117 protein-coding genes, 2 tRNA genes and 2 pseudogenes (1 of these 121 cut by a window edge) are annotated in these 108,758 nt (G+C 62.5%); 68 read left to right on the top strand and 53 right to left on the bottom strand.

Annotated elements, in window-relative coordinates; all coding sequences use genetic code 11:
• Positions 1–84 precede the first annotated feature (84 nt).
• From SAZ10_RS08240 to SAZ10_RS08230, 3 genes are all read left to right on the top strand, one after another.
• Complete coding sequence (locus SAZ10_RS08240) at positions 85–633, top strand: cytochrome b (protein WP_318608722.1); 549 nt, start codon at positions 85–87, stop codon at positions 631–633.
• A gap of 188 nt (positions 634–821) precedes the next feature.
• Positions 822–2,450: an MFS transporter gene (locus SAZ10_RS08235; RefSeq protein ID WP_412535180.1), complete on the top strand. Its 1,629-nt coding sequence runs from the start codon at positions 822–824 to the stop codon at positions 2,448–2,450.
• A gap of 114 nt (positions 2,451–2,564) precedes the next feature.
• Complete coding sequence (locus tag SAZ10_RS08230) at positions 2,565–3,002, top strand: hypothetical protein (protein ID WP_318608721.1); 438 nt, start codon at positions 2,565–2,567, stop codon at positions 3,000–3,002.
• A 270-nt stretch (positions 3,003–3,272) separates the two neighbouring features.
• Here SAZ10_RS08230 and SAZ10_RS08225 read toward each other — a convergent pair whose 3' ends face one another.
• Positions 3,273–3,566, bottom strand: coding sequence for a DUF982 domain-containing protein (locus SAZ10_RS08225; protein WP_318608720.1), 294 nt, complete (start codon positions 3,564–3,566; stop codon positions 3,273–3,275).
• 179 nt (positions 3,567–3,745) lie between these two features.
• Here SAZ10_RS08225 and ispG point away from each other — a divergent pair, with 179 nt between their 5' ends.
• The 5 genes from ispG (at position 3,746) to SAZ10_RS08200 (ending at position 8,121) form a co-directional block, all read left to right on the top strand.
• Positions 3,746–4,999: a flavodoxin-dependent (E)-4-hydroxy-3-methylbut-2-enyl-diphosphate synthase gene (gene ispG, locus SAZ10_RS08220; RefSeq protein WP_318608719.1), complete on the top strand. Its 1,254-nt coding sequence runs from the start codon at positions 3,746–3,748 to the stop codon at positions 4,997–4,999.
• A gap of 3 nt (positions 5,000–5,002) precedes the next feature.
• Positions 5,003–5,857, top strand: coding sequence for a lytic transglycosylase domain-containing protein (locus SAZ10_RS08215; protein WP_318608718.1), 855 nt, complete (start codon positions 5,003–5,005; stop codon positions 5,855–5,857).
• Between the two features lie 75 nt (positions 5,858–5,932).
• Positions 5,933–6,376, top strand: coding sequence for a GNAT family N-acetyltransferase (locus tag SAZ10_RS08210; protein ID WP_318608717.1), 444 nt, complete (start codon positions 5,933–5,935; stop codon positions 6,374–6,376).
• Positions 6,376–7,563, top strand: coding sequence for a VWA domain-containing protein (locus tag SAZ10_RS08205; protein WP_318608716.1), 1,188 nt, complete (start codon positions 6,376–6,378; stop codon positions 7,561–7,563). Before SAZ10_RS08210 ends, SAZ10_RS08205 begins: the two co-directional genes overlap by 1 nt.
• A 345-nt stretch (positions 7,564–7,908) precedes the next feature.
• Positions 7,909–8,121: a hypothetical protein gene (locus tag SAZ10_RS08200; RefSeq protein WP_318608715.1), complete on the top strand. Its 213-nt coding sequence runs from the start codon at positions 7,909–7,911 to the stop codon at positions 8,119–8,121.
• A 50-nt stretch (positions 8,122–8,171) separates the two neighbouring features.
• On the opposite strand, the gene SAZ10_RS08195 is transcribed toward SAZ10_RS08200, so the two are convergent.
• From SAZ10_RS08195 to modA, 4 genes are all read right to left on the bottom strand, one after another.
• Positions 8,172–8,516, bottom strand: coding sequence for a winged helix-turn-helix domain-containing protein (locus SAZ10_RS08195; RefSeq protein ID WP_318609118.1), 345 nt, complete (start codon positions 8,514–8,516; stop codon positions 8,172–8,174).
• Positions 8,517–8,700: 184 nt separating this feature from the next.
• On the bottom strand, positions 8,701–9,831 hold the full coding sequence (gene modC, locus SAZ10_RS08190) for a molybdenum ABC transporter ATP-binding protein (RefSeq protein WP_318608714.1): 1,131 nt from the start codon (positions 9,829–9,831) through the stop codon (positions 8,701–8,703).
• 75 nt (positions 9,832–9,906) lie between these two features.
• Positions 9,907–10,608 carry a molybdate ABC transporter permease subunit gene (modB, locus tag SAZ10_RS08185; RefSeq protein WP_318609117.1) on the bottom strand — a complete coding sequence of 234 codons (702 nt, stop codon included), beginning with the start codon at positions 10,606–10,608 and terminating at the stop codon, positions 9,907–9,909.
• A 16-nt stretch (positions 10,609–10,624) separates the two neighbouring features.
• Entirely contained in the window at positions 10,625–11,428 is an 804-nt protein-coding gene (gene modA / locus SAZ10_RS08180; protein ID WP_318608713.1) for a molybdate ABC transporter substrate-binding protein, read from the bottom strand.
• A 541-nt stretch (positions 11,429–11,969) separates the two neighbouring features.
• On the opposite strand from modA, the gene SAZ10_RS08175 reads away from it, so the two are divergent.
• The 6 genes from SAZ10_RS08175 to SAZ10_RS08150 all read left to right on the top strand — a co-directional run bounded on the left by SAZ10_RS08175 (position 11,970) and on the right by SAZ10_RS08150 (position 17,592).
• Positions 11,970–12,710: a FadR/GntR family transcriptional regulator gene (locus SAZ10_RS08175; protein WP_318608712.1), complete on the top strand. Its 741-nt coding sequence runs from the start codon at positions 11,970–11,972 to the stop codon at positions 12,708–12,710.
• Positions 12,711–12,736: 26 nt separating this feature from the next.
• Positions 12,737–13,939 (top strand): mandelate racemase/muconate lactonizing enzyme family protein, encoded by a 1,203-nt coding sequence (locus SAZ10_RS08170; protein ID WP_318608711.1) that lies wholly within the window; start codon positions 12,737–12,739, stop codon positions 13,937–13,939.
• Between the two features lie 24 nt (positions 13,940–13,963).
• On the top strand, positions 13,964–14,947 hold the full coding sequence (locus SAZ10_RS08165) for a sugar ABC transporter substrate-binding protein (RefSeq protein WP_412535179.1): 984 nt from the start codon (positions 13,964–13,966) through the stop codon (positions 14,945–14,947).
• A gap of 175 nt (positions 14,948–15,122) precedes the next feature.
• On the top strand, positions 15,123–16,103 hold the full coding sequence (locus tag SAZ10_RS08160; RefSeq protein ID WP_318609115.1) for an ABC transporter permease: 981 nt from the start codon (positions 15,123–15,125) through the stop codon (positions 16,101–16,103).
• Between the two features lie 2 nt (positions 16,104–16,105).
• Entirely contained in the window at positions 16,106–16,837 is a 732-nt protein-coding gene (locus tag SAZ10_RS08155) for an ATP-binding cassette domain-containing protein (protein ID WP_318608710.1), read from the top strand.
• Complete coding sequence (locus SAZ10_RS08150) at positions 16,837–17,592, top strand: SDR family oxidoreductase (protein WP_318608709.1); 756 nt, start codon at positions 16,837–16,839, stop codon at positions 17,590–17,592. Before SAZ10_RS08155 ends, SAZ10_RS08150 begins: the two co-directional genes overlap by 1 nt.
• 59 nt (positions 17,593–17,651) lie before the next feature.
• Here the strand turns inward: SAZ10_RS08150 and SAZ10_RS08145 are convergent, their stop codons facing one another.
• The 3 genes from SAZ10_RS08145 to SAZ10_RS08135 all read right to left on the bottom strand — a co-directional run bounded on the left by SAZ10_RS08145 (position 17,652) and on the right by SAZ10_RS08135 (position 19,232).
• Positions 17,652–17,912, bottom strand: a complete 261-nt coding sequence (locus SAZ10_RS08145; protein ID WP_318608708.1) for a DUF2312 domain-containing protein — start codon at positions 17,910–17,912, stop codon at positions 17,652–17,654.
• Positions 17,913–18,120: 208 nt separating this feature from the next.
• Positions 18,121–18,423: a DUF1244 domain-containing protein gene (locus tag SAZ10_RS08140; RefSeq protein WP_318608707.1), complete on the bottom strand. Its 303-nt coding sequence runs from the start codon at positions 18,421–18,423 to the stop codon at positions 18,121–18,123.
• Positions 18,424–18,434: 11 nt separating this feature from the next.
• The gene (locus SAZ10_RS08135; RefSeq protein ID WP_318608706.1) at positions 18,435–19,232 is read right to left on the bottom strand and encodes an N-formylglutamate amidohydrolase; all 798 of its coding nucleotides are present in this window, start codon (positions 19,230–19,232) and stop codon (positions 18,435–18,437) included.
• Positions 19,233–19,469: 237 nt separating this feature from the next.
• Here SAZ10_RS08135 and SAZ10_RS08130 point away from each other — a divergent pair, with 237 nt between their 5' ends.
• The gene (locus tag SAZ10_RS08130; RefSeq protein WP_318608705.1) at positions 19,470–19,958 is read left to right on the top strand and encodes a DUF1036 domain-containing protein; all 489 of its coding nucleotides are present in this window, start codon (positions 19,470–19,472) and stop codon (positions 19,956–19,958) included.
• Positions 19,955–21,391, top strand: coding sequence for a pyruvate kinase (gene pyk, locus SAZ10_RS08125; protein ID WP_318608704.1), 1,437 nt, complete (start codon positions 19,955–19,957; stop codon positions 21,389–21,391). Before SAZ10_RS08130 ends, pyk begins: the two co-directional genes overlap by 4 nt.
• Positions 21,392–21,802: 411 nt before the next feature.
• Here pyk and SAZ10_RS08120 read toward each other — a convergent pair whose 3' ends face one another.
• Positions 21,803–22,234 carry a YciI family protein gene (locus SAZ10_RS08120; protein ID WP_318608703.1) on the bottom strand — a complete coding sequence of 144 codons (432 nt, stop codon included), beginning with the start codon at positions 22,232–22,234 and terminating at the stop codon, positions 21,803–21,805.
• Between the two features lie 264 nt (positions 22,235–22,498).
• Complete coding sequence (locus tag SAZ10_RS08115) at positions 22,499–23,479, bottom strand: NAD(P)H-quinone oxidoreductase (protein WP_412535191.1); 981 nt, start codon at positions 23,477–23,479, stop codon at positions 22,499–22,501.
• Positions 23,480–23,596: 117 nt separating this feature from the next.
• Between SAZ10_RS08115 and SAZ10_RS08110 the strand changes: the two genes are divergently transcribed.
• The 3 genes from SAZ10_RS08110 (at position 23,597) to SAZ10_RS08100 (ending at position 25,739) form a co-directional block, all read left to right on the top strand.
• Positions 23,597–23,791 carry a DUF1192 domain-containing protein gene (locus tag SAZ10_RS08110; protein ID WP_318608701.1) on the top strand — a complete coding sequence of 65 codons (195 nt, stop codon included), beginning with the start codon at positions 23,597–23,599 and terminating at the stop codon, positions 23,789–23,791.
• Between the two features lie 95 nt (positions 23,792–23,886).
• Positions 23,887–25,128 (top strand): MFS transporter, encoded by a 1,242-nt coding sequence (locus SAZ10_RS08105; RefSeq protein WP_318608700.1) that lies wholly within the window; start codon positions 23,887–23,889, stop codon positions 25,126–25,128.
• 347 nt (positions 25,129–25,475) lie between these two features.
• Entirely contained in the window at positions 25,476–25,739 is a 264-nt protein-coding gene (locus tag SAZ10_RS08100) for a metalloregulator ArsR/SmtB family transcription factor (RefSeq protein ID WP_318608699.1), read from the top strand.
• A gap of 145 nt (positions 25,740–25,884) precedes the next feature.
• On the opposite strand, the gene SAZ10_RS08095 is transcribed toward SAZ10_RS08100, so the two are convergent.
• A complete protein-coding gene (locus SAZ10_RS08095) occupies positions 25,885–26,064 on the bottom strand; it encodes a YdcH family protein (protein WP_318608698.1) in 180 nt (59 codons plus the stop codon).
• A 237-nt stretch (positions 26,065–26,301) separates the two neighbouring features.
• Here SAZ10_RS08095 and SAZ10_RS08090 point away from each other — a divergent pair, with 237 nt between their 5' ends.
• The 3 genes from SAZ10_RS08090 (at position 26,302) to SAZ10_RS08080 (ending at position 28,169) form a co-directional block, all read left to right on the top strand.
• Positions 26,302–26,505, top strand: a complete 204-nt coding sequence (locus SAZ10_RS08090; protein WP_318608697.1) for a YdcH family protein — start codon at positions 26,302–26,304, stop codon at positions 26,503–26,505.
• 114 nt (positions 26,506–26,619) lie between these two features.
• Complete coding sequence (gene purE, locus SAZ10_RS08085; RefSeq protein ID WP_318609114.1) at positions 26,620–27,084, top strand: 5-(carboxyamino)imidazole ribonucleotide mutase; 465 nt, start codon at positions 26,620–26,622, stop codon at positions 27,082–27,084.
• On the top strand, positions 27,081–28,169 hold the full coding sequence (locus tag SAZ10_RS08080; protein ID WP_318608696.1) for a 5-(carboxyamino)imidazole ribonucleotide synthase: 1,089 nt from the start codon (positions 27,081–27,083) through the stop codon (positions 28,167–28,169). The genes purE and SAZ10_RS08080 overlap by 4 nt, the downstream gene beginning before the upstream one ends.
• 6 nt (positions 28,170–28,175) lie before the next feature.
• Here SAZ10_RS08080 and SAZ10_RS08075 read toward each other — a convergent pair whose 3' ends face one another.
• Positions 28,176–28,583, bottom strand: coding sequence for a lysozyme inhibitor LprI family protein (locus tag SAZ10_RS08075; RefSeq protein WP_318608695.1), 408 nt, complete (start codon positions 28,581–28,583; stop codon positions 28,176–28,178).
• 161 nt (positions 28,584–28,744) lie between these two features.
• Here SAZ10_RS08075 and ykgO point away from each other — a divergent pair, with 161 nt between their 5' ends.
• Positions 28,745–28,870: a type B 50S ribosomal protein L36 gene (ykgO, locus tag SAZ10_RS08070; protein WP_188824503.1), complete on the top strand. Its 126-nt coding sequence runs from the start codon at positions 28,745–28,747 to the stop codon at positions 28,868–28,870.
• Between the two features lie 80 nt (positions 28,871–28,950).
• Positions 28,951–29,544, top strand: coding sequence for a hypothetical protein (locus SAZ10_RS08065; RefSeq protein ID WP_318608694.1), 594 nt, complete (start codon positions 28,951–28,953; stop codon positions 29,542–29,544).
• An 89-nt stretch (positions 29,545–29,633) separates the two neighbouring features.
• Here SAZ10_RS08065 and SAZ10_RS08060 read toward each other — a convergent pair whose 3' ends face one another.
• The gene (locus SAZ10_RS08060; RefSeq protein ID WP_318608693.1) at positions 29,634–29,837 is read right to left on the bottom strand and encodes a DUF2905 domain-containing protein; all 204 of its coding nucleotides are present in this window, start codon (positions 29,835–29,837) and stop codon (positions 29,634–29,636) included.
• 70 nt (positions 29,838–29,907) lie between these two features.
• A complete protein-coding gene (locus tag SAZ10_RS08055) occupies positions 29,908–30,207 on the bottom strand; it encodes a hypothetical protein (protein WP_318608692.1) in 300 nt (99 codons plus the stop codon).
• A 201-nt stretch (positions 30,208–30,408) separates the two neighbouring features.
• On the opposite strand from SAZ10_RS08055, the gene SAZ10_RS08050 reads away from it, so the two are divergent.
• Together SAZ10_RS08050 and SAZ10_RS08045 are read left to right on the top strand one after the other, a co-directional pair.
• Entirely contained in the window at positions 30,409–31,881 is a 1,473-nt protein-coding gene (locus SAZ10_RS08050; RefSeq protein WP_318608691.1) for a xylulokinase, read from the top strand.
• A gap of 638 nt (positions 31,882–32,519) precedes the next feature.
• Positions 32,520–33,293, top strand: coding sequence for a DUF1828 domain-containing protein (locus SAZ10_RS08045; RefSeq protein WP_318608690.1), 774 nt, complete (start codon positions 32,520–32,522; stop codon positions 33,291–33,293).
• A gap of 168 nt (positions 33,294–33,461) precedes the next feature.
• On the opposite strand, the pseudogene SAZ10_RS08040 reads toward SAZ10_RS08045, so the two are convergent.
• Positions 33,462–34,441: pseudogene (locus tag SAZ10_RS08040) on the bottom strand (IS1595 family transposase).
• 165 nt (positions 34,442–34,606) lie between these two features.
• Here SAZ10_RS08040 and SAZ10_RS08035 point away from each other — a divergent pair.
• The 3 genes from SAZ10_RS08035 (at position 34,607) to SAZ10_RS08025 (ending at position 38,378) form a co-directional block, all read left to right on the top strand.
• The gene (locus tag SAZ10_RS08035) at positions 34,607–35,557 is read left to right on the top strand and encodes a substrate-binding domain-containing protein (protein WP_318608689.1); all 951 of its coding nucleotides are present in this window, start codon (positions 34,607–34,609) and stop codon (positions 35,555–35,557) included.
• 325 nt (positions 35,558–35,882) lie between these two features.
• The gene (locus SAZ10_RS08030; RefSeq protein ID WP_318608688.1) at positions 35,883–37,382 is read left to right on the top strand and encodes a sugar ABC transporter ATP-binding protein; all 1,500 of its coding nucleotides are present in this window, start codon (positions 35,883–35,885) and stop codon (positions 37,380–37,382) included.
• 33 nt (positions 37,383–37,415) lie between these two features.
• Positions 37,416–38,378, top strand: coding sequence for an ABC transporter permease (locus SAZ10_RS08025; RefSeq protein ID WP_318608687.1), 963 nt, complete (start codon positions 37,416–37,418; stop codon positions 38,376–38,378).
• Between the two features lie 6 nt (positions 38,379–38,384).
• Here the strand turns inward: SAZ10_RS08025 and SAZ10_RS08020 are convergent, their stop codons facing one another.
• The 5 genes from SAZ10_RS08020 to SAZ10_RS08000 are packed head-to-tail and all read right to left on the bottom strand — an operon-like array spanning position 38,385 to position 42,964.
• Positions 38,385–39,362, bottom strand: a complete 978-nt coding sequence (locus SAZ10_RS08020; protein ID WP_318608686.1) for a branched-chain amino acid ABC transporter permease — start codon at positions 39,360–39,362, stop codon at positions 38,385–38,387.
• Between the two features lies 1 nt (position 39,363).
• A complete protein-coding gene (locus SAZ10_RS08015; RefSeq protein ID WP_318608685.1) occupies positions 39,364–40,251 on the bottom strand; it encodes a branched-chain amino acid ABC transporter permease in 888 nt (295 codons plus the stop codon).
• A 7-nt stretch (positions 40,252–40,258) separates the two neighbouring features.
• Positions 40,259–40,966: an ABC transporter ATP-binding protein gene (locus SAZ10_RS08010; RefSeq protein WP_318608684.1), complete on the bottom strand. Its 708-nt coding sequence runs from the start codon at positions 40,964–40,966 to the stop codon at positions 40,259–40,261.
• Positions 40,959–41,732 carry an ABC transporter ATP-binding protein gene (locus tag SAZ10_RS08005; protein ID WP_318609113.1) on the bottom strand — a complete coding sequence of 258 codons (774 nt, stop codon included), beginning with the start codon at positions 41,730–41,732 and terminating at the stop codon, positions 40,959–40,961. The genes SAZ10_RS08010 and SAZ10_RS08005 overlap by 8 nt, the downstream gene beginning before the upstream one ends.
• 23 nt (positions 41,733–41,755) lie before the next feature.
• Positions 41,756–42,964, bottom strand: coding sequence for an ABC transporter substrate-binding protein (locus SAZ10_RS08000; protein ID WP_318608683.1), 1,209 nt, complete (start codon positions 42,962–42,964; stop codon positions 41,756–41,758).
• A 283-nt stretch (positions 42,965–43,247) separates the two neighbouring features.
• On the opposite strand from SAZ10_RS08000, the gene SAZ10_RS07995 reads away from it, so the two are divergent.
• On the top strand, positions 43,248–43,928 hold the full coding sequence (locus SAZ10_RS07995) for a DNA alkylation repair protein (protein ID WP_318608682.1): 681 nt from the start codon (positions 43,248–43,250) through the stop codon (positions 43,926–43,928).
• Here the strand turns inward: SAZ10_RS07995 and SAZ10_RS07990 are convergent.
• The 4 genes from SAZ10_RS07990 to SAZ10_RS07975 are packed head-to-tail and all read right to left on the bottom strand — an operon-like array spanning position 43,885 to position 47,129.
• On the bottom strand, positions 43,885–45,216 hold the full coding sequence (locus SAZ10_RS07990; protein ID WP_318608681.1) for a flavin monoamine oxidase family protein: 1,332 nt from the start codon (positions 45,214–45,216) through the stop codon (positions 43,885–43,887). The genes SAZ10_RS07995 and SAZ10_RS07990 overlap by 44 nt on opposite strands.
• Positions 45,217–45,233: 17 nt before the next feature.
• The gene (locus SAZ10_RS07985; protein WP_318608680.1) at positions 45,234–45,533 is read right to left on the bottom strand and encodes a GNAT family N-acetyltransferase; all 300 of its coding nucleotides are present in this window, start codon (positions 45,531–45,533) and stop codon (positions 45,234–45,236) included.
• 25 nt (positions 45,534–45,558) lie between these two features.
• Positions 45,559–46,185 (bottom strand): alpha/beta hydrolase, encoded by a 627-nt coding sequence (locus tag SAZ10_RS07980; protein WP_318608679.1) that lies wholly within the window; start codon positions 46,183–46,185, stop codon positions 45,559–45,561.
• Positions 46,186–46,196: 11 nt separating this feature from the next.
• A complete protein-coding gene (locus SAZ10_RS07975; protein WP_318608678.1) occupies positions 46,197–47,129 on the bottom strand; it encodes a VOC family protein in 933 nt (310 codons plus the stop codon).
• Positions 47,130–47,402: 273 nt separating this feature from the next.
• On the opposite strand from SAZ10_RS07975, the gene SAZ10_RS07970 reads away from it, so the two are divergent.
• On the top strand, positions 47,403–48,938 hold the full coding sequence (locus SAZ10_RS07970; RefSeq protein WP_318608677.1) for an alkaline phosphatase family protein: 1,536 nt from the start codon (positions 47,403–47,405) through the stop codon (positions 48,936–48,938).
• A 104-nt stretch (positions 48,939–49,042) separates the two neighbouring features.
• Here the strand turns inward: SAZ10_RS07970 and SAZ10_RS07965 are convergent, their stop codons facing one another.
• Entirely contained in the window at positions 49,043–49,534 is a 492-nt protein-coding gene (locus SAZ10_RS07965) for a PRC-barrel domain-containing protein (protein ID WP_318608676.1), read from the bottom strand.
• Positions 49,535–49,809: 275 nt separating this feature from the next.
• Here SAZ10_RS07965 and SAZ10_RS07960 point away from each other — a divergent pair, with 275 nt between their 5' ends.
• Positions 49,810–50,703, top strand: coding sequence for a diacylglycerol kinase family lipid kinase (locus tag SAZ10_RS07960; protein ID WP_318608675.1), 894 nt, complete (start codon positions 49,810–49,812; stop codon positions 50,701–50,703).
• Between the two features lie 24 nt (positions 50,704–50,727).
• On the opposite strand, the gene SAZ10_RS07955 is transcribed toward SAZ10_RS07960, so the two are convergent.
• From SAZ10_RS07955 to SAZ10_RS07945, 3 genes are all read right to left on the bottom strand, one after another.
• Entirely contained in the window at positions 50,728–50,922 is a 195-nt protein-coding gene (locus tag SAZ10_RS07955) for a hypothetical protein (protein ID WP_318608674.1), read from the bottom strand.
• Between the two features lie 110 nt (positions 50,923–51,032).
• Entirely contained in the window at positions 51,033–51,473 is a 441-nt protein-coding gene (locus tag SAZ10_RS07950; protein ID WP_318608673.1) for a hypothetical protein, read from the bottom strand.
• Between the two features lie 148 nt (positions 51,474–51,621).
• Positions 51,622–51,936, bottom strand: a complete 315-nt coding sequence (locus SAZ10_RS07945; RefSeq protein ID WP_318608672.1) for a hypothetical protein — start codon at positions 51,934–51,936, stop codon at positions 51,622–51,624.
• 183 nt (positions 51,937–52,119) lie between these two features.
• Between SAZ10_RS07945 and SAZ10_RS07940 the strand changes: the two genes are divergently transcribed.
• Positions 52,120–53,253 (top strand): AI-2E family transporter, encoded by a 1,134-nt coding sequence (locus tag SAZ10_RS07940; RefSeq protein WP_318608671.1) that lies wholly within the window; start codon positions 52,120–52,122, stop codon positions 53,251–53,253.
• A gap of 135 nt (positions 53,254–53,388) precedes the next feature.
• The gene (locus SAZ10_RS07935; protein ID WP_318608670.1) at positions 53,389–53,760 is read left to right on the top strand and encodes a response regulator; all 372 of its coding nucleotides are present in this window, start codon (positions 53,389–53,391) and stop codon (positions 53,758–53,760) included.
• Positions 53,761–53,839: 79 nt separating this feature from the next.
• Here SAZ10_RS07935 and SAZ10_RS07930 read toward each other — a convergent pair whose 3' ends face one another.
• Together SAZ10_RS07930 and SAZ10_RS33575 are read right to left on the bottom strand one after the other, a co-directional pair.
• Entirely contained in the window at positions 53,840–54,382 is a 543-nt protein-coding gene (locus tag SAZ10_RS07930) for a sigma-70 family RNA polymerase sigma factor (RefSeq protein WP_318608669.1), read from the bottom strand.
• Positions 54,382–54,687, bottom strand: a complete 306-nt coding sequence (locus SAZ10_RS33575) for a NepR family anti-sigma factor (RefSeq protein WP_412535178.1) — start codon at positions 54,685–54,687, stop codon at positions 54,382–54,384. Before SAZ10_RS33575 ends, SAZ10_RS07930 begins: the two co-directional genes overlap by 1 nt.
• A 162-nt stretch (positions 54,688–54,849) precedes the next feature.
• On the opposite strand from SAZ10_RS33575, the gene SAZ10_RS07920 reads away from it, so the two are divergent.
• The 8 genes from SAZ10_RS07920 (at position 54,850) to leuC (ending at position 62,263) form a co-directional block, all read left to right on the top strand.
• Complete coding sequence (locus SAZ10_RS07920) at positions 54,850–55,644, top strand: response regulator (RefSeq protein ID WP_318608668.1); 795 nt, start codon at positions 54,850–54,852, stop codon at positions 55,642–55,644.
• 113 nt (positions 55,645–55,757) lie between these two features.
• Positions 55,758–55,925, top strand: coding sequence for a DUF1328 domain-containing protein (locus tag SAZ10_RS07915; RefSeq protein ID WP_318608667.1), 168 nt, complete (start codon positions 55,758–55,760; stop codon positions 55,923–55,925).
• 231 nt (positions 55,926–56,156) lie between these two features.
• Positions 56,157–57,134, top strand: coding sequence for a sensor histidine kinase (locus SAZ10_RS07910; RefSeq protein WP_318608666.1), 978 nt, complete (start codon positions 56,157–56,159; stop codon positions 57,132–57,134).
• Positions 57,135–57,319: 185 nt separating this feature from the next.
• A complete protein-coding gene (locus tag SAZ10_RS07905; protein WP_318608665.1) occupies positions 57,320–58,117 on the top strand; it encodes a transporter substrate-binding domain-containing protein in 798 nt (265 codons plus the stop codon).
• A gap of 104 nt (positions 58,118–58,221) precedes the next feature.
• Positions 58,222–58,971 (top strand): amino acid ABC transporter permease, encoded by a 750-nt coding sequence (locus tag SAZ10_RS07900; protein ID WP_412535190.1) that lies wholly within the window; start codon positions 58,222–58,224, stop codon positions 58,969–58,971.
• Between the two features lie 170 nt (positions 58,972–59,141).
• Positions 59,142–59,795, top strand: coding sequence for a class I SAM-dependent methyltransferase (locus tag SAZ10_RS07895; RefSeq protein WP_318608663.1), 654 nt, complete (start codon positions 59,142–59,144; stop codon positions 59,793–59,795).
• Positions 59,796–59,961: 166 nt separating this feature from the next.
• Entirely contained in the window at positions 59,962–60,489 is a 528-nt protein-coding gene (locus tag SAZ10_RS07890) for an MgtC/SapB family protein (protein WP_318608662.1), read from the top strand.
• Between the two features lie 364 nt (positions 60,490–60,853).
• On the top strand, positions 60,854–62,263 hold the full coding sequence (gene leuC / locus SAZ10_RS07885; protein WP_318608661.1) for a 3-isopropylmalate dehydratase large subunit: 1,410 nt from the start codon (positions 60,854–60,856) through the stop codon (positions 62,261–62,263).
• Between the two features lie 107 nt (positions 62,264–62,370).
• Here the strand turns inward: leuC and SAZ10_RS07880 are convergent, their stop codons facing one another.
• Complete coding sequence (locus SAZ10_RS07880) at positions 62,371–63,480, bottom strand: branched-chain amino acid ABC transporter substrate-binding protein (RefSeq protein WP_318608660.1); 1,110 nt, start codon at positions 63,478–63,480, stop codon at positions 62,371–62,373.
• Between the two features lie 193 nt (positions 63,481–63,673).
• Between SAZ10_RS07880 and SAZ10_RS07875 the strand changes: the two genes are divergently transcribed.
• On the top strand, positions 63,674–64,912 hold the full coding sequence (locus tag SAZ10_RS07875; RefSeq protein ID WP_318608659.1) for a GGDEF domain-containing protein: 1,239 nt from the start codon (positions 63,674–63,676) through the stop codon (positions 64,910–64,912).
• Positions 64,913–65,122: 210 nt separating this feature from the next.
• Here the strand turns inward: SAZ10_RS07875 and SAZ10_RS07870 are convergent, their stop codons facing one another.
• Positions 65,123–65,428: a hypothetical protein gene (locus SAZ10_RS07870; RefSeq protein WP_318608658.1), complete on the bottom strand. Its 306-nt coding sequence runs from the start codon at positions 65,426–65,428 to the stop codon at positions 65,123–65,125.
• A gap of 117 nt (positions 65,429–65,545) precedes the next feature.
• Between SAZ10_RS07870 and SAZ10_RS07865 the strand changes: the two genes are divergently transcribed.
• Positions 65,546–66,736, top strand: coding sequence for a GGDEF domain-containing protein (locus SAZ10_RS07865; RefSeq protein ID WP_318608657.1), 1,191 nt, complete (start codon positions 65,546–65,548; stop codon positions 66,734–66,736).
• A gap of 56 nt (positions 66,737–66,792) precedes the next feature.
• Here the strand turns inward: SAZ10_RS07865 and SAZ10_RS07860 are convergent, their stop codons facing one another.
• Entirely contained in the window at positions 66,793–67,179 is a 387-nt protein-coding gene (locus SAZ10_RS07860; protein ID WP_412535177.1) for a hypothetical protein, read from the bottom strand.
• 226 nt (positions 67,180–67,405) lie between these two features.
• Here SAZ10_RS07860 and SAZ10_RS07855 point away from each other — a divergent pair, with 226 nt between their 5' ends.
• From SAZ10_RS07855 to SAZ10_RS07830, 6 genes are all read left to right on the top strand, one after another.
• On the top strand, positions 67,406–67,765 hold the full coding sequence (locus SAZ10_RS07855; protein WP_412535189.1) for a hypothetical protein: 360 nt from the start codon (positions 67,406–67,408) through the stop codon (positions 67,763–67,765).
• A gap of 181 nt (positions 67,766–67,946) precedes the next feature.
• Entirely contained in the window at positions 67,947–68,363 is a 417-nt protein-coding gene (sdhC, locus tag SAZ10_RS07850) for a succinate dehydrogenase, cytochrome b556 subunit (RefSeq protein ID WP_318608655.1), read from the top strand.
• Position 68,364: 1 nt separating this feature from the next.
• The gene (sdhD, locus tag SAZ10_RS07845) at positions 68,365–68,748 is read left to right on the top strand and encodes a succinate dehydrogenase, hydrophobic membrane anchor protein (RefSeq protein WP_318608654.1); all 384 of its coding nucleotides are present in this window, start codon (positions 68,365–68,367) and stop codon (positions 68,746–68,748) included.
• A gap of 2 nt (positions 68,749–68,750) precedes the next feature.
• The gene (gene sdhA / locus SAZ10_RS07840; protein ID WP_318608653.1) at positions 68,751–70,583 is read left to right on the top strand and encodes a succinate dehydrogenase flavoprotein subunit; all 1,833 of its coding nucleotides are present in this window, start codon (positions 68,751–68,753) and stop codon (positions 70,581–70,583) included.
• Positions 70,584–70,590: 7 nt separating this feature from the next.
• On the top strand, positions 70,591–71,535 hold the full coding sequence (locus SAZ10_RS07835) for a glycosyltransferase family 25 protein (RefSeq protein ID WP_318608652.1): 945 nt from the start codon (positions 70,591–70,593) through the stop codon (positions 71,533–71,535).
• A gap of 7 nt (positions 71,536–71,542) precedes the next feature.
• Positions 71,543–72,322 carry a succinate dehydrogenase iron-sulfur subunit gene (locus SAZ10_RS07830; RefSeq protein ID WP_318608651.1) on the top strand — a complete coding sequence of 260 codons (780 nt, stop codon included), beginning with the start codon at positions 71,543–71,545 and terminating at the stop codon, positions 72,320–72,322.
• Between the two features lie 105 nt (positions 72,323–72,427).
• On the opposite strand, the gene SAZ10_RS07825 is transcribed toward SAZ10_RS07830, so the two are convergent.
• The 6 genes from SAZ10_RS07825 to rsfS form a co-directional block, all read right to left on the bottom strand.
• Positions 72,428–72,961: an RNA pyrophosphohydrolase gene (locus tag SAZ10_RS07825; protein WP_318608650.1), complete on the bottom strand. Its 534-nt coding sequence runs from the start codon at positions 72,959–72,961 to the stop codon at positions 72,428–72,430.
• Between the two features lie 2 nt (positions 72,962–72,963).
• The gene (locus SAZ10_RS07820; protein ID WP_318608649.1) at positions 72,964–74,160 is read right to left on the bottom strand and encodes a divergent polysaccharide deacetylase family protein; all 1,197 of its coding nucleotides are present in this window, start codon (positions 74,158–74,160) and stop codon (positions 72,964–72,966) included.
• Between the two features lie 130 nt (positions 74,161–74,290).
• The gene (locus tag SAZ10_RS07815; RefSeq protein WP_318608648.1) at positions 74,291–75,619 is read right to left on the bottom strand and encodes a S41 family peptidase; all 1,329 of its coding nucleotides are present in this window, start codon (positions 75,617–75,619) and stop codon (positions 74,291–74,293) included.
• On the bottom strand, positions 75,609–76,943 hold the full coding sequence (locus SAZ10_RS07810) for a murein hydrolase activator EnvC (RefSeq protein WP_318608647.1): 1,335 nt from the start codon (positions 76,941–76,943) through the stop codon (positions 75,609–75,611). The genes SAZ10_RS07815 and SAZ10_RS07810 overlap by 11 nt, the downstream gene beginning before the upstream one ends.
• A 293-nt stretch (positions 76,944–77,236) precedes the next feature.
• A complete protein-coding gene (gene rlmH / locus SAZ10_RS07805) occupies positions 77,237–77,719 on the bottom strand; it encodes a 23S rRNA (pseudouridine(1915)-N(3))-methyltransferase RlmH (RefSeq protein ID WP_318608646.1) in 483 nt (160 codons plus the stop codon).
• A gap of 31 nt (positions 77,720–77,750) precedes the next feature.
• On the bottom strand, positions 77,751–78,128 hold the full coding sequence (rsfS, locus tag SAZ10_RS07800; RefSeq protein ID WP_318608645.1) for a ribosome silencing factor: 378 nt from the start codon (positions 78,126–78,128) through the stop codon (positions 77,751–77,753).
• Positions 78,129–78,351: 223 nt separating this feature from the next.
• Here rsfS and SAZ10_RS07795 point away from each other — a divergent pair, with 223 nt between their 5' ends.
• The gene (locus tag SAZ10_RS07795) at positions 78,352–79,161 is read left to right on the top strand and encodes a mechanosensitive ion channel family protein (protein ID WP_318608644.1); all 810 of its coding nucleotides are present in this window, start codon (positions 78,352–78,354) and stop codon (positions 79,159–79,161) included.
• A gap of 30 nt (positions 79,162–79,191) precedes the next feature.
• On the opposite strand, the gene SAZ10_RS07790 is transcribed toward SAZ10_RS07795, so the two are convergent.
• The 10 genes from SAZ10_RS07790 to SAZ10_RS07745 form a co-directional block, all read right to left on the bottom strand.
• Positions 79,192–80,457: an MFS transporter gene (locus SAZ10_RS07790; RefSeq protein ID WP_318608643.1), complete on the bottom strand. Its 1,266-nt coding sequence runs from the start codon at positions 80,455–80,457 to the stop codon at positions 79,192–79,194.
• Positions 80,458–80,618: 161 nt separating this feature from the next.
• The gene (locus SAZ10_RS07785) at positions 80,619–81,209 is read right to left on the bottom strand and encodes a nicotinate-nucleotide adenylyltransferase (RefSeq protein WP_318609110.1); all 591 of its coding nucleotides are present in this window, start codon (positions 81,207–81,209) and stop codon (positions 80,619–80,621) included.
• Positions 81,210–81,512: 303 nt separating this feature from the next.
• Positions 81,513–82,799, bottom strand: coding sequence for a glutamate-5-semialdehyde dehydrogenase (locus SAZ10_RS07780; protein WP_318608642.1), 1,287 nt, complete (start codon positions 82,797–82,799; stop codon positions 81,513–81,515).
• Positions 82,800–82,802: 3 nt separating this feature from the next.
• Positions 82,803–83,957: a glutamate 5-kinase gene (gene proB / locus SAZ10_RS07775; RefSeq protein WP_318608641.1), complete on the bottom strand. Its 1,155-nt coding sequence runs from the start codon at positions 83,955–83,957 to the stop codon at positions 82,803–82,805.
• A gap of 223 nt (positions 83,958–84,180) precedes the next feature.
• Entirely contained in the window at positions 84,181–85,203 is a 1,023-nt protein-coding gene (obgE, locus tag SAZ10_RS07770; protein ID WP_318608640.1) for a GTPase ObgE, read from the bottom strand.
• Positions 85,204–85,354: 151 nt separating this feature from the next.
• A complete protein-coding gene (locus SAZ10_RS07765; RefSeq protein WP_318608639.1) occupies positions 85,355–85,942 on the bottom strand; it encodes a GNAT family N-acetyltransferase in 588 nt (195 codons plus the stop codon).
• A gap of 108 nt (positions 85,943–86,050) precedes the next feature.
• Complete coding sequence (locus SAZ10_RS07760; RefSeq protein ID WP_318608638.1) at positions 86,051–86,596, bottom strand: GNAT family N-acetyltransferase; 546 nt, start codon at positions 86,594–86,596, stop codon at positions 86,051–86,053.
• A gap of 121 nt (positions 86,597–86,717) precedes the next feature.
• Positions 86,718–86,987 (bottom strand): 50S ribosomal protein L27, encoded by a 270-nt coding sequence (rpmA, locus tag SAZ10_RS07755; RefSeq protein WP_318608637.1) that lies wholly within the window; start codon positions 86,985–86,987, stop codon positions 86,718–86,720.
• Positions 86,988–87,013: 26 nt separating this feature from the next.
• Positions 87,014–87,691, bottom strand: a complete 678-nt coding sequence (gene rplU / locus SAZ10_RS07750; RefSeq protein ID WP_318608636.1) for a 50S ribosomal protein L21 — start codon at positions 87,689–87,691, stop codon at positions 87,014–87,016.
• A gap of 262 nt (positions 87,692–87,953) precedes the next feature.
• Positions 87,954–88,847: a prohibitin family protein gene (locus tag SAZ10_RS07745; RefSeq protein ID WP_318608635.1), complete on the bottom strand. Its 894-nt coding sequence runs from the start codon at positions 88,845–88,847 to the stop codon at positions 87,954–87,956.
• A 441-nt stretch (positions 88,848–89,288) separates the two neighbouring features.
• On the opposite strand from SAZ10_RS07745, the gene SAZ10_RS07740 reads away from it, so the two are divergent.
• From SAZ10_RS07740 to SAZ10_RS07725, 4 genes are all read left to right on the top strand, one after another.
• Positions 89,289–89,543 carry a DUF982 domain-containing protein gene (locus SAZ10_RS07740; protein ID WP_318608634.1) on the top strand — a complete coding sequence of 85 codons (255 nt, stop codon included), beginning with the start codon at positions 89,289–89,291 and terminating at the stop codon, positions 89,541–89,543.
• 189 nt (positions 89,544–89,732) lie between these two features.
• Positions 89,733–89,822: transfer RNA gene (locus tag SAZ10_RS07735), tRNA-Ser, on the top strand.
• A gap of 186 nt (positions 89,823–90,008) precedes the next feature.
• Positions 90,009–91,145 (top strand): hypothetical protein, encoded by a 1,137-nt coding sequence (locus SAZ10_RS07730; RefSeq protein WP_318608633.1) that lies wholly within the window; start codon positions 90,009–90,011, stop codon positions 91,143–91,145.
• 63 nt (positions 91,146–91,208) lie between these two features.
• A complete protein-coding gene (locus SAZ10_RS07725) occupies positions 91,209–91,697 on the top strand; it encodes a GNAT family N-acetyltransferase (protein ID WP_318608632.1) in 489 nt (162 codons plus the stop codon).
• Here the strand turns inward: SAZ10_RS07725 and SAZ10_RS07720 are convergent.
• On the bottom strand, positions 91,674–92,219 hold the full coding sequence (locus SAZ10_RS07720) for an ATP-binding protein (protein ID WP_318608631.1): 546 nt from the start codon (positions 92,217–92,219) through the stop codon (positions 91,674–91,676). The genes SAZ10_RS07725 and SAZ10_RS07720 overlap by 24 nt on opposite strands.
• A complete protein-coding gene (locus SAZ10_RS33570; RefSeq protein ID WP_412535188.1) occupies positions 92,180–92,581 on the bottom strand; it encodes an ASCH domain-containing protein in 402 nt (133 codons plus the stop codon). The genes SAZ10_RS07720 and SAZ10_RS33570 overlap by 40 nt, the downstream gene beginning before the upstream one ends.
• Positions 92,582–92,737: 156 nt before the next feature.
• On the opposite strand from SAZ10_RS33570, the pseudogene SAZ10_RS07715 reads away from it, so the two are divergent.
• The 3 genes and pseudogenes from SAZ10_RS07715 (at position 92,738) to SAZ10_RS07705 (ending at position 96,300) form a co-directional block, all read left to right on the top strand.
• A pseudogene (locus SAZ10_RS07715) lies at positions 92,738–93,728 on the top strand (site-specific integrase).
• A 955-nt stretch (positions 93,729–94,683) separates the two neighbouring features.
• Complete coding sequence (locus SAZ10_RS07710; RefSeq protein WP_318608630.1) at positions 94,684–95,709, top strand: hypothetical protein; 1,026 nt, start codon at positions 94,684–94,686, stop codon at positions 95,707–95,709.
• Between the two features lie 147 nt (positions 95,710–95,856).
• On the top strand, positions 95,857–96,300 hold the full coding sequence (locus SAZ10_RS07705) for a hypothetical protein (protein ID WP_318608629.1): 444 nt from the start codon (positions 95,857–95,859) through the stop codon (positions 96,298–96,300).
• A gap of 95 nt (positions 96,301–96,395) precedes the next feature.
• Here SAZ10_RS07705 and SAZ10_RS07700 read toward each other — a convergent pair whose 3' ends face one another.
• Positions 96,396–96,974 (bottom strand): recombinase family protein, encoded by a 579-nt coding sequence (locus SAZ10_RS07700; protein WP_318608628.1) that lies wholly within the window; start codon positions 96,972–96,974, stop codon positions 96,396–96,398.
• Between the two features lie 324 nt (positions 96,975–97,298).
• Between SAZ10_RS07700 and SAZ10_RS07695 the strand changes: the two genes are divergently transcribed.
• The 5 genes from SAZ10_RS07695 to SAZ10_RS07675 all read left to right on the top strand — a co-directional run bounded on the left by SAZ10_RS07695 (position 97,299) and on the right by SAZ10_RS07675 (position 101,093).
• Positions 97,299–97,811, top strand: coding sequence for a hypothetical protein (locus SAZ10_RS07695; protein ID WP_318608627.1), 513 nt, complete (start codon positions 97,299–97,301; stop codon positions 97,809–97,811).
• A 224-nt stretch (positions 97,812–98,035) separates the two neighbouring features.
• Positions 98,036–98,983 carry a DUF4357 domain-containing protein gene (locus tag SAZ10_RS07690; RefSeq protein WP_318608626.1) on the top strand — a complete coding sequence of 316 codons (948 nt, stop codon included), beginning with the start codon at positions 98,036–98,038 and terminating at the stop codon, positions 98,981–98,983.
• Positions 98,984–99,074: 91 nt separating this feature from the next.
• Positions 99,075–99,164 (top strand) — tRNA-Ser (locus SAZ10_RS07685).
• A 489-nt stretch (positions 99,165–99,653) separates the two neighbouring features.
• Entirely contained in the window at positions 99,654–100,388 is a 735-nt protein-coding gene (locus tag SAZ10_RS07680; protein ID WP_318608625.1) for a glycosyltransferase family 4 protein, read from the top strand.
• Positions 100,389–100,454: 66 nt separating this feature from the next.
• The gene (locus tag SAZ10_RS07675; RefSeq protein ID WP_318608624.1) at positions 100,455–101,093 is read left to right on the top strand and encodes a 2OG-Fe(II) oxygenase; all 639 of its coding nucleotides are present in this window, start codon (positions 100,455–100,457) and stop codon (positions 101,091–101,093) included.
• Between the two features lie 276 nt (positions 101,094–101,369).
• Here SAZ10_RS07675 and SAZ10_RS07670 read toward each other — a convergent pair whose 3' ends face one another.
• On the bottom strand, positions 101,370–101,846 hold the full coding sequence (locus SAZ10_RS07670) for a MarR family winged helix-turn-helix transcriptional regulator (RefSeq protein WP_318608623.1): 477 nt from the start codon (positions 101,844–101,846) through the stop codon (positions 101,370–101,372).
• Positions 101,847–102,001: 155 nt separating this feature from the next.
• Between SAZ10_RS07670 and SAZ10_RS07665 the strand changes: the two genes are divergently transcribed.
• The 5 genes in view from SAZ10_RS07665 to SAZ10_RS07645 are tightly spaced (at most 34 nt apart) and all read left to right on the top strand, a layout consistent with a single transcriptional unit that may run on beyond the window.
• Positions 102,002–104,074 carry a hydantoinase/oxoprolinase family protein gene (locus SAZ10_RS07665; RefSeq protein WP_318608622.1) on the top strand — a complete coding sequence of 691 codons (2,073 nt, stop codon included), beginning with the start codon at positions 102,002–102,004 and terminating at the stop codon, positions 104,072–104,074.
• Between the two features lie 10 nt (positions 104,075–104,084).
• Positions 104,085–105,842: a hydantoinase B/oxoprolinase family protein gene (locus SAZ10_RS07660; protein ID WP_318608621.1), complete on the top strand. Its 1,758-nt coding sequence runs from the start codon at positions 104,085–104,087 to the stop codon at positions 105,840–105,842.
• Between the two features lie 34 nt (positions 105,843–105,876).
• Positions 105,877–106,983, top strand: a complete 1,107-nt coding sequence (locus SAZ10_RS07655) for a sugar ABC transporter substrate-binding protein (protein ID WP_318608620.1) — start codon at positions 105,877–105,879, stop codon at positions 106,981–106,983.
• Positions 106,980–108,533: a sugar ABC transporter ATP-binding protein gene (locus SAZ10_RS07650; RefSeq protein ID WP_318608619.1), complete on the top strand. Its 1,554-nt coding sequence runs from the start codon at positions 106,980–106,982 to the stop codon at positions 108,531–108,533. Before SAZ10_RS07655 ends, SAZ10_RS07650 begins: the two co-directional genes overlap by 4 nt.
• An 8-nt stretch (positions 108,534–108,541) precedes the next feature.
• Positions 108,542–108,758, top strand: partial view of an ABC transporter permease gene (locus SAZ10_RS07645; RefSeq protein ID WP_318608618.1) — the beginning only. Its footprint extends 740 nt past the window's final position; the window shows 217 of its 957 coding nt (coding positions 1–217); it begins with the start codon at positions 108,542–108,544; its stop codon lies beyond the right edge, outside the window.

Below are 108,758 nucleotides of genomic sequence, written 5' to 3'. Positions count from 1 at the left end.
CAGCCGCCGGTCTTGAAAGGAACGGCAAGTCCGCGGGACGGAAATCTGTTCTCTGGAACCTGAACAAGCTCGGGAGACTCTCAAATGCCGATTGCGGGAAAGACGGGCTACTCGCCGACACAGATCCTGCTGCACTGGGTCATCGCAGCCCTGGTCCTGTTTCAACTGGTGTTCGGGGACAGCATCGGCCACGTCCTGCGGGCCGCGAAGAGGGGGCGTGCCGTCTCCGCCGCCGATGTGACGCTTGGCACGCTGCATTACTGGGTGGGCCTTGTCATACTGGCGCTCGTTGCCGTGCGTATTGCCGTCCGTTTCTCGTCCGGCGCGCCGGCGCCGGTGGCGACCAACGGACCAGCCTGGCTGGCAGAGGCCGCGCGTTTTTCCCACGGCCTGTTCTATGTGCTGCTGGTCGCCACGCCGATCCTCGGGCTCCTCGGCTATTATTTCGGCGACCCGTTCGGCGACATTCATTCGCTGGCCAAGCCGGTGTTCATCATCCTGATCAGCGTTCACGCCGCAGCGGCCCTTTTCCACCAATTCTGGCTGAGAGACGGGACGCTCGCCCGCATGATTCTGCCGGCACGAAGACGCGCGGAGGCGACCAGAGAGTTTGCCCGAGAACCCGGCCGGTGACGATCAAGCGTCGCAGCTCGGGCTCCAGCGAGTCGGTCTTCGCTGCCCAACAGCACCTTCGCTTGCGGAATTGACCCTTGGATCAGTCGCGACTTCGTTTGGTCCAGCACAATTTGTGAACGCAAAAGGTTCCTCCTCCATTTTCCTGGCGTTACAACTTCGGCAAGACAACAGCCGAGGAGGATTCGGTGGACGAGCAGGCGTCGGCGCTCGCGCCCATGCGCCATCCCGTATTCAAGGTCGTGTGGTTCGCGAGCCTCGCTTCGAACCTCGGCAGCCTGATCCAGTCCGTCGGCGCCGCCTGGCTGATGACCTCGATCACGGGCTCCGCCGATATGGTGGCGCTGGTCCAGGCCTCGACCTCCCTGCCCGTCATGCTGCTGTCGCTCGCCGCAGGCGCGATCGCCGATAATTTTGAGCGCCGCCGCGTCATGCTTGCGGCGCAAGTGTTCATGCTCGCCGTTTCCGTTGCCCTTGCAATCTCGGCCTATGCCGGCCTGATCACGCCCTGGCTTCTGCTCGGCTTCACGTTCCTCATCGGTTGCGGCACGGCGCTGAACAATCCTTCCTGGCAAGCCTCGGTCGGCGATATGGTGCCGCGCTCGGTTTTGCCTGCCGCCGTGGCGCTGAACAGCGTCAATTTCAACCTGACGCGCAGCGTCGGGCCAGCGATTGGGGGCATCATTGTGGCCGTGGCCGGAGCTGCCGCAGCCTTTGCCGTCAATGCGGTGAGCTACATCCCGCTTTTCCTGGCGCTGCGCGCCTGGACGCCGCCGGCGCAGCAGAGCACGCTGCCGCCGGAACGGCTGGGCGCGGCGATGACGGCGGGCCTGCGCTATATCGCGATGTCGCCGCACATAGAAAAGGTGCTGCTGCGCGGTTTCATCTTCGGCTTCACGGCCATTATCGTGCTCGCGCTCCTGCCGCTCGCTGCGCGTGACCTTCCGGGCGGCGGCCCGCTGCTCTACGGCCTGATGCTGGGCTGCTACGGCATCGGTGCGATCGGCGGCGCCTTCATCGGCGGCCGGGCACGCTCGACATTGTCCAATGAAACAGTTGCGCGCGCTGCCTTTGTCGGCTTCGCGGGCTGTGCCACGATTATTGCGCTCGCTCCGAATGCGTGGGTCACCGGAGTTGGGGCGATGATCGGCGGCGCCTGCTGGGTGCTCGCTCTTGCAATGTTCAACGTCACCGTACAGCTTTCGACCCCGCGCTGGGTGCTCGGCCGGGCGCTGGCGCTCTACCAGACCGCCACCTTCGGCGGCATGGCGCTGGGCAGCTGGATCTGGGGCTTGGTCGCGGATCGATATGACGTGGCAACCGCACTGCTCGCGGCCGCCATATTGATGATCGGCGGAGCGCTGGTCGGGCTGAAGTTGCCGCTGCCTGCCAAGCTGCCGGACAATCTCGACCCGCTGAACCGCTTCAAGACGCCCACCATCGCGCTCGACCTGCGCGGCCGCAGCGGCCCGGTCGCAGTGCTCATCGAATACACGATTCGCGAAGAGGACACGCAGGCCTTTCTGAAGGCGATGAGCGAGCGGCGTCGTATCAGGCGCCGCGACGGCGCGCAGCAATGGGAACTGCTGCGCGATACCGAGAAGCCGACGCAGTGGGTGGAATCGTATCACGTGCCGACCTGGGACGATTACATCCGCCACAACCAGCGGCGCACGCAGGCCGATGCCGGCGTCACCGACCGAATCAACGCGCTGCACAGCGGCGACGAGCCGCCCAAGGTGCACCGCATGGTCGTGCGCCCGACCGACTGGAAAGAGCCCGGCCTGCAGACGAAGGCGCCGGTGGATTTGGGGTGAGGACCGCCGATCGGCTCCGCCGGTCCAGCTAAAGCCGGGAGATCCGACAATCTTTACATGGTCAAACGCGGCCCTACCTGACTCCCGGGTCATGCCCGTTCCCGGGGAGCCTCCATGCCAGCTACGCCGGAAGCACAGAAGCGCACCCGCGCCTTTGCGCGCGTCATCGGTCCCTGGCTCGTCATCGTCCCCGGCATCATCGTGCTGCGCGCGCCCGACATGGGCGCTTTGGCGGCCGGCTTCTTCGAGAACCCGGCGCTGGTGTGGTTCGGTGGCGCCCTTCTGCTGTTCGGCGGATTGCTGATCATTGCGTTCCACCAACACTGGTCGAGCGCTGCGGCTGTCATCATATCGCTGTTCGGCTGGGTATTGGCGCTGCGTGGGCTGATCCTGCTTGCTGTCCCGCAGATTTACCAGCGCGCCACAGCCGCCTCCACGGGCGCAACATCTCTCATCCGGCCCGGCTTTGCCGTCCTCGTCCTGATCGGCCTCTACCTTACTTACGCCGGCTGGGTCGCGAAGTCCGTCGGTGCGGACGAACATGAGCCTTAACTATATTAACTATCTCTAATGTTTTTGATTGAAGCAGAAGGGAATGCGGCTATGTTCGAGCTGTGCCGGCTGCTTGGGAAATTATCCCCTCCTAACACAGCGGTTTCTCGACCCGTCGTCGGGGGCCCAATCTGACGACGGGTCGGATGCCTAGTCCGGTCGTGACGTCTTCAACACCAGATTCGTTGCATCGAGCCGTGCGCGCTTTGCTGAGACATTGCCCGCGATGGAAGCTTGTTTCCGACGCTTTTCCGATGGTGGGGCAAGAAATCAGGCCCCGAACCATTCCTCGGCTGCCTTGTGCGCGGTCGCGGCAAGTGCCTCGGGGGCGAGCACGTCGTGGACGCGCGCGAAGCTCTCGAAGGCGGCGCGCACCCTCCTGGCATCGCCGGCTTCGGCAAGCGCGGCGCGGCAGGCCTCCAGCGCTTCGTCATGAGAAGAATCTCGTCCGCTCTGCGGCCATTCCGTGAGCACCTGGAAGGCATCCGTTACGCCGCGCACCTCGCGGGGGAAGCCAAGCCCCACAAAAATCGAGACAGGTTGGTCGAAAAGCCTGCTTTTCACGTAGAACCTCCAGGGATGGGCGGATGGGAAGCTCGGACGACGAGCATCTACTAACGCGCAAACTGCCATCCGGTTGCGTCGTCGGTTGAATGATGAACGAGCTTGTGTCACCCCGGCCATTGACATCTCCTCGCCTCTCCGCCACCTCAATGCCGGATTTCCCCGGCAAGAGGCCCAGCATGGCCGGATACTTCGCATCTCCCTTTCCGCGACGTGAATCGGTCGCGGTCGATGTCGGCGGTGTCGTCGTCGGCGGCACGGCGCCGATCGTCGTCCAATCGATGACCAATACCGACACGGCCGATGTGGACGCGACCGTCGCGCAGGTGGCGGCGCTGCATCGTGCCGGCTCTGAGTTGGTGCGAATCACGGTCGACCGGGACGAGAGCGCCGCGGCCGTGCCGAAGATCAAGGAGCGGCTCGACCGGCTCGGCATCAACGTGCCGCTGATCGGCGATTTCCATTACATCGGACACAAGCTGCTGGCCGATCATCCGGCCTGTGCGGAGGCGCTCGCCAAATATCGCATCAACCCCGGCAATGTCGGCTTCAGGGAAAAGAAGGACAGGCAGTTCGCCGCAATCGTCGAGACGGCCATCCGCTACGGAAAGCCGGTCCGCATCGGCGTCAACTGGGGCTCGCTCGACCAGGAATTGCTGACGCGGCTGATGGACGAGAACCAGAACAAGGGCTCGCCGCTGACGGCGGTCGACGTGACCCGCGAGGCGATCATCCAGTCGGCCCTCATATCGGCCGAGCTCGCCGAGGAGATCGGCCTGGGCCGCGACAAGATCATCCTGTCGGCCAAGGTCAGCCAGGTGCAGGACCTCGTCGCCGTCTATGCCGAACTGGCGAAGCGCTCGAACCATGCGCTCCATCTCGGCCTGACCGAAGCCGGAATGGGCACCAAGGGCATCGTCGCCTCGTCTGCCGCGATGGGCATCCTGCTCCAGCAGGGCATCGGCGACACCATCCGCATCTCGCTGACGCCCGAGCCCGGCGGCGACCGCACCCGTGAGGTGCAGGTCGCCCAGGAGCTGCTGCAGACGATGGGCTTCCGGCAGTTCGTCCCGATCGTCGCAGCCTGCCCGGGCTGCGGCCGCACCACTTCCACCGTTTTCCAGGAGCTTGCCGAGACCATCCAGGCCGACATTCGCAAGAACATGCCTGTCTGGCGCGAGCAATATCCAGGCGTCGAGGCGCTCAAGGTTGCGGTGATGGGCTGCATCGTGAACGGGCCGGGCGAATCGAAGCACGCCGATATCGGCATCTCGCTGCCGGGCACCGGCGAGACGCCGGCTGCGCCCGTCTTCATCGACGGCAGCAAGGCTGTCACCTTGCGCGGCCCGGCGATTGCCGAAGAATTCCAGAAGCTGGTGGCCGACTATATCAAGGAGCGGTTCGGAGGGGCGGGCAGGGCCGCCGCGGAATAGCCAATGCGCGGCATTCCCGCTGCCGCGCTCGCACTCCTTTGCGTCAGCTTGTTTGCCGGATCGGCACTTGCCGATCCGCCCGGCAAAAGCCTGCCCGTCACCATAGGCCGCATCTGCTCGCTCATCGAAGCGAATGCCGCGCGCGAGAGGCTGCCGCCGGATTTCTTCGCCCGGCTGATCTGGAAGGAGAGCCGCTTCGATCCCAACGCGGTGAGCCCTGCCGGCGCAGAAGGCATCGCTCAGTTCATGCCGGGTACGGCAGCTTTTCGAGGGCTCGCCAATTCCTTCGACATCGAGCAGGCCATCCCTGCCTCGGCCCGTTACCTCGCCGAATTGAAAACGAGCTACGGCAATCTCGGCCTCGCGGCCGCGGCCTACAATGCCGGCGAGAACCGCGTATCGCGCTGGCTTTCTTCCGGAGGATTCCTCCCGATCGAGACCGAAAACTACGTCCTGGACGTGATGGGCGAACCGGTGGACAATTTTGCGGATGCTTCTCATGCGGGAACCATCCAGCCGCTCGATCCGAAAACCAGTTTCTTCGATGCATGCCGCCGGCTGCCAAGGCTCGAACCCACGACCATCGCCATGGCGACCATCAATGTGAAGCCATGGGGCATCCAGGTGGCCGGCAATTTCCGACGCAGCGCGGCGGTGCGGCAGTGGCAAAGGATCCAGGCGAGCTATGGCAAGCTCTTCGGCGAGTACGAGGCCGTGGTGAGCCGGGTCCGAACGCCCCTTGGCCGTGCCGGGATCTACGCCGTCAGGGTCGGCGTCGACGATCGCGCCAATGCCAATACCATCTGCCAGAAGCTGCATAGTGCTGGCGGCGCCTGCGTCGTGGTCAGGAACAGGTGAGGCGCTGGCTCAAACCCGCCCGCCGCTGTGTCGCTAAGCTGCTTACCAAACGCATCTGATTAATGGAGATAAAGCATGGGCTTGACCATACGCCCGCTGGAACAGTCCGATCATGCCGACTGGCGGCGGCTGTGGACGGCCTATCTCGAATTCTACAAGACGAAGGTCGCGGAGGAGGTTTATGCTTCCACCTGGAAGCGGCTCTTCGCGCAAGCCGAGTTCGAGCCGAAGGGATTCATCGCAGTCCTTGACGGCAAAGCCGTCGGGCTCACTCACTATCTCTACCATCGCTCCTGCTGGTCGCTGGTCAACAACTGCTACCTGCAGGATCTGTTTGCCGATCCGGACGCGCGCGGCAAAGGCGTCGGGCGCGCGCTGATCAAGGCCGTGCAAGAAGCGGCGGGTAAACTGGGCATCACCAATGTCTACTGGATGACCCACGAGACCAACGCCACCGCCCGCAAGCTCTATGATAGCGTGGCAAGACGGACGGGTTTCATCGAGTATGATCTGCTTTGATGTTCATTCCCTTCTTCCTCGAGCTGAAAGCCGCGCGTGTCCCGGTCACGCTGCGCGAATATCTGACGCTGCTCCAAGGGATGGAGGCGGGTCTCGTCACCTATGATGTCGAGGGCTTCTATTATCTGGCGCGCTCCGCGCTGGTGAAGGACGAACGGCACATCGATCGCTTCGACCAGGTTTTCGGCCACGTCTTCAAAGGCGTCGAGGCGCTGTCGGGCGAAGCGTCCGATATCGCCAACCTGCCTGAGGACTGGCTGCGCCGGCTCGCCGAGAAGCATCTGAGCGAGGAGGAGAAGAAGCTCATCGAGGCGCTCGGCGGCTTCGAAAAACTCATGGAGACGCTGAAGAAGCGGCTCGAAGAGCAGAAGGGCCGGCACCAGGGCGGCTCGAAATGGATCGGCACGGCAGGTACATCGCCCTTCGGGGCCTACGGCTACAATCCCGAAGGCGTGCGAATCGGCCAGCACGAGGGCCGCAACCGCCGCGCCGTGAAGGTTTGGGACAAGCGCGAGTTCAGGAATTTCGACGACACCGTCGAGCTCGGCACGCGCAACATCAAGGTGGCGCTGAAGCGGCTGCGCCGCTGGGTGCGCGAGGGCGTCGAGGAGGAGCTGGACCTGCCCGGCACGATCCATGCCACCGCCGAGCACGGCTATCTGGACGTCCAGACGCGGCCGGAGCGGCGCAACGCGGTCAAGCTGCTGATGTTCTTCGATGTCGGCGGCTCGATGGACGACCATATCGGCGTCGTCGAGGAGTTGTTCTCTGCCGCCCGCACCGAGTTCCGACAGCTCGAATATTTTTACTTCCACAATTGCCTTTACGAGACGGTATGGAAGGACAACCGCCGTCGCCAGTCGGAACGGATCGCGACCTTCGACCTCGTCCATAAGTATGGCCACGACTACAAGGTGATCTTCGTCGGCGATGCATCGATGAGCCCATACGAGATCGTGCAGTCCGGCGGCTCGGTCGAGCACTGGAACGCTGAGCCGGGGCTGGTCTGGCTGAGGCGGGTGCTAACTCAATGGCCGAACGCGGTATGGGTCAACCCGGTCGCGCAGCGCGAGTGGGGCTATACGCAATCGATCGCCACCATCCGCCAGATCTTCGGCGATCGCATGTATCCGCTGACGCTTGCGGGATTGGGGCAAGCCACCAGGGAGCTCTCGCGAAGGCACTAGATGTTTGTTTTTGCAGGATGATCTTATCCGAAAACTCTGCAACTTTTCGGGGATCATGCTCTAGGGCGGGCAGATGTCGTGCCGAGGATCGCGTGCCTATTCGGTCAGTATTACTGACCAAAATGAGTGCGTACTGGCCAAAATAGGTAAACTGTCCCTAAACGTTTGTGAGAAAAAGCAAGCATTCCCGGCACTTACTTGTCACAATCGGCAAATGGGCAAATGATTCCGTAGTTCGTGTTGCCGAGCGGAAACAAAACTGTCGCCTCATTGTCACCTGATGGCCATCTGGCCGCCATGCTTTGCAGGTAGCATCGTCTCTGTTCTCGACACGGAGGCGAAACAATGACGAAGCAGCATGAACCGACGCTCGACGAACTGCTCAGCGAACCGATCATACTGACGGTCATGGCGCGTGACGGTGTGCGCAGCGCAGATATCCGGCGCCTGCTTCAAGAAGTTCGCAACCGTGAGGAACACGCGCCTGGCGCGTTTCCGAACAATCCGGGACGATGGCATTTCCTGGCAATGGAGAGCGCTGGTCCGCCGCCGGCTTGAGGGCTGGAGCGCCTCGCACGCTCATGTAATCTTCCCGAAAGCCCTGCCGTTCAGCTGGCGTCGATTTCGGACTGCAGCGCCTTGATGTGCGGCTCGGCAACGGTGGCAGCGGCACGCTCGATTGCGCGGAAGCGGCTGACGATGGCGAGGCCGACCGGCGTGAGTTGTGCGCCGCCGCCCTTCCTGCCGCCCGTCTGGGCGGCGACCACCGGTTTGCCGAAGATGCGGTTCATTTCCTCGACCAGGTCCCAGGCGCGCTTATAGGACATGTCCATACGCCGCGCCGCCGCCGAAATCGAACCGAAGGCGGCGATCTGCTCGAGCAGCTCGATCTTGCCGGGGCCGATGCGGCCTTCCGGGTCGAGATTGATCCTGAGACTGAGCGACGGTACGATGACTTCCTCCCCTGGAGCGGCGTGCGTTCCAATTGAATCGCCACGCCGCTCTTTTTCTCCTTTTATGCATTGGATCTATCCGAAAACCGCTTCGCGATTTTCGCTGACGCGGTCCTTCGGTTCGGTCCCATGCTCTAATCGGCCCCGAGCTTATCAGAGTCGCTCATTGTCATAGGATACAGATTCACGCATCGATCCTGATCGAGCGCGTGGTGCTCGCCCGGTCGAAGCTGAGGGTCTTGACCACGGCAAAGACCTGCTGGCCGAGTTTCAGCCCGAGCGTATGGGTGGATTGCCTCGTCAGGCGAGCGAGCACGGGCACGCCGTTGCAGTCGATTGTCACGTCGACCAGCGGCCCGGCGCCCGAAGTCAGGCTGGAGATGCGTCCGGCGAGCACGTTGAGCGCACTCAGCCCATGCGGCTTGGCGGTCGCGACCATCACATCGCGGGCACGGATGCGCAGTCTCACCCGCGCGCCGGGCGGGGCGTCGATCTTCGGCACTCGGATCTCGCCGGCGGCCGAGACGAGGACGGTCATGCCGAATTTATCGTCATGCCGGTCGAGGGCCATGTCGAGCAGGGCGCCGCCCTCGCCGATCTCCTCGTCCGGGAGAAGGTCGAGCCGCTGCAGGACCTCGGCTGCAGGGCCGGAAGCCGCGATCTTTCCTGCCGAAAGCAGCACCACGTCGGTGGCGAGTTGCGCGACCTCGGCGACCGAGTGGCTGACATAGACGATCGGTACCTTGGTCTCATCGCGGAGCCGCTCGATATAGGGCAGGATCTCGGCCTTGCGCGGCTCGTCGAGAGAGGCGAGCGGCTCGTCCATCAGGATCAGCCGCGGGCTTGCGATCAGTGCCCGGCCGATCGCCACGCGCTGCTTCTCGCCGCCCGAGAGCCCTTCCGGCCTGCGCTCCAGCAGGCCGCCGATGCCGAGCAGGTCGATCACGGTCTTCTCCTCGACATAACGCTCGGATCTCGGCGCAAAGAAGCGGCCATAGGCGAGGTTCTGCCGCACGGTCATATGCGGAAAGAGCCGCGCGTCCTGGAAGACATAGCCGATACGGCGCCGATGCTTGGGCACGAACTTGCCGCGTGAGGTGTCGACGAGCGTGCGGCCATCGACGATGATGCGGCCCTCTTCAGGGCGTATCAATCCGGCGATGATGTTGACGAGCGAGGTCTTGCCCGAGCCCGAGGGTCCGAACAGTGCGGTGAGGTGTCCGCTGCTCTCGAAGGCCGTGTCGAGCCTGAAGCCGCCGAGTCGGTGACGAATATCGACGGCTAGAGCAGGATGAATTGAAGCAGAGTCATTCATCCTGCTCCAGCTCCTTGTTTTTGCAGCATGATCTTGCCCGAAAAGTCTGCAACTTTTCGGGATCATGCTCTAGCGTCATTCGACATGCACCTGGCGTCCGAGCCGCCGCGCCAACGCCTCGGAGGCGACGAGCGCCACCATCGAGACGGCGACAGAGATCAAGGTCAGCCTCAGCGCCCCGGCGTCGCCGCCCGGTACCTGGGTGAAGGTGTAGATCAGGGACGGCAGCGTCTGCGTCTCGCCGGGAATATTGGAGACAAAGGTGATGGTGGCGCCGAACTCGCCCATCGCCTTGGCGAATGACAGAATCATGCCGGCGATCACGCCCGGCAGCGCGAGCGGCAAGGTGATGGTGGCGAACACCCAGAGCCGGTTGGCGCCGAGGGTCGCCGCCGCTGCCTCAAGCTTGCTGTCGACCGCCTCGATCGACAGCCTGATGGCACGCACCATCAGCGGAAAGCCCATCACGCCGCAGGCAAGTGCGGCGCCGGTCCAGCGGAATGAGAAGACGATCCCGAAATTGTCGGCGAGGAAAGCACCGATCGGCCCGCGTCGCCCGAAGCTGAGGAGCAACAAATAACCGGTGACGACCGGCGGCAGGACCAGCGGCAGGTGGACGATGCCGTTGAGGATGGATTTACCCCAGAACCGACCACGGGCCAGCAGCAGCGCTATGAGGATGCCCGCCGGCAGGCTGCCTGCCATGGCCCATGTGGCGACCTTGATGGAGAGCCGGACCGCATTCCATTCGTCGGGAGTGAGGCCCAGCCAGTCCATCAATCAGCAAGCATCCTCAGTTCGAAGGCGGCGCGATGAAGGTGAAGCCCTGTGCCTCGAAGAGGCCCTTCGCCTTGGCCGACTGGACATATCTGAGGAAATCGGCCGCGTCAGGGTTCTTCGAATCCGCCGTCAGGGCGATGGGATAGACGATCGCCGGGTGCGTGTCTTCCGGAAAAGTGCCGATCACCTTGACGCCCGGCTCGGCAACCGCATCTGTCGCATAGACGATGCCCAGCGCAGCCTCGCCGGTCGCGACCAGCTTCAATGCCGCGCGCACATTCTCGGCCTGCGCCACCTTGCCTTCGACGGAGGGCCAGACGCTGAGCTTCTCAAGCGCCGCCTTGCCGTATTTGCCAGCAGGCACAGCCTTGACGTCGGCCATGGCAAGCTTGCCGTTGCCGACCAGTCCGGCGAGATCGAAATTCGGAGCGATGTTTGCCTCAGCCGTCGCATCCTTGGGCGCGATGAGAACGATCCGGTTGCCGAGCAGCCGCAGCTCGGTGTCCTTCTTCGTCAGCTGCTTGTCGGAGAGATATTTCATCCAGTCGAGATCGGCCGAGACGAAGATGTCGGCGGGCGCGCCTTGCTCGATCTGCTTGGCGAGGGCGGAGCTCGCCGCGTAGGAGATAGCGGCTTCCTTGCCGGTGTCGGCCTTCCAGGCGGCGTTGACGTTGTCGAGCGCGTCTTTCAGGCTCGCCGCGGCAAAGACCGTGACCTTCTCCTGCGCCTCGGCGCTCGGCATCGTGAATGCCATGAGGGCCGCAAGGCCGGCCATAGCCGCGGCAAGCCTCGCCGCAAATCCTCTCCGTGTCAGCATGATGAAACTCCGGTATGAAAAGCTGCGATCCGAGCCTCGTGCGGCCGGCAGCATGCCCAATACGCTGGACCGATATATTCAGTCAAACATAACAATGGCGTCACTTGCAAGATGGAAGAAGACGGCGCGCTTTACCGGTGCGAGCTGAGTTTCGCGCAACGAAGTTTGTCGCCTTGTGCATCAGAATATAACGAAACCTCATCAATGACCGTTGACGCTGCCCCTCATCGCCCTCCTGAGCTTGTCGACAGACGGCACTTCTTCCGTTTCCTCGACAAGCTCGGAACGGGGAGAAGGACGCTGGCCGATTTGATGGCGCTTCTTCTGCAACGCTGATGATTGGCGAAATCAAAGCGGCAGTCCTGCCTCTCCCCGTTTGCGGGGAGAGGATGCCGGCAGGCAGGTGAGGGGCGGCGCCAACGGTCCAAGTTTCAAAAGGTGACCGATTCCGGCGAAAAAAATCCAAGGCGCATTCGGTGCCATTGACAATAGGTCGACCCAATGCTTTTTGCTCAGAAAGGAAAACCTATCTGACAGGTCAATGGCGAACCCATCCCATCTCCGACCACTGGAGTCCGCCGAAGAAGAGCAGGCGCAGAGCAGCCTCGTCTCCAGGGTCATCCACGGCATACGCACCTTGATCCGATCGGAAGGGTTGCGGATTGGAGATCCGCTGCCCAGCGAATCCGCTATCGGCGAGCAGCTTGGGGTGTCGCGAGCCGTGGTGAGGGAAGCTTATCGATCGATGGCGGCGCTGAAGCTGATCGATGTCGGCAATGGCAGGCGGGCACGTGTTTCGGCCGTCGACCATGAAGTGCTCGCGCTCGTCATCGATCACGGCGTGCAGACTGCGCAGGTCTCGATCCAGCAGATATTGGACGTGCGCCGCACGATCGAGATGCGCACAGTCGGGCTGGCAGCTCTCAGGCGCAGCGAAAAGGAAGCGCGCGAGATCGCGGCGCTCGCAGCCGCCATGCGCGCCGATTTCCTGGAGGCCGATAAGGTCATGGAGCACGACATAGCCTTCCACGAGGCAATCGCGCGGGCCTCCCGCAACCCGATGTTCGCCCTGATGGTCGGATCCTTCCATGTCATGACGCGGCAGACCTGGAAGATCGGCTGGGCGGCGCGGGAGACCGACGGGCAGCGCTACGAAAGCATCACCTGCCACGAGGCCATTGCCGCCGCGATCGAAGGAGGCGACCGCGCCGAGGCCGAGATACAAATGGCGGCGCATTTCGACAACACCGTCAAAGTGCTGCTCGCCGGCGGCATCAACTGATCAATCCTCTCTCCCGGGACCCGCAAGTGAAGATCACCAAACTCGAAACGATCCGGATCGACGAGCACGCCAATCTATGCTGGGTGCGCCTCCACACGGATGCCGGCCTGATCGGCCTCGGAGAGACCTTCTATGGCGCGAAAGCAGTCGAAGCCTACCTGCACGAAACCGCGGCCCCGCTGCTCGTCGGCCAGGATGCCTTGGCTATCGACAAAATCTCGAAGAGCCTCACAGGATATCTGGGGTTCGCCTCGACCGGCGTCGAAATGCGGGGCAATTCGGCGGTGGATATCGCGCTATGGGACCTTTTCGGCAAGCTGACGGGCCAGCCGATCGCGCAGTTGCTCGGCGGTTTCACCCGCGATGCGATCCGCACCTACAACACCTGCGCCGGCACCGCCTACATGCAGGAGGGCGGGCAGGCCGTTGCCAATTACGGCCTCGAACAGGGACGCGGCCAGTATGCCGATCTCGACGCCTTCCTGAACCGCGCGGACGAGCTTGCCGAGGAGCTCCTCGACGAAGGCATTACGGCGATGAAGATCTGGCCGTTCGACGTCGCCGCGGAGAAGTCGGTGGGCAACTACATCGGCACTGGCGATCTCAAGGCCGCGCTCTTGCCTTTCGAGAAGATCCGCAAACGGGTGGGCGACAGGATGGATATCATGGTCGAGTTCCACTCGATGTGGCAGCTCCTGCCGGCCATGCAGATCGCGCGTGCGCTCGCGCCTTTCGCTACGTTCTGGCACGAGGACCCCATCAAGATGGATTCGCTTGCCGATCTCAAGCGTTACAGCGAGGCTTCCATGGCGCCGGTATGCGCGTCGGAAACGCTTGCAACACGCTGGCGCTTCCGCGACCTCCTCGAGACCGGCGCGGCCGGCGTCGTCATGCTCGACCTGTCGTGGTGCGGCGGCATCTCGGAGGGCAAGAAGATCGCTACGATGGCCGAAGCCTGGCATTTGCCCGTCGCCCCGCACGACTGCACTGGACCGGTCGTTCTCGCCGCGTCGACCCATTTGTCGCTGAACGCTCCGAACGCGCTGATCCAGGAGAGCGTCCGCGCCTTCTATCGCACCTGGTACCGCGACCTGGTCACCGCGGTTCCCGAAGTGACCGGAGGCATGATCACCGTGCCGCCCGGTCCCGGGCTCGGCCTCGAGCTCAGCCCCGATCTCGACCAGCGGTTCACGGTCACGCGCCGCGTGTCGGACGCTGCAAGCATCTGAAGCAATCCAACTGGGAGGAGTACCATGAAACGATTGACTGCCATCCTTTTGCTAGGCACTGCGCTCGCCGCGGGCAGCTCTGCCGCCAGCGCGCAGCAACAACCCCTGAACATCGTCTTCACGCACCATTCTTCCGCCTCCAACCCGTTCTGGCAGGCGGTCAAGAAAGGGTTCGATGATGCCTGCGCAAAGATCCAGGCAAACTGCCAGATGATCTTCACGCAGACGGAAGGCTCGATCGAACAGCAGTCGGCGAACATGCAGGCGGCATTGTCGAGCAAGCCGGACGCGCTGATCACCTCAATCGTCGACAATAACGCCTTCGACTCGATCATCGCCGACGCCCGTGCTCAAGGTGTCATCGTCATCGCGGCCAACGTCGACGACACCGAAGGCGCGGCAGGCAATGCCCGTCAGGCCTTCATTGGACAGGGCTTCATCCCCGCCGGCTATGCGCTTGGCAAGAAGATGTCGGAGTTCTTCCCGAAGGAAGGCAAGATCAAGGCGCTGATCGGCGTCTCCGCGCCCGGCCAGAACTGGTCCGAGCAGCGCGCGGCCGGGGTCAAGAAGTTCCTGGAGGAATTCAAGGCGGCCAATCCCAGCCGAGAGGTGGTGATCGAGCGGCTCGACACCGGCACGGATGGGGCGGTTGTTGCCGATCGCGTCGGCGCGTACCTGTCGGCAAACCCCGACACCACGGTCTATTTCGATACGGGGCTGTGGCACGCCTATGTCGCGCAGGCGCTGGTCGACCGCGGCGTACCGCCCGGCAAGGTGCTCATGGGCGGCTTCGACATCGTCGCCGAGGTTCTGCAGCAGATGGAGGCCGGCTACATCCAGGTGCAGGTCGACCAGCAGCCCTACATGCAGGGCTTCATGCCTGTGATGCAAGCCTATCTCGCCAAGAACTTCGGACTGGCGCCGGCCGACATCGACACCGGCAAGGGTATCATCGTGAAGGAAGACGTGCCGAAGCTGATGGAACTGGCCAAACAGGGCGTCCGCTAAACATTGCGTCTAGAGCAGGATGAATTGAACTCATTCATCCGGCTCTAGCTCTTTCCTTGCAGCATGATCCTGTCCGAAAACTCTGCAAGTTTCGGGATTATGTTCTGAGGGCCGCGGCGCGAGGTTCGCTGCGGCCCGGCACCCATGGCCGGAGCTTTCGATGAAGCGTTTTTCGATAAAGCGTTTGATGAAAATCTACCTGGAGAAGCCGGAACTCGCGGCAGTCGTGTTCCTGGTTCTCCTGCTCGTCGTCTTCCAGATCCGGTCGAACGGCGTCTTTCTGGGCGCGCAGAACCTGCGCGGCATGCTCGGCCTTCTGCCGGAGATGGGGCTGGTGGCGATCGGCGTGACGCTCTTGATGATCTGCGGCGAGTTCGACCTCTCCGTGGGCTCGGTGTTCGCGCTGACGCCGATGACGATGGCGGTGTTGCTGGCGGCAGGAGTGTCCTTTGCTCCGGCCTTTGCGGCGGGCCTCGCCGTGGCGGCGCTGATCGGCTTCATCAACGGCCTGGTCACGATCCGCTTCGCGATACCGAGCTTCATCACCACGCTCGGCATGCTGTTCGTCGCCCGCTCGGCGACTGTGGTGATCTCCGGCGGCTTTCCTCCGCTCATCCCGGCCAACGCGCTGCCGAAATGGCTCTTCACCATTTATGTCGGGCCTGGCGAACTGTTCCGCATGTCGTTCTTCTGGTTTCTTGCCGTTGCCATCCTCGTGTCGGTGCTTCTGTCCCGCACCAATTTCGGCAACTGGGTGCGGGCGACCGGCGGTTTCCTTCCGGCGGCACAGTCGATGGGCATCCCGACGGCGCGCGTGAAGATCGCCTGCTTCATGATCTGTTCGCTGCTTGCCGGCTTTGCCGGGACCATTCAGGTCATGCGGCTCGGGGCGCCGTTGCCCTCGATCGGCGAGGGGCTCGAACTGCAGGCCGTGGCGGCCGCGGTGATCGGTGGGGCGTCGCTTGCGGGCGGCATCGGCACGATTGCCGGCGGCATCGTGGGTGCGGCCCTGATCCGCGTGATCGACAACGGGCTCGTTCTCTCACAGGTCGATGCCAACTGGTTCAAGATGGCGATCGGGCTGCTGACGATCTTCGCGGTGGTGGTGAATGCGTGGCTGCGCAAACGCGCCCGCGCGATCAAGCTGGAGACCTGACCATGACCGCGCCGATCATCGAGATCAGAAACCTGCAGAAATGGTACTCGGGCGTTCACGCGCTGAAGAGTGTTTCGCTGGACATCTATCCGAACGAGGCGCTTGGCCTCGTCGGCGACAACGGCGCCGGCAAATCGACGCTGATCAACATACTTTCCGGCACCCAGAAGCCGGACGGCGGCGAGATCAGGCTCGAAGGGCAGGCCGTGCATTTCGCCGGCCCACGCCAGGCAATGGATCGAGGCATAGAGACGATCTACCAGTACAATTCCATGGTCCCCACCATGTCGATCGCCCGCAACGTCTTCATCGGGCGCGAGCCGGTGAAGGCCTCGCTGTTCGGCATAGGCATTCTCGACCAGAAGCGCATGCGCCAGGACAGCATCAAGGCGATCGCCGATGTCGATCTGCATCTGCGTTCGCCAGATGCCTTGGTCGGCGAGCTTTCCGGCGGCCAGAGGCAAGGTGTGGCGATCGCGCGTGCGATGCACTTCAAGTCGAAAGTGATGATTCTCGACGAGCCGACGAACCACCTTTCGGTGAAGGAGACCAACAAGGTCATCGGCTTCGTGCGCGGCCTCAAGGCGCAAGGCGTCACCGGAATATTCATCTCGCACAACATGCATCATGTCTTCCAGTGCTGCGACCGCATCGTTGCGATGGCGCGCGGCGAGATCGTCTTCGACAAGCCAACCAAGGACACTTCGATCGACGAAGTGCACGGCTATCTCTGATGTCCGAGTTTTCGGGAAAGACCGTCCTCATCACCGGCGCGCTGGGCACGCTCGGCACCGCGCAGACCGAGGCGTTCGGAAGGGCGGGTGCACGCTTGGTGCTGCTCGACCGCCCGGGCGACCAGCGCGGCCTGGGCCGGGCTTCAGAAGTCGGGAAGCGGCTTGGGATCGAGGCTCGCTACGTCGGCCAGGATCTCAGCGATCTCAAGGCAAGCGAGGCTGCAGTTCGCTCGCTCGCCGACGAGGCCGGCGGTATCGACGTGCTGGTTTCCAACGCGGCGCTGATCATCAACAAGCCGTTCGAGGAATTCTCGATCGACGAATATGAGGAGCAGCTGCGCGTCAACGCCGCCGCGACTTTCGCGCTGGTCCGTGCGGTCGCGCCCGGAATGAAAGCCAAGCGCGAAGGCCGGATCATCAATTTCTGCTCGGTCACGCTCAACGGCCGCTGGGAGGGATACGTCCCCTATGTGGCGAGCAAGGGCGCCATGCTCGGCCTCACCAAGTCGCTCGCCCGCGAGCTCGGCCCCTTCAATATCCGCGTCAATGCGGTCTCGCCGGGCGCCGTGGTCTCGGAGGCGGAAAACCGTGTCTTCGCCGACCGACTGCAGCAGTACAATGACTGGATTCTCGAAAACCAGTGCCTCAAGCAGCGCATCCAACCCGAGGACGTCGCCGAACTCGTGCTGTTCCTCGCCTCGGACAGATCGCGCATGATCACCGGCCAGAACTACGCGGTCGACGGTGGCTGGTAAGGGACAGCCGGGGAGCCGGATCGGTTATCCCGCCGAGATGGTTCCACCTCCCCTGCGGCTTACTCCATGCCCAGCGCTGCCTTGTAGAGATCGAGAATCGCTTCCGCTTCCTGCCGCTCGGCCTGATCCTGCTTGCGCAGGCGGATGATCGTGCGCACCGCTTTCGTATCGAAGCCGGTGCCCTTCGCTTCGGCGTAGACGTCCTTGATATCGTCGGCGATTGTCTTCTTTTCCTCCTCGAGGCGCTCGATGCGCTCGATGAAGGCGCGAAGCTGGCCGGCCGCAACGGTCTGGCTGGTTTCGCTGATTTCGTCGGCCATACCTTAACTCCCCAAAGCTCTGCCGCGACTCGGGCGGCTGTCGTGCGGCGGGTTCGATGCCCGAACCGGGCGGAGGGGTCAAGGGGGAAGGCAGTAGGGCAATAGGGAGGCGGCGCTAGGGACCCGCTCGATCTTCTGGCAGCAGCCCGTGAGAAGCGGCCACGTTTTTTGTTCCCCTATTGCCCTACTGCCTTATTGCCCTACTGCCCTAATCCGGCCGCTTCTTCTCGAACTCCGCCTTCTTCGCGTCCGAAGCCTCGATCTGGTACTTCGCCTGCCACTCGGCATAAGGCATGCCGTAAATGATCTCGCGGGATTCGTCTTTGCCGAGATCGACGCCGGCGGCGTTGGCCGCGTCGCGATACCAGTTCGACAGGCAGTTGCGGCAGAAGCCGGCGAGATTCATGAGGTCGATGTTCTGCACGTCCGTGCGCTTGCGCAGGTGCTCGACGAGCGTCCGGAAGGCTTGAGCCTCGAAATCGCGCCGTTGCTCTTTGGTCAGGTTGCGCATGGCATCCTCCATCACATCGGCCCTGTACGCGAGCCGTATCGCTTCACCTTGTGAATATCGGGGCGCCGGTTGATTGCGTCAATGATCGGCGCGAGGCGGTCGGCCCAGGCGCCCGCGCCGGCTTCGTCGGCGATCAGGTCCTGCCGTATCTCGATCAGCGCATGCGCAAAGCCGTTGACGATCGCGTGGCGATACATCGTGTCGCCGCGCAACGCGCCGTCATAGGGCTCATTGTCGCCGACGGTCAGGGTGGCATCCATCCTCAACATGTCGATCAGCTGGTGCGGAGCGCGGTCGTCCAGATCCCAGAGCACACCGACATGCCATGGCCGCACGTGGCCCTGCATCACCGGCGTGAAGGAGTGGACCGAGAAGATCAAAGGCGCGTGCCCGGAAGCCAACGCAACGGAAGCGATCATCGCCGCGACGGCGTCGTGGTAGGGTCGATAGAAACGTTCTATCCGTCGTTCCCGCTCCTCGACCGCGAGTGGGTAGTTTCCCGCCACGACAGTGCCATCATAGAGCTGACGGATCAGCGTCGGATCGTCCTCGCCGCGATTGGGATCAATCAGGAGCCGCGAGAAATTGGCCATGACCGCAGGCGCGCCGGTCAAGGCGGCGAGCCGGCGCGTCACGTTCTCGACACCGATGTCATAGGCGATGTGGCGTTCAAATTCCTCGGAGGGGAGGCCGAGATCGCCATACTCCTCCGGCAGCTCGCGCTTGGCGTGGTCGGCAACCAGCACGAGCCCTCGGTCGCGGGCGCCGTCGACGATCTCGAATGGTGGAAAGACGGCCGTTCGGGTCATGCGGGATAGATTCGCGGGGCTGATACGATTCAGGTCTCGTCATTCCACGAACGCACCGGTGGCGCAATGCCGCGCTTTGGCCAATCTTTTGGCGGATGCGCGTGAGAAGAGCAGATCGATGCGCCGTGTTCCTCTAAATCGATTGGGGCCAGTCGCGGGTGCGCGTTGACATGCGTTCGGACTTTTCCGAAAAGGGTGCTTCGACCGATGCTGATTTCACGTTCCAAGTGCATGAGGATGGACCTCGCCGGACGGCGCGCTTCACGCCGTTTCGCGGCGGCGCTTATGCTCATGCTCGCTGCACCCTTGCTTTCCGCCGTTTCCGCAAGTCCTGCCCATGCCGATTTCCGCGTATGCAATGCGACACAGACCTTGGTCGGCGTGGCGATCGGCTATCGCGCCAAGACAGGCTGGGTGACCGAGGGCTGGTGGCACATCGACGGCTCGACCTGCAAGACGCTGATCGAGGGACCGCTGTCATCACGCTATTACTATCTTTATGCAGAAGACGCCGAGCGGGGCGGGCGCTGGGATGGTCCGATCAACATGTGCGTGGCGGAAAAAGAGTTCAAGATTGCCGGCGTCAATGACTGCTTCGCGCGCGGCTTCCAGAAAGCCGGTTTCCAGGAATACGACACGGGTGAACAGGCGAGCTGGATGGTCCAACTGACCGACGAACCCGCGACAGACGGCTCGGCAGCCGTCACAGGCACAGGTACGCAATGAGACGCAGCCGCAAGGTCAAGATCCTCGCCACACTCGGACCGGCCTCATCCGACAAGGCAACGATAAGGAAGCTGTTCCAGGCCGGCGCCGACGTCTTCCGCATCAATATGAGCCATACCGACCATCCCTCGATGGAGGCGCTGGTCGGCCGCATTCGGGAGGTCGAGGAAGAGCTCGGGCGGCCGATTGGCATCCTCGCCGATCTGCAAGGGCCGAAGCTGCGTGTCGGCAAGTTCGCGGAAGGCGCTGTGCCTCTTCAGCTCGGCCAGGTATTCACGCTCGACGACGATCCCGCTCCCGGCGACTCGACGCGCGTTCACCTGCCTCATCCGGAGATCCTCGCTTCGGTCGAAGCCGGCGACCGGCTCCTGATCGACGACGGCAAGCTGCAGCTCAAGGCGGTCTCCAGCGATGGCAAGGCGATCACCTGCAAGGTCGTTGCCGGCAACAAAATTTCCGACAAGAAGGGCGTCAGCCTGCCGGACACCGAGCTGCCGGTCGGCGCTCTCACCGAAAAGGACCGCAAGGATCTCGATGCGGTGCTCGCCGCGGGTGTCGACTGGGTGGCGCTCTCCTTCATCCAGCGGCCGGAAGATCTTGCCGAAGCGCGGAAGGTAGCGCGGGGCCGGGCACTGATCCTTTCCAAGATCGAGAAGCCGCAGGCCGTCGCCCGCCTTGCCGAAATCATCGAGCTGTCGGACGCGCTGATGGTGGCGCGCGGGGACCTCGGCGTCGAGATGCCGCTCGAGGCCGTGCCCGGGATTCAGAAGCAGATCACCCGTGCAGCGCGGCGCGCCGGCAAGCCCGTCGTCGTGGCCACGCAGATGCTGGAATCGATGATCTCCGCACCGGTTCCGACCCGCGCAGAGGTTTCGGACGTGGCGACCGCGGTGTTCGAAGGCGCCGACGCCATCATGCTGTCGGCCGAGTCGGCCGCCGGGCAATATCCCGTCGAGGCAGTCGCCACGATGAACCGGATTGCCGAGCGGATCGAACGCGATCCGACCTATGCCGGCATCATCAACGCGCAGCGCTCGGAGCCTGAAGCGACCGGCGCCGACGCGATCTCGCTGGCGGCCCGTGAAATCGCCGAGACGCTGAAGCTGTCGGCCATCGTCACCTATACTGCCTCGGGCACCACCGGACTGCGCGCCGCGCGCGAGCGTCCGCAGGTTCCCATTGTCGCTCTCTCACCGATCGTCGCGACCGCACGCCGCCTGTCGCTGCTCTGGGGGACGCACTGCGTGGTTACCCCGGACGCGACTGACCTCGACGACATGGTCGATCGCGCCTGCCGCATCGCCTTTCAGGAAGGTTTCGCCAAACCAGGTGACCGCGTCATCATCACGGCCGGCGTGCCGCTGCGAACACCCGGCTCGACCAACATGCTGCGCATCGCCTATGTCGGCCTGGAGGGCGGCGGTAATAGCTGAGTTGGTGGCGCCGTGGTCGATTTGGACTGAAACGGACGCGGGCGCGCTATAGCGACAACACGCCGTTTCATCCCCATCCTGTGAGATGGGGAGAGGGCGGGATCAGCATGGCGGTTGAGACCGCCGATGGTAGCTTTAAAACCGTCGGCGCTGCCCCTCATCGCCCTGCCGGGCACTTCTCCCCGTAAACGGGGAGAAGGACGCCGGCCGTTTTTGAAGGCGCTTCCTCTCTGCAACGCTGGCGATTGGCGAAATCAAAGCGGCAGTTCTGCCTCTCCCCGTTTACGGGGAGAGGATGGCGGCAGCCAGGTGAGGGGCAGCGCCAACGGTCAATCTTGAGGCCGTTGGCAATTGCCTCACTGGTGCAAAATGGGCCTTCGCGATGAAGGGCGCATTAAGCGAATTACAGCGCTAACCCTTCCGCAGCTTCTCCGTCTCGGCTATGAGCCGCTCTTCCTGCTCGCGCAGCTCCGGCGTGAAGGCTTCGCCGAAATCCTCAGCCTCGAAGATCTGGCGGATCTCGATCTCGGATTCGCTCTCCATCGGGTTCGGGCAGCGCTTCACCCATTCGATCGCCTCGTCGAGCGAGCGTACCTGCCAGATCCAGAACCCGGCGATCAGCTCCTTGGTTTCGGCGAATGGCCCGTCGATCACCGTGCGCTTCGCGCCGGTGAAGCGCACCCGTGCGCCCTTCGAGCTGGGGTGCAAGCCGTCGCCGGCGAGCATGATGCCGGCCTTGACGAGCTCCTCATTGTACTTGCCCATCGCGGTGAGCAGCTCCGTGCTCGGCATCTTCCCGGCCTCGCTTTCCTTCGTGGCCTTCACGATCACCATGAAACGCATATCGATTTTCTCCGTTCGGTTTCCTTCATGAGCCGGGCACTCCGGGCTTTCTGATCCCGAGGTGATCCCTCGCTCTACCCACACGTCGGGCGACGGTCACGGGATTCGACAGCTGGGTACAGATTTTTTTCGTCAGGGCCTGAGGTTCAGATGAAGCGAGTAGCGAATAGGGAATAGCGAATGGTTCCCTACAATCAGCGGGTTGCCGAACTGTTCAGTATTCGTGCATTCGCTATTCGCTACTCCCTATTCGCTACTCGCTCCTTACGCCACATCCAGCACGATCTTGCCGATGTGCTCGCCTTCTTCCATGCGCTCATGCGCGCGCCATGCTTCGGTAAGCGGAAAGATCATGTCCATGACCGGCTGAATGCGTCGAGCGGCGAGCAGCGGCCACACTTGGGCTTCGAGGGCGGCGGCGATGCCGGCTTTGAACTCGACCGTGCGGGGCCTCAGCGTGGAACCGGTATGGACGAGGCGCTTCACCATCAGCTTGGAGAAGTCGGCGCTGCCGACCGCGCCGCGCTGGACGGCGATCTGGACGATGCGGCCTTCAACCGCGGCCGCCTCGTAGTTCCTGCTGACATAGTCACCGCCCACCATGTCGAGGATGACGTCGGCACCGCGGCCGCCCGTCGCCTCTTTCGTGGCCGCGACAAAGTCCTCTTCCCTGTAGTTGACCGCGCGAGCGGCGCCGAGCTTCAGACAGGCCTGGCATTTCTCAGGCGAGCCGGCGGTGGTCACCACTTGGGCGCCGAGGGCGGAGGCGAGCTGGATTGCGGTCGTGCCGATGCCGGAGGACCCACCATGCACGAGCAGCGTCTCGCCTTTCTTCAACGCGCCTCGTTCGAACACGTTGTGCCAGACGGTAAAGAACGTCTCGGGCAGGGCGGCCGCCTCGCTGAAGGTGAAGCCGGCCGGGACGGGCAGCGCGTTGGTTTCGTGCACGCGAACATACTCTGCATAACCGCCGCCGGGGGTGAGCGCGCAAACCGCGTCGCCGAGACGCCAGCGCCTGGCTCCTTCGCCGATCGCGGCAATTTCGCCGGCCACTTCCAGGCCGGGCAGGTCCGACGCTCCGGGTGGCGGCGGGTAGGCGCCCTTGCGCTGCTGTACGTCAGGCCGGTTGACGCCGGCAGCACGCACCCTGATCAGAATCTCACCCTCGCGCAATATCGGCAGGTCACGCTTCTCGGGCTTCAGCACCCGCGGCCCGCCCGGCTCGGAGATTGCGATCGCCGTCATCTTGAACGGCAGCTTTCCGGAATTCGCCATGTTTGCCTCTCCTTCGACCCGCCGCATTTGCACCACCCGCCCTCCTATGTATTCTGTCATGGAGTGACCATGCAAACGGAGGAGTCTATGGCGATCTTCGACGACGAGCCCGTCAAGCGTGTTAGGGTCCATGTGATTGGCGAGGATCTGTCGCGACTGTCGGCAGGCGAACTCACGGAGCGCATCGGGCAGCTCCAGGCCGAGATCGCCCGGCTCGAAGCCGAGCTTTCCGCGAAGGGCTCGACCAAAGCGGCCGCCGAGGCGCTTTTCAAGCGCAGTTAGTCGCACGCCGGCACATGCTCGCCGCCGAATCGCCCGATTAATCCTGTCTTGAACGGCATCCGATTCGCTCTCCACGAACCTGCCGCGGGTAAAGCATGCTTGCAGCCTATCGCCCGATATTTTCCCTTCTTCGGGGTACCGCCTTCCTGCTCGCCGCGTCCGGCCTGCATGGGCTGCTCCTGCCATTGAGGGGGCAGGCCGAAGGCTTTTCGACGACCTCGCTCGGCCTCCTCGGAACGGCCTGGGCAGGAGGGTTCGTGGCAGGCTGCTTCTTCGCGCCGCGGCTGGTGCGCAACGTTGGCCACGTCCGTGCCTTCGGGGCCTTTGCCGCGTCCGGCGCCATTATCGCGCTGCTCACCGGGCTCATCATCAACGAATATGTCTGGATCGCCTTGCGCGCCTTCACCGGCTTCAGCATGGCGGGCTGCTTCATGGTGATCGAGAGCTGGCTCAATGAGAAGGCCACCAACAAGAACCGCGGCACCGTGTTCGGCCTCTACATGATGGTCACCTACGCCTCGATCATGGCGGGCCAGATGATTGTCGCGGCCGGCGACGTCACGCAGGCGTCGCTGTTCATGGTCGCCGGCATATTCTTCTGCTGCTCGCTGATCCCGACGGCCGTCTCCTCGCAGGCGACGCCGAGGCCGCTGGAGAACGTCTCGCTCGACCTCAAAAGCCTCTATGCGAATTCCCCGGTCTCCTTCGTCGGCTGCTTTCTGATCGGGATCGCGAACGGCGCCTGGGGGACGTTGGGAGCGGTCTATGGCGCGCGCATCGGCATCTCGACTGTCGAGATCGCGCTGATGATGAGCATCGTCGTCGTCTCGGGCGCGGTCATGCAGCTGCCGGCCGGCCGCGTCTCCGACCTGACCGACCGGCGCTATGTGCTGTCGGCCGCGGCTGTCGGCGCTTCCGTGTTCGCCCTGCTCGTCTTCCTGGTGCAGCCGCGTTCAGGCCCGCTCGTCATCGTCATGACAGGGGGCTACGGCGCGCTTGCCTACACGCTCTATTCGATTGCCGTTGCCCATGCCAACGACCATGCGAGGCAGGAGGAGTTCGTGAAGGTCTCTGGCGGACTTCTGCTGCTCTACGGGTTCGGCACGATGGTCGGTCCCGTTCTCGGCGCGCTGCTGATGGGAGAGTTGCGGCCCGAAAGCCTGTTCCTGGCGACGGCGCTCGCGCATCTTTCCCTGGCCGCCTATACGCTGCTGCGCATCAATCGCCGGGCGCCGGTGCCGCAAGCGGCGAAGGATGCGTTCAAGACATTGCCGTCCGATCGGGTGATCACGCCCGAAGCCGCCCGGCTCGACCCGCGCACAGGGCCGACGGATTAGTCCGCGGTCGGACTCGCCTACTGGAGTACCTCTCATCCGTCTCGGCGCTTCGCGCCGATCCACCCACAGGGGGCGAAGGGGGAGCCTGGTATTCAGCTCGCCGCAAGTCTCAAAACCTTGGAGATTGGCAGCGACGCATCTGCAGCGCTTCCCCTTCTCCCCTTGTGGGAGAAGGTGGCTCGGCGCTTTAGCGCCGAGACGGATGAGGGGTACTCCAGTAGGCGAGCCGGATCGCGGACTAGAGGGCAGGGGTGAAGGCGGAGAGGGCTCCAGCCAAACAAAGGTCGCTCACTTCGTCCACGCAACAAAGAGTTGAGATTCCGGAAGTATTGCCGCAAAGATAGCGCATGATCTCCTCGGACGCATTCCTGGCGATCGCCGATCCTCACCGGCGCTATCTTCTGGAAGAACTTCGGCGCGGCCCGAAGACGGTCAATGAGCTCGCTTCCGGCCTGCCCGTGTCGAGGCCCGCGGTATCGCAGCATCTCAAGGTGCTGCTCGACGCCGGCCTGGTCAGCGCCCGTTCGGAAGGGACGAGACGCATCTATGCCGTTAGCGCCTCCGGCTTCATGAAGCTCAACATCTGGCTTGATCAGTTCTGGGAGGTCTGAGCCACCAGGCCTCTCATCCGCGGCTGTTCGGCGTCGCCGCTGCAATTTTCGAAAGGCCTAATATTCTTTTGGAAGCATCACCACCCCCTGGCCCGGCGACACGACGTGCCGCCGGTGGATCGGTATTTGCGGGTCTTGGTCGGATCTAGTGTTTCGTCTGATCGATCCTCAGTTTTTCGATTTCGTCCTTGATTGCCAGCTTGCGCCGCTTCAGCTCGAGGATCTCGAGGTCATCGACCGAGGGATGAAGCATGGCTTCGCTGATCTCTCGCTCAATATCCCCGTGTCTGCGCTTCAGCTCCTCAAGGTGGGATTCAAGAGACATTATTGACTCTCCCTTTCACGGTTTTCCTCGTTGCACCAACCACGGTTTTCCACCGCATACGACGCACCGTGACGGTACGATGACAGTTTGCCACCTTATTGGCCGGAAGTCGAATGCCGGGTAGTAGCATTTCCCGTGATCGCGAAATGTGCTATGGCGGCACGCCGGTAGCGATCTGCCTCCGGACCCGCCCCTTATGGCGCCTGGAGGTGCCTGGAGATTCTTCAGACGGAAGACATGTCGGAACAGGAACAGGCCGAGATTCGCCTTGAGTTTGCGCGCCTAAAGCAGGAGCATATGGATCTCGACGCCGCGATCAACGCCATGATCGCCACGGGCTGCGACGCGCTGCAGATCCAGCGGATGAAGAAGAAGAAGCTCGCCATGAAGGATCGGCTGAAGGCGCTCGAGGACAAGCTTATCCCCGACATCATCGCCTGAGGCCAGCGTGCCGATTCGGGCGTCCTTGCGGCTTCATCCGAATTCCGCTAAGCGCCGCTTTTCCGAACGCAGGGTGAGTTCGTGACGGAAGAGCGCGCCGATATCGCCATCATCATGGGCAGCCAGTCCGACTGGGCGACCATGCGGCATGCCGCGGAAACGCTGGAAGCGCTTGGCCTGCGATATGAAAGCCGCATCATCTCGGCCCATCGGACACCGGACCGGCTCTACCAGTTCGCCAAAGGCGCGCGCGACGCAGGATTCAAAGTCATCATCGCCGGGGCAGGGGGGGCCGCACATCTGCCGGGCATGACGGCCGCGCTGACGCCGCTGCCGGTGTTCGGCGTCCCGGTGGAATCGAAGGCGTTGTCCGGCCAGGACTCACTGCTCTCCATCGTGCAGATGCCGGCCGGCATTCCTGTCGGCACGCTCGCGATCGGCAAGTCCGGCGCCATCAATGCGGCGCTGCTTGCCGCGGCGGTGCTTGCGCTTTCCGATGCCGACCTAGCCGGACGGCTCGATGACTGGCGTGCCAGGCAGACCGGAGCGGTGGCCGAGACTCCGTCGGACGGCGAATGACCGACAAGAAGAAGCCCATCCCGGCCGGCGAGACGATCGGCATCATCGGCGGCGGGCAGCTCGGCCGCATGCTGGCCATGGCGGCGGCACGGCTCGGTTACCGCACGATCGTCCTCGAGCCTGAGCCCGACTGCCCGGCTGCGCAGGTCGCAAACCGCCAGATCATTGCGGCCTATGACGAGCCTGCTGCGCTCGACGAGCTTGCGGGAAGCACGGCGGCCATCACATATGAATTCGAGAACGTGCCCGTCAAAGCCGCAGCCGAGCTGACGCAGACAGTCCCGGTCTATCCGCCGCCGCGTGCGCTGGAGGTCTCGCAGGACCGGCTCGTCGAAAAGTCTTTCCTCAACAAAGCTGGAATATCCACAGCCTCCTACTTTCCTGTGGATGGCGACGCGGAGCTCGCCGCTGCGCTTTCGGCTTTCGGCGGGAGCGGCGTCCTGAAGACGCGGCGGCTCGGTTATGACGGCAAGGGCCAGCGCGTATTCCGCAACGCCAGCGCGAGCGATGTAGCGGGGGTGCACGCGCAAATGGGCGGTGTGCCGCTCATCCTCGAATCGCTCGTGCCGTTCGTGCGTGAGATCTCAGTGATCGGCGTTCGCGGACAGGACGGCAGGCTCGCCGCCTACGACCCGGCAGAGAACGTTCACCACGGCGGCATTCTGCGCAGTTCGACCGTGCCGGCCGCCATTTCGCCGGAAACCGCGTCGAAGGCGCGTGAAACGGCATTCGCGATCATGGAGGCGCTCGACTATGTCGGCGTGATCGGCGTGGAGCTCTTCGTGCTCGAGGATGGCTCGCTGGTCGCCAACGAGATCGCGCCGCGCGTCCACAATTCGGGCCATTGGACTGAAGCCGCTTCAAGCATCTCGCAGTTCGAGCAGCACATCCGCGCCGTTGCCGGCCTGCCGCTCGGCGACACGACGCGGCATTCAGACTGCATTATGGAGAACCTGATCGGCGACGAAGCCTCGCGCGCCCCTGAACTGCTCGCCGAACCGGACATCGTGCTGCACCTCTACGGCAAGGCGCACGTACGGCCCGGGAGGAAGATGGGGCATTTCACGCGGCTGAAGCAGCCTTGACGGGGCCTACTCGGTCGCGGGCACCGGGCAGAGCGTGTCCCCCTCGTCGCATTTGAGGTAGACCTTCAGCTCCTCCGTGCGCGTCTTGGTCAATCCCGTCCGGCAGATCAGAACAAGCATCGGATGGATGCTGCCCTGGATCGAGTTGCCCGACTGGAAGTCGCATTCGGCGTCGCGAAAGGCGATCCAGGCCTTTTGTGATGAGGTCAGCCGCGTCTTGCCCTCAGGATCCTGCGACAGCCGTTTGACGATCGTCCTGTAGACGTCGTTGAGCGCCTTGTCCGCCGCCTTGAAGTCCTGGTCCCCGCAGATGTTGAGATCGCTTTGCGTGGACTGGTCGTTGCAGTCTGCGGCAATAGCTGAGGACATGCCCGAAAACAGGGACAGGCACACGACGGAAGCCATCAATCGCATCGATTTCTCCGAATCTCGAATAGCGGAGTCCGATTGATATCCGACATGGCGCGGTTGACATAATCCCGTTTCATCGTCTATGAGCCACGCCGGTTTGGGCGCGCTCTTGGGCGCGCCTTTCATATTCGGCCCGGCTGGGGCCAACCCGACGGGCAAGAACAATGAAGATCAAGAATTCGCTCAAGGCTCTCAAAGGCCGCCACCGCGACAACCGCATGGTTCGCCGCAAGGGCCGTATCTACATCATCAACAAGACGGCTCCGCGTTACAAGGCTCGTCAGGGCTGAGACGCGCTGCGTCTACCCGGACGCGGCCATCACGCGAAATTCAGTTTGACGATCGCGTCTGCGCGACTAGCTATTCGCAGATGCGTAGCTTTGTGGCGATTCCGCTCCTGATTCTGCTGGCCGGGCTGACCCAGCCAGCCTTCGCGGGCGAGCAAACCGAGCCTGCGCAGAAAGCGGCACCGTCCGACAGCAAGCAAGCCCGCATCGATAATCTGTTCACCAAGCTCAAGCGCGAGCGCAACGAGAAGGCGGCCGAGCGGATTGCAGGGCAGATTTGGGAGCAATGGTCTCAGTCCGGCAGCGCTTCGATCGATCTCATCATGCAGTGGGCGCAGAAGGCGACGGAAGAGAAGAAATACGACGTAGCGCTCGATTTCCTTGACCAGGTGACGACGCTCGACCCGGGATATGCCGAAGGCTGGAACCGCCGGGCGACCGTACATTTCCTGATGTCGAACTATGCGAAGTCGATGTCCGACATCGACCATACGCTGGCCCTTGAGCCGCGGCATTTCGGCGCTCTGTCCGGCATGGCGCAAATCCTGAAAAATACAGGCCGCAAGGAAGCCGCTCTGCGGGTCTACCAGCGCGTCCTCGAAATCTATCCGATGATGCGCAACGTGCAGAACGAGGTCGCCACGATCTCGGAGGAGCTTGCCGGCGAAGCCATCTGAAGCTCGTTCGGCAGATCCTTCACGGTCGCGACCAGACTTGTGCTTGCCCTGCTTGCGGCCAGCCAATGCGGCGAACGGCTTCCTCGCTTTCATTTGCCGCTGAATAGCCAGAGAAGAAGGCTCAGCACCACGCTGACGATGATCGACGTCGCGAGCGGAAAGTAGAAGGTGAAGCCCGGCCGGTCGACCACGATGTCGCCCGGCAGGCGGCCGAGGCCCAGCCGCTGGATGAACGGCCACAGCACACCCACCACGACAAGCACGACGCCGATTATGATCAGGAACCGTTGCATGGCTCCATGGGCCTATTCGGTAACGAAGATGGGAGGCGCTGGACTTGAGGCAAGGGCAGTTGCAATTGGATCAGATGCCTGATCCGTCCAGTTGCTCCGCGTCGTCGCCTTCCCAGGGGCTCGGCCTGCCGGCCGCATTGGCCCTCGGAAGCGGCATCCAGCATTTCAGCTCGGGTTCGGCATATTCGATGATCTGTCCCGGATGGGATTCGGCGGCGCGCCAGCCTTCCATGCCGAACTGGTCGTGCCTCGCCCAATAGGCGACATCGACTTCCGCCGGCCCCTGTTCGGACGGCCGGACGGTCACCAGAATCCTGCTGCCGTCCCTCGGGGCACTGGCCATGTTGCGCCACTCTTGAGGCTCGTCCATCGCATCTCTCCTGCAGCCATCCGCTGATGGCAATACCATGCCCGGCCTGACGATGAAGTCCAGAGGGCCGATGGCACCTTCGGGCAAGCTCGATGAAACTGCCGGCGACGGGCATTGTCGTCGGCTCGCGATGCGTCGATAAGTGTCTCAAGGGCTGGAAGGCTCTTGCGGTTTTTCTGGAGGGATGGGGTTCGCGGCTCGATGGCAGAGGACACAATCATCGGCATCGATGTCGGCACGACGACCGTCAAGGCGTTGCTCGCCACGACCGACGGCAGACAGCTCGACCGTTTCTCGGGCAGCTACCCGACCGCGCGGGCAGGCAATGGCGTCGTCGAGCAGGATCCCGAAGCCTGGCTCTACCGTGTGCTCGGCGCGCTTGCCTATTTCGAGCGGAATTTCGACTTGGGCGGGCTGAAAGGCATCGGCATCTGCTCGCAGGTGAACACTCATGTTTTCGTCGACGGCAGCGGTCGCGCGCTCGCACCGGCGATCGTCTGGCAGGACGGTCGCTGCGCCTCTGTCGCGGCGGAACTCGATGCGCAAGTCGACAACGCCAGGCGAATCGAATGGTGGGGCGCTCCGCTGCCGATCGATGCCAGCCACGGACTTAGTCGCATGGCCTGGATGCGCCGCCATCATCCCGACCTCTGGGAGATGACGCGATGGGTCATGGCGCCGAAGGATTACTGCATCCTGCGCCTGACGGGCGAAGCAGTGGCCGACCCGATCGCGTCGGTCGGGCTTGTCGGCCATGAACTCGGCTATCTCAGCCCGCTGCTCGATCTGGTGCCGGGCGCTGCATCCCGTCTGGCGCCTCTGCATGGGTTCACGCATGTTGCGGGCGGGATCGTCGGCGGCCTGCCTTGCGCGGGAACGCCGGTGATGGTCGGCGCCATGGACGCCTGGGGCGGCATGTTCGGTGTCGGCGTGCATCGGCCGGACGCTGCCATGTATCTCAGCGGAACGAGCGAGATCATGGGCATTGTCTCGCCGAGCCGCGTTCCGACTCCCGGGGTGATCGCTTTTCCGACCTATGACGGCATCACCTTGCATGCTGCACCGACGCAGTCCGGCGGTGCCTCGATTGCCTGGCTGGGCGGTCTTTTCGGCAAGAACCCGGAGGAACTGTCCGCGCTCGCGGCGACACTTGAACCGAACGAGCGCGTGCCCCTCTTCCTGCCGCATCTGCAGGGCGAGCGGGCGCCGATCTGGGATGCGCATGCCCGCGGCCTCTTCGTCGGCCTCGATGCCGGGATGGGACCTGCCCATGTCGCGCGTGCCGTGATGGAAGGTGTCGGCTATTCCGCACGCTGGCTTCTGGAAAGCCTGGAACGGTCGGCCGATTGCCGGGTCGAGCCGATCCATTGCGGGGGCGGTGGCTTCCAGTCGGAGGTCTGGAACCAGATCCGCGCCGACATACTCGGCCGCACGCTCCGCCGTGTGGCGACCAGCGACGTCGCCGCACTCGGCGCTGCCGCAATCGCGGCGGTCGGCAGCGGCGTCTTTCCGACGCTCGGCGAGGCAATCGCCACCATCATCGATTTCGACCGGGAATATCATCCCAATCCGAATAGCGCAGCGCGGCATGAGTTTGGCTTCGACCTCTACAAGGAGACTTACGAGGCGACGAGGGAACTCAGCCGAAAGCTTGTCGAGTTCCATGGGGGGTGAGTCTGAAGCCCGGAAAGTTTACTTTTCAACACTTGGCACATCCTCAAGGGAATTCGCCCTCTGCCAAAAAGGTAAACTTTCCTAATTATATGCTTGACAAGTAGAGCTGATTCCCTAGCAATTTTCGGGCTATGGGGGATCGCCATGAATCTGAGGGGGATCATCGCGGCGGAAAAGACTTCCGTCGAGACGGGAGGGGATTGGAAGCGCGGTGAGATACCGCGCCCCAAATGGCCGTCACGTCGCGCCAAGGCCAAGGCGTACAAGTACGGGCCGCTTTACCAGTGGCGAATCATTTCGTTTCAAGCGGACGGCCACGACTGTCGCGTTAGGCTACTATTCAATGAAGCGAAGCGCATATTTCGCGCCACCCTTGGCGTCACCAAGGGTGGAGAGACAATCGTGCTCTGTGAGTACGAATATCACGCGAGCGAGCCGGGCTGGCATTGCCACGCCCATTGCGGGGACTTGGCCAATCTTAACCCTGCGTTCAACAGATTCGGCACCGTTCGCATACCGAAGGCGTCGTCACACCATCGTAGAACCGAATTCAGGCACCTAAAGCAGCCCCTTTCTGCCCAGACTGCCTTTAATTGCGCAATATCGATCTTCAATATCGATAAGGCCGAGGGGATGGTATGAAGACCGATCTCTGCCAAGCGTTTTGCAATGACATCACCGTAACGGAGGTGCCGGCCGGCCTCGCCGTTTCGACGGCGTTTAGGCGCGATGATGGCGACCGAGTGTCGTTTTATGTGATCAAGATTGAGGACGGTACTTTCAGGCTTGAGGATGACGGCGCTACCATCCAACAGCTGGAGGCGGCCGGCGTCGATTTCGAGACGGATACTCGGCGTCGCGGGCTAGAGAGCCTGCTATCCTCAATTGAGGCTCATTTCGATCAAAGCGATGGTACGATCAAAACGGTCTCGTTTCCTGAGACGGAGCTTCCGTCGAGGGCGCTAGAGTTCGTCGGTGTGATGATTCGCATGAATGATTTTCTCTTGCTCACACAAGAGAAGATCGCCTCCACCTTTAAGGAAGACGCGGCAGAGAGAATAAGGTCGGCAGTCGGTGATCGCGCCAGGATAAGGGAGAATGAACCCGTTAGCTCGCGTCTATCTGAGGTGACGCCTGATATGGTGCTGGAGGCTAGCGACCGCCCACCGGTCGCAATATTTTTCGGGAATAGTCCGGCCCGCGTGAACGATGCGATCTTCCTTCATTTTGCAGCGCTGCATGAGGTGAAGCAGGATTTGTCGGTGGTCGCTCTTCTTGAAGACGATCACGCGGTTTCGAATGATCTCCGCCGTAGGGCAAGCAACCGCCTAGCGACCGTGCCTGTGTTCAGAGACGACGAAGATGCAGCAATATCGCGTATAGCCCGCGAAGCCCTCGGCAAGGTGGCATGACAATGAAGTCAGACGAAAAGCGATTCAACGATACTCTCAAGCGGATGCTTGGGACGCCGCCGCAACCGCACGACACGCGTAAAGCCGGAAAAAGTCGGGCCGTAAAGAAGCAGCCGACTAAGGCTTCTTCGGGCGCTTCCTCGAGCGATCCGGCGCCGCGCCTTCTGCTTAGGCGTTATTGGCTTCACCAATCCGCCGATAGGTGAGGCGCTTGCCTTCGATCATGGCAAGCAACGGGTCGTCGCGCTCGCGGTCGGCGATCTGGGGAGCCCTGCGGCGGTTGTAGCGGAAGTCGAACTCTGCAAGGTAGCGATGCAGGTACGCTTCGCCGCAATGCTGATAGGCGCGGATCATGCCGCGCTTGAATACGGAGACCACCCCTTCAGTCGTGTTGGAGTGGACAACCACATCGCCCTCGCGGCGGGCATACTCGCCAACGGCGTGATTGGTAGTCTTGTGTGTGGCGTACTCTTCACCAGTGTGGGTGTAGAGGCGCGACGAGACAAGTCGGTATAGAGCGTCGAGCGTTGGGCACGAGCACATCGCGCAAGGTTGAAGTAGTGGCATCATTCAGATGAAACATGCGGGCCTTGCCACTGCCCGACAAAGCCGACCACGATACGCTTCTGTGCGCCACCACCCTTGCCCTTATTGATGTAGGGGGCGGCTCTTGCGCTGCGGCGACGGCTGACGCGCGGCGTCTCGTGCTTGCCAATGTAGGTTTCGTCGGCTTCGACGGTCTTTTCTTCGCCGCCAACCGGGCCGGATGACTTCACGTCTTCGGCCATGGCTTCGCGAATGCGATGCGCCATGAACCATGCAGTCTTGTAGGTCACGCCAAGCATGCGGTGCAGCTGGTGCGCGCTTATGCCCTTCTTTGACGACGCCATGAGAAATGTCGCCAGAAGCCATTGGTTGAGCGGGATTTTGGAGCGTTCGAACACGGTCCCAACCGTCACTGTGAACTGTTCGCGGCATTCCATGCAATTGTACAGCCCGGGACGATGCGCCTTCCCATGCATCTGAGTGATGCGCTCAGGGTTGATGTTGCCGCAATGCGGGCAGATCGGACCGTTCGGCCAGCGCTGAGCCTCAAGGTGTTTGCGGGCTTCGTCGGCGTTTTGGAAAATCGAGCTGTCGAGGCGCATTACGATAACTCCTTGTGTCTGTTATCGCTTTTTGCGTGCTTTGTCAAGTATATATAAGTAAGCTTCCCCAACGCCGAGCCCGGCATTTCCGCGCCGCTCGACAGGATCACTGCGAAATGGATATGTGTGCCGCTTTCGTACCGCTGTATTCAGGGGAGGAGTAGCATGAACGGATTGGGGAAGGTGCTTTCGACGATACGGCCGCTGCTTGCCGGCGCGGTGCTTGTCGCTGGCTGGGCGGGCGCGGCTGCGGCCGAGAAGATCGCAGTGATTACGCCCTATCTCGCGCAGCCCGGCACGCAGTTCTACGTCGAAGGCTTCAAGGAAGCGGCCAAGAAGAATCCGGGTTGGGAAGTCAACGTCATCGACACATCCGGCGACGTTGCCGCCGTCGTGAGCCGCATCGAGGATGCGGTCAACCAGAAGGTCGATGCCATCGTCATCAGCGTCGATCCCGCGCAGGTCAGCGCCGGGCTTCAAACGGCCAAGGACGCGGGAATTCCGGTGTTCGGCATGGATGCCGGCGCCGACCCGCTGCTCGTCACCAACGTCACCAGCAACGGCTATGCCATGGCGGCCGAGACCAGCGTCTATGTCGCCAACCGCATCGGCGGCGCCGGCGATGTCGTGATGTTCGTGTTCGACGCATTCCCGCCGGTACAGGTACGCGGCGTGATCGCGGACGCCGTCTTCAAGAACTTTCCCGACATCAAGGTGATCGACCGGGTGACGCCCGACGTCCAGGACGGCGGCATTGCCGATTCGCGTGCCAAGATGGAGGCGATCCTGGCGGCGCATCCCGAGAAGGGCAGCATCAAGGCGGTATGGGCGGCCTGGGATCAGCCGGCACTCGGCGCTTTGCAGGCGATCGAGGCGGCCGGGCGCACCGATGAGGGCATCGTCATCGTCGGCATCGACGCCAACCCGCAGGCGCGCGAGGCGATCGCCGCCGGCGGCAATTTCGAGGCATCCGTCGCCCAGGATTTCGTCGGCATCGGCACCGCCACCGCCGAAGCGGTAGCGCGCACGCTCAAGGGCGAAAAGACAAAGCAGAACGTCATTTACGTGCCGACCAAGCTCGTCACATCAGCCAATGTCGGCGAGCTCGGCAAGTAGACGGCGGCGCGGAATCGCCCCCTCCACCACGCTTCGCGTGGTACCCGTCACTCGTGTAGGGGCAGCGTATTTGAGGTCGACTCCCACTCCGGTTCGCTTCGCGAACCACCTCTCCCCCGGTCGACGAGGGAGAGGAAGCGCCGGCCGCGATGCCGGGCTCCCTTCCTCTCCCCTTTTGAGGGGGAGAGGTGCCGAGCGAAGCGAGGCGGAGCGGGGGTCCGCGCCGCCATATGCGATTGCCCTGCGTTTACATTGGAGGAGGACCGCTGAAGGCGGTGGACGGGCCTGCACAAGCGCCAAGCGCGAAAAATTGCTGTAGGCGCGCATGCCGCTGTTTTCCGTCACAAATGTCTCGAAGGCCTATTCCGGCGTGCCGGCGCTGATCGATGCTTCGCTCGAGCTCGAGGCCGGCGAGGTGCATGCGTTGATGGGCGAGAACGGCGCCGGCAAATCGACGCTGATCAAGATCCTTGCGGGGGTGGTCGAGCCCGACAGCTGCGCCGTTACGCTCGACCGCAGGCGGGTGCGGCTGGACAGCCCCCAGAACGCTTTCGAGCATGGGCTGCGCTTCATCCACCAGGAGCTCAACGTCGTGCCGCAGCTCTCTGTGGCCGAAAACATGTTTCTCGGCCAGCGCTATCCCACAAGATTCGGCGCCTTTGTCGACTGGAAGGCGATCAACGCGCAGGCGACAGCGGCGCTCGAGCGGCTGCGGATTTCGGGCATCAAGCCCGGACGCAAGATGGCGCGGCTCTCGACCGGCGACCAGATGCTTGTGAGGATCGCAGGCACGTTGGTCGCCGACCCGTCCCGTCCCGCTTCGATCTTCGTGATGGACGAACCCACCGCCGCGCTGAGCAGCGAGGAGTCGGAGAGGCTGTTTGCCGTGATCGGCGAGCTCAGGGCCGCCGGCTGTGCCGTCCTCTATGTGTCGCACCGCATGGACGAGGTGATGCGCATCAGCGACCGCGTCACCATCATGCGCGACGGCCGCACGGTGAAAACCATGGCGATCGCCGCGACGGACAGACGAGAGATCATCCAGCTGATGACCGGCCGCGACGTGGGGGAAGCTTTTCCACCGCGGCGGGGTCCGATCGAAGATTCCGTTGCGCTCGACGTGCGCTCGCTTGCAAGCGAGCATGTCTCGGGAATCTCCTTCTCGCTGCGCAAGGGCGAGATCCTCGGCGTGGCCGGCCTCGCCAATGCCGGCCAGAGCGAGCTCATGCGTGCCATCATCGGCGCCGACGCGCAGCGCTCGCACCATGTCGCGCTGGACGGCTCGTTGCTCCCGGGGCTCAGCCCCGGAGCCGCCTGGCGCCGGGGTTTCGCCTATGTGCCACGCGAGCGCCGAAAAGAGGGACTGGTGCTGTCACGCAGCGTCACCGATAACGTCACGCTGCCGCATCTCGCCGAAACCAGCCTGCTCTCGGTCTTTCTCGACCGTCGACGTGAACGCGCCGTCGCAGGTGATCTCGGCAGGCAGGTTCGGCTCAAGGCGGCCCGTCTGTCGCAGCTCTGCCGCCATCTCAGCGGCGGCAACCAGCAGAAGGTGGTCTTTGCGCGCGCGATGGCAGGCAGGCCCGCAATCCTGCTGCTCGACGAGCCGACCCGCGGCGTCGACGTCGGTGCTAGGTTCGACATCTACACGCTGATGCGCGAGCTCAGCGAAGCCGGCACCTCGATCCTGATGTCGTCGTCGGACCTGCCCGAGCTGCTCGGCCTTTGCGACCGGATACTGATCATGCGCGACGGCCGCCAGCTGACAATCGAGCCGGCGGCAGGGCTCAGCCAGGCCGAGCTGCTGCATCTTTTCCACGATTAGGCCAATGCGGGCGGACGAATGCGAGGCAAGGACTTGACGAGGACACTCAGGCGCTACGGCACCCTGATCGGCTTCCTGGCGGTTGTGCTGTTCTTCTGGGCGAGCATCCCGGACACCTTCATGACAGCGCGCAACTGGCTCAACATCTCGCAGCAGATGAGCATGCTTGCGGTGGTCGCCTTCACCATGACAATCGTCATGACCATGGGGGATTTCGACCTGAGCGTCGGTTCGATGGCGAGCCTTGCCGGCATCGTCGCGGCTATCCTCTTCAGCCAGGGCTATTCCGTCACGGCCGGGCTCGCGGCAGCCCTCGCCATCGGGATCGCCGGCGGGCTGCTCAACGGATTCCTGGTCAGCATCGTCGGGATTCTCCCGTTCGTGGCCACGCTCGGCACGCTCACCATATTCAGCGGCTTCGCCTTCCTCGTCAGCGGCGGCAGGACGATCTTCGGCCGCGACATCCCGCCGTCATTCAGCGGTTTCGCAAGGGGCGGGATCGACCTCAACCTTTTCGGCGAGCTGCCTGTGATGCTGCCCTACATGACAATTGCCGCTCTGGTTGTGTTTCTGGCGGTCTGGCTGCTGCTCGAGCAGACCGCCTTCGGCCGCCGCCTCTATGCGATCGGCGGCAACAGGGAGGCTGCGCGCCTGGCCGGCGTGCCGGTCAGGTCGCTGAGGCTCACCGCCTTTGCGCTGACGGGGTTTGGTGCCGCGATCGGCGGCCTGATGTATGCCAGCCGCGTCGCCTCGGCTAATCCGACGCAAGGCAGCGGTCTCATGCTAAACGCCATTGCGGCTGTCTTCCTCGGCATGACCATGAGCGAGGAGGGCGAGCCGCGCGTTCACGCTACGCTGGTAGGAGTACTGATCCTCGGGGTGCTCGACAACGGGCTGACCCAGCTCGCAGTCGACAGCTATGTTCGCGAAATCCTGGTCGGCTCGATCATCGTCGCTGCGGTCGCGTTCTCGAGTTTCGGCCGGGGCAATGGGTAGCCATCTTCAGTCCTCGCTGCGCGCGCCGCGGCGATCGAGCCATGCCTGGATCTCGCCGACGATGCCGCGTCTGAAGAGCAGGACGCATGCCATGAAGATGAGGCCGGTGGCGATGGTGACCGGGAAGCCGGACGTCGCCAGCGAATTCTCGAGCGCCACGACGAGTGCCGCTCCCGCGACCGGACCTATCATCGTGCCGATGCCCCCGAGCAGGGTCATCAGGATGACCTCGCCGGACATCTGCCAGTCGACGTCGGTCAGCGTGGCGAACTGGAAGACGATCGCCTTCACCGCGCCGGCCAGCCCGGAAAGCGCGGCTGACATGACGAAAGCGGCGAGCTTGTATCTGGCGACCGAATAGCCCAGCGAGATGGCGCGGTTCTCGTTCTCGCGGATGGACCTGAGGATCATGCCGAAAGGCGAGTTGACGATCCGCCAGATGGCAAAAAGCCCGGCCAGGAATACGACCAGGACGAAGTAATAGATGGTGAGCGGCTGGTTCAGGTCGAACAGTCCGAACAGCTGTCCACGCGGCACGCCCTGTATACCATCTTCCCCTCCGGTGAACGGAGCCTGCAGGCAGAAGAAGTAGAACAGCTGCGCCAGCGCGAGCGTGATCATCGCGAAATAGATGCCGCGCCGCCGAATGGCAAAGAAGCCCATAACCAGGCCCATAGCGGCGGCACCAGCGACGCCGAGCAGGATGGCGGCCTCCGGCGGCCAGCCCCAGACCTTGGCCGCATGCGCCGTGAAGTAGGCGGCTCCGCCAAACATTGCGGCGTGGCCGAAAGAGAGCAATCCGGCATATCCCAAAAGCAAATTGAACGCGCAGGCAAACAGCGCGAAGCACAGCATCTTCATCAGGAAGATCGGGTAGACAAAGGCCGGAGCGACGAGCAGCGCTGCGATGGCGAGCGCAAGCAGCAGCCACTGCAGCCTGGTACCCTGGCCGACCCATGCCTGAGACACCGCCTGGTCCGCCATGTCAGGCGTCCTTCCCGAAGAGGCCGGCGGGCCTGACCAGCAGAACCAGCGCCATGATGACGAAAATCACGATGCTGGAAGCCTCGGGATAGAAGACTTTTGTCAGTCCCTCGACGAGACCGAGAACATAGCCCGTGACGATCGCACCGAGGACGGAACCCATGCCGCCGACCACCACGACGGCGAACACCACGATGATCAGGTTCGATCCCATCAGCGGGCTCACCTGGTAGACCGGCGCCGCCATGATGCCGGCAAGAGCCGCCAGCGCGGCGCCGGCCCCGTAGGTCAGGGTCAGCAGCAGCGGCACGTTCACGCCGAAGGCCTGGACGAGGCTCGGGTTCTCCGTCGCAGCCCTCAAATAGGCGCCGAGCCTCGTCTTCTCGATCGCAAACCAGGTGCCGAGGCAGACGACCAGTGAAGCGAGCACTATCCAGCCCCGATAGACCGGCAGGAACATGAAGCCGAGATTGGTGCCGCCGGCCAGCAGAGGCGGCGGCGCGTAGGGCTGTCCGGAGACGCCAAAGAAATAGCGGAACACGCCTTCGAGAACGAGGGCGAGGCCGAAGGTGAAGAGCAGGCCATAGAGCGGGTCGACCTTGTAGAGCCGCGACAACGCCAGGCGCTCGATGATGGCACTGAAAAGCCCGACAGCCAGCGGCGCTATGATGAGGGCCGGCCAGTAGCCGATGCCGCCCCAGGTGAGCAGCAGATAGCCGATGAAGGCGCCGAGCATATATTGGGCGCCATGGGCGAAATTGATGATGCGGAGCAGGCCGAAGATGATCGCAAGACCCAGGCTGAGCATTGCGTAGAATGAGCCGTTGATCAGCCCGACCAGCAATTGGCCGAGCAATGCCTGGACGGGAATCCCGAAAATCATCGTCATCGGGCGCTTACACTCCCAGCACCTCGTGTAGCAGGTCCATGCGGGCTTCCAGCTCGCCGACCGGAAAGCCGGAAGTCACGCGGCCATGCTCCATCAGGTAGAATCGATCGGCAACACGCCTGGCGAAGCGGAAATTCTGCTCGACCAGCAGCACCGTGATGCCGCGCGCTTTGAGCATCTGCAGCACCTCGCCGATCCGGCTGACGATGACTGGCGCCAGTCCTTCGGTCGGCTCATCGAGCAGCAGCAGCTTGACGCCGGTTCTCAGCATACGTGCGATCGCCAGCATCTGCTGTTCGCCGCCCGAAAGCTTGGTCCCCTGGCTCTTGCGCCGTTCCTTCAGGTTGGGGAAGAGCTCGAATATCTCCTCGACCGGCATGCCACCCGGTGCCACGACCGGCGGCAGCAGCAGGTTCTCGTCGACGGTCAGAGCCGAGAAGATGCCGCGCTCTTCCGGCACGAAGCCGATGCCGCAACGGGCGACGCGGTGCAGGGAGAGGCGAATCAGGTCGCGCTCGTCGAACATGATCGTGCCGGTGCGTTTTCGGACGAGCCCCAGGATGGCCCGCAATGTCGTGGTTTTGCCCACGCCGTTGCGGCCGAGCAAGGTGACTGTCTCGCCGCGAAAGACGTCGAGGTCGACACCGTGCAGAGCGTGGCCCTCGCCGTACCACGCGTTGAGGCCCCGCACCGAAAGCAGTGGAGCCTCAGCCATCCTCGGTTCCCATATAGGCGATTTTGACGCGGTCGTCGGAACTGACTGTCCGGTAGTCGCCGGCCGCCAATATCTGGCCACGCTGCATCACCGTCACCCAATCGCACAGATCGGCCACGACCGAGAGATTGTGCTCCACCATCAGAACGGCTCGCTCCTTCGAGACGGAGCGGATCAGGTCAGAAATCCTGGCGACATCTTCGTTGCCCATGCCCGCCATGGGCTCGTCGAGCAGCAGCACCTTGGGGTCGAGCGCGAGCGTTGTCGCGATCTCGAGCACGCGCTTGCGTCCATAAGACAGGTCGCCCGCCAGCCGATGGCGCAGCCTGGCAAGCCCGACGGCATCGAGCAGCTCTTCCGCCCGGGGATTGAGGCGGTCCAGCGCCGCAATGGGGCGCCAGAACTGGAAGCCGAGGCCCGCCTGCCGCTGCAGCGCGACGCGCAGATTGTCGCGCACGGTGAGGTGGGGGAAAACGGCAGAAATCTGGAACGAGCGCGCCAGACCCAGGCGCGCGACCCTGGCGGGCGAGGCGTAGGTGATGTCCTCGCCGAGCAGCGTGATCGTGCCGCTGCTCGGCTGCATGAACTTTGTCAGCAGGTTGAACACCGTGGTCTTGCCGGCGCCGTTCGGACCGATCAGGGCATGGATCTTGCCATGATGCACGTCGAGATCGACGTTCTTCACGGCAACGAAGCCGGCGAAATCACGCCTCAACCCGCGGGCAGACAGCACGGCTCCCCGCTGCGGCGCCCCGCCGCCTGTCAATTCCGGAGCGGGCGCCGTGTCGGTCACTTGCTGACGAGCGGACAACCGCTCTCTTCGGCTTTCATGAATGCCTCATCGCCGGGGATCGTGGCGAGGTAGGTATAGTAGTCCCAGTCTTTCTTGCTCTCTTCGGGCTTCTTCACCTGGTAGAGATACATGTCGTGGACCATTCTTCCGTTGGGCAGCACCTTGCCGTTTGCCGTGAACACGTCGTTGACCGGCATCTCATGAAGTTCTTTGGCCACGGCCTCGGTTTCGTCGGTCTTGGCTTTGTCGACGGCCTTGAGGTATTGCAGCACCGCCGAGTAGGTGCCGGCCTGGATCATGTTCGGCATCCTGCCGGTGCGCTTGAAGAAACGGTCAGCAAATTCGCGGCTCTTGTCGTCGCGGTCCCAGTAATAGCCTTCGGTCAACACGACGCCTTGTGCGGCCTGCAGCCCCAGCCCATGCACTTCCGCCAGTGTGAACAGCAGAGCCGCCAGCCGCTGCCCACCGGCGACGATGCCGAATTCCGCCGCCTGCTTGATGGAGTTCGTCGTGTCGAGCCCGGCATTTGCCAGCCCGACGATCTTGGCTCCCGATGACTGGGCCTGCAGCAGGAATGACGAGTAGTCCGTAGCGCCCAGCGGGTAGCGCACAGAGCCGAGCACCTTGCCGTTATGGCTCTTGATGAATTGCGTGGTCTGCTCCTCCAGGGAATAGCCGAAGGCGTAGTCCACGGTAATGAAGAACCAGGTGTCGCCGCCTTGCTTCACCAGTTCGCCACCAGTGCCGACCGCTTGCGAATGCGTGTCATAGGCCCAATGGAATCCATAGGGCGAGCATTGCTTGCCGGTGAGATCGGTCGTTGCCGCACCGGTGACGATGTCGATCTTCTTCTTCTCCTTCGAGAGGCCCTGCACGGCGAGCGCGACCGATGAGGTCGTCAGCTCCATGATGGCGTCGACCTGCTCGGTGTCGTACCACTGCCGGGCGATGTTGGACGCGATGTCTGGCTTGTTCTGATGATCCGCGCTGACCACCTCGATGGGTGCGCCCTGCACGGAACCGCCGAAATCCTCGACGGCCATTTTTGCCGCCTCTACCGACCATTTGCCGCCGAAGTCGGCATAGACGCCGGACTGGTCGTTGAGGATGCCGATCTTGACCTTCCCATCGGATATCTGAGCGGCCGTCGCCGGCACGGCGGTTGCGGCCAGAAGCGCTGCAGCAGCGAAGAGCAGTACTCTCACGGATCATTTCCTCCCTTTTTGTGGCCCGGCCAGAGATGGCAGGCCTCAGGGACGCTCAACACGCTCCGGTTGATCTTGGTTCCCGGAGACGCTGGCGTGCTGCTGACCGTAATGACTAGTAACATTTGAGCCGGGGAGCAGAGAACGCGCTTTTCGTCTAAGATCGAACGCAAACACTGCATTTCGATCACCTTCCGGTGAGCGCGGCGGGTGCCGGCAAATGCGAGAACTGCGGCTCAGGAATGCCGCGCGGGGAGGGATCGTCTTGAAGGAGGAAGGGATCATGTCGACCAGCACCACACTTGGCGAAGTCATGCGTGAGCTTGCCGCACTGGAGGACCCGAAGACGCGCGAGGCGAACGAGCAGCGTGGTGACGATCACGGTGTGAATCTCACCCAGCTGCGCGCCCTCGCCAAGCGGTTCAAGGCGCAGCATGACCTTGCAATCGAGCTCTGGGCAACAGGCGACACCGCTGCGCGCCTTCTCACGACTCTGCTGTGCAGGCCCAAGGCATTCTCCGTTGCCGAGCTCAACGGGATGATCCGTGACATCCGGTCTCCCAAGCTGCTCGACTGGTTTATCGTCAACGTGGTGAAGCCCGGCCGTCACGCCGAGGAACTCCGATTGAGCTGGAAGGATGGCGACGACCTCATCGGCCGCGCTGGCTGGAGCCTGACGACCGAACGGGTCGTCAAGAAGGCCGACGGGCTCGATCTCGGCGCACTGCTCGATCAGATCGAGAGGGAGATGAAGCAGGCGCCGGACCACAAGCAGTGGGCAATGAATCACTGCCTGGCCGAGATCGGCATCCATCATCCGGAATTTCGCAAGCGGGCGATCGGGATCGGCGAGCGGCTCGCCGTCCTCATCGACTATCCGGCGTCGCCCGGCTGCACCCCGCCCTACGCGCCGATCTGGATCAGCGAGATGGTTCGCCGACGTGAGGAGGCGCAGGTCTTATAAGGCTTGTGCGGTCCTGCTCAGCCAGAGCATGCAAAGCTCGCTCAGCCGCGATCTTGCCGGCCACGATCGCGCCTTCGACATAGCCCGGGAAGGATGGCGACAGCTCGGACGAGGCGAACTGGACCCTGTCGTCACCTTCGAGGAGCACCGCCTCTGCATTGCGCGCGTCCATCTCCATGATGAGGTCGCTGTAGCCGCCGCCGCTCCATCGGTCGTCGACCCAGTCGCGCAGGGTGAACGCGAGGAATTCTTCCGCTTCGGGGCCGAGCGCGGTGACGAGCCGTCTCGCCAGCTCCGCGCGGATGCCGGCTTCGCCGAGCCTGCGCCATTCGACCGCCAGCGGGCCGCCGATGTAGACGACCAGCGTCGGGTGGTCCGCGTCGCGACTGTTGTCGTGGGCAAAGAGGCCGTGAATGTCGCGCCAGGCGACCATCCCGTTCAAACCCTTGTCGCGCCAGAACGCACGGGCGTAGCGGAACTGGCCCTTCATCACCGTGCCGCTCTTCCAGGCATTGAGCGCCCGCGACAAGGGTTCCGGGAGGGCCGGCCTGTAGGCGATTCGCGATGCCGTCACCGGCGGCACCGCGACGATGACCTGGTCTGCCTCGAACAGCCTCGACGAGGTATGGACCTTGATCTTTCCGCTGCTGCGCTCGATCCTCGCGACCGCAGTGTTCAACATCAGGCGATCGCCGAGCTCAGCCGCCAGATCGTCGGCCAGCGAATGCATCGTCTCGGCCGGAAAATACTGAAGTTCCCAGACCGTATTGGTGATGCGGCGATCATTGTCGATCAGATACCATAGCGGGATCTCACCGATCGGCCGGCACCAGAGGCCTTCGATCATCGAGTTAAAGGCAGCTTTCGCCGCGAGCGGATCGCCCTGGCGCTCTAGCCACGCACCGACGGTCAGTCCCTTGATCGAGGGGTCGTCCGGATCGATGGCGTTCATGCGCTCGCGGATCGCCGTCGAGCCCGCGAAAATCCGTTCGCCCTCGGCTGCGCTCACGGGAGGCTGCGCCGTGAACGCGCCGTCGAGCGGCGTCTCGGCGAAGGTCTTGCCGTGACGGCGCGCAAGCGCCGTCACCTCCGTCATGTCGTCGCAGAAGAACTGACCTCCGCTGTCGAAGCGCTCGCCAAGGGCGTTGCGGAGCGACTCGACCCGTCCGCCAACGCGATCGCGAGCCTCCAGAACAACCACGTCAATGCTCCTGGAGGCGAGCTCGGTCGCAGCGGAAAGCCCCGCGAAGCCCGCCCCGACGACGATGACCTGATGACTGCTGCTCAAAAGCCCGCCAGGGTCTTTCATCTCGACAGAACGTCAGCCCACTCGGGATGGCGGCGGAATTGCGCATTGGCAAATGGGCAGAGCGGAATGATCTTCTTGCCCGCAGCCCGGGCATCCTCGACGGCTCGCGTGACGAGCCGCAGGCCAACGCCCTGGCCCCTAAAGGCGTCAGGCACTTCCGTATGGTCGATGATGATCATGCGTTCGCCGACCTTGCTGAAGGTCATCTCGGCGAGCGCGCCTTCTGGTGAACGATAGAGGTAGCGGCCCTTGGAGCCGCTATCCTCCAATTCGATCTTCGGCTCTGCCTCGCTCATTCGCTCTTCTCCTTGTTTTTCGTAATCATGCGCCCGTCCTTGCGGCATAAGCCGAAAAGAACCGCTTCGCCGCCTCAATTTCATTGGGACGGATTTCATGCCCGCCCTCATGCCACTCAACAGTGACATCGGCAGCAGCCGCGCGCAAATAGGCTTCCAGCCGCGAAGTGAGGTTCGGCGGGCAGATCGGATCGTGGCGCCCGGCCGTGATCAGAACGCGCTTGCCGGCCAGATCGCCGTCGATCTCGGGCTGGAACGGGATCAGCGGATGCATCAGCACCGCCGCGTCGAACAGCTCCGGTTCGGCGAAGACGACAGATGCAAGGATATTCGCCCCGTTCGAATAGCCGAGGCCGATCACGGCGGAGGGCTTCGTCACGTTCCGATGGGCGCGTATGAACGCCGCCATCTTCTTTGTGCGCAGCGCAAGGTCGTCCATGTCATAGACGCCCTCGCCTGTGCGCCGGAAAAAGCGCGCGGCGCCGAACTCCGAGACATCGCCGCGCGGCGAGACGATTGCCGCGGAAGGCAGCAGCTCGCGACCGAGCGAGACAAGCTGCCGCTCGTCACCGCCCGTGCCGTGAAAAAGGAAGAAGAGTGGGCTGCCCGGCGAACCGGGCAGCGCTGCATGGATGTAGCTATCTATGGACATGCTGTTTCTCCTCAGCCCTCGATCGGCTGCAGGTGCTTCTCGAGATAAGACCTGAGATGGGCGTGCTGCTTCGGCAGCTTCAGCGCTTCGCCGAGATGCGCCGTGTCCTCGTCTCGGTCGAAACCGGGCTCGTTGGTGGCTACCTCGAACAAGACCCCACCGGGCGTGCGGAAATAGATTGCCCAGAAGTAATCGCGATCGATGACCGGCGTCACCTGATAACCGGTGTCGACCAGCGCTTTGCGCACCTCGAGCTGCTTCGCACGGTTTTCCACGGCAAAGGCGATGTGATGCACGGAGCCCGCGCCGAGATCGGCATAGTTTGCGCCGGGAAGCGTCTCGATGTCGATCACGCCGGCGCCGTTGCCGTTTGCGATGGCGAGCCGCCTGATATTGCCGGAACTATCGACAGGTTCGTAACCCATGAATTTCAGAAGCTCCTCGGTCGCGCCGCCGTCCTTCAGCCTCAGCGAGGCAGAATGGAAGCCGCGGATTGCCTCGTCGGCCGGCACGCCGCCATGTGTCCAGGGCGCGCGTTCGTCGTCCTTGACCTCGACCAGCGCAAAGCTGTCGCCGTCCGGACCGTCGAACAGCAAGCGGTTCTCACCGAAGCTCGCATCGGCTTTAAGGCCGGTGACACCTTCCTTCATCAGGCGCTCGCGCCAATAGCGGAGCGTGCCTTCCGGTATGGAGAACACTGTCGTGCCGACCTCGCCGACGCCATGGCGGCCCCTGCCGATATTGGGAAAGGGGAAATAGGTCATAACAGAGCCCGGCGTGCCGACCTCGTCGCCATAATAAAGATGATAGACATCCGGCGCGTCGAAATTGACCGTCTTCTTCACGCGGCGCAGGCCGAGCTTATGGGTGAAGAAGTCATTGTTCTCGCGTGCATCCTTTGCCATCGAGGTCACGTGGTGCAGGCCCTTGATCTGGTCGAGCATATCGAGCTCCTTTCGGCTCTTGTTCCTGCAGCATGATATCGTCCGAAAAACCCGCAACTTTCCTGTGTGCCGAGTTTCGGGATCATGCTCTGAAGCGGCAGCGCCGCGATGCAGGGAATATGGCGGCAGTTGCCGATGGCGGGGAGATATGCTGACCGATATGGACCGTCTACTTTTAGTGAACAATCGCGCCTGGATTGTTCAATGTCTTGGCCTGCTTGCGTCGCGCAGCTGAATCGGCTCGATGTAGGCGTATTCAATCGAGGGCGGCGGATGGCCAAACGACCCAATCTCCTCTTGATCACTTGCGACCAGTGGCGCGGCGAATGTCTCTCGGCAGCCGGCCATCCGGTCGTGAAGACGCCGCATGCCGACGCGCTTGCGGCAGAAGGGGTGCTTTTCCGGCGCCACTATGCAGGAGCCGCGCCGTGTGCGCCGGCACGGGCCTGTCTCTATACCGGTCTCTACCAGATGACCAATCGCGTCTGCCGCAACGGCACGCCGCTCGATATGCGTCATGGCAACATCGCGCTTTTCGCACGCCGTCTCGGTTATGCTCCGACATTGTTCGGCTATTCCGACAGCGCGCCCGACCCGCGCCTGTTCTCGCCCAGCGATCCGGTGCTCACCACCTATGAAGGCGTTCTTGCCGGCTTCACGGCGCGGCAGCTTCTGCCAGAACACCAGAGGCCATGGCTCTCGTGGCTCGCTGCCCAGGGCGTCGACGCAAGCGCAGGGTTCCCGTGGATTCACCGGCCTGTCGGAGGGGGAGGAGGCGTCACCAATGCGCCGCCCGCTTATTCGAAGGACGAGACCCCGGCCGCCTTCATCGCGCAAGAGTTCATACGCTGGCTGAGCGAGCAGGATACAGGCTGGTTTGCGCATCTGTCCTTCCTTTCGCCACACCCGCCCTTCGTAGTGCCGGAGCCCTACAACGCCATGTACGATCCGGCCGATGGACCGCAGTTCCGACGGGCTGCGACGAGAGATGCCGAGCAGCGGATACATCCCAGCATCGGCCTCGAATTTGAAACGCAGAGGAAGGAGAACTTCGTCGTCGGCCAGGACGGCAAAGTCGCCGATTGGGACGACGCCGCATTCCGGCAGATACGTGTGCTCTATTACGGCATGATCTCGGAGGTCGACACGCAGCTTGGCCGCGTCTTTTCGAGCCTCAGGAACAGCGGCCAGTGGGACGACACGATCGTCATCCTCACTTCCGACCATGCGGAGATGATGGGAGACCATTTCATGCTCGGCAAAGGCGGTTTCTTCGATGGCAGCTACCATGTCCCCCTGATCATTCGCGATCCCGGCAGAAGAGAGATGTCGGGCCGCAAGGTGGAGGCCTTCACGGAGGCTGTCGACATCCTGCCCACCGTGCTCGATCTTTTGGGCGGCAAGATCCCGGCCCATCTCGACGGGCGATCGCTGGTGCCGTTCCTTTCCGGCGAGCACCCGACAGGCTGGCGCGATGCCGCACATTGGGAATTCGACTTCCGATCGATCACGGCAGGAATTGCAGAGCGGCACTTCGGCATATCATCGCGCCAGTGCAATCTGGCGGTAGTCCGTACCGAGCGATTCAAATATGCGCATTTCGGCGGGGGACTGCCGCCGGTGCTGTTCGACCTCGCCGACGATCCTGCAGAGACGGTGAACCTCGCCGAAGACCCGGCCTATCAGCCTGTCCGGGTCGAGATGGCCGAGCGACTGCTTGCCTGGCGCGCCGAACATCTCGACCAATCATTGGCGCTATCGGAGCTGACTGAAGGCGGGGTCGCTGGCGAATATCACGCGTTGCCGTGACGCCTCGGATTTGTCCGAAACCGCTGCGCAGTCTCGATCCGATGCTCTGAGGGCCCGCGCTGTGACCGGCGCGGGCCCTCCGGTTGCTGTGAGACGGTTCGAAGTTACTGTGCGGTCCCGGAAGGGGCAGGTGTCGTGGAACTCGGTTCGGTCGAGCCGGTGCCGATCGACCCAGTCGCCGGCGAGGCCGGCTCGTAACGCGAGCGGTCGAAATCCGGCATGCTCTGGAGCTGCTCCTTGGTCGCGTCCGTCACCAGCCAGCGGTCGCCATTGCCCTCCATCCAGGAGAGCTTGGGAAAGTCGATCGCGACGTTCTTTTCGCCGATCCCGAGAAAGCCTCCGACGCCGATGACCACCGACTTCACGGTTCCGTTCGAATCGACGACGAGGTCGTTCACGTCGCCGATCTTTTCGGCGTTGTCGCCTGTCCCATTATAGACATTCTCGCCAATATAGTTGCTCGCCAGATATCCTTCGGCCTGAACTGCTCTTGGCGGCTCGGACGCCGTCGACGGTGCCGTAGACTGCTGGGCGTAAACGGCCCCCGTCGCGACAAATGTCGCAAGCGCTGTGGTGACCAACAGATTGCGGATCATGATGCCTTCTCCTTCGAATCCTTGTTCGCAGAACTGCGTGGCGCGCCGAGTTGCACTATTAGAGGCATGGCCGGGCGCGGCCTCACGTGTTCTCAGTTCACAACGTCGCGAGCACATAGTGGTTCCTTTGTATTAGATTCCACGAATAATCGTGCGCGCAGACGTCGTCGGTTCGGAACCTTTTCGCAAACTGTCTCTTTCCTTGCGATCAGCTTGCTTCGGCCCGTTTATCCTCGCTACTCACTGTCGATTGCATTCGAGGCCAAGTTTTCCAGATGCGCTTCATTGCGGTGCTCAATAAGGACGGCGGAACGCTGCGTACGATCGATCTCGACGAATTCAGCGGGAGAATGACCGATATCCTGGGCAAGGCAGGTCATGAACTCGATATCGAGGCCGTATCGGGCGCCGATGTCGACGATGCACTTCGAAGGGCTGCCGCGAGCCAGGCCGAGGTCGTGATCGTCGGCGGCGGCGACGGCAGCGTATCGAGCGCGGCTGCTGCGTTGATGGGCAAAGGGAAGGCGCTTGCCATCCTGCCGGCGGGAACGATGAACCTGTTCGCCCGTGGATTGGGGATCCCGCTTTCGCTCGATGCTGCGATGGATGCCTTCGCCCATGGTCAGGTCAGACCCGTCGATATGGCGAGCGCCAACGGCCGGCCTTTCATCCATCAGTTCTCGATCGGCATGCATGCAGAGATGGTCGGCATGCGAGAGGGCATGGAGTTCGCTTCGCGGCTGGGGAAGATCGGGGCTTCCGTTCGGGCTGCGTTCGCCACTCTGCTCGACCCGCCATCGCTCAGTATCGCGTTGAACATCGGCGATGCCGATATGCTGACGCGGACCACTGCCATCAGCATCACCAACAACCTGTTCGGAGAAGGTCATCTGCCCTATGCAGATTGCCCTGACGGCGGCGTGCTCGGCATCTATGTTACCGTCGCCCGCGGCAAAGGGCAGCTTGTGCGCCTTTTCCTCAACATCGCGAGGGGGCGCTGGCGCGACAATCCGCATATCGAGATCCACGAGAGCGAAAGAGCCGTGCTGAAGCTCCTTTCGGGGCGAGAAAAGCGGCTTTGTGTCATCGACGGAGAGCTGCTGCCGCTCGACCGCGTGACCGCCTTTGAGATTCACAAGAAGGTCCTCAACGTGCTCGTTCCGTCCTGAGCGGAGAGCGCAATCCGAACGAGGTCAGGTGAGGAGCAGGGTGGGGGGAGGTTCGATCATCGCCGAAGTCCTGCCCTGCGGAGGCTCGATCGTCCTGCCATAGATCTCGACGAGGGCCCAGACGATGAAGGCAAGGAGCAGGCCTCCCAGCAGAATGAGGAGAACGTTGCGGCCGCGCCGACCCTGGCGCGCCTTGTCGGTCGGGATGGTTTTGGGCATTGCGGCTCCCTCCACAGGACAATGTGTGTCGAGGGGTAAATCGTGAGCCGCGGCCGTGGTTCCACTCAAAGGCCCACCTCGGTGGCCGCAATCCTGTGCTATCGGCGCAGCTACTTGCGCAGCTTGTCGAGGTCGTCGGGAGTTTTCTTCCGGTTCTCCCGGTAGATCGCATAGGCTGCGAGCGCGACCAAGGGGCCGATAATGCCGGCTTTGCTTCGCAGCAGAATCGGTAGCGCGCTGACCGCCCCAGCTCCCGCAATCGTCGCCAGATCAATACCCCGGCGACTTCGCTTTCGGCGGACCGAAATGACGATCGATTTGACCGCAAGGACGATTCCGGCCAGCACGAGAAAGGCGATGCCAAAGCCGATCGCCGCCTCGATGCCGCCGAAGCGGCGGGCAGTCGTCATGTAAAGCGCAGCGATCAGAAAGCCGAGCCCACAAAGACAAAGGACGGCAGCAAGCAGATAGGCTATCGCAGTCCACTTGGCGCGCCGCGCCATGTCCACCGCTTCGCCGGAGACGAAGGCTGCAATCAGCGAAGCCAGCATTCGGGGAACTCCAGAGCGGGATGAATTCGAGCGGAGCCATTCATCCCGCTCTAGTTTCCTTGTTCTTGCAGCATGATCCAATCCGAAAAAGTCTACAACCTTTTGCTATGCTGACCTTCGGTTCGGGATCATCTTTCGGGATTATCCTCTAGCGACGCGACATCATCGCAAACAGGAACCCGATTCCTGCGGCAATTGCCAGCGCCGTTACCGGTTTCTCGCGCACCGTATCTGCGAGCCGCCTCTCCAGGTCGCCCGCATTTGCCCTTAGCTGCTCCAAGGCCGCCTCGCCTTGCGCTCTCATCTGTTCCATACCTTCACTGGCAACACGGCGCGCAGCGCCGTAGGAATGCTGGCCCGTCTCCTGAAGCTGTCTGGCCAGTTTGGCGATATCGCTTTTCAGCTGCTCTATTTCAGCGTTGAGGTCTTCGTTCCTCTGCGAGCCGTTCTTGTCGGTGGCCATTCCGGGGCCTGCCATGCCCGGTCCTGCCATTCCCGGTCCTGCTTTTGCCATGCTGATCCTCCCTGCGTTGTGCTGACGTGAATGTTTCGAATGAGCAAACGCTGCTGGGTGCATCGTGGTTCCTCCCCGGGAACCCGTCATCGCAAGATTGCGTTTGATAAGGCAGTTCCACCGGAAATACCGATGTCGAACCGCACCGCGAAGAAGGCCCCCATTGTCCGGCCTCCGAAAAAGGCGCCGATCGTCCGGCTTCCTCCAAAATCGAACTTCGAGCTTTTCCTGGCACGCGGCTCACAAGTCGCCATGGTCTTCGTCGGCCTCATCGCCTTCGTGTTCGCGCTGGACGCTGGCGAATACATCCTTGCGCCGGTGGCGACAGGCATCGTTGTCGGCCTGATGCTCGGGCCCGTCGCATCCGAACTCGAGCGCCACGGCGTGCCCCCCAAGCTGTCGGCTTTCGCGGTGTTCGTGCTGTTCATCCTTGTCGTCGGGCTCTTTGCGCTGGTGGTCGCCACTCCCCTTTCGCTGTGGAGCGGCCGCATCCCGCAGATGTGGCAACAGCTCCAGAACCAGCTCTCACAGTTGAAGCAGCCGATCGAGGCGCTAAGCGCCGCACGCGACGAGTTGCGTAACGCCATCGGCAACAAGGGGCTTACCGTTTCGGTCGACGAAGGCCTGCCCGTGGAGAGCATGGCGACGCTGGCGCCAGCGGTGGGAGCGCAGATCCTCATTTTCTTGGCCAGCCTCTACTTTTTTGTCGCGACACGGCACGAGACGAGGGTGGCGGTCCTGAAGCTCTGCATCACGCGCCGGCTTCGCTGGCGGGTCGCGCATATTTTCCGCGACGTCGAAGCCCTGGTCTCGAGCTATCTGCTGTCGGTTACCATCATCAACGTGACAGAAGGTGTTGCCGTCGGGCTCGGCCTCCATCTGATCGGCCTTCCTTCCGCGATTCTATGGGGTGCGCTGGCGACCGTCGCCAATTTCGTGGTCTTCCTCGGGCCGCTGCTGATGACCATTGTGCTCTTTGCGGTCGGGCTCACCCAATTCGACACGCTGAGTGGCGCGCTCATACCGCCGCTCGTCTACCAGGCGATAAACCTCATCGAGTCGCAGTTCGTGACGCCATTGGTGATCGGCCGCACCATGACGCTCAACCCATTCCTGATCGTGCTGGCGCTGGTCTTCTGGCTCTGGCTGTGGGGTCCGCTTGGCGGCTTCATCGCCATTCCAGCCCTGCTCGTCTGCTATGCCGTCATACGAAACACCTTCCCGGGGACCGATTGGCCGGATTTCGTGAAACATGACCGACGCTGAGCGGGAATGAGTCTCTCTGTCGACCGGGATCCGGCGAATTCCTTGCTGCCCTGCTTTTTCCAAATGACATGCCGGGCAAATTTGGTCATCAATGATCGTCGGGAGCGCGGGGCCGTCGTGTAGGAGCGTTCAACCGTGTCGGCCGACGCACTTAGGGATCTTCGCATCCTGCTGCTCGAAGATGATTTTCTGATAGCCATGCACGTCGAATCATTGTGCCGCGACTACGGTGCAGCAGAGGTCGTCGTCAGGCACGGTCTCGATGAAGTCGATGAGAAGATGGTGGCCGATTTCGACGTCGCCATCATCGACGTCTTGCTTTCCGGCGTTTCGGCCCTGCCCCTTGCGGAACAGCTCGCGAAGTCCGGCAGGCCCTTCGTGCTGGCCTCGGCCTATGTCGAAGTCGAGGAGGTTAAGAAAGATTTCCCAGGCGTCCCGGTGATCGGAAAGCCCTTTGCGGGAGACGACCTCGTCGCGGCCGTGGCAACGGCCGCGGGTCGAACCTAGCGCGGCGGGAACGAGCGCGCGCTCTTCGCCTTGCAGCACGATCCCGAAATGTCGGTTCGGGATCGTTCCCTGATCGCAATCAGGTCGCCGAGGAGCCCATCACCTGGGCGGAGATAGCGTCCGGCCCGTATTCGGCCTCGCCGGAAATCTTCAATATCTCCTGGAGCCGTGCGCGAGCGCGGCTTACCCGGCTCTTGATCGTGCCCACCGCGCAATCGCAGATCTCGGCCGCCTCTTCGTAGGAAAAACCGGATGCGCCGATGAGGATGATCGCCTCGCGCTGATCCTCGGGGAGCTGCTGCAGCGCCTTGCGGAAATCATCCAGGTCGAGCTTGCCTTCCTGGCTCGGATGCACGGCCAGCCTCGCGGTCATGGCGCCTTCGCTGTCCTGCACCTCGCGTCCGCGTTTGCGCATCTGCGAATAGAACTCGTTGCGCAGGATGGTGAACAGCCATGCTTTGAGATTGGTGCCGGGTTGGAAGCTCGCTTGCTTGTCCCATGCCTTGACCAGCGTCTCCTGGACGAGGTCGTCGGCCCGGTCGGAGTTTTGTGCGAGCGACACCGCAAACGCTCTCAGGCTGGGAATGGCCGCGAGCAGGTCGGACTTGAATGTATCCGACATCAGCTTTCGGCCTTTGTTTCAGTCGCCTCCAGCCGACCCTCAAGCTCGGCGTGTTCCAACCGGGTCAAGAGCTCCGCAAAGCGGTCGGGCACATCAAGCGAAAGCAACTCATCGTGGTATTGCTTCAGTTTCCGGGCAATTTCCGAATTGGGGCCGAGAAGATCGGCCGATGATGTCCTCTCCCGCATCGGCCTCGTGCCCCGCGCTTCACTTTTCGTTTTTGTCATGGACCTGAATTGCCCCACCCTTTCTGCCGTCACACACCTGGCCCCCGAAGCATCAGGCGCGCAGATATCCCTCAGCAAGATGAACTCCCGCCGATTGGGCGGCTAACGCCCGCATCAGGATTAGGTTCCTTACCCCGGAACTTTTTCTCCCAGGCGGCGTTTTCGGCCGTGTTGAAGTCGCATTCTACGCGAGCTATTCCCGCGACTGCCAGGACTTAACGTCATTTGAGGGAGACGACCATGACTTTGTCCGCAAGAATTGCCCCCCACCTGCCTTTCCTCCGCCGCTTTGCCCGGGCGGCTTCAGGCTCGCAGACGAGTGGAGATGCGCTTGTCGCAGCAGTGCTCGAAGCGGTGATCGCCGACGTCGGCATTTTCCCCCAGGCCTCCAACGACCGCATCGCGCTCTACAAGCTGTTCGCCAAGCTCTTCACCTCGATTGCCGTCAGGGTGCCCCAGGAGACGCCGGCTTCTGCCTGGGAGCAGCGCGCGTCGGCCAACCTCGCTTCGTTGTCGCCGCGGCCAAGGCAAGCCTTCCTGCTCGTCGCCGTGGAAGGCTTCACCGACGAGGAGGCTGCCGAAATCCTGGATGTAACTGAAGGCGAGTTCCAGTCGTATATCAGCCAGGCAAGCGCCGAGATATCGCGCCAGGTGGCGACAGACGTTCTGATCATCGAGGATGAGCCGCTGATCGCGATGGATATCGAGCAGATGGTGGAGAGTCTCGGCCATCGGGTCGTCGGTACCGCGCGGACGCACAAGGAAGCGATGGCGCTGTTCAACAAGACACGGCCGAAAATGATCCTCGCCGATATCCAGCTCGCCGACGGAAGTTCCGGCATCGATGCCGTCAACGAGATGCTCCAATCGGCTTCCGTCCCGGTGATCTTCATAACCGCCTTTCCCGAGCGCCTGCTCACCGGCGAGCGCCCCGAACCCGCCTTCCTCGTAACAAAGCCGTTCAATCCGGAAATGGTGAAGGCATTGATCAGTCAGGCTCTGTTCTTCGACAGACAGGCGAAGGCGGCTGCCTGATGTCGCAAAGCCAAGTGACAGTAGAACCAGCTCGACGGAGCAGCGTTGAGATGAAGTGTGGAACTAAATCCCTTGACCACACGTTCGTCTCTCGAAAGCTCTAGGAGGTAGAAATGCTCTACTGGGCACTCGTTTTTCTAGTCGTCGCGATTATTGCTGGTGCACTCGGCTTCGGTGGTATCGCAGGAACTTCTGCCGGGATCGCGCAGATACTGTTTTTCATCTTTCTCGCCTTCCTGATCATTTCGCTCATTGCCGGGCTGTTCCGGCGCGCCGGATGATGCAATAGGATCAAGCAGGGGTGTTGAATTCGTCAGCTCTTGGAAACCGATCCCCTCAAGCGGTTTTCAAAGCCGCCGGTCAAAGTTCTCCGTGAATCTTTGGCCGGCGGAACTTGTTTCGAAGTTGGCCGTTCAATCCGCACTTTGTTAGTCACTTGCGGGTTTTGATTTATGAGTCCGCTGGGAGGAGGATCTGCAAAGGGCCGGCAAAAGGTCGTGGGCGTGGGCGATGTGAACAGGCTCCCGGAGGGAAACGTCGAGCTGAGCCGCAGCCTCATGCGCGCGCTCCGCCATACCGGCATTTCGCTCATTTATCAGGATCTCTCGCTGCGCGTCGTCTGGGCGCAGAACGTGCCGGCATGCTGGAGCGACCACGATCTGGCAGGGATGACCGATTTCGAGTTCCTGCCGGATGGCGAGGCGGTGCGGGTCGTCGATGCCAAGAAAGCAGTGCAGCAATCCGGCAAGCCGGAGAGCCTCGAAATCCGTGTACCTGACGGCGACGGCGTTTCCTGGTACGAGATTTCGGTCGACGCCGACAAATCGGCCGACGGCGTGGTGAACGGCGTGATCACCACCGCAATCGATGTCACCGACCGGAAGCGGCGCGAGCAGACGTTGCGCGCGCTGCTGCGCGAAGTGAGCCACCGCTCCAAGAATTTGCTGGCGATCATCCAGAGCATAGCCACCCAGACGGGCCGCTATTCGGGTACGATCGACGGATTTCTCGCCCGGTTCCGTGGCCGGCTGCAGTCGCTTGCCTCCTCACAGGACCTTGTCACGTCGTCCAACTGGCGCGGCGCCGACTTGCGCGAGCTGGTGCTCGGCCAGGTCGGGCGCTACGTGACGGATCCCGCCCGCCACCTGCACATTGAAGGCGTGAACCCTTACCTCAACCCAAATGCAGCATTGCATATCGGGCTCGCCCTGCACGAACTTGCCGTGAACTCCGTAAGTTACGGCGCATTGGCGAAGGCGAATGGCTTCGTGACCATCAACGCAGAAAGAGGCGATGCCGGTTCCTTCACCCTCGGCTGGCGAGAGGTGATCGCGCCGCATAGCGCCGCGGCGGGGGAAAGGCGGTTCGGCAGCGTGGCGCTCGAGCGGGTGGTGCCGGCCGCGCTCAACGGATCGGCAAGGCTTACGATCGGAGAGCGCGAGCTGGAATACAGCTTGAGCATTCCGGCCGGCAGTTTCGAGCTGGAATAGCGCCTGCCTTGCCCGGACCATGACGCGGATGCCGCCTGCCGATCGCCATCGGCAGTAGCCGACGAAAATCCCTTTGCTTCTTAGACTTGCCGGCTGCGCTGAAGCTTGCATGCCGTGCGCGGACAGGTAAATTCGGCCGCGACCGATGCCCGGGGGGCAACGGGCGTTCAATCAGGGAGCAAATCATGACCAAGCTGAAATTCTTGGCGGCAGCCTTGCTGACCGTCCTTCTCACGCCGTTTGCGGCCAACGCCCAGGCGCTGCCCGATCTCGGCGGAAAGAAGGTGGTCGTGGTGACCGAGAACGCCTATTTCCCGCTGCAGTTCGTCGATCCGGCGAGCGGCAAGGCCATCGGCTGGGAGTATGATGCGGTCGCAGAGCTGGCGAAGCGGCTGAATTTCAAGGTGGAATACCAGAACACCTCCTGGGATGCGATGATCCAAGCCGTTTCGGACAAGCAGTACGACATGGGCATGACCGGCATCACGATCAATGACGAGCGCAAGCAGAAAGTCGACTTCTCCGATCCCTATATGCGATCCGAGATCTTCATGCTGGTGCGCGCCGACGAGAGCCGCTTCGCGGACCCGAAGAGCTTCGCCGCCAATGACAAGCTGCTGGTCGGCGCGCAGGCCGGGACCTCGCCCTTCTATGTCGCCGTCTATAATGTGCTCGACGGAAATGAGCAGAATCCGCGCATCAAGCTCTTTGAGACCTTCGCGGCCACCGTCGCGGCGCTGCAGGCGGGCGATGTCGACCTGGTGCTCACCGACAGCGCAGCCGGCAAATCGATCACTGCCAATTCCGGCGGCAAGCTGAAGCTGATCGGCGAGCCGCTGCAGGCGGAGGATTTCGGGTTCATCTTCCCGAAGGGCTCGGACCTCGTGGCGTCAATCAACGCGGGAATCGCGGCGCTCAAGGCCGAAGGCACCTTGGACAAGATCACCCAGAAGTGGTTCGTGGACTATAAGCCCGCGAAGTGACCGCCCTCGATCAGGCCGCGGCGGAGACGGCGCATCCCCGCACCCCCGCTGGATCGAGGTCTGAGCGGCAGGATTTCCCGTACTGGCTCGTCGCCGCGGTCGCCATCGCGGCGCTCGCGGCGATAGGCATCGCCGCGAGCGATCTCTATTCGCAGATTTTCGCGACCGTCGCGGCCGGTATCGGAATGACAATCTACGTCACGATCGTCGGCTTCACGCTGGCTTCCACGCTCGGCTTGTGTCTGGCGCTGATGGCCTTGTCGGGTTCGATCTGGCTGCGCCAGTTCGCGCGGTTCTATGTCGAGATATGCCGGGGCGTGCCGTTTCTGGTGCTCCTCTTCTGGATTGCTTTTGCCGGCGTGCCGGCCTTCGTTGCGATCTGGAACAGCATGACCTCTCCGCTGCGCGAGGCCGGGCTGATCGACGAGCTTCTCGTGCGCGACGTGTCGCTGCTCTGGCGCGCCATCATTGCCATAACGATCGGCTATTCCGCCTTCATCGCGGAAGTCTTTCGGGCAGGAATCCAGTCGGTCGAGAAGGGCCAGATCGAGGCAGCCAAAGCGCTCGGATTATCGAGCTGGCAGCGCTTCCGCCTGATCGTATTCCCCCAGGCGATGCGCACCATCTTGCCACCGCTCGGCAACGACTTCGTCACCATGGTGAAGGATTCCTCCTTCGTCTCGGTGCTCGGCGTCGCCGACATAACCCAGATGGGCAAGATCTACTCCGCCGGCTCGTTCCGCTTCTTCGAGACCTACTCGATCGTGGCGTATATCTACCTGCTCCTGACGATCAGCCTTTCGCTGGCCTTGCGCGCGCTCGAAAAGCGGCTGCGCAGGCAATATGCCAACTAGACTGCGTGCGTTCAATTGAATCACCATGCCGCTCTCTTTGTTTGCGCATCGGATTCGTCCGAAAACTGCTTCGCACTTTTCGGCCGATGCATAGTGCGCCCGCGACCGCGCTGCGCGGCACGTCAAAAGGGGATTGACGCATCCCCCTTTGCGACGGCAGGTTTCCCCTGATGAGCAGCGAACAGACGAGCATCACAGAGCAGGCAGCCGCGGCGCTCGACCTTGTCTATTCGGCCAAGACGCCCGAGGAGCTTGCGGCCGGCTACGCCAAATGGGCGGCCACCTATGACGGTGAGACCGCGGCGCTCGGCTATTGTCTGCCCTTCCAGATCACCGCCTGGGTAACGCGCTATGTCCCGGCCGGCGAGGGACCGCTGCTCGACGCCGGCTGCGGCACCGGCCTTTCGGGGCCGGCTCTCAAGGCCCTGGGCTACGGCGACATCGCAGGTCTCGACCTGTCGGCGGACATGCTGGCCATCGCCGGCAGCCGCGGCGCCTATGGCGAGCTGAAGCAGGCCGAGCTCGGCAGCCAGCTGCCGTGGCCCGACGGATATTTCCGCGCCTTCTTCTCGACCGGCGTTTTCACCATTGGCCATGCACCGGCTGCAGGCCTCCATGAGCTGGCGCGTATCACGGAGAAGGGCGGCCACGCGATCTTCACCGTGCGCGATCAGGTGCTTGAAGCGGGCGGCTTCCACGCAGTCTTTGCCGAGCTGGAGAGGCGCGGCAAGTGGCGGCCGGTCGAGGAGAGCGACTGGTTCCGTGCCTATGCCGTCGCCGAGCCCGAGGCGCAGGTAAAGGCTTTCGTGTTCGAGATCATGTGATCTGTCCAACCAGTCATTCGTGCGTGGTCCCAGGGTCCCACGAATGGCCGCTACAGTGCTTCGGTTGTCGCAGGTTCTAATCGCAAGGCCGCGGGGGCACTTTTGCGGAACCTACCTAGGGACGGCGCCGACTGCTGAGCGTTTCGGGGACTGACCGAGGCGCAAGATGCAGGAGTTCATCGGCCAAATCGGCCCCAACACATGGCTGCCGTTCACGGCAATCGCGGCGCGAATGCTGCTTGCCGCGATTCTTGGTGGGATCGTCGGCTTCGAGCGTGAATGGCGCAAGCGTCCGGCGGGCTTGCGAACGCACATTCTCGTGTGCCTTGCTGCCGCAGTCATCGCCATCATCACCCTGGAGCTGGCACACAGTTCTGCCTTCGTGGCACCGCTGACGCGACTCGATCCGGTCCGCACGATCGAGGCCGTGACCTCCGGCGTCGCTTTTCTCGCGACCGGCTTCATCGTGTTCGCGCGCGGACATGTCATCGGGATCACGACCGGCGCCGGCCTTTGGCTTGCGGCGGCGGTCGGGCTCGCCTGCGGCTTCGGCTATTGGCAGATCGGCGGCCTTGCCACCTTGCTGGCAGTGACGGTGCTTTGTGTGATACGCGCGTTGGAAGTGCGGCTGGAGGACAAACAGCCGGAGCAGGGCGCCGACGCCAGGCATCAGCGGGAACATACGGAACGATAGGGTATGATGAATTCGAGCGGGGTCATTCATCCTGCTCTCGCTCTTCTCTTTGCAGCGCGATCTCATCCGAAAGCTCGGCAAGGTTTTGCTGCGCTGACCTTCGGTTCGGGATCAGGCCCTGGTACCCCTGCGATTGCCGTTGCGGCCAAAGGCTGGTATGAGCACGCGCATGGAAGAATTGTTTGGCGATCCGGCCTATAAGGGCTTCGTGCTGCAGGACCACAAGCGCCTGCCTGCGCGATTCTTCGCCCGGATTTCCGGCGCGCTGACCAGCCGACTTTCCTGATCCGCACAGCCAGAATCCCGGCCACCGCTTTGATCGGGCGGCCGTCTCCAGCAGTTTCCCATTCAACGGATCACGATCATGAGCGCAACGCGCACCCTCTACGACAAGATCTTCGACGACCATGTCGTCGACCGCCAGGACGACGGCACCTGTCTCCTCTATATCGACCGCCACCTCGTGCATGAGGTGACGAGCCCGCAAGCTTTCGAAGGCCTGCGCATGGCTGGCCGCAATGTGCGGCATCCCGAAAAAACGCTCGCCGTCGTCGACCACAATGTGCCGACTTCGCCCGACCGCGTCCTCGGCATCAAGAACGAGGAGAGCCGCATCCAGGTCGAGGCGCTGGCCAGGAACGCGGTCGATTTCGGCATCGAGTACTATTCCGAAAAAGATCGCCGGCAGGGCATCGTCCACATCATCGGCCCGGAGCAGGGCTTCACGCTGCCCGGCATGACGATCGTCTGCGGCGACAGCCATACCTCCACGCATGGCGCCTTCGGTGCCCTGGCGCATGGCATCGGCACATCCGAGGTCGAGCATGTGCTTGCTACCCAGACGCTGATCCAGAAGAAGGCGAAGAACATGCTGGTGCGCGTCGACGGCAAGCTGCCGGAAGGCGTCACCGCCAAGGACATCATCCTCGCCATCATCGGAGAGATCGGTACGGCCGGCGGCACGGGCCATGTCATCGAATATGCCGGAGAGGCGATACGCTCGCTTTCCATGGAAGGGCGCATGACCGTCTGCAACATGTCGATCGAGGGCGGCGCGCGCGCCGGCCTGATCGCGCCGGACGAGACGACCTTCGCCTATATCAAGGACCGGCCGAAGGCGCCGAAGGGCGCGGCCTGGGACATGGCGATGGAGTACTGGAAGACGCTCCGTACGGACGAGGGCGCGCATTTCGACAAGGTCGTGGTTCTCGACGCGGCGAAGCTGCCGCCGATCGTCTCCTGGGGCTCCTCGCCGGAGGATGTCGTGGCCGTGACCGGCGTCGTGCCGGACCCTGAAACGATCGAGGACGAGAACAAGCGCAATTCCAAGAAGCGCGCGCTAGAATATATGGGCCTGACACCGGGCACCAAGATCACCGATATCGCGCTCGATCGGGTCTTCATCGGTTCGTGCACCAACGGCCGTATCGAAGACCTGCGGGCCGTGGCCAAAGTGGCCGAAGGCAGGAAGGTGCATCCTCGCGTTAACGCAATGATCGTGCCCGGCTCGGGCCTCGTGAAGGCGCAGGCCGAGGCGGAAGGGCTGGACAAGATCCTCATCGCCGCCGGCTTCGACTGGCGCGAGCCCGGCTGCTCCATGTGCCTTGCGATGAACGACGATCGGCTGAAACCGCAGGAGCGTTGCGCCTCGACCTCGAACCGCAATTTCGAGGGTCGCCAGGGCTTCAAGGGCCGCACTCACCTCGTCTCGCCGGCGATGGCGGCAGCGGCGGCTATCGCCGGCCATTTCGTCGATATCCGAGACTGGCATTAGCAAATAACACCGTCCATCCGTGCGGCGGCGTGCAATCCAGCAGGATCGGTACGCCGCGCCATCCTTTGGGCGCGTGGAATTTCCGATGCGGCTTGGAGCGAGGCCTGTCAGAGCATCGGATTTTCCATTTCTGATCCGATGCGCTCACCAGGGATCAGCGCGACCTGACGGAATTGGCCGTCCGAGACGGTGTGCAATGCCGTGACGGAGGCGACGTTATCACCGTATTGGTCCCAGCTGATCGGCTCCGGATATGCAATGCCTTGCCTCTTGGCGGTCCGGAGTTCGTTCAAGATCCGGAGGCGGTCAGGTGGCGACCCGCCTGCGGTTGCGGCATCTCGAATCGCCGCGATCAGGGTCATCGCAGAATCGTAGGCATTGACCGCATAGTTGCAGACCGGACCGAAACGGCGCTCATAGCGGGCTGCGAATTCTCGAGTGCCTTGCACGCTGCCGATCTCGGGACAGGCTGAGAGAACGAGCACGCCTTCTCCTTGCTCCGCGGCCGCCCCGGTCGGTTCCAGAAAGTTGCTTATGTCCCAACAGCCGTCGCCCGTCGCGAAAAGCTGACTGAGGCCGTGCGAGCGCATCGCCCGCAGCAGAGGTGCGCCTTCGAACGTGCCGCCGTAAAACAGCGCGTCCATGTCGGCCGGCAAATGACCGACCAGATCTGCGAAGTCCTTCGCCCCTTCTTCTACCTTGTAGCGCTCCAGCACCGTTCCGCTCAGGCGTTCGAAAGCACGGACGAATTCGTCGCCCATGCTGGTCCCGTAGACGGTAGCAGTCGTCACCACCGCAGCACGGCGTTTCCCCAGTTGATGAATCATATAGCCGGCGATCGCCGCGGCCGTCGCATCGTCACTGTTGGTAAAGCGGAAAACGTTCTGCCAACCCGAATGCGTCAGCTTGGGGTTCGACACTATCGGCGCAATCAGCGGTAGCCCGGCCTCATGATAGAGCGGCGCCGCGCGCAAGGTGACGTTGCTGTTGTAATGTCCGACGACCGCCAGCACTTGGTGGTCCGCGATGAAGGAGCGAGCCGCGCGCAGCCCTTCCTCCTCATCTCCCCCATCATCGAGCGTCCAGACCTCGATCCTGCGGCCGTCGATGCCGCCGGCCTGATTCGCATCATAGACGGCCATCTCAATTGCTTGCGCCATCTCGCGGCCCAGTGCGGCAGCCATTCCGGACAGCGGTGCACCTACAGCGATCTTCATGAATTGCCTCGATGGTTATCTCCGACTGTGCTCCGGTAACGTTTGCGGCCGCGCATCGATCCCGACGCGCATCGGTGGCATTTGGCGGCAACTCGCAACGGAGCGGAAATGTGAGGCCGCCATCGACTTAACTGCTTGTTGGGGGCTGGCCGTTACTATCTGCCGTTAGGGGAAGAGCTGGCTGGGCTATCGATTGGAGAATGGGCTTTACATTGCGCTGCTGAATCCGTCGATTTCGCTTGTCCTGGCGACGGCATTTTTCGCGCTGTGGCTGTATCAACGGCGGCATAGGCATGTTGCCGTTCTTGCATTGGGCTATGCGGCGGCGGCCGGCGGTTTTCTGTTGCAGTATTTCATCCTGCCGCCGGGCTTCAATGCCACGAAAGTGGCTTCTAACGTCTTGTTCTTCACGACCACGCTGTGCATCGCGAGCGCGATAATCAGCCGCTGCGGGCGACGGGTACCGATATTGGCGTTCGGCGTGCTGACGGCCGGCGGCCTGGGCGCATTCTGCTGGTTCATGTTCGTCGACCCGGATCTCCCCTGGCGAATCTATTCGATCAATTTTGCGCTCGGAGCCATGTGCCTGGTGGCAGGCGCCGAGCTCAGGGCCATCCAGGGCAGAACCGCGATCCATCGAGTGCTGCTCGGCCTCGCCCTCGCGGCCGGCCTGAATTTCTTCGTCCGCCCTCTGCTGTGCATGTATGTCGACGGCCCTTACGAGACCTATGAAGGCTTCTACCGGTCCATCTATTGGACCACGGTGCTTTTGACCCACGCGATCCTCTCCATTGCGATCGCGCTCACGCTGATTGCCAGCATCGCGCTCGACCTGATCGCAGAGCTGCGCAGCGAATCCGAGACCGATCCGCTTTCGGGCCTGCTCAACCGGCGCGGTTTCATGGAGCGGACATCGAAGATCCTGGCGGATGTCGAACGGCGCGGCGTCCCGGTTTCACTCGTCATTTGCGACCTCGACCACTTCAAGCAGGTCAACGACGATCTGGGTCACGTTGCAGGCGACCTGGTCATTTCGGGCTTCGCCGGCTTCCTTCGTGAGGCGACCGCGGCAGAGCATGCGGCAGGCCGTATCGGCGGCGAGGAATTCGCGATCATCCTGCCCGGCGCCGATCTCACAGCCGCGCGGCTTTTCGCGGAGGGCACCAGAGCCGCTTTCGCGATGCTCGCAGTCGAGGGGTTGCCCGAGAGCCGGCGCTTCAGCGCAAGCTTCGGCGTTGCCGAACTCATCCAAGGCGAGGGCGTCGCCGAATTGCTCGCCCGGGCCGACGCTGCCCTCTATTTGGCAAAAAGGGAGGGCCGCAACTGCGTCCGCGTCGCGCGGCCGAGCTATACGCGGCCATCCGCCTTCCCTCGCGACAAAGCTGCCCGATCAACTCTTTATGGTGTCGGCGGCTTGGGAAATCCGGGTTAGGCTCGCGAGGGGAAAGCCCGCCCGCGGCTCGCCGTCTACTCGATCCAAGCTTCGGTGTGGCCGAACTGACCGTGGCCGTGGCGAAGGCATTGCCGAATTGCCCGCCCCGGCCGTGGCTGCCCTCGATGCGGCAAAGAGGGATGACCGCGACTGTGTCCGCGTCGCGCGGCCGAGCTACGCGCTGCCGCAGGCAAAGCTTCGTCAGCTTCGCTAGCGCCTGATGATCTCATGGAAGCTCTCGCGCTGGCCAGGAGTATCCTTGGCCACGACCAGCGCCAGCTCTTCCTCATCGAAGATCTTGAACCATTCGTCCCATTCGACGAGTTCGTAGCCGCCGGCATTCTGCGGTCGTTCCGGCTGGTCCTGATCCTCATAGGCCTGCTCATCGAAGACGATGCGCAGGATGGGCTGGATCCCTGATTGAGCCGAGGCGTCGACGATGGCTGGGGAGCCGGCGCGCGCGGCAGCCCAGTCGCGGATCGCTTCATGGTCGGTAAGTGTTGTGGTTTCGGCCATTTTCAATGCCCTTTCTGCCATCCAAAGAACCGCTTTTCGTCTGGCCGGTTCCGCACGGTGTTAACGGCTTTTTTCCCGTGCCGACAGTAAACCTTCGCTTGGGGAGCATGAAGCCGAATGACCGGTGCGGGGTCCATTCTCGCGATCAATCTTGTCGTGGCCGGCTTGCTGGCCGCGTCTTTTGTGATGATCGCCATTTTCGATCGCATGCGGACGGCGCCGCGCTGGCTCGCCTTCTGCTATGCGCTGGGAATGTCGTCCTACGCGGTCGAGGCGCTCGTTCCGCTTACCGTCGATTCGCGCTATATCGTCACGCTGTCCTTCGGGCTGGTTCTTGCCGCGATGGTTGCCTTCAACGTCGGCGTCGCGCGCAAATACGCCGTTTCGGCGCCGTGGTGGCTCATGGCTGCAGTCTTCCTGCTTTCTATCCTGGCAGTCTTTCTCTCGCAGGATCTGCCCCGGCATTCGTTCGAGCGCATGATGATCTATCAGGCGCCTTATTCAATCATGCAGGCGATCGCCGTCGGGCTCATCCTGTCGCCGCCGAAACGCCGCATGATCGACTGGGCGTTTACCGTGCTGCTCTGCTTGAGCTCGTTGCACTTTCTGGCCAAGCCTTTTATCGCCCACGCGCTTGGAGGCTGGGGAACCAACCCCCAAGCCTATCTGCAAACCAGCTACGCCATGATCTCGATGGGATTGGGCACGATCTTCGGGATCGGGGTGGCGCTCATGACGCTGGTCGTGCTCGTCCACGGGCTTCTGCTCGACCTTACCATGAAGTCCGAGACCGACACGCTATCCGGGCTTCTCAACCGGCGCGGCTTCGAGCAGCGCGCGGCACGCGCTCTTTCAGGCGCGGCCGGGCAGCGGATGCCGGTCTCGCTGGTCATTGCCGATCTCGACCACTTCAAGTCGATCAATGACAATTACGGTCATGCCATGGGTGACCGGGTCATCGCCGCCTTCGCCGGTTTCCTGCGCAACGTCGCCGATGATCACCATGTCGCTGGCCGCATCGGAGGGGAGGAATTCGCAATCATCCTGCCCGGCGCCAATCTGGCGGCAGCTCGGCTCTTCGCGGAAGGTGCCAGAGGTGCTTTTGCCGCGATTTCCATCGACGGCTTCCCCAAGGATCGCCGGTTCACGGCCAGCTTCGGCGTAGCCGAGCTCGCCCAGGGCGAAAACATATCCGAATTGCTGGTCCGGGCCGACGCTGCTCTTTACGCAGCGAAGGACGAGGGTCGTGACTGCGTGCGCATTGCGCGACCGAGTCGCATCCGTCCGTCGTTGCGGTCGGCCAGCTAGCGGCAGCCGTGATTATCGGGCGTCAGCCGCTCTGACCTTCGGTTCGGGACCCCAAGTCAGTTCGCACAAGGCGCCTGCGGGATTACGCCGTCGGGCAGGCCATACATATAGCTGCGGCCCTTGAATATGTAAGGCGGCCGGAAGCAGTCGCCGTACGCGTAGCCGTCGTCGGAACGATCACCGCCCTCATCGAGATAGACGACCTCCGGGTCGCTCGCGCGCTCGTATTTCGACAATTGCCGGGCAAGGTGGCCCTGGCCGACGACGATCCGCTTGTAGCCGGAGGGGCTCTGGATCACCAGATTGCCGAATGAATCGGCATAGACATGGTCGTGAAACCGGGACCAGGCGAGCACATCGGCTGCCGAAAACACCGTCATTCCTGCCGTCAGGAATGCAATCGAAATCCGCGCTATGGTCGGCAAGCGGTTCACAAGACGCATCCCGTCCTCCCCCTTCGTCGAGGCTCCAGCCTCGCAGCGAGCTACGTTAACCTTTTATTAACCTTTGTCACCGGGTCAGCCGCGCTCGCGACAGTTCGTTCGGCTGTTATGGTTAATTTCGACGAATGTCGCGGCATTGCGGCTGACCTTTCGTCACTCTGCAGTTCGGCAACTTCTCGCCGGCAGCCATTGATCTTTTGCACGCGAAGCAGCTAGCTTGCGCGGCATGCTTTCGTCGCTCGGCCGGGTAACCTCGATTACTGTGATCTCGGTCGCGCTCGCGACGGCAGCGTGCACCACCGAACCGACGCACAAGACGGCCAGCGTCGTTTCGGCTGCAACCGACGAAATGTCGACACAGCCGGCAACCGCCACATACAGCTGCGCCGACGGCGGCATGATGACGATCGAGAACCTCGGTTCTTCGGTTCGTATCCTGAGTGGCGCAGGCGAACCCATCGAGCTTCCGGCCGCACCTCCGGCGCAGAGGGCCCGCTACGGCGAGCAGCCCTATGCGCTCGTCCTGGATGGCCGCGAAGCCCTGTTCATGAAAAGCGGGGAGGAGCCGCTGGCCTGCACCCGTTAGGAGGGGCAAAACGGTTCAAACGATTGAACTTCGAGCGGGTTCTAAATTGATGCATTAAAACGATTTTTCGGCTTTGACGCAGTGCAAAAAGAGCATTAGTTAAGCGGCACTCGCGTCGCTGCCAGAACCGCGAATGGCGGTTTTGGTGGGCGGCGCCCGGAACCGCCGAACTGGGGGAGCCATGACGTCAACAGCCACCCGCGCACGGCCGCAAGAGCGCCCGCTCTCACCTCACCTGACGGTGTACAGATGGCCGGCGACGATGCTGATGTCGATCCTTCATCGCATCACCGGCGGCGCGCTCTATTTCGGCACGCTCCTCGTCGCCTGGTGGCTGATCGCAGCGGCCACCTCCCAGAGCTATTTCGATTTCGTCAACTTCATCTACGGCTCCTGGATCGGCCGGCTGGTCATGTTCGGCTATACCTGGGCCCTGCTGCACCATCTCCTCGGCGGGCTTCGTCACCTCATCTGGGACACCGGCACCGGCATGGAGAAGGAAACGTCCACCCGACTCGCCTGGGCGACGTTGATCGGGTCCGTTACGCTGACGATCCTGATATGGGTTGCCGCCTATGCTGCGCGGGGAGCGTTCTGAGATGGCCGACATGCGTACACCTCTCGCGAAGGTTCGCGGCCTCGGCTCGGCCAAGGACGGCACAGGACATTTCTGGCGCATCCGGGTGACTTCCGTCGCCCTTGTGCCGCTGACCCTCTTCTTCATCGGCTTCGTCATTTCGCTGAACGGTGCGGGCTACGCCGAGGTTCGGGCGTCGCTCTCGCAGCCGCTCGTCGCGCTCCTGCTTGCGCTGTTCATCGTGCTCAGCCTCGATCACATGCGGCTCGGGATGCAGGAGATCATCGAGGACTACATTCACGGCGAAGGCCTGAAAGTCTCGCTTCTCATGCTGAACATCTTCTTCTGCGTGATCGTCGGGGTGATCGCTGTCTTCTCCATTCTCAAACTGGCATTCGGAGGCTGAGCGTGGCAGCTTCGGCAGCAATCGGCGGCAAGGCCTACACCTATGTCGACCATCAATTCGACGTGGTGATCGTCGGCGCCGGTGGCGCCGGGCTGCGCGCCACGCTGGGCATGGCCGAGCAAGGCCTCAGAACCGCCTGCATCACCAAGGTCTTCCCGACGCGGTCGCATACGGTCGCCGCGCAGGGCGGCATTGCTGCCTCGCTCAAGAACATGGGGCCCGACAGTTGGCAGTGGCACATGTACGACACGGTCAAGGGCTCGGACTGGCTGGGCGATGTCGACGCCATGGAATATCTGGCGCGCGAGGCGCCGGCGGCGGTCTATGAGCTCGAACATTACGGCGTGCCGTTCTCGCGTACCGAGAACGGCAAGATCTACCAGCGGCCGTTCGGAGGCCACATGACCGAGTTCGGCGACGGGCCGCCCGTGCAGCGCACCTGCGCAGCCGCCGACAGGACCGGCCACGCGATATTGCACACGCTCTACGGCCAGTCGCTCAGGTACAAGGCGCAGTTCTTCGTCGAATATTTCGCGCTCGACCTGATCATGGACGAGAACGGTGCCTGCACCGGTGTCGTCGCCTGGAACCTGGACGACGGCACGATCCACCGCTTCGCCGCCAAGATCACGGTGCTTGCGACCGGCGGCTATGGCCGCACCTATTTCTCCTGCACCTCGGCGCATACCTGCACGGGCGACGGCAATGGCATGGTGGCTCGCGCGGGCCTGCCGCTGCAAGATATGGAGTTCGTGCAGTTCCACCCGACCGGGGTCTACGGCGCGGGCGTCCTCATCACCGAAGGCGCGCGCGGCGAGGGCGGCTATCTCGTGAATTCGGAGGGCGAGCGCTTCATGGAGCGCTATGCGCCCTCGGCCAAGGACCTCGCCTCGCGCGACGTGGTCTCGCGCTGCATGACGCTGGAGATTCGAGAGGGACGTGGCGTCGGCAAGAACAAGGACCACATATATCTGCACCTCGACCATCTCGATCCGGCAGTGCTGCACGAGAGGCTGCCGGGCATCACCGAAAGCGCCAAGATTTTCGCCGGCGTCGACCTGACGCGCGAGCCGATCCCGGTGCTGCCGACCGTGCACTACAACATGGGCGGCATCCCGACCAACTATCACGGCGAGGCACTGAACCCCACGCCGGACAATCCCGATGCGATCGTGCCCGGGCTGATGGCGGCGGGAGAGGCGGCCTGCGCCTCCGTGCACGGCGCCAATCGGCTCGGCTCCAACTCGCTCACCGACCTTGTCGTCTTCGGCCGTGCCGCGGCGCTCCGGGCCGGCAAGGTGATCGACCGCGCCTCGGCCGTCCCGACCCCGGACGCTGCCTATGTCGAGAAGATCATGGACCGCTTCGACCGGCTGCGCCACGCCAGCGGATCGAAGCCGACTGCGATGCTTCGCGAGGACATGCAGCGTGCCATGCAGGAAGACGCCGCCGTGTTCCGCACCCAGGAATCGCTCGAGAAAGGTCGCCGGCGGATCTCGGCGATCTGGCGCGAACTCCCCGACATCAAGGTCACCGACCGCTCGATGATCTGGAATTCCGACCTGGTCGAAACGCTGGAGCTCGAGAACCTGATGGCGAATGCGATCACCACGGTCTACTCGGCCGAGGCGCGCAAGGAGAGCCGCGGCGCGCATGCGCGGGAAGATTTCCCGAATCGCGACGACGAGAACTGGCGCAAGCACACGCTTTCCTGGGTCGATGCGAAGGGCGACGTGCGGCTCGGCTACCGGCCGGTGCATACCGAGCCCTTGCTCAAGCCGGAGGACGGCGGCATCGACCCGAAGAAGATCGCGCCGAAGGCGCGAGTGTATTGAGGCAGCGGTGAACGCGGTCGCAGGCGGGATGGCGAGCCAGGCTGCAGCGGAAAAGCGTAGCGCCGGTGACCTGACGGCGGTCGGCAGCGCTGCCCCGCTCGGCATCTTCGCCGTCAACCTCGATCGCTCGCCGGACCGCTGGGCGACGATCGATCGCTATTTCGGCAAGCTGCCCTGGCCACTCTATCGCACGCCTGCCATCGACGCGCGCCGCGATCCGGATGCGGCGCTTGCCGTGCGTGGGCAGAAGATTATCTTGCCGCCCGACGGGGTCGGCTGGAATCCCTACCGTTTTCGTATCTTTTCGCTGGTCGAGGAGGCATGCCTGGCGAGCCATCTCTCGGCCTGGCGGCAATTCCTGGCAAGCGGCCATGAGCGCGGCCTGATCCTGGAGGACGATGCCGAGCCGCAGGCCGGCTTCGAGGAGGCTGTCGGCGCGCTCCTCGGCGAGGGACCGCCGATCGATATCGTCAAGCTCGAAGGCATTCCTCGCTCCGGTGGTCGCCTCGCTATCCCGATCCGGCCGCTCGGCCGCAACAACATGCTCGTGCGCTCGCTGCGGCCCCGTTCCGGCGGTGCGGCTTACATATTGACGCGGCATGCAGCCGAGCGGCTTCTCGAGAAAATCGACAAGCTCTGCATGCCCGTGGACGACTTCCTCTGGAGCCAGGGCACGCATGGCCTCGACATCGCCCACGTCTCGCCCTGGGTCGTCATGCAGTCCGGCGCGTCGAGCACCATGGTTTCAGGCAGGGCGCCGAACCGGCACGTCAAGCGTCGCGACCCTGTCCACCTTGCTCTGCAGGTGGCGCGCAGGTCCGGCCTGCGCCTGGCGCTCTGGTGGAACGCCATGCAGGGCAGGCCATGGACGCTGCTTGCCGCGAATACGGCGCGCTGGCTGCCCGAAGGCTATCCGAAGAACGAACCGGCGGCTCCTGCCGCCAAGGATTGAGGTCCGCATGGTCGAACTCGCACTTCCCAAGAACTCCAAGATCAGACAGGGCAAGACCTGGCCGAAGCCGGAAGGTGCGACGCGGCTGCGCGAATATCGCGTCTACCGCTGGTCGCCCGACGATGGCGAGAACCCTCGCGTCGACACCTACTTCGTCGACCTCGACGATTGCGGGCCGATGGTGCTCGACGCGCTGCTGTGGATCAAGAACAAGGTCGATCCGACGCTGACGCTGCGCCGTTCCTGCCGAGAGGGCATTTGCGGCTCCTGCGCCATGAACATCGACGGCGGCAACACGCTTGCCTGCACAAAGGGCATGGACGACATCTCCGGTCCGGTGAAGGTCTATCCCTTGCCGCACATGCCCGTGGTCAAGGACCTCGTGCCCGACCTCACCAATTTCTATGCACAACATGCCTCGATCGAGCCATGGCTGAAGACGGTGTCGCCCCAGCCCGCGAAGGAATGGCTGCAGAGCCACGAAGACCGCGCCAAGCTCGACGGGCTCTACGAGTGCATCCTCTGCGCCTGCTGCTCGACCTCGTGCCCAAGCTACTGGTGGAACGGCGAGCGTTATCTCGGACCTGCCACGCTGCTGCAGGCCTATCGCTGGCTGATCGATTCACGCGACGAGGCAAAGGGCGAACGGCTCGACAATCTCGAGGATCCGTTCCGGCTTTACCGTTGCCACACCATCATGAACTGCGCGCAGACCTGCCCGAAGGGCCTCAACCCCGCCAAGGCGATCGCCGAGATCAAGAAAATGATGGTGGAGCGGCGGGTCTGAACGGGGTTGCGCAGGGGACAGTTTACTTTTTTCCGCCTGCACCAGTTTTGAAGCGCCGCGGCCCTTCTGCGGAAAAAAGTAAACTGCCCCGGCACTTCCCTTCCGCTACCCCGCAAGGTGCCGAAACGCCGCGACGACCTGCTCGTAGACCTTGCGCTTGAAGGGCACGATCAGTTCGGGCAATTCGGCCATCGGCTTCCATTCCCACTCGTCGAACTCGGCCGGATGGCCGTCGGGCGGCGGGTTGATGCGGATTTCCTGCTCGTCGCCTTCGAAGCGGAAGGCGAACCATTTCTGGGTCTGCCCGCGATATTTGCCTTTCAGCCCGATGCCGACGAGGTCGGGGGGCAGGTCGTAGTTGATCCAGCCGGGCGCCTCGGCGAGCAGCGAGATGGTCTCGATGCCGGTCTCCTCATAGAGCTCGCGGCGGGCGGCCGGCAGCGGGTCTTCGCCCTTGTCGATGCCCCCTTGCGGCATCTGCCAGAGCTGCGGCGAGCCATCATATTCGGAATTCTCCTCGGCGACCCTTCGGCCGGTCCAGACGAGCCCCTTGCGGTTCAGCACCATGATGCCGACGCAGGGCCGGTAGGGCAGGGATTGCGGGTCGACCAGGCGCTTGCCCAGCTTTTCCTTGACCATGATCATCCTCGTTCAGGATCGCTTGCGACTGCCGAGATCGGGACGATCTCGATGCCGCGCTTCTTGGCTTCGCCGACCCAGGCAGAGACCGCATCGACCGTCACTTCGAAGGCCGAGCCCGTGCCCACCGCAAAACCCTTGGCACGTGCTGTCCGCTCGAGCTGGTCGAGCTTCTTCAATATCTCGCCGCGGTCCTGCACGCCGTCAATCGTCACGTCGGAGACTGCGAAGGGAACGCCGTTCTTCAAGGCCAGGTCCGGAGCCACGCTGCGTGCCGAGGAGCCGTCGTCGAGATAGGCGAGGCCGCGCCTGCCGAGCTCGGCCATCAGCGGTCCCATGGCGGCCGGGTCTGCCGAGAAACGCGCGCCCATATAGTTCATGATCGCCGTATAGTTGGTGATGCGCGACAGCGACCAGTGCAGCTTCTCGACATTCTCGTCAGCACTTGCACCGACCGTCAGCGTGTTGCGGCCGGGGTTGACATTCGGATAGTCGAACGGTTCCAGAGGCACCTGCATGACGATCTCGTGGCCGCCGTGGCGCGCCACCTGCATCCATCGCCCGAGGCTGTTGCCCTGCGCGGCAAAGCCGAGCGTGACCTCCGCAGGCAGCTTTTCGAGCGCTTCCTGCGTACCGGTCTGCGATACGCCAAGTCCGCCGATGACGAGCGCTATACGTGCCCCGCGCGCACCGGACCACGGTCGCGCATAGACGTCGAACGGCCGCCGTCCATCCGCGGCGCGGATCGGCAGCGGACCGGTATCGGATGCCTCGATCAGCGCCTTGTCCGGCAGGTGCGCGATGCGCAGGTTCTGGCCGATCGCCGAAGGGTCGCGGATGACGACGACATTCCTCGCCTCCGCGGCCTTCGTATCGTCGGGGTTGACCCTGATGATCGATGGGCCGGCCGGGGCAGTTCGATCGCTTTCGGAATTGAGCCTGGAACCGGCTGCAGCTGTCGCCTCGCCCGCACTCGCCGGGGCAGCAGCTTCCGGAGTGGTCGTCACCACCTGGGCGGGAATTCGAAATGGCCGCTCGCGCAGCGAAATGGCCCCTGCCGCAACGATCATGCATAGCGCCGCGACCGCGGTCCCCAAGGAGCGGCGGTCGATCGCCCGAATCCATGTCGGCCGGCTCGGACGCTTCAAACCCTGTCCGAGCGGCCGCTCCAGATTGGTTGATCGCGGAAGCTGTTTCAAAGGCGAGACCCCCGATCGCAAGCCGTCCTCGGGGGCCTTGAGTCAAAACTGCCGGAGCCATTTTGACTCCGGCAGCAACTCGAGAAACTCGGCCAGCGATCCGGCCCCCATGCGCGGACCGCTGAGAGGCTTACTGGTTCAGCACCGCCTTGTCGGGATGGGGCGGGAAGGCCGGATCGGTCTTCTGGCCCCTGAGCAGCTCGTAGGCAGTGTTGAGCTGGACGTCGTCCTTCGGATCCGGCGGCACATAGGCGGCCGAGCCGGAGCCCTGCGAATTCTCGTCAACGCCCTTGATGTGGCCCTTGAGGGAGGATTCGCCGCGGGCCACGTCACGGCCCTTCAAATCCTCCGGCACCGGCTCGTCGACCTTGATGTCGGGCGTGATGCCCTTGCCCTGGATCGATTTGCCCGACGGCGTGTAGTAGAGCGCCGTCGTGAGCCTCAGCGCTCCGTTTTCGCCGAGCGGGATGATGGTCTGCACCGAGCCCTTGCCGAAGGACTGTGTGCCTACCACCGTCGCGCGCCGCTGGTCCTGCAACGCACCGGCCACGATTTCGGAAGCGCTCGCCGATCCGCCGTTGATCAGCACGATCATCGGCTTGCCGTCCGTCAGGTCGCCGGGCCGGGCATCGAAGCGCGATATGTCCTTGGGATCGCGGCCGCGGGTCGAGACGATCTCGCCGCGATCGAGGAAGGCGTCGGAGACGCTGACGGCCTGATCCAGCAGTCCGCCCGGGTTGAGACGCAGGTCAAGCACGTAGCCCTTGAGCTTGTCCTGGGGAATCTGGTTCTTGATCGTGTCGATCGCGTTCTGCAGATCGTCGAACGTCTTTTCCGTGAAGGATGTGATCTTCATGTAACCGACGTCGTTCTCGACGCGGAACTTGACGGCCTTCACCTTGATGATATCGCGCACGACCGTGATCTCGAGCGGCTTGTCGGCGCCCTGGCGCAGGATCGTCAGCTTGATCGGCGTGTCTACGGGGCCGCGCATCTTCTCGACCGCGTCGTTCAGGGTGAGGCCCTGGACGCTCTCGCCGTCGATCTCGGAGATGAAGTCGCCGGCGCGCACGCCGGCCTTGGCCGCGGGCGTATCGTCGATCGGCGTGATCACCTTGACCAGATCGTTTTCCATTGTGACCTCGATGCCGAGGCCGCCGAACTCGCCCTTGGTCTGAACCCGCATGTCCTTCGCGGCTTCAGCATTGAGGTAGGACGAATGCGGATCGAGCGAGGTGAGCATGCCGTTGATGGCATTCTCGACCAGCGACTTCTCGTCGGGCGGCGTCACATACTGATTGCGTACGCGCTCGAAGATGTCGCCGAAGATCGCGAGCTGCTTGTAGGTATCGGAGCCGGCAGCGTTGGCGGCCGAGCCCGGCACTCCGCCGTAGACCAGGCTCATCGCCGACGCGCCCATTAGCGCACCGGCAAGCAGTAGCGACAATTTACGTATCATTTCCTGTCCTTCCAGACATCCTCACCGACCACCAAGGGGCCGGGTCGACGGGTTTACCGTCCTTTCGGAACTCAATGTAGAGTTCCGGGACGGTTTTTCCATTGCCTGAAGCCGAAGCGCTCATCGCCCCTGCTTCGCCCATAACGCCGACCGGCTCGCCTGCGAGGACGGATTGGCCTGGTACGACGCTGATTCTACCCATTCCCGCCAGCACGACATGATAGCCGTCGCCAGCGTTCAGGATCAAGAGTTGACCGTAGGAGCGGAACGGTCCCGCATAGAGCACATCCCCGTCCGAAGGTGCCGTCACAATCGCGCCCGATTGTGTTGTAACCGTGTCGCCATGCATCACTCCGCCGTTACCGTCATCGTCGCCGAAATGACGCGCGACGGCGCCGGCGACCGGCAATGCAATCTGCTTCATCAGCGCTGAGAATGGCTGAGGTCCGGCGAGCCGGTTGAGCTCCGGGACGGACATGGCGGCAAGCGCCGCCTCACGCCGCTTGCGCTCCTCCTCGGCTCGTCTTGCCTTCTCCTCCGCCGAGCGCTTGTCCTCGATCTCCTTCTGGATCGACGCGATCAAATCCTTCAGGCTTCCCGCCTGTTCTGCCAGGGCTGCGGCCTTGCTCTGCTCATCGGCGAGTGCAGCCTCCTGTTTGTCCTGCAGGTCCTTCTTGCCGTCCAGCAGCAGGCTCAGCCGCTTCTTTTCCTCCGCCTGCTGCTCGACCGTCTTCGTCAACCGTCCGCGCTCGGCCTCGATCGTGGCGGCGATACGCGACAGCTCGGTAAGGTCGGCCATCAGCTTCTCCGTCTCTCCACGGATCTCCGGCACCACGGCGCCGAGCAGGATCGCGCTGCGTATCGAGGACAGCGCGTCTTCCGGCTTGACCAGCAGGGCCGGGGGCGGATTCAATCCCATGCGCTCCAACGCTCCGAGCACTTCGGCGAGCACGTCGCGCCGCGCCGAGAGCGACAGGCGGATCTCCTGCTGCCGTTCCTTGAGGTCCTCCAGCCTGCTGGTGATGCCTTCGATGTCCTCGCTGAGCTTGCGTTCGGTCTTTGCGGCCTGGATCAGGGCCGCGGTGATCGAGGCGTGATCCTTCTTGATGCCGGCGATCTCTTCCGTCAGGGCGGCTACACGCGAATCCGAAAGCGTGATCTCCTTGGAGACACGATCAAGCTCCGCCTGCTTTTCGGCCTGGCGGGCCTCGATCTCGCCGGCCTCGCCGTCGATTTCCTGGGCGCGGGCGTGTGGCACCGCTGCGACCATCATGGCCGCCAGGAGCAACGCAATCCCCAACCGGGCGTGGCTGCGATCGAACATCGGGCTAGCTTCGTTTTCCAACCGACCTTACGAAGCGGTTCGTTAACGAACTGTCAACCATACGGCCCGCCACCGTCCCAAACGCAGAGATCATCGATCAATTTGTCGAATTGGTGGAAGTGTCCGGATTCGAAGTTCGCCTGCCTCTGAGGCAGCAAGGCAATAGGGCAATAAGGCAATAGGGCAACAGGGACCGCAGGGACAGAAGGGCGCGCGAAGAAAGCTTGCGAACTGGAACCCCGAGCAGCTTCTGATGCCCTATTGCCCTATTGCCCTATTGCCCGTCACCCTTGTCAGGCCCTGTGATACGGATGCCCAGACAATATGGTGGTCGCGCGGTAGAGCTGCTCGGCGAGCATGACACGAACGAGCTGATGCGGCCAGGTGAGCTGCCCGAAGGAGAGCAGCAGCTCGGCGTCCTGCCTGAGCGAAGCATCGAGCCCGTCGGGTCCGCCGATCACAAAGGCAGCCATGCGCCTGCCGCCGTCGCGCAAGTCCCGGATCCGTGCCGCAAGATCTGCCGAGGTGATGTTCCTGCCGCGTTCGTCGAGCAGGATCAGAGCCGCTCCCTTCGCCGTCTGGGCGCGGAGCCGCGCGGCCTCGTCGCGCCGCCTCTCGTCGACCAATTGCGCCCGGCCTTCAGGAATTTCGGTGACGCCGGTGAATTCGAGCCCCATGGCCGGGCCGCTCTTTGCGAAACGGTCGAAGTAGCGGGCTGCGAGCTCATGCTCGGGGCCCGCCTTCATGCGGCCGACCGCATGCACGGCGATCAGCATCGCGACACGACCAAGCTCAGACAGGACGATCTCAGTGGATCGTCTCTTCCTCGAGATCGGGAGCCTGCCACAGCTTCTCGATGTTGTAGAACTCCCGGATCTCCGGGCGGAAGACATGGACGATCACGTCACCCGAGTCGATCAGGACCCAGTCCGCGCCCGACAGGCCTTCGACGCGCGCCTGGCCGAGGCCAGCATCCTTGATCGCCTTGATCAGGTGATCGGCGACGGCGCTGACATGGCGGTGCGAGCGGCCGGAGGCGACGACCATATAGTCGCCGAGGCTGGACTTGCCCTGAATGTCGATGGAGACGATGTTTTCGGCCTTGGAGTCTTCCAGACTGGCAAGGACTGTCTTGATGGCGCGTTCGACCTCATCGTTGCGGCTTTGCGCGGCCGGCGAAGGCATGGGATCTGCCTTCTTCCGAAGTGCTGTTCTCAGAGTCGTTCCTTTCGAACCGTGAACACCAATCGCTCGCCAATCAAGGCGATGCACCAAAAAGATAGGCAGAGTCGGATAACAGTTTCAAGACGGCCGGTAGAATTACCTCCGGTCCGACTCTATAACCGATTCGGCGGAACCGATTGCTGAACGATCGATTACCGGGGCAGATTCTACCAGGAATTGCGCCATGGAACTCGACCCCGCCAACGCTTACGCGGCAATCCAGAACGGTTTCGACCAGCTCTATGTGTTGGGAGTCTCCTATTCGCTGTCGTTCATCGGCGCGGTGGTGCTTCTCGTTGTCGGCTATATGGTGGCCGGCCTCGTCGAGCGCTCGGTAGCGGGGGGCCTGAAGCACATCCATGGCTTCGACCTGACGCTCACGCGTTTTCTGGCAGCAGTCAGCCGCTATGCGGTGCTGATTTTCGTAGGCGTCATGGTGCTCGGCCAGTTCGGTGTGCAGACAGCCTCCATAATCGCCGCCATCGGCGCCGCCGGCTTGGCCATAGGTCTCGCGCTGCAGGGAACGCTCCAGAACATAGCAGCGGGCATCATGCTTCTGGTGCTGAGACCATTTCGCATCGGAGAAGAAATCGAGGTCGGCGCCATCTCCGGCCTCGTCGAGGAAATCGGACTTTTCGCGACGCGGCTGCGGACCGCAGAAGGCGTTTTCCTGCTCGCTCCCAACTCGACGCTCTGGAACCAGCCGGTCCGCAACTACACCCGCAACGGCATGCGGCGGAATGACATTGTCGTCACCGTCGCGGACGCCGGCGTGGTCGTCGATGCCGAGAACAGGCTGCTTGCAGTCGCTGCGGCCGACGCAAGGGTGAGGAAGAAACCGGCGCCAACGGCATTCGTTTCGGAGCTCGGCGAGGGTGCCATCAAGATCACGCTGCGCTACTGGACCTCGGCCGGTGATTTCGTTTCGACCAAAGCGGAGCTGACCGAAAAGGTCGTCAGCCATTTCCGGAAGCCTGAGGGAGCTGAGCAGTAGCGTCTTGTGTTTTTAGGTTGCCGCTGCCCCTCAGCCCTCCTTCGTCGCCGGATCGACCGGAACCGGCGTCTGTGCGCTCATGGGCGTGAACGATGCCGAGGGCTCGGCGCGGCGAGCGGCGATGACGCGCCATATCACGAAAGCGGCGTAGGCCGCGGCTATAGCGGTCACCAGATACATGAATGACTGCGTGCCGTAGATGCCGGTGAGCACGGTGCCTATGCCGGGCACGACGAAGCCTGCGACCGACCAGGCGAAGATCATACTCGACGACAGCGCGACCAGTTCGTCCTTGCCGGCACGGTCGTTGGCATGGGCATTGGCTACCGAATAGATGGAATCCGACGTGCCGCCCCAGACGATGTAGATCGCGACCATCACGGCAAGCGCTACGCTGTCGGAATTGATTGCGAAGACGCCGGTGAGCATGACGACGAGGGCCGCGGCGATCAGCACGTAACGGCGGTCGGTGCGGTCAGAGACCCAGCCGAGCGGGACCTGCAGAAGCAATGTGCCGAGCGGCATCGCAAGCAGCAGCATCGCAACATCGGCCTGCGAATAACCGGTCGCAATCGCATGGATCGGCGCAAAGCCGGTGATCAGCATCGACAGGCCGCCGGCGGCAAGCATGCCGGCCAACCCGACCGGTGAGATCTGCCAGGCTGCGCGCAACGCGATCGATGCGGCCGCCGGAGCGGGGGGAGGTTTGAGCCGCGTCATGCCGACCGGCAGCATCGAGAGCGCCGTGAAGAGGATGCCGACCAAGGGCGCTTCGGCATTGCCGAGTTCGATGAAGCGCAGCAAGAGGTAACCGACGCCGAGCCCGGCCACATAGGCGACGTAAAACACGGACATGACGCGGCCGCGGATGCGATTGTCGACGGCATCGTTCAGCCAACTCTGCGCGACGATGAAGATCGCGCAGACTGCGAAGCCGTAGAGCACACGGGCGGCGATCCAGGTGGCGGGATGCACGCCGAAGCCGAGCGCCGCGTTGGAAAGCACGATCAACGCGGAGAGCACGATATAGGCGCGCGCGTGTCCGACGCGTTGCACCAGCCGCCCGGTGAGCAGGCAGCCGGCAATGCCGCCTGCGGAGAGGCCGGTCAAGATGCTGCCCGCCCAGGTCGGGGAGAAGCCCTCGGCTCCGAGACGGACTGGGATATAAGCGAACACCAGGCCATTGCCGATTGCCACCAGCGCCATCGAGATGACGATGCTGGCGACGGCAATCGCCGGAGCCGGCGTTGCCGCCGCCCTGACGTCGTCTCGCGCAATGTCGACCGCCTCAACCATTGCGGTAGAGGATGCACTCCGCCGCCCGCCGCGGTGCGGCAAAAACGACATTGGCAGGCCTGGCTTGCGCGATTGCCCCCGCTGGATCAACGGGGGCTCTTACCGCATGATCTTATCCGAAAAGTCTGCAACTTTATGCTGAGCTGGCCTTCGGTTCGGGATCATGCTCCGGCGCGCCCGTTCCTGAGCTCGGTTGAAGAAAGTGACGAACGCGGGCCGTGAATGAAGGTCCAGGCCGGAGCCCGCATGCGGGCAAGGATCGGCGCGTCGCCCTCATCGACGCGGGCGTAGTCGAAGGTCTTGGCGACCACCGAGGACAGGAAGGAAAGCGTCGAGCCCGGCCGGTCGATCACCGCGATCGGGAAGGTCAGCACGATTTCGCGCCAGTTCTGCCAGCGGTGGAACTCGCGCAGATTGTCGGCTCCCATGATCCAGACGAAGTGGACGCCCGGGTTGCGCGCCTTGACCAGCGCCAGCGTGTCAGCCGTGTAGCGGACATGATGGCTCGCCTCGAAAGCGGTGACCTCGATGCGCGGATCGCTTGCGATCGCTTCGGACAGCCTGATGCGCTCGGCAAGCGGGGCGAGCTCGTGCGAATTCTTCAGCGGGTTGCCGGGCGTGACGATCCACCAGAGCCTGTCGAGCCGCAGCCGGCGGAGCGCAATCTCGGCAACCAGTCCGTGGCCGGCATGCGGCGGGTTGAACGAGCCGCCGAACAGGCCGACCACCATGCCCTTCCCGGCATGGGGCATGCGGAGGTAGCGGGGAGGGACGTCGGAAGAGGGCACGCTCAAGCCTCGGCTTGGCAAATATTGAGAGCCGAGATGTCGCACCCCTTCGCACCCCCCTCTGTCCTGCCGGACATCTCCCCCTCAAGGGGGGAGATTGGACGACCGCTTTGATTTCGCCAACCTGCAACGTCAGCGATTGGCGAAACCCAAAATGACAGCCAATCTCCCCCCTTGAGGGGGAGATGTCCGGCAGGACAGAGGGGGGTAACGTAGGGCACCGAACCTCTGTTCAAGCTTGAATCAGAAGGCAGCTGAGCCAGCCGCTCACGGCCTCACCTGCCCCGAGCCGCGGACGCGGTATTTGAAGGAGGTGAGCTGCTCGACGCCGACCGGACCGCGCGCGTGCATCCGGCCGGTGGCGATGCCGATCTCGGCGCCCATGCCGAACTCGCCTCCGTCGGCGAACTGCGTCGAGGCGTTGTGGAGCAGGATCGCCGAGTCGATCTCGTTAAAGAAGCGCGCCACGGCGCCCGCGTCCTCGGCGATGATCGCCTCGGTGTGGTGCGAAGAGAAGGTCTCGATGTGTTCGATCGCCTCGCCGATGCCGTCGACCAGCTTCACGGAGATGATCGCGTCGAGATATTCTGTCGTCCAGTCGGCGTCGCTTGCGAGCTTGGCCACCGCGAATGCGCTGCGCACCTCCTCCGTGCCGCGGATTTCGCAGTCGGCTTTCGCCAGCGCGTCGAGGATCGGCACGAGATGCGTTCCCGCGACGGCGCGATCGACCAGCAGCGTCTCGGCCGCGCCGCAGATGCCGGTGCGCCGCATCTTGGCGTTGACGACGATCTCGACGGCCATCTCGAGCCTGGCGGATCGATCGACATAGATGTGGCAGATGCCTTCGAGATGGGCGAAGACCGGCACGCGTGCCTCTTTCTGTACTCGTTCGACGAGGCTGCGGCCGCCGCGCGGCACGATCACGTCGAGGTTGCCGTCGAGCCCCTTCAGCATCTCGCCGACCGCGGCACGGTCGGTTGTCGGCACGAGCTGGATGGCGTCGCTCGGCAGCTTCGCCGCCTTCAGGCCCTCCACCAGGCAGGCATGGATCGCGGACGAGGAATTCAGCGAGTCCGAGCCGCCGCGCAGGATCACCGGATTGCCAGCCTTGAGGCAGAGCGCGCCGGCATCGGCCGTCACGTTCGGCCGGCTCTCATAGATGACCCCGATCACGCCGAGCGGCGTGCGCACGCGCTCGATATGAAGCCCGTTCGGCCTGTCCCATTCGGCGATCACCTCGCCAATGGGGTCGGCGAGCTCGGCAATCGCGCGGACGCCATTTGCTATGTCGCGGATGCGGCCTGGGTCAAGTCTCAGCCGGTCCATGAAGGCGGGTGTCAAGCCGGCACTCTCGCCATTGCTGATATCGATGGCGTTGGCCTCGAGGATATGGGCCTCGCGGCGCTCGATCGCCGCGGCCATGGCGACCAGGGCGGCATGCTTGCGCTCGGCGTCGGCGATCGCAAGCGGCCGCGCCGCGGCGCGCGCGCGCTCGCCGATATTGGCCATCAGCGCGGCGACGTCCTCGGCGGGCGTCTTCACCTTCGTCAGCATGTCCTATCCTCCCGCACCGGCTTCCAGCTCGGCCATGACTGCGCGGCCCATGACGAGGTCGTCGCGGTGGACCATCGCCGAGCGCGCCGCATATCCAAGCACCGGTGCGATCTCGGCGCTCTTCAAGCCGGCGATCTTTACGGCATCCCCGGCGTCATAGGCAACAAGGCCACGCGCGATCTCGCGACCGTCGGGACCGACGATCGCGACCGTGTCGCCGCGCGAGAAATTACCGCTGACGCGCTTCACCCCCGCAGCGAGCAGCGACTTGCCGGAAAGCAGCGCTCCGACGGCGCCTTGGTCGACAGCAAGCCGCCCTGCCGGCTCGAGCTGCCCGGCGATCCAGCTCTTGTAACCGCGCACCGGGTTCGGACTGGGCCTGAAGAAGGTCGAGCGCTCGCCGCGATCGATCGCCGAAAGCGGATGAAGCCGGTTGCCGGCAGTGATGATCATCGCCGTGCCTGCGGCGGTCGCGATCTTGCCGGCATCGAGCTTGGTGCGCATGCCGCCGCGCGAGAGCTCCGAGGCCGCGGCCCCCGCCATCGCGTCGATCTCCGCCGTGATGCGATCGACGACAGGTATGAACCTCGCCTCGGGATCGAGCGCCGGCGGCGCCGAATAGAGCCCGTCGATGTCGGAGAGGAGCACGAGCATATCGGCGCCCATCATGGTGGCGACGCGCGCCGCCAGCCGGTCATTGTCGCCGTAGCGGATTTCCGACGTCGCGACCGTGTCGTTCTCGTTGATCACCGGCACGGCTTTCATCTTGAGCAGTGTCGAGATGGTGGCGCGGGCATTGAGGTAGCGGCGGCGCTCCTCCGTGTCGCCGAGCGTCACCAGGATCTGGCCGGACTTCAGGCCGTGCCGGCCGAGCTCCTCCGACCAGGCGCCCGCCAGCGCGATCTGCCCGACCGCGGCCGCGGCCTGGCTTTCCTCGAGCTTCAGCACACGCTTGCCGAGGCCAAGGACGGTGCGGCCGAGCGCGATCGCGCCTGAGGAAACCACCAGCACCTCGGCGCCTTCTTGCTCGAGCGCGGCAATATCCTCGACCAGCGCGGCGAGCCAGTCGCGCTTCAGCCCGGTCGCGCGGTCGACCAGCAGCGCCGAGCCGATCTTGACGACGATGCGGCGGTAGGAGCGGAGGGGGGAGGGGGTCATTGAAGGTCGCCTTCGTGGCTAATGGCGAAGGCCGGCTCTCTGTCGCGCCCCCCTCTGTCCTGCCGGACATCTCCCCCGCAAGGGGGGAGATTGGCCTTCATTTTTGACGGCGCTTGTTCTGCAACGTTTCCAATTGGCGAAACCAAAGCGGCCGGCCAATCTCCCCCCATGCGGGGGAGATGTCCGGCAGGACAGAGGGGGGCAACGTAGAGCGCCGACATAGCTAGTCTCTTGCCTTCTCCAGAACGGTTTCCTCCCTCGCCCTCTCAATCTCCGCCATCAGCGCCCTCAGCACCGCCTCGACGCCCTCGCCGGAGACGGCCGACAAGAGGAGGGGCGCGCGGCCGGCGGCTCGCTTCAGCGCTGCGGTCTTCTTCTTGCGTTGGTCCGCGTCGAGCGTATCGACCTGGCTCAACGCGACGATCTCCGCCTTTTCCTTAAGCCCGTGGCCGTAGGCGTCGAGCTCGCCGCGTATCGTCTTGTAGGCCTTTCCCGGATTCTCCTCCTGGGCGGAGACGAGGTGGAGCAGCACGCGCGTGCGCTCGACATGGCCGAGGAACCGGTCGCCGATGCCGGCGCCCTCATGGGCGCCCTCGATCAGGCCCGGGATATCGGCGATCACGAATTCCCGCCCGTCGATGCGGGCGACGCCGAGGCCCGGATGCAGCGTCGTGAAGGGATAGTCGGCGATCTTCGGCTTGGCCGCGCTGACTGCCGCGAGGAAAGTCGATTTGCCGGCATTGGGAAGCCCGACGATGCCGGAATCGGCAATGAGCTTCAGCCTCAGCCAGATCGTGAGCTCCTCGCCGGGCAGACCGGGATTGGCACGGCGCGGCGCCTGGTTCGTGGAGGTCTTGAAATGCTGGTTGCCGAAGCCGCCATTGCCGCCGGCGGCCAGCCGGAAGCGCTGGCCGACCTCAGTCAGATCGCAGATCAGCGTCTCATTGTCTTCTTCATAGACCTGCGTGCCGGCCGGCACCTTCAGCGTCACGTCCGCGCCCTTGGCGCCGGTGCGGTTGCGGCCCATGCCGTGCACGCCGGTCTTGGCCTTGAAATGCTGCTGGTAGCGATAGTCGATCAGCGTGTTGAGCCCGTCGACCGCCTCCACCCAGACATCGCCGCCACGGCCGCCGTCGCCGCCGTCGGGCCCGCCGAACTCGATGAATTTCTCGCGCCGGAACGAGACTGCGCCGGCGCCGCCGTCGCCGGAGCGGATGTAGACTTTGGCTTGATCGAGGAATTTCATTTGGCTGCTATTTCCAGCGGTTCTTGTAAGGCAGTAGGGCAATAGGGCAATAGGGCAGTAAGGCAATAGGGGGAGTGCAGCAGGGCAGTGGAGCGCAGGTAACATAGCGCAGGTAACATATCGCCCTATTGCCCTACTGCCTTATTGCCCCTCAGCTGTGCCCCCAGCTCCTCAGGCTCACCCAGGTCCTGCGGTCCAGCCGATACCGCTCGACCGGCACCTTGCCGGCGACGAGCGAGTCCATCATGCCCTGGCCTGCATACTGGAAGCCGCATTTATGGATCACCCGCCGCGAGGACGCGTTGATCACCCGGCACGAGACGTGGAGCACCTCGATCGGAGTTGCGCGGAAGGCGAGGTCGACCAGGGCATGGGCTGCCTCGGTCGCGTAGCCGTGCCGCCAATAGGGCTCGCCGATCCAGTAGCCGAGTTCCACGCCGTAGTCTCTTTCGTCGAGGCCGGCGCAGCCGATAAAGGCTCCGCTTTCAGCAATGGTGATCGCATAGTTGCAGCCTGAGCGCTGCCTGCCCTGCGTCGAGCGCACGAAGGCGCGCGCTTCCGTTTCGCCGTAGGGATACGGCATGCGCGCCAGCATCGAGGCGACGCGGTGATTGTTGGCGAGCACGGCAAGCTCGGCAATGTCGTCATCGTGCGGCGGGCGCAGCACCAGCCGCTCGGTCACGAGCACGGGGCAGTCTATCCTCAGACTGTCATCTTCACTTTCGGCTTCCTCGATCATAGGCCTGTCCTCCACATTCTCGCATCCGAAGTCTCTGAATCCCAAGACTGTCTTTGCTCACGCATCGGATTTGTCCGAAAACCGCTGCGCACTTTTCGGTCCGATGCGCTAGGCCGCTGACTGGGCCGGCATCGCCGCCGGCCTTCGCCACGCGGCGGCGGTGAGCCGCGTGGTGAGCTTGCTGACCGTCGTGCCGCGCGGGCGCGACCATGTCTCTGCGGTCCCGGTCAGCGAGAAACCCAGCTTCTCCTGGACCCGCAGCGAAGCCGGGTTGTCGACGAAGACCGCCGATGCGACGGCCTCGAGGCCATGTGTCTCGAACGCATGCGCCAGAAGCGCCGCGGCGGCCTCCGTCATGAAGCCCTTGCCGTGCCATGGCTCGGCGAGCCAGTAGCCGAACACCGGCTCGGCAGTGCCGGCTTCGATCGAGACAACGCCGATCAGGCGTTCGCGGTGGATCGTATAGACGAGATGGTCTTGCGGCTGATCCGCCAAGCTCTCGATCCACTCCTCGGCGTCTTTGCGATGATAGGGGAAAGGCACGCGCGCCAGCATGCGCGCCACGTTCCAGTTCGACAGCCAGAGGGCGATGTCTTCCGCATCGAGCGGGGCCGGCGGCCGCATTGTCAGCCGTCTCGTAACCAGAACGTGCATTGCTTTGTCCTCCAGGCAAAGAAAAAGGGGAGATGGCGACCCATCTCCCCTGATCCTTTTCCTGGCTTTGCCAGACACCGGTTCCCGAGATGGGGCGCCGGTGCTTGTGGTGCGGACCCGGCTACTCCGCTGCTTCGGCCATTGGATTGACCGACACGTAGGTGCGGCCATTGGCTTTGGTTTGAAACGCTACTGCGCCTTCGATAAGCGCAAACAGGGTATGATCCTTGCCAATGCCCACGTTCGAGCCGGGGTGCCACTTGGTGCCGCGCTGACGCACGATGATGTTGCCGGCAAGCACCTGCTCGCCGCCGAACTTCTTCACGCCGAGGCGTCGGCCATCGGAATCGCGCCCGTTGCGCGAGGAACCGCCAGCTTTCTTATGTGCCATCGGTTTTCTCCTTCTTCGCCTCTAACTTACTCTTTTTCCGCCTTGGCGGCAGCTTCCTTGTCGACCTTGGCGCGCGGCGGCTTGCCGGCGAGCAGCTCCTTGGCCTGCTCGACCCACTCGTCCCGCTCGATGCGGCCGCCGAGCTTGAGCTCGGTGTCCAGCTTGGCGGCATCCTCGGCGCTGAGCGCCGCAATCGCGGTCAGCGTGCCGTAGCCGGCGGCCTCGAGCTTCTTCTTCAGCGCCGGGCCGACGCCGCCAATCAGCGTGACGTCGTCCGCGTGGCCTTCCGAAGCGGCTGCCTTCGCCGGCTTGGCCGGCTTGGCTTCCGCCTCCGTCACCGCAGGCTTTGCTTCGGCCTTCGGTGCCGCTGCCTTCTTCGACGGCTTGGCGCCATTGGTCAGGATCTCGGCAATGCGCACCGTCGTCTCATATGGGCGGATACCCCGCGAACGCCGCGAATTCTGCCGGCGCCGCTTCTTGAAGGCGATGATCGTGCGGCCACGGCCCTGCTCGACCACCTCGGCCGTCACCAGCGCACCGGCGACCAGAGGCGCGCCGATGGTCGCGTCGGCACCCTCGCCGACGGCGAGAACCTGCGAAAACTCCACGATGTCGCCGGGGTTGCCGGCGAGCCTGTCGACCTTCAGGAGGTCGTTGGCGACGACGCGATACTGCTTGCCGCCGGTTTTGATGACTGCGAACATTATTTGCCTTTCGCTGTTCGGTCCGGCCTGATCGCGCGCCGAGGCGCCGGTCGGCCGTCTTTTTTTCAGTCTGTTGGGTTCAAAATATAGCCGGCGCGGAGAAGACTCCACGCCGGACGTGGGCGCGAAGTAGCCGAAGCGCCCTTGCAAGTCAAGGCGCGCAAGCGTCACCGAGACAATAGTATTGCGGGCCTGGGTTCACAATGCCCATGATTTTGGAGCTTTCGCGATTGCGGCGTCATCCGCCTCCTTCAGGCGCGAGTTACTGTTTCGGCCCCACTTCGAGGAAGGGAACGGTGCTGCCAGGCAGCATCGTCACGGGAAGCTTTCCGTCCCAGCGCTCCGCCCGCGTCAACTCGATGAGCAGCGGGTTGTTGGCGATCGCCCTGCCGCGCGCTTCGATCGCGGCCGCCTCGGCCTCGCCGTTCACGCGGGTCTGGTAGGCCGAAGCATCGGCTTCTGCCTTGACGCTGTCGGCGCGGCCCTGCGCCTGCGTTACCGCGATCTCCGCATTGATCTTTTCCTGCGCGAGCTGCTGCTGCCTTTTCTGGACCTCGACCTGGGCCATCATCCGGGCTTCGACCGCCGCCTCATATGCATCCGAAAAGTCGATATTCTCGATCTGCACGCTGTCGATGATGACCGGTCCATCGGCCGCCTTGCCCAGCGCAGCCGCGGCCTTCGCGTTGAAGTCGGCCCGGTTCTGGATCACCGACACCGCATCGACCTGGCCGAAGACGACCTTGATCTCCTGCGGAGCCTTTCGGGCAATGACGCGATCGGCAAGGGCCTCGACGCTGCCGTAATTGGTATAGACGTCGACCACCTCCGAGGCGGGCACATGGAAGTTCACCGTCACCCTGAGGTCGGCCGGCTGCTGGTCCTTGGAATAGGCCTGCATGACCGGCCGCTCGTCGGAGCCGCACGAGCTCGTGCAGGTCCAGTAGACGACCTGCTGGCGGAGCGAAATCTTGGCGACCGTCTGGAAGATCGGAAGCTTGAAGTGAAGGCCCGGATCCACCACGCCGGACACGGCGCCATTGGTGAGCAGCACGCCGCGCTCGCCTTCGTCTATGGTGAACCACGAGCTGAAGAATGCGATGAGCAACAACAGGACGGCGGCGACGCCGAGCCCTATTCCAGGAATCCTGGCCATTTCTGCAACCCCCTAATGCTCTGGCCGCCAATGCTGCCAGGCCACACCCCGTCATGGCGCGGACCGAACGCCGTACGGGAGAATGCCTAGCACGGAATTTCGGCTTTTGGCTTGCGGATCGTAAAGCTCGTCTTCGCTGTGGGTGCAGTTTCTTCGCCGGCCAGCGCAATCGCCTACGAGGTCGACCCCGCTCCGGTTCGCTTCGGAACCACCTCTCCCCTTTTGAGCGAAGGCGCGGCGCTGGTGACCCCCTCCCCACAAGGGGGAGGGGGTCACCAGCGCCGCGCCATATACGATGACCGTGGTTGACCTGCGGTGCAGCGAATATCGTCGCCGCACGTTAGTATCCGAAGCGCACGAATGTCGGCTTCAGATGCATCGGGAGGGAGCCCGGCTCACCTCCCGTGATACTCATCCGTGACGAATTCAGGAGGTCCGACCATGAAAGAGGGTTGGTTTTCCAGTCCCGTGCCGGTCTCGGCAGGATTTACCGGCGACATTCGCTACGTGTCGAGCGCCCGTCAGGCGATCGCGATGCTGACCGGCAACTGGCACGGACAAGGGAGCGCGAAGCATCTCGCAGCGCTGCGCGCCTGCCAGGGCGCGATACATGGACATGTCTCACCCGCGCGGGCCCGGGAAGCATTCGTGGAGGCCGCGGACGAAGCGCGGGTGCTGGCCGAGCATCGCGAATAGCCGGAGGGCGTCGATAATCGCGGCGACATCGCTGATCGCGACAAGGCTGTCTGGCCGCTGGGCGACGCACATTTGCGCCGGCCGTCTCGTCTTCCCATATTGTCTGTGCCCGGCCTTCGAAATCACCTTGCAGGCAAGGCGGCGAGCCGTTATGGAGTGCGCCGCGCCGCAACCGGGCGCTCACCTGTTGGAGAGGTGGCAGAGCGGTTGAATGCACCGCACTCGAAATGCGGCATACTCGCAAGGGTATCGGGGGTTCGAATCCCCCCCTCTCCGCCATGGGTTTCCTTGATAAATCAGTGCGATATTCGAGAAGCCCCGGATGCCTGGGTGCAGTCGTGACCCACAACTACGCGATGTGCTTTGCAATCTGCCACACTTAAGGCACTCGCCACTCGCCAGCAATCTTGCGCGTCGCGCAAAGGTTGAAATAGGGTGCCGACAACTCCTTGTATTGGTGATTCAATGAGCCTGCCGGCGCTCGGTCTTTGGTATCAAAGAAATAAGAACCATCCTGTTAAAGATAAGCGGCCGAGCCTTGAGCTCCACGTGAACCTGTGGCGGCGAATCGGTCGAGGGCGCAACGAGCGCGAAATCAATTATCTAGATGTGGGAATAAGGATTTTGGAGCCTCGCGATATCGGGGCTCTCAATTTGTATGTTCCGTTTCCAGCCGGCCAGTGTCGCTTGGAAGACCTCGGCCACCTTTTGCGAGAAAAAGAGATTGCTAGCGCCGTATTCAACGAAGTCTTAGATGTGCAATCTGCAGACGGAAGCGACGATACATTTTATCTACGGCAGAATAACGATCACGTTTTGAGTGTTCATACAATTAATGTGAGCAAAGATATAAATTGCGTGTCTAATTTTCCAGCAAGTGCGCCGGATGGCTTCGTCGTCCGACTTGATCGCGATTTCTGCTTGAGGTTCGAATCTCCGGGTGAGCATTACATCCGATTTCGTTTCATTTTAAAGAAAGAAGCAGCCCGCGTATTTAGCTCGGATGTCAGCAGTGAGGATGGATGGATACTAAGTTCCACCACAACATCAGAAATAACAGAAATACGCGTGAACGAATCTCGAAGTATTCCAGAGGTCGTTTTGGATTCAGCTAAAGCAAACGATTGGATCGTTCCGGACATAATTGCAATACATTACTTTCTGGTGCGCGACATTAGTTTTGATCTTGTTGCCTCTCATGCGAACTTCCGAAAGATAAGACGCATGGAACCGGAATGGGATGGCTATCTTGGCGCGGATTTTCCTCCAGGTTCAGCCAGAAACATGCTTATCTACCACTGGAGAAAGGCAAACGGGGGCGCTGATGTCGGGGATTTCGTCACGCTTGCAAAATTCCGACGGTCGAAAGGCAACGTGCTGCTTTATATCCTCTTGGTGGTTGCGCTCGGCGCCATTGGTAGCGGCCTTCATGCCTCTGCGGCCCGTCTGCTTAAGAGTGATGTAACACCCTCGTGGTATCTGCTTCCTTTCCAGACGCCCCGCGGCTGGGAGGTAGCTACCGCCGCGCTCTGGTTAGTCCTCCTCGCATGCGGCCTTGCAGTCGCTGCAAAAAAATGGCCTCTGCGGCGTCAGAGAGATTGACTGCCCCTACATTAAGGGCAGTTCAGGGTATATATTAATGATTCGTCGTAGTGGGGAGATCTCATGCAGTTGAATTGCGTAGATAGCGCGGAGATCGCTCGGACCCATGTCGATTCGACGGCTTTGAGCTTAATTTCCTCGTTTGCGAGATTTTATCCCGACATCGAGGATTGGTTTGCCTTAAAGGTCATTCCTGGCCTTGCCGATGGCACTCGTCGGATACTCATTGACCGGGATGTCAACTCTGTGCGCGGACTGGCGATCCTGAAGAAAGAGGCGGACGAGCGTAAGATTTGCACGCTGTGGGTTCACCCAAACCAACGGAAGCATGGTCTCGGACAACGACTTATCGATGAGTCGATCACTTGGCTAGAGTGCAAGAAACCCACACTGACGGTGCCAGAGGAGGCGATTGCCGATTTTCATGGGCTGTTGGCAAGAAATGGCTTTGAACTGCGGCAACACGCTATCGATTATTATCGTCCAGGTGTGTGCGAGTTTGTTTACAATGGCAGTTTGCCTACGCCGCTAGCGGGTCCCATGCTGCAGTAGGATTCTCTCGAGCAGGTAGTCCTCTTTCGAACTAAGGATTTCCACTGGACATCCATAATGTGCCGCCACGCGGTGCATCTGCTGACGCTCCGAGTGCTGCAACTCTTCGATCGCCGCCAAGGCCTGTGGACTGATCGGTTGCCCCCTACGCTGCAGTAGTTGCGAAGGCTCCGTCCACAGAAGCACAAATGCGCTCAGGGCGAGCCCCTCGAAAAACGATGCAGGCACTTGAAAGAGTGTATTCTCGGCGGGCACCGTCATATGCCCGTCCAGTATGGTCGTTGGTGATAGATGCATTCTCAGCAGCCCTTTTCGAAGGAGGCGCTGGTTCTCCTTGAGTTCTAGCAGAGATAGATTCTGGATTGGCCGTCCGCAGTTTCGAAGAATGGAGCTCGCTCGCAAATGCAAAAAGCCGGGATGTCGATTAACGAACCGCTCGATTGCTGTTGTTTTGCCCGTTCCTGATGCGCCGCCTACAAAAATCATGATGTGCCAATCAAAGCCTTCAGAGAATCCGCCCATCGCCAGGACTGCGGAGGCTTGAAATCGTATGTCATTTCCAGTTCGCGTCGCGATATCGGCGGAAAGACTTTCTCGATCAAGCTGAGCCGTATGGCGCTCGCATAATCTAAGCCGGCGAAGTAAGCCATATACTCGGACTCGAGGCAGCCAGTTCTGCTTCCGATGTCATCCCAAAGTGCGTCTTTTGGTCGAACAACTATCTCTGACACATGACATGTGCACATCACTTTAGAATCCGGAGCAGTGCTGTAGATCAGCGCGACTTTACCTATAGCGCTAGCTGGTGGAGGCCTACGTCGTAGCTCGTAAGACTTCTCCCCAGTTGCGATCATACGCGCCCATTTCGGTTTAATGCTAAACATGAGCAATGCGGTCCATCTCCTGCGTATCGAATTTGCCTTGTAGCCTGATCGTGGAAATCACACCACCCGAGCACAGAGACCGAAGCACCGGGATATTCCTTGGCAACCCTCCGAGGGCATCCTACGCGTGATTAACAACACGCGCTGGAGACCACGGTGGCGACGATCCGAAAGCTCAGAGGGCGCTGGCAAGCACAGGTTCGCCGGCGCGGTATGAAACCCCGATGCAAGAGCTTCGACACAAAAGGAGAAGCTGACAAGTGGGCGCGCGAACTTGAAGCGCAGGTCGACAGGTTCGGTGCAGCACCGGACACGAAGATCTTGGAGTTCACCACGCTCGGTGACCTGCTTGAGCGTTACCAGCGCGAGATTTCTCCAACCAAGCGCGGGGCAGTCCAGGAGATCCAGCGGATCGACGTGCTGCGCCGCCACGAACTTGCATATAGGACGATGATCGGGTTGAGCCAGCAGGATATCGCCTCGTTCCGGGACGAGCGGCTCCAGAGCGTAGCTTCATCTACGACAGTCCGAGAGCTTGCTATCCTCAGCCACGTCATCGAGGTCGCGATCCGTGATTGGGGTCTGCCGCTGAGCCGCAACGTCTTAAAGCTCGTGCGTCGTCCGGTGATACGAAACGAGCGCAGCCGACGACTAACTGGCGACGAGGAGCAGCGCCTGCTGGATGGCTGTGACGGTGGCAAGACACCGTGTCTCAAAACCCTACTCATCATCGCCATCGAGACCGGGATGCGCCGAAGCGAATTGCTTGGGCTGCGGTGGAGCGATATCTCGCACAATCGGCGTGTCGCCAAGCTGCACATGACCAAAAATGGCGAAGGTCGAGAGGTGCCGCTGTCTCAGCGCGCCTACCAGGCGCTCATGGACTGGAAGGAGAAGGCATCAGTAGACGTATCTACGATCTTTCCTCTTACCGCTGGTGCCTTGGAGCAAGCCTGGCGTCGTCTACTTCAGCGGGTGAATTATCGATCTTCGTTTCCACGACTTGCGCCACGAGGCTGTAAGCCGCTTGTTCGAACTCGGCTTGAATGTGATGGAAGTGTCGAGCATAAGTGGACATAAGGAGTTACGCATGCTTCGGCGCTACAGCCACCTCAAAGCCGAAGACTTGGTTGATCGTCTCGGGTAGCTTTGCATGCAATGCGTGTATGTCCATGTTGTCATTCGCTTATAAGTTTGACAACATCATCAACATATTGAGCCGCTTAGCGTGCCAAAAACGGCTTCAGAGCCCATGGGGTGACAACAAAATAGCTATTTTTATTGTCTAGATGTAACGCAATGTTGCGGTTTATTTCCAAGATGTTGTCGTTTTCAGTGCGATTGCACAAATTTTATCGATGTGCCAACATCACAAACGCTTGCATCACCCTGAGCCGCGCACGCCAGTTTTCGCGAGAGTCTGCACGCCATGGACAAAAGCAGAATAAGCGCTCTCGTATTCTCAATCTTGTAGAAACTTCTATTTCATCCACCTCGCAAAGCCTTATGGAACTAGGATGAATATGTATTCCGCGCAGCATTCGATCACGGCTCTGGCAAGGTCTGGGAGAGATAGCCCAGAGCTGAGCACGGCCGCGGGTAGGTGTTGCTAGCAGCTATGAACAAGCGAATACGAATCCTTCATCAGTATATCGGACGATGCTGGAAAGCGCCGCTTCGCGTTGCGCGCAGTCGGTCGGACGCAGCGTATCCTCCTGTTCGCCATACGTTGTAGATGAACAAGCCGCCGCAGAGCGCCGGACTGACGACACGCCACGCACCGCTGAGCACTGTGAAGTCCTAGAGGGTATCACCATTCTCGATGGGGATGCCTCTCGGCGCCACCGCAGTCCGAGGGTCAAACCTCCTCTACTGTGGAACCGACATCGAGCGACGCAGGCTGGCTCTGTCGTGCAGACGCTGAAAACATCAGAGCAGATGCCGGATCGCGCCAGCGAGCACCCCTGAGCATAGGTCGAACTTTTTTCGGCGATCTTCTGCATTGCAATGACGAAATCGCTATAACTCCCGTCAATAGCGACAGCTGCCTGCAACCTGGAAAATGAACGCCGGACGGTCCACACCGTCCGAACGGTGAGGTCATGCCTTTATATAACATCTCTAAAACCAAGCGCCTCGTTGAAAACATACGCGCCATCCGCACGATCATGCCGGAAGTTCTGGCGCGTGAGCGTGAACTGGCCCACAGTAAATGGTTCGCCTATCGCTTCATGTCGCCGCTCGCCGCGACCGAGCTTTTTGCCGATTTCTATCGCAAGGGCGTCAAGGCATATGTTCGGGAGCACCGGGACATCGAAGAGGCCGAGAAGGCGAACGGCATTGCAGACAATATCTTTTCGCAGGCAAGCAGCTCGCTGACTCAGCTTTGGCAGGCCAGGCAGAAGGCGGATGAGCTGAGCCTACCCTATGATACGCTCATTGACTTCGGCTTCCATTTTGTAAGCCGCCGCCGCTGGAGGAGCACGCCTCGGCCGATCCAGCTCTTTGGAAGCAAGAACTCCGACGTGGCTTGGCCCATGGAGATCGCGAAATATGTTGAGGATCGCCTTCCCATGACGCTCAGCAGGATCCCGGTGCTGCCGCAATATCAGACCGAGAACTACCGTGGCCTCCCGGTCCAGGACCGGTTCCGGGAACACGTCCTCGAGGATTTGAAGACGGGCAACAGCAACTGGTCCACCAAGATTGGGAACGCCTGCGTAGGTAGGCGGCATCTTCCGCTTCGTTCTGCCTTGCAGCTTGTCCCTGACACCGAATGGTCCGCAATCGCCACTTCAATCCGCATGGACCTGGAGGTGGGCACGCTCGTTCCGCCTCCGGAGGAGCATGTCACCGGCATCGCATTGGCTCCGGCATGCATTGGGATTCCGAGCGCGAGGGATGAAAGCAGCAGCGACTGCCAGTCGTGCTCGTTCAATGCGTCTTGCCGGTCGCTGATCGATTGCGCCGCAAAGCACCTGGTGGACCGGTTCGGCACGCCGTCACCGTTAGCCGACGCCCGGCGGGAGCATGAGAGGAAGAAGCGTAACGAGCGCCAGAAGCGGTTCCGGGACCGGAGCAAGATAAAGCTTCTTGCGGCAGAAGCCCGCGCTAGCGATCCGGAGTGAGTAACGCCTCCCCTAAGTTGGTGTCTCTCTTTAGAAGGCTAAAGAAACTTAGGGAGGGCGTTACTCGGGATCTCTTCTGGGTTCTGTAGAAAAAGGCAAGAGAATAGTCCGCGGGTCGTTAAAGGGCGCCCCGGCTAAGGAGAAATCATGCCTGATACAAATATCAATCTCCGGCGTCTGTTCCGAAACCGATTCGAGGTCTATCTGGCTACCGGTGACCCAACCGTCTCCGGAGAGTTCGACGGCTCGCTGCTTACGCTGCTGGAACTCTGCGAAATCTTGAAGCACGATCGCGAGCCGTTCCCCCAATATTATGATCGTGACCTGGCGAAGGTTTGCGGGCATGAGGCAAGGACGTGGTTTCGCAAGGAACGCCGCTACAGCGACGTAGCTCGATTGATGGCCAAGCACGCCTCCTTATCAATGGAAGGTCAGCTCCGCCGGGCTGGGATTTGGGTCGCCACTGTCTTGAAGTCGTCGGAAAACTCCATCGACCCATCAGGAGCTGCATATCGGTCAGGTGACGATGATGATCACGAGATCGAACTCGATTATGTCGTGAGTCAGAACGAGCATGGGCCGTCCGCCTAACGCCCGGATACCGACCTCGCTCAGGGGAGACTCCCTGGTGCGCGTTGGGTTTTCCTCGTCCATGGCATCAACGCCAGCCAGGTCGCTTCTATGAGTCAGCCAGAGGCATTCCCTCGCTGATCGTCTCTCAGGACGCGCAGGAGGGTGCGAGGATGGATGCCATACTCGGCCGCAACGTCCTCAACCGAGATTTTATTCTGCTCGATGGCGATAAGGGCTGCCGCACGCTGGGCTGCTGTCGTTGCCGGTCGGCGACCTATCCTGCTCCCCCGCGCACGAGCAGCTGCCATCCCGGCTCGAGTCCGCTCGCTGATCAAGGAGCGTTCGAACTCGGCCATGGCGGCAAGCATGTGGAAGAGCAAGCGGCCGCCTGGAGAACTCGTATCGATAGCCTCGCTCAGTGAATGAAACTCGACAGCTCGTGCTCCGAGGTCGGTCACGAGCTTGATCAGGTCGATCAATGATCGACCCAGCCGGTCCAGTCTCCAGACCACCAACATGTCGCCTGGTTCCAGGCAGTGGAGCGCTCGCGAGAGACCAGGGCGTTCGAAATCCGAACCGGAAATCCCTTGATCCGCATGGATCTCCACGCATCCGGCAGCCTGGAGGGCGGCCCGCTGTAAGTCGAGGTTCTGCTCATTGGTCGAGACGCGGGCGTATCCGATCTTTCTCATGCTCGTCTGCAGACACCATTGGTAGAGATTTCGGTTTCTTTTCAAGAAGATGATACCCAGCCCCGCCTTGACGGAAAGGAACCCTTTTGTGCGGTCGGGGATTTCCGTTGACCGTTCGAACCGCTCGAAGGAAATCAGACGTTTAAGAAAACCGGACCCCGCTCCTCCGCTTATGTCGGAAGGGTTCCCTTTCGTGCAGCGTTTGATTGCGGCTGTTATGCGGAGGGAAAAATGAGCTGGTCCGTCATCATCGCCTTGGTCATGCTCGGGCTACTCGTAGCATTCGTGCTGTCCGTGATGGCAGGCAACTCGGCGGAAACCCGAATGGACGAGCAGCTCAACGCTATCCCCGACTTCACACCAACTGTCAGCTACAAATCTTCCATGTGCAAGAATGCGATTGCGATCGACATCGAACGCGAAAAGATCGCTGTGCTGCTGAATCCCATGAAGCTGAAGCAGCTAGAAGCCAAGGCATCAGTATATGGATCTTCTCACCTCATAGCGGTTGAGGTTGCCCGAGACGGTTCCTCGGTAATCAAGACACAGCGCGGCAGTCAGCTAGCAGGCGCTGCGGCAGGCGGCTTTCTTCTCGGGCCTGCTGGACTTGTCGTCGGTGGTCTGTCGGGCGCAAAGCGGCAGGAGAGCAAGATTGAGAAGCTGTCGATCAAGCTCTACACCAACGATCTGATGATGCCAGTGCAGGAGGTGCTCTTCCTGGACTTTCCTGGTGGTGGCGCCGATCCGCAGCAGATCCAGCCTATCCTCCGCGACCTCGATCAATGGTATGGCCGGCTACGTGTTATTGTCGAGAGCAAGAAGAACGTTCGCGCTTGAGGGGCGGCAATGGTGCTTAGTCCCGGGGAAATGCGTCAGTAGCATTCCAAACGCTGCATCAATTCTCCTATTTGCCCTCAACTACATTTCTGATGCCGCGAGCAGATCCGCTTCCCGGGCCAGCGCCGAGTGAAATATCGATGCGCCTTGGTTGCGTTGACACTAGTATGTTCCGCTATGCTACTGATGTCGTGCTGGGGACCTAAAAACAGCGCGGGGTGGGGATGACTTCTGACGAGCCAGTCGGTCGCGTCGTGAAAATTTTTATCACGGGCCAAGATCCGCGGAGCCTGCGGACCGTAGAGTTGGACAACTGGACCGGTGTAGCCATAACCGGACAGCCAGAATTCTTTAAGAAGGCACTCGAAGCCGAAGTTCTCAGCCGTTCCTGTGTTTATCTACTCATTCGATCGAGTGCGGACGACGATCTGCCGGAGATTTATGTCGGCGAGAGTGATGATTTCTCCCAGCGTTACTTGGCAGGCAAATTTCCTATCGAATTTCATACTTTTTTGATTTTTACCAGCAAGGACGACAATCTAACACGAGCGCATGTCAAATGGCTCGAGCGTGAGCTTTGGTCCATCCTCAAGGGTAACAGCGGAAAAGTCCTTGTGGCAAATGCCAACAAGCCGACTGGATCTAACCTCCCTCGTGCTGACATCGCAACGATGCGAACGTATCTCAGCAACACAATCTACGTTCTTGAGGCACTCGGATACGACCTATTTTCCGTCCAGGAGCGGACCTCTGCATCTCCTTCGCCTAAGCAGACTGATATGCAATCGGATGAGACCACCAGTCTGCGTATTGACCTCTATTCCGCGCTGCCAAAGCGCCCAAATGACCGAGCATTCCTCCGCTACGAAAACAGCGCCTACACTCTGGCAGCAGGCTCTAAGATTAATGCGAAGATTACAGATAGCCTGCCTGCGAACGTGAGGAAGCTACGCGACCAACTGATTGCAGACGGCAGCCTAGTGACCCATGAAGGCTACCTGCAGCTCGAACGAGACATCCCTTTCTCAAAACCCTCTCCAGCCTCCGCGCTTGTAAAGGGCAGAAGCTCCACCGGATATCTAGACTGGGTAAGGGAAAGTGACGGCGTGCCCTTGGGGGCGGTCCTAGGCATTATTGCGGCGGGCCAACCGGCTGACGAGCCGGCACAATGAAGCCACGATAGGAATCGATTTTTGCTGAAATTGCCGTGGCCTGCTTCACCCGTTATGGAGTGCGCCGCGCCGCAACCGGGCGCTCACCTATGGAGAGGTGGCAGAGCGGTTGAATGCACCGCACTCGAAATGCGGCATACTCGCAAGGGTATCGGGGGTTCGAATCCCCCCCTCTCCGCCAGAAATCTCGCATCACGCTATTGACCGCGAGTTGGCCGTTAGTGCCAAGCTCGAAAGACAGTGCGGCCGGTTCGCGACCCATCGCGCGAAGCGGCCGATTTGGACAGTGGCATGCCATTCCGGGGGAAGGATCATCGCATTGACGCGCGATTTTTCGGAAATCGAAGTGGTGGCTACGAATTTCAACTGGCGCCAATCGGGAGGCACGACAGCTGTCGTGCAATTGGTTCAGGAGCAGGCGAAGACGCTGAAAGTCGCCGCGCTCGGCTTCGATCTGCCTGACCGGGTACCACGCATGCTCTGGCGCGACGTTCCGAGATTATTCGGGAGACCGGCTAACCGGCCATTCCGAATCTATCATTGTCGTCGCAACAACGAAATGATGTTGGGAATCTTGCTGAGGCATGTCTTGCGCGCGCCTCTCCGGCTTATCTTCAATTCCGCCGGGCAGCGTCGGCACAAGGCACTCACCCGCTGGATGTTACGGCGGATGGACGCTGTCATCACGACGAGCGAACGCTCGGGCAGTTTCCTCGAAGTTCCCTACACGGTCGTGCCGCACGGAACGGACTTTGAGGCTTTCCATCCGCCCCGCAGAAGCGAGGACGATTTCGCAGCGAGCGGACTGCCGGGCAAATATGCTGTCGGCTGCACCGGACGGATCCGGCATCAAAAGGGCACTGATCTGTTCGTCCACGCGATGCTGCAGCTTCTGCCGCACTATCCTGATTGGACGGCGGTCATTACGGGCCGCACCAGCCCCGACAACCTGAGCTTCGAGCGCGAATTGAAGTCGCGGATCGCTGCCGCAGGCCTCACGCAGCGTATCGTCTTCCTCGGCGATGTCGACGACATCTCTTTGTGGTATCGGCGCTTCACGTTGTTCGTGGCGCCTTCGCGCCAGGAAGGCTTTGGCCTTACTCCCCTGGAGGCGATGGCCTCGGAGACGGCAGTCGTCGCTTCCGACGCGGGATCCTATCCTTCGATGATCAGGCCCGGAATCAACGGAACGATCGTGCCAGCGGGCGATCGAGACGCCCTGGTCGCGGCCATCGAACCCTATTTTCTTGCTCCGGGTCTTGCCAAGGAACAGGGTCGTGCGGCGCTGGAATTCGTGCACGCCAATTTCTCGATTGAGGCCGAGGCACGCCGCATCCGGGCAGTCTATGATCGCCTATGGACCGAACAAGAAAAACCACTTAGCCTGTCACGAAAAGATCAATAAACCGCGGCTGGGACAAACCCGCCCCAAGTCAAAACGAGACCAAGTACCAGCACCCAGGGAGGAGACATGCTGAGACTTGACACGCTGCGCGCGACACCGATCGAACGCGATCCTTTCGAATATGTTATCGTGAAGGATTTCATCGAACGCGAAAAACTGAAAGAGGCCTTGGCCGATTATCCGGAAGTGCCAGGGCCCGGGTCGCATCCGCCGTCGGGCCTGAAGATCTCGGGAGGTTTCAAGGCACTGATCGACGAGATGCTGGACACACCTTTTCGGAAGGCGGTCGAGGAAAAGTTCGACATAGATCTGACGGGCAGGCCGACAATGTACACTGTCCGTGGGTTCTGCCGGGCAAGAGATGGGAAGATACACACAGATTCCAAGACTAAGATAATCACCGTCCTGCTCTACATGAACGGAGATTCGTGGGGGAACTCGACCGGCCGCCTGCGCCTCCTACGGAACGGCTCGGATCTCGAGAACTATGCAGTCGAGATCGAGCCTGCTGGGGGGACCGTCTTGATCTTCAGGCGCTCCGAGAATTCGTGGCATGGCCATCACCCCTACGAAGGCAGGCGTCGTGCGATCCAGCTGAACTGGGTTACCGACCAGTCAGTCGTCGACCGTGAACAAGGTCGCCACGGTTTCTCGTCGATGATCAAGCGGCTCTTTCAGCCAGTACTCTCGCAGCGGCGAGAGTAATTTTCGACTCGCTGTCGCGCCTTGCCGCCGCCACATGCGCTTGCCCAATGATGACGAGCGCGGCCGCGCTATCGCCTGCATGTGAAGCTGGGAATTCCGGCTGGACCAAGGTCAACGGCTTCCTGACGAAACCGCGTCCATCGAGCACATGGAAAAGCACGTCGAGCACGACCTCCGGTACATCAACAACTGTCGGGGCCATCGCAGGCACCGCCGCACCAGAGAGCCGCCTTTGAACTCCTCAAAACCCGCCGGGACGGTTCCGGACAACCATCATCATTTCATGATCTCCGACGTCAGCAGATTGGGGCCTTCCGCGATCTTTCTCGCCAGTTCGAAGAACGTCTTTCTCTCCACCTGCGACAAGGGCGCCAGCCACTCTTCCTGGCGCCTGCGCGAGACGTCGATGAGTTCGGTCAGCAGCTGCTCGCCTGCGAGAGTGGTGAAGAGGCGCTTTTCGCGTGCGTCGGAATCCGAGGTCTCCTGAATCAGGTAGCCGCGATCCTCCAGCAGCGAAACGGCCCGGCTGATGGTGTTCTGCGGGCGTGGAAACAACAGCTTGATCTCCTTCGCGCGGATGCCTGGAAACGTCTTGACCGCATAGAGGGCGGACCAGGCCTGCACGGGCATCTTGAAGCGCCGCTCGATGTACCGGTTGGTAACCAGGTTGTTGCCGAGAACGATGTAGCTGATCACCAGCAGTTCCCGCAGGTCTTGCGCGAGTATCTTCTCCAGTAAGTTCCCTGAGGTCATCGCCTTCCTCCGCTCCCTCCAAACGCTCCCTAGAGCCCCTTGGGTCCGCTCGCCTCCGGCGGCAGCCCGCAATTTTATTTCAATCCAGATGGATTCAACTTGCCAGATCGATCCAGGTGGATCAATCTCCGCGCAGAATATTGCTGGAGGCGGGAATGATCGCACTGGGCGTCGATGTCGGCGGAACGTTTACAGACTTGATTCTCGCCGACCTCGCGAATGGAAAGGTCACTATCCACAAGACGCCGTCCACGCCATCCAACTCGGCCGAAGGCGTCGTGACCGGCGTCAAGGGAATCTGCGAGATCGCCGGCGTCACGCCCGCACAGATCGACGCGATCTTCCACGGCACGACCGTCGGAACGAATGCGATGTTGGTGCATGGCGGGGCCGTCACCGGGATGATCACGAACGAGGGCTTTCGTGATGTGCTTCATATCGGCCGCCACCAGCGCCCGCAGCACTATTCGATCATGCAGGACCTGCCCTGGCAGAGTCGCCCTCTGATCCGGCGCCGCTTCCGCAAGACCGTTGCGGGTCGTCTCGATGCCAGGGGCGAGGAACTCGTGCCGCTCGACGAAGAGGCGGTCGCGGCGGCAGCGCGCGAGCTCGGTGAGGATGGTGTCGAAGCAATCCTGATCGGGTTCCTGTTCTCGTTCGTGAACCCAGCCCATGAACGACGCGCGGCCGAGATCGTGCGTGACATCCTGCCGGGTGTCTTCGTGACGACGTCAGCGGAGGTCTCGCCGCAGTTCCGCGAGTTCGAACGCTTCACCACCGCGGCGATGTCAGCCTTCATCGGGCCGAAGGTGCGCCGCTATATCAGCGATCTCAGCGAGGAGCTGCGCAAGCTGGGCGTCACCGGCGAACTGCGGGTCATGACGTCGTCGGGTGGTCTGGCGACCCCGGAGATGATCGCGCAGCGCCCGGCGACGACGCTCCTTTCCGGTCTCGTCGCAGGCGTGCGCGGCGGCGCCTGGGTCGGCGAGCATGCCGGAACCGACAAGCTGGTAACCCTCGACATCGGCGGCACCAGTGCCGACATCGGCATCATTCGCGACGGCCGCCTCGCTGAAGCCGATGCGCGCAGCGCCAAGATCGCCGACTTCCCGGTCATGCTGCCGATGATCGATATCCACACGATCGGCGCCGGCGGCGGCTCGATCGCCTATATCGACCGCGGCAAGGCGTTTCGCGTCGGGCCGCAGAGCGCCGGCGCCGAGCCGGGGCCGGCGGCCTATCGTCGGGGAGGCACGCTGCCGACCACCACGGACGCCAATCTGGTGCTCGGCCGGCTCGTGGCGGACAACTTCCTCGGCGGCCGCATGTCCCTCGATGCGCAGGCCTCGGCGAGCGTCATCGGTGAACTTGCCGCCAAGCTCGGCCGCTCGCCGGAAGAGACGGCGGAAGGCGCACTCACCGTTCTCAACAGCAACATGGCGAACGCCATCCGCTCCCGCACCGTCCAGAAGGGCATCGACCCGCGCGAGTTCACCTTGGCAGGCTTCGGCGGCGCTGGACCTTTGCATGCAGCGGAAGTGGCGGCCATGCTCGACATGAAGGATGTCCTGATCCCGCCGCATCCCGGGATCACGTCGGCCATGGGTCTCCTCACCGCTGACTTGGAGTATCACGCCCTTCGCACGGCGTTCGCGGTCAAGGGTGCGCTCGACCTCGGTCGTCTGCAGGGCCTGTTCGACGACATGGAGGCCGAGCTGGGCACGATCTTCGCCCGCGACAAGGTTCCGGCCGAAAAGGTCAGGATGCTGCGCCAGGCGGACCTGCGCTACGTCGGCCAGGGCTACGAGCTGAAGATCGACGTGCCGGATGGTCCGCTGACGGACGCCGCTCTGGAAAGCGTGTGGAGCGCCTTCCACGACCGCCACCGCGAGGAATATGGCCACGCCTTCGAGGCGAGCCCGATCGAGATCGTCACGGTCAAGGTTCGCGGTCTCGGCTTGGTCGACAAGCTCGCCGAGCCGCCGGCCTATGCCGTCACCGGCGAGCCGAAGCAGGTCGGGACGGGACGATGCGTCTTCCGCGTCAGCGACGAGCTGAAGACGTACGACACACCGCATATCGAACGGACTTCGTTGCCGGTCGACCGCAGATTCAGCGGCCCGGCGATCCTGCTCCAGACCGATACCACTACCGTCGTCCCGCCAGGCTGGACCTACTGGGCGGACCACCACGGCAACGTGCGCATGACGCGCGACAACAAGGCGTAAGGGGACATCCATGCAGACGCGCGTCGATCCTTTCCTCGCAGCGGTCATTCACGGGGCGCTCGAAAACATCGCGATCGAGATGGGCCACAAGCTCATGAGAATGAGCTATTCCAGCATCATCCGCGAGAGCGAGGATTTCGGAGCCGCGCTGACGGATGCCAGCGGCCGGCAGCTCTGCGAGTGCACGATGAGCACCCCGCTCCAGTCGGGACCGATCCCCGGCTACATCTCCGGGATCCTGCGCGAGCTCGAAAAGCGCGGCGACACGGTCAAGCCGGGCGACGTGTTCATGCACAACGACCCTTATGGCGGGGCGTCTCACGGGCCGGACGTCGGCTTCGCCGTGCCGATCTTCCATAAGGGAGAGCTCGCGGGTTTTTCCGTGACCACGGCCCATCATCTCGACATCGGCGCACTGACGCCCGGCAGTTGCGGCATCGTCGATGCGGTCGACACCTATGCAGAAGGGCTGCAGTTCAAGGCGGTGCGGGTCTACGAGGCCGGACGCAAGGTTGAACCTGTCTGGCAGATCCTGCGCAGCAACATCCGCATCGCCGACCTCGTCGTCGGTGACATGGAGGCGCAGGTGGCAGCCGCCCGCATCGGCGCGGAGCGCTACGCAGCGCTGCTGGACCAGTACGGGCTGGACACCGTCACGGGCGCCTATGAGGACCTTCTGGACTACTCCGAGCACCTGATGCGCGATGCGATCGAACGCATCCCGGACGGTCGCTACAATGCGAGGACCTTCATCGACGGCTATCTCGACAGCCCGGACCCGGCGCTGAAGGAACTGCCGATCGAAGTGACACTGACGGTGACCGGGTCCGACATCCATGTCGATCTCACGGGGACGGCGCCGCAGATTCCCAATAAGCCAATCAACATGCCGCTGGTCGGCACGGTCGACTGCGCCGTCTGGCTGACGCTCCGCTCGATCCTGCTCGACAGCGACATCTACGGCGCGATCCCGCAGAACAGCGGCCTCACCCGGCCGATCACCATATTCGCGCCCGAGGGATGCCTGGCAAATCCGATCTTTCCGGCACCCGTCATCGCCCGCTTCTGTCCTGGCAACGCTGTCGCCGACACGGTGATGAAGGCGATCGCGCCGGCCGTGCCGCAGCAAGTCAGTGCCGGCATCGGCAATCTGCGTGTCATGGCCTTCAGCGGAGTATCGAAAGGCGCGACATGGGTCCACATGGAGATCATGGAAGGCGCTTATGGCGGCCGTCACGGCAAGGACGGCATGGACGCGGTCGACACCCTTTACGCCAACACCCGCAACAATCCGATCGAGGACATCGAGTCCCATCTGCCGCTGCGCGTGCTCAGCTACGCGCTGCGCGAGAACGTCGCTGGCGCTGGTGCCTCGCGAGGCGGCATCGGCTCGATCCGTGCCTTCGAGTTGCTCGAAGACGGCGCGGTCTCGATCGAGGGTGACGGTCAGCGCTTCCGGCCCTGGGGCTTCCTGGGCGGTGCGGACGGATCACCGGCAAAGGTGGAACTGGCCAGGGCGGGCGGCTCTGTCGAGGAGCTGCCGTCCAAGATCCCCTACCGGCCTCTCGCGAAGGGCGATCGCATCATCGCCTACGGACCCTGCGGGGGCGGCTACGGCAATCCGCGCGAGCGCGATCCGCAAGCCGTGCTCGATGACGTCCTCGACGAGTTGATCGACGTCGATACGGCGCGATCGGAATACGCGGTCGCAATCACCGGCAAGGCGGTCGACGAAGCCGCCACGCGGGCGCTGCGCGGCCAACGATAACGGGAACTTCCGCGTCTCACAGAGGGAGAAACAGATGAAACGCGTTGCAAAGATCACAGGCATGGCATCCGCATTGGTGCTGGCGGCGCTCGTGCCTGCCTCCGCACAGGATGGTGTCGAGAAGGCCAAGGAGAACATTGCGGCCTATTCCAAGATCCCGGACTTCGTGCCGGCCGGCGCCCCCTTCGATGCCAAGGCCTGCATGGCCGGCAAGAAGATCTTCACGATCCCGGCCTCGAGCGCGATCCCCTTCATCAAGACCATCAGCGACCATAAGACCGCGATCGCGAAGGATCTCGGCTTCGAACATATGGAGTGGGAGAACCAGGGCAATCCTACCCAGTGGATCCAGGGTATGGACTACGCCTCCAATAACGGCTTCGGCCTGGTGAGCCTGCTGGCGGGGGCGGACCCGCGCTTCTTCGAGCCGCAGGTGATGCAGACGCAGGCCAAGGGCGTCAAGGTCGTCACGTCGCATCTGACCGGGCTGGAGCAGGATGCGCCTGCGGGCGTCGATGCGGCCGTCGCCATCGACTACCGCAAGGCCGGCGAGTTGATGGCCGACTGGACCATCGCCAAGACCGGCGGCAAGACCAATGCCCTCGTGCTCGTCTCGAACGAGGCGCTCTCGACGGACTCGATTGTCAGCGGCCTCAAGGAGGCCTTTGACACGCGCTGCACGGATTGCAAGTACGAGATCGTAAACGTGCCGATCATCGACTGGGCGACCAAAGTACAGCCGACCGTCGCCGGCGCCCTGCAGTCCAACGCCGATCTCAACTACGTCATCCCGATCTATGACAGCATGTCGACCTTCGTCACGCCGGCGATCGCCATCGCAGGCCGCGGCGAGCAGGTGAAGGTTGCCACCTTCAACGGCACGCCCTTCGTGCTCGACATGATCCGCGCCGGCGACGTGGAGATGGATATCGGCGAGAACCTCGACTGGATCGCGCACGCCATGCTCGACGCGGAGATGCGTCTGCTCTGCGGCAAGGAGACCATCCGCGACTCCAAGGTGCCGCTGCGCGTCTTCACGGCTGAGAACATCACTGAAGTGGGCGATCCCGCCGACGCCGCCAAGGGCTACGGCGACGCCTATGTGGAGGGCTATCGCAAGCTCTGGCAGAACGCCGAGTGACCGGAACGTCTGTTCCCCGGCTGGCGATCAGAGGACTGACCAAGTCCTTCGGCGGGGTCCACGCGCTGTCGCGTGCGGACCTTGCCGTGATGCCCGGTGAGATCCACGGTCTGCTTGGCAAAAACGGTTCGGGGAAATCCACCCTAATCAAGATCCTCTCCGGCTATCACAAGCCGGAGGAGGGCACTCTCGAAGTCGATGGCAGGACGGTGCCCCTGCCCATCCCGCTCGGCCGCAGCGAGGAGATCGGCCTCGCCTTCGTCCACCAGAATCTCGGCCTGCTCCTGGAAGCCACCGTCCTGGAGAACCTCATCGCGGGTGATCACGCCCGCGTCGGGCAATGGTTCGTCAACTGGAGGGCCGAGGCGGCCCGCGCACGACGGCTGTTCGAGCAGCACCATCTCGACCTTGATCCCTGGGCGACCGTCGGCGATCTCTCGCCCGTAAAGCGGGCGCAACTTGCCATCGTACGCGCGGCCGACAGGGTCGGGTCGCATAGCGAACATGCTTCACCCGGCCTGCTCGTGCTCGACGAGCCGACCCCCTTCCTGCCGATCGAGGGCGTGCGCGAGTTGTTCGTCTTGATGCGCCGGCTGAAGGAAACGGGCGTCAGCATCGTCTTCGTGTCGCACGACATCGACGAAGTCATGGAGATCACCGACCGCATTACCGTCCTGCGCGATGGGCAGGTGATCGACAGTTTCAATACTGCAGGCACAAGCAGGGCGCGCACCGTCGAGGCGATCGTGGGCCGTTCCCTGTCGCAGCAGAGGCTGGTGCATGCCGCGCCCTCCACAAGCGCCCCGGCGGTCTCTGCCAGCAAACTCTCCGGCCGGATCGTCAGAAACCTGGACCTCGACGTTGCGGGGGGCGAAATCCTAGGTCTGACAGGGCTGATCGGCTCGGGCTATGACGAGGTCCCCCGTCTCCTCGCGGGGGCTCAGCCTGCCAGCGCCGGACGGCTCGCCATGGCCGGTGGCGCTGTTCATGATCTCGCCCGTATTCGGCCGGCGGATGCGATCGCCGCCGGCGTCGCCTTCATACCCGCCGACCGTCAGAAGCTCGGGCTCGCGCTTGATCTCAGCCTGACTGAAAACGCCATGCTGCCAATGGCCGCGCGTGGCGACCACCGATTTCTGCTCGACCATCGCGCGCGACAGGCGAAAACGGCCGAACTGATGCGCCGCTTCGTCGTCAAGGCGGAGGCGCCGCAACAGGCTGCGTCGGAACTGTCGGGCGGCAATCAGCAGAAGCTGCTGCTCGCCAAATGGCTACAGCTCGAGCCGAAGCTGGTGCTCCTCGACGAGCCGACGCAGGGGATCGATGTCGGCGCGCGCCGCGAGATCTACGAGCGCCTGCTCGAAGCCTGCGCCGGAGGTGCAGCCGTCATCTGCGCGACTTCGGAGTTCGAGCAGCTCGAATTGATCGCGCATCGCGTCCTCGTCTTCGAACGGGGCCGCATCAAGGCTGAGCTTCGGGGCGACGAGGTCACGAAATCTTCCATCGAAGCGGCCTGTTACGGAGAAACCAGGACATATGAGCATGCCTGAGGTCGATCATGGCTAATGCCGGCTACCAACTCGAACGGTTCGGCCTCATCATCGTGTGGCTGGCTGTGATCGCGATCTTCGGGGTCCTGCGTCCCGAAACCTTCCTCACCTGGTCCAACTTCTCCAGCATCTTCGGCTCGGAAGCGGTGCTTGTCATTATAACGCTGGGCCTCATCATCCCGCTCACGGCGGGCGACTTCGATCTCTCCATCGCCCAGACGCTCA

The sequence above is a fragment of the Mesorhizobium sp. BAC0120 genome (assembly GCF_033542235.1).
In the GTDB taxonomy this organism is placed as follows: Bacteria; Pseudomonadota; Alphaproteobacteria; order Rhizobiales; family Rhizobiaceae; genus JAWRCU01.
This window is presented reverse-complemented; position numbering and strand designations above follow the sequence as displayed.

What these genes read in the sequence shown, in the direction of transcription:
- SAZ10_RS08240 (WP_318608722.1), top strand. Translation starts at nt 85, where the DNA reads ATGCCGATTGCGGGAAAGACGGGCTACTCGCCGACACAGATCCTGCTG.
- SAZ10_RS08230 (WP_318608721.1), top strand. Translation starts at nt 2,565, where the DNA reads ATGCCAGCTACGCCGGAAGCACAGAAGCGCACCCGCGCCTTTGCGCGC.
- ispG (WP_318608719.1), top strand. Translation starts at nt 3,746, where the DNA reads ATGGCCGGATACTTCGCATCTCCCTTTCCGCGACGTGAATCGGTCGCG.
- SAZ10_RS08215 (WP_318608718.1), top strand. Translation starts at nt 5,003, where the DNA reads ATGCGCGGCATTCCCGCTGCCGCGCTCGCACTCCTTTGCGTCAGCTTG.
- SAZ10_RS08210 (WP_318608717.1), top strand. Translation starts at nt 5,933, where the DNA reads ATGGGCTTGACCATACGCCCGCTGGAACAGTCCGATCATGCCGACTGG.
- SAZ10_RS08205 (WP_318608716.1), top strand. Translation starts at nt 6,376, where the DNA reads ATGTTCATTCCCTTCTTCCTCGAGCTGAAAGCCGCGCGTGTCCCGGTC.
- SAZ10_RS08200 (WP_318608715.1), top strand. Translation starts at nt 7,909, where the DNA reads ATGACGAAGCAGCATGAACCGACGCTCGACGAACTGCTCAGCGAACCG.
- modC (WP_318608714.1), bottom strand. Translation starts at nt 9,831, where the DNA reads ATGAATGACTCTGCTTCAATTCATCCTGCTCTAGCCGTCGATATTCGT.
- modB (WP_318609117.1), bottom strand. Translation starts at nt 10,608, where the DNA reads ATGGACTGGCTGGGCCTCACTCCCGACGAATGGAATGCGGTCCGGCTC.
- modA (WP_318608713.1), bottom strand. Translation starts at nt 11,428, where the DNA reads ATGCTGACACGGAGAGGATTTGCGGCGAGGCTTGCCGCGGCTATGGCC.
- SAZ10_RS08175 (WP_318608712.1), top strand. Translation starts at nt 11,970, where the DNA reads ATGGCGAACCCATCCCATCTCCGACCACTGGAGTCCGCCGAAGAAGAG.
- SAZ10_RS08165 (WP_412535179.1), top strand. Translation starts at nt 13,964, where the DNA reads ATGAAACGATTGACTGCCATCCTTTTGCTAGGCACTGCGCTCGCCGCG.
- SAZ10_RS08155 (WP_318608710.1), top strand. Translation starts at nt 16,106, where the DNA reads ATGACCGCGCCGATCATCGAGATCAGAAACCTGCAGAAATGGTACTCG.
- SAZ10_RS08150 (WP_318608709.1), top strand. Translation starts at nt 16,837, where the DNA reads ATGTCCGAGTTTTCGGGAAAGACCGTCCTCATCACCGGCGCGCTGGGC.
- SAZ10_RS08145 (WP_318608708.1), bottom strand. Translation starts at nt 17,912, where the DNA reads ATGGCCGACGAAATCAGCGAAACCAGCCAGACCGTTGCGGCCGGCCAG.
- SAZ10_RS08140 (WP_318608707.1), bottom strand. Translation starts at nt 18,423, where the DNA reads ATGCGCAACCTGACCAAAGAGCAACGGCGCGATTTCGAGGCTCAAGCC.
- SAZ10_RS08135 (WP_318608706.1), bottom strand. Translation starts at nt 19,232, where the DNA reads ATGACCCGAACGGCCGTCTTTCCACCATTCGAGATCGTCGACGGCGCC.
- SAZ10_RS08130 (WP_318608705.1), top strand. Translation starts at nt 19,470, where the DNA reads ATGGACCTCGCCGGACGGCGCGCTTCACGCCGTTTCGCGGCGGCGCTT.
- pyk (WP_318608704.1), top strand. Translation starts at nt 19,955, where the DNA reads ATGAGACGCAGCCGCAAGGTCAAGATCCTCGCCACACTCGGACCGGCC.
- SAZ10_RS08120 (WP_318608703.1), bottom strand. Translation starts at nt 22,234, where the DNA reads ATGCGTTTCATGGTGATCGTGAAGGCCACGAAGGAAAGCGAGGCCGGG.
- SAZ10_RS08115 (WP_412535191.1), bottom strand. Translation starts at nt 23,479, where the DNA reads ATGACGGCGATCGCAATCTCCGAGCCGGGCGGGCCGCGGGTGCTGAAG.
- SAZ10_RS08110 (WP_318608701.1), top strand. Translation starts at nt 23,597, where the DNA reads ATGGCGATCTTCGACGACGAGCCCGTCAAGCGTGTTAGGGTCCATGTG.
- SAZ10_RS08105 (WP_318608700.1), top strand. Translation starts at nt 23,887, where the DNA reads ATGCTTGCAGCCTATCGCCCGATATTTTCCCTTCTTCGGGGTACCGCC.
- SAZ10_RS08100 (WP_318608699.1), top strand. Translation starts at nt 25,476, where the DNA reads ATGATCTCCTCGGACGCATTCCTGGCGATCGCCGATCCTCACCGGCGC.
- SAZ10_RS08095 (WP_318608698.1), bottom strand. Translation starts at nt 26,064, where the DNA reads ATGTCTCTTGAATCCCACCTTGAGGAGCTGAAGCGCAGACACGGGGAT.
- SAZ10_RS08090 (WP_318608697.1), top strand. Translation starts at nt 26,302, where the DNA reads ATGTCGGAACAGGAACAGGCCGAGATTCGCCTTGAGTTTGCGCGCCTA.
- purE (WP_318609114.1), top strand. Translation starts at nt 26,620, where the DNA reads ATGGGCAGCCAGTCCGACTGGGCGACCATGCGGCATGCCGCGGAAACG.
- SAZ10_RS08080 (WP_318608696.1), top strand. Translation starts at nt 27,081, where the DNA reads ATGACCGACAAGAAGAAGCCCATCCCGGCCGGCGAGACGATCGGCATC.
- SAZ10_RS08075 (WP_318608695.1), bottom strand. Translation starts at nt 28,583, where the DNA reads ATGCGATTGATGGCTTCCGTCGTGTGCCTGTCCCTGTTTTCGGGCATG.
- ykgO (WP_188824503.1), top strand. Translation starts at nt 28,745, where the DNA reads ATGAAGATCAAGAATTCGCTCAAGGCTCTCAAAGGCCGCCACCGCGAC.
- SAZ10_RS08065 (WP_318608694.1), top strand. Translation starts at nt 28,951, where the DNA reads ATGCGTAGCTTTGTGGCGATTCCGCTCCTGATTCTGCTGGCCGGGCTG.
- SAZ10_RS08060 (WP_318608693.1), bottom strand. Translation starts at nt 29,837, where the DNA reads ATGCAACGGTTCCTGATCATAATCGGCGTCGTGCTTGTCGTGGTGGGT.
- SAZ10_RS08055 (WP_318608692.1), bottom strand. Translation starts at nt 30,207, where the DNA reads ATGGACGAGCCTCAAGAGTGGCGCAACATGGCCAGTGCCCCGAGGGAC.
- SAZ10_RS08050 (WP_318608691.1), top strand. Translation starts at nt 30,409, where the DNA reads ATGGCAGAGGACACAATCATCGGCATCGATGTCGGCACGACGACCGTC.
- SAZ10_RS08045 (WP_318608690.1), top strand. Translation starts at nt 32,520, where the DNA reads ATGAAGACCGATCTCTGCCAAGCGTTTTGCAATGACATCACCGTAACG.
- SAZ10_RS08035 (WP_318608689.1), top strand. Translation starts at nt 34,607, where the DNA reads ATGAACGGATTGGGGAAGGTGCTTTCGACGATACGGCCGCTGCTTGCC.
- SAZ10_RS08030 (WP_318608688.1), top strand. Translation starts at nt 35,883, where the DNA reads ATGCCGCTGTTTTCCGTCACAAATGTCTCGAAGGCCTATTCCGGCGTG.
- SAZ10_RS08020 (WP_318608686.1), bottom strand. Translation starts at nt 39,362, where the DNA reads ATGGCGGACCAGGCGGTGTCTCAGGCATGGGTCGGCCAGGGTACCAGG.
- SAZ10_RS08015 (WP_318608685.1), bottom strand. Translation starts at nt 40,251, where the DNA reads ATGACGATGATTTTCGGGATTCCCGTCCAGGCATTGCTCGGCCAATTG.
- SAZ10_RS08010 (WP_318608684.1), bottom strand. Translation starts at nt 40,966, where the DNA reads ATGGCTGAGGCTCCACTGCTTTCGGTGCGGGGCCTCAACGCGTGGTAC.
- SAZ10_RS07995 (WP_318608682.1), top strand. Translation starts at nt 43,248, where the DNA reads ATGTCGACCAGCACCACACTTGGCGAAGTCATGCGTGAGCTTGCCGCA.
- SAZ10_RS07985 (WP_318608680.1), bottom strand. Translation starts at nt 45,533, where the DNA reads ATGAGCGAGGCAGAGCCGAAGATCGAATTGGAGGATAGCGGCTCCAAG.
- SAZ10_RS07980 (WP_318608679.1), bottom strand. Translation starts at nt 46,185, where the DNA reads ATGTCCATAGATAGCTACATCCATGCAGCGCTGCCCGGTTCGCCGGGC.
- SAZ10_RS07975 (WP_318608678.1), bottom strand. Translation starts at nt 47,129, where the DNA reads ATGCTCGACCAGATCAAGGGCCTGCACCACGTGACCTCGATGGCAAAG.
- SAZ10_RS07970 (WP_318608677.1), top strand. Translation starts at nt 47,403, where the DNA reads ATGGCCAAACGACCCAATCTCCTCTTGATCACTTGCGACCAGTGGCGC.
- SAZ10_RS07965 (WP_318608676.1), bottom strand. Translation starts at nt 49,534, where the DNA reads ATGATCCGCAATCTGTTGGTCACCACAGCGCTTGCGACATTTGTCGCG.
- SAZ10_RS07960 (WP_318608675.1), top strand. Translation starts at nt 49,810, where the DNA reads ATGCGCTTCATTGCGGTGCTCAATAAGGACGGCGGAACGCTGCGTACG.
- SAZ10_RS07955 (WP_318608674.1), bottom strand. Translation starts at nt 50,922, where the DNA reads ATGCCCAAAACCATCCCGACCGACAAGGCGCGCCAGGGTCGGCGCGGC.
- SAZ10_RS07950 (WP_318608673.1), bottom strand. Translation starts at nt 51,473, where the DNA reads ATGCTGGCTTCGCTGATTGCAGCCTTCGTCTCCGGCGAAGCGGTGGAC.
- SAZ10_RS07945 (WP_318608672.1), bottom strand. Translation starts at nt 51,936, where the DNA reads ATGGCCACCGACAAGAACGGCTCGCAGAGGAACGAAGACCTCAACGCT.
- SAZ10_RS07940 (WP_318608671.1), top strand. Translation starts at nt 52,120, where the DNA reads ATGTCGAACCGCACCGCGAAGAAGGCCCCCATTGTCCGGCCTCCGAAA.
- SAZ10_RS07930 (WP_318608669.1), bottom strand. Translation starts at nt 54,382, where the DNA reads ATGTCGGATACATTCAAGTCCGACCTGCTCGCGGCCATTCCCAGCCTG.
- SAZ10_RS07920 (WP_318608668.1), top strand. Translation starts at nt 54,850, where the DNA reads ATGACTTTGTCCGCAAGAATTGCCCCCCACCTGCCTTTCCTCCGCCGC.
- SAZ10_RS07915 (WP_318608667.1), top strand. Translation starts at nt 55,758, where the DNA reads ATGCTCTACTGGGCACTCGTTTTTCTAGTCGTCGCGATTATTGCTGGT.
- SAZ10_RS07905 (WP_318608665.1), top strand. Translation starts at nt 57,320, where the DNA reads ATGACCAAGCTGAAATTCTTGGCGGCAGCCTTGCTGACCGTCCTTCTC.
- SAZ10_RS07895 (WP_318608663.1), top strand. Translation starts at nt 59,142, where the DNA reads ATGAGCAGCGAACAGACGAGCATCACAGAGCAGGCAGCCGCGGCGCTC.
- SAZ10_RS07890 (WP_318608662.1), top strand. Translation starts at nt 59,962, where the DNA reads ATGCAGGAGTTCATCGGCCAAATCGGCCCCAACACATGGCTGCCGTTC.
- leuC (WP_318608661.1), top strand. Translation starts at nt 60,854, where the DNA reads ATGAGCGCAACGCGCACCCTCTACGACAAGATCTTCGACGACCATGTC.
- SAZ10_RS07880 (WP_318608660.1), bottom strand. Translation starts at nt 63,480, where the DNA reads ATGAAGATCGCTGTAGGTGCACCGCTGTCCGGAATGGCTGCCGCACTG.
- SAZ10_RS07870 (WP_318608658.1), bottom strand. Translation starts at nt 65,428, where the DNA reads ATGGCCGAAACCACAACACTTACCGACCATGAAGCGATCCGCGACTGG.
- SAZ10_RS07865 (WP_318608657.1), top strand. Translation starts at nt 65,546, where the DNA reads ATGACCGGTGCGGGGTCCATTCTCGCGATCAATCTTGTCGTGGCCGGC.
- SAZ10_RS07860 (WP_412535177.1), bottom strand. Translation starts at nt 67,179, where the DNA reads ATGCGTCTTGTGAACCGCTTGCCGACCATAGCGCGGATTTCGATTGCA.
- SAZ10_RS07855 (WP_412535189.1), top strand. Translation starts at nt 67,406, where the DNA reads ATGCTTTCGTCGCTCGGCCGGGTAACCTCGATTACTGTGATCTCGGTC.
- sdhC (WP_318608655.1), top strand. Translation starts at nt 67,947, where the DNA reads ATGACGTCAACAGCCACCCGCGCACGGCCGCAAGAGCGCCCGCTCTCA.
- sdhD (WP_318608654.1), top strand. Translation starts at nt 68,365, where the DNA reads ATGGCCGACATGCGTACACCTCTCGCGAAGGTTCGCGGCCTCGGCTCG.
- SAZ10_RS07830 (WP_318608651.1), top strand. Translation starts at nt 71,543, where the DNA reads ATGGTCGAACTCGCACTTCCCAAGAACTCCAAGATCAGACAGGGCAAG.
- SAZ10_RS07825 (WP_318608650.1), bottom strand. Translation starts at nt 72,961, where the DNA reads ATGGTCAAGGAAAAGCTGGGCAAGCGCCTGGTCGACCCGCAATCCCTG.
- SAZ10_RS07815 (WP_318608648.1), bottom strand. Translation starts at nt 75,619, where the DNA reads ATGATACGTAAATTGTCGCTACTGCTTGCCGGTGCGCTAATGGGCGCG.
- SAZ10_RS07810 (WP_318608647.1), bottom strand. Translation starts at nt 76,943, where the DNA reads ATGTTCGATCGCAGCCACGCCCGGTTGGGGATTGCGTTGCTCCTGGCG.
- rlmH (WP_318608646.1), bottom strand. Translation starts at nt 77,719, where the DNA reads ATGCTGATCGCCGTGCATGCGGTCGGCCGCATGAAGGCGGGCCCCGAG.
- rsfS (WP_318608645.1), bottom strand. Translation starts at nt 78,128, where the DNA reads ATGCCTTCGCCGGCCGCGCAAAGCCGCAACGATGAGGTCGAACGCGCC.
- SAZ10_RS07795 (WP_318608644.1), top strand. Translation starts at nt 78,352, where the DNA reads ATGGAACTCGACCCCGCCAACGCTTACGCGGCAATCCAGAACGGTTTC.
- SAZ10_RS07790 (WP_318608643.1), bottom strand. Translation starts at nt 80,457, where the DNA reads ATGGTTGAGGCGGTCGACATTGCGCGAGACGACGTCAGGGCGGCGGCA.
- SAZ10_RS07785 (WP_318609110.1), bottom strand. Translation starts at nt 81,209, where the DNA reads ATGCCCCATGCCGGGAAGGGCATGGTGGTCGGCCTGTTCGGCGGCTCG.
- SAZ10_RS07780 (WP_318608642.1), bottom strand. Translation starts at nt 82,799, where the DNA reads ATGCTGACGAAGGTGAAGACGCCCGCCGAGGACGTCGCCGCGCTGATG.
- proB (WP_318608641.1), bottom strand. Translation starts at nt 83,957, where the DNA reads ATGACCCCCTCCCCCCTCCGCTCCTACCGCCGCATCGTCGTCAAGATC.
- obgE (WP_318608640.1), bottom strand. Translation starts at nt 85,203, where the DNA reads ATGAAATTCCTCGATCAAGCCAAAGTCTACATCCGCTCCGGCGACGGC.
- SAZ10_RS07765 (WP_318608639.1), bottom strand. Translation starts at nt 85,942, where the DNA reads ATGATCGAGGAAGCCGAAAGTGAAGATGACAGTCTGAGGATAGACTGC.
- SAZ10_RS07760 (WP_318608638.1), bottom strand. Translation starts at nt 86,596, where the DNA reads ATGCACGTTCTGGTTACGAGACGGCTGACAATGCGGCCGCCGGCCCCG.
- rpmA (WP_318608637.1), bottom strand. Translation starts at nt 86,987, where the DNA reads ATGGCACATAAGAAAGCTGGCGGTTCCTCGCGCAACGGGCGCGATTCC.
- rplU (WP_318608636.1), bottom strand. Translation starts at nt 87,691, where the DNA reads ATGTTCGCAGTCATCAAAACCGGCGGCAAGCAGTATCGCGTCGTCGCC.
- SAZ10_RS07745 (WP_318608635.1), bottom strand. Translation starts at nt 88,847, where the DNA reads ATGGCCAGGATTCCTGGAATAGGGCTCGGCGTCGCCGCCGTCCTGTTG.
- SAZ10_RS07740 (WP_318608634.1), top strand. Translation starts at nt 89,289, where the DNA reads ATGAAAGAGGGTTGGTTTTCCAGTCCCGTGCCGGTCTCGGCAGGATTT.
- SAZ10_RS07730 (WP_318608633.1), top strand. Translation starts at nt 90,009, where the DNA reads ATGAGCCTGCCGGCGCTCGGTCTTTGGTATCAAAGAAATAAGAACCAT.
- SAZ10_RS07725 (WP_318608632.1), top strand. Translation starts at nt 91,209, where the DNA reads ATGCAGTTGAATTGCGTAGATAGCGCGGAGATCGCTCGGACCCATGTC.
- SAZ10_RS07720 (WP_318608631.1), bottom strand. Translation starts at nt 92,219, where the DNA reads ATGGGCGGATTCTCTGAAGGCTTTGATTGGCACATCATGATTTTTGTA.
- SAZ10_RS33570 (WP_412535188.1), bottom strand. Translation starts at nt 92,581, where the DNA reads ATGTTTAGCATTAAACCGAAATGGGCGCGTATGATCGCAACTGGGGAG.
- SAZ10_RS07710 (WP_318608630.1), top strand. Translation starts at nt 94,684, where the DNA reads ATGCCTTTATATAACATCTCTAAAACCAAGCGCCTCGTTGAAAACATA.
- SAZ10_RS07705 (WP_318608629.1), top strand. Translation starts at nt 95,857, where the DNA reads ATGCCTGATACAAATATCAATCTCCGGCGTCTGTTCCGAAACCGATTC.
- SAZ10_RS07700 (WP_318608628.1), bottom strand. Translation starts at nt 96,974, where the DNA reads ATGAGAAAGATCGGATACGCCCGCGTCTCGACCAATGAGCAGAACCTC.
- SAZ10_RS07695 (WP_318608627.1), top strand. Translation starts at nt 97,299, where the DNA reads ATGGACGAGCAGCTCAACGCTATCCCCGACTTCACACCAACTGTCAGC.
- SAZ10_RS07690 (WP_318608626.1), top strand. Translation starts at nt 98,036, where the DNA reads ATGACTTCTGACGAGCCAGTCGGTCGCGTCGTGAAAATTTTTATCACG.
- SAZ10_RS07680 (WP_318608625.1), top strand. Translation starts at nt 99,654, where the DNA reads ATGGACGCTGTCATCACGACGAGCGAACGCTCGGGCAGTTTCCTCGAA.
- SAZ10_RS07675 (WP_318608624.1), top strand. Translation starts at nt 100,455, where the DNA reads ATGCTGAGACTTGACACGCTGCGCGCGACACCGATCGAACGCGATCCT.
- SAZ10_RS07670 (WP_318608623.1), bottom strand. Translation starts at nt 101,846, where the DNA reads ATGACCTCAGGGAACTTACTGGAGAAGATACTCGCGCAAGACCTGCGG.
- SAZ10_RS07665 (WP_318608622.1), top strand. Translation starts at nt 102,002, where the DNA reads ATGATCGCACTGGGCGTCGATGTCGGCGGAACGTTTACAGACTTGATT.
- SAZ10_RS07660 (WP_318608621.1), top strand. Translation starts at nt 104,085, where the DNA reads ATGCAGACGCGCGTCGATCCTTTCCTCGCAGCGGTCATTCACGGGGCG.
- SAZ10_RS07655 (WP_318608620.1), top strand. Translation starts at nt 105,877, where the DNA reads ATGAAACGCGTTGCAAAGATCACAGGCATGGCATCCGCATTGGTGCTG.